This is a genomic window from Anaerobacillus sp. 1_MG-2023, assembly GCF_030547345.1.
Lineage (GTDB): Bacteria > Bacillota > Bacilli > Bacillales > Guptibacillaceae > Guptibacillus > Guptibacillus hwajinpoensis_B.
In genome coordinates this window covers 1-115,343 of record NZ_JAUORD010000002.1, presented here as the reverse complement: position 1 = coordinate 115,343, position 115,343 = coordinate 1, and the positions used below count along the sequence as shown (strand labels likewise).

General features: G+C 38.6%; 113 protein-coding genes, 7 tRNA genes, 2 pseudogenes and 2 riboswitches (1 of these 124 running past the window's edge). Of the genes and pseudogenes, 28 read left to right on the top strand and 94 right to left on the bottom strand.

What is annotated here, in order from left to right; translation table 11 throughout:
• From Q4550_RS04345 to Q4550_RS04310, 8 genes are all read right to left on the bottom strand, one after another.
• Window positions 1-310, bottom strand: the start of a protein-coding gene (locus Q4550_RS04345) for a glycoside hydrolase family 15 protein (RefSeq protein ID WP_303530616.1). It extends 1,673 nt beyond the left edge of the window; 310 of the gene's 1,983 nt are visible here — the first part of the coding sequence; its start codon is at window positions 308-310; the stop codon falls past the left edge of the window.
• Window positions 311-427: 117 nt separating this feature from the next.
• A complete protein-coding gene (gene phoU, locus Q4550_RS04340) occupies window positions 428-1,087 on the bottom strand; it encodes a phosphate signaling complex protein PhoU (RefSeq protein ID WP_194222174.1) in 660 nt (219 codons plus the stop codon).
• A 21-nt stretch (window positions 1,088-1,108) separates the two neighbouring features.
• A complete protein-coding gene (pstB, locus tag Q4550_RS04335) occupies window positions 1,109-1,918 on the bottom strand; it encodes a phosphate ABC transporter ATP-binding protein PstB (RefSeq protein WP_194222175.1) in 810 nt (269 codons plus the stop codon).
• Window positions 1,919-1,972: 54 nt separating this feature from the next.
• A complete protein-coding gene (gene pstA, locus Q4550_RS04330; RefSeq protein ID WP_303530613.1) occupies window positions 1,973-2,851 on the bottom strand; it encodes a phosphate ABC transporter permease PstA in 879 nt (292 codons plus the stop codon).
• Entirely contained in the window at window positions 2,851-3,783 is a 933-nt protein-coding gene (gene pstC, locus Q4550_RS04325) for a phosphate ABC transporter permease subunit PstC (protein ID WP_303530611.1), read from the bottom strand. The genes pstA and pstC overlap by 1 nt, the downstream gene beginning before the upstream one ends.
• A gap of 79 nt (window positions 3,784-3,862) precedes the next feature.
• The gene (locus Q4550_RS04320; RefSeq protein ID WP_303530610.1) at window positions 3,863-4,825 is read right to left on the bottom strand and encodes a PstS family phosphate ABC transporter substrate-binding protein; all 963 of its coding nucleotides are present in this window, start codon (window positions 4,823-4,825) and stop codon (window positions 3,863-3,865) included.
• Window positions 4,826-5,109: 284 nt separating this feature from the next.
• Window positions 5,110-7,131 carry a peptidoglycan D,D-transpeptidase FtsI family protein gene (locus tag Q4550_RS04315; protein ID WP_303530609.1) on the bottom strand — a complete coding sequence of 674 codons (2,022 nt, stop codon included), beginning with the start codon at window positions 7,129-7,131 and terminating at the stop codon, window positions 5,110-5,112.
• Between the two features lie 112 nt (window positions 7,132-7,243).
• Window positions 7,244-8,488: an MFS transporter gene (locus Q4550_RS04310; RefSeq protein WP_303530608.1), complete on the bottom strand. Its 1,245-nt coding sequence runs from the start codon at window positions 8,486-8,488 to the stop codon at window positions 7,244-7,246.
• A gap of 101 nt (window positions 8,489-8,589) precedes the next feature.
• On the opposite strand from Q4550_RS04310, the gene Q4550_RS04305 reads away from it, so the two are divergent.
• On the top strand, window positions 8,590-8,880 hold the full coding sequence (locus Q4550_RS04305; protein WP_303530607.1) for a hypothetical protein: 291 nt from the start codon (window positions 8,590-8,592) through the stop codon (window positions 8,878-8,880).
• 48 nt (window positions 8,881-8,928) lie between these two features.
• Here Q4550_RS04305 and Q4550_RS04300 read toward each other — a convergent pair whose 3' ends face one another.
• From Q4550_RS04300 to Q4550_RS04255, 10 genes are all read right to left on the bottom strand, one after another.
• Entirely contained in the window at window positions 8,929-9,540 is a 612-nt protein-coding gene (locus tag Q4550_RS04300) for a superoxide dismutase (RefSeq protein WP_194222182.1), read from the bottom strand.
• Window positions 9,541-9,810: 270 nt separating this feature from the next.
• Window positions 9,811-9,886 (bottom strand) — tRNA-Phe (locus Q4550_RS04295).
• Window positions 9,887-10,036: 150 nt separating this feature from the next.
• Window positions 10,037-10,113, bottom strand: a tRNA-Met gene (locus Q4550_RS04290).
• Between the two features lie 56 nt (window positions 10,114-10,169).
• Window positions 10,170-10,262: transfer RNA gene (locus Q4550_RS04285), tRNA-Ser, on the bottom strand.
• Between the two features lie 10 nt (window positions 10,263-10,272).
• Window positions 10,273-10,349, bottom strand: a tRNA-Ile gene (locus tag Q4550_RS04280).
• Window positions 10,350-10,361: 12 nt separating this feature from the next.
• Window positions 10,362-10,437: transfer RNA gene (locus Q4550_RS04275), tRNA-His, on the bottom strand.
• 21 nt (window positions 10,438-10,458) lie between these two features.
• Window positions 10,459-10,535: transfer RNA gene (locus Q4550_RS04270), tRNA-Met, on the bottom strand.
• Between the two features lie 3 nt (window positions 10,536-10,538).
• Window positions 10,539-10,613 (bottom strand) — tRNA-Asn (locus Q4550_RS04265).
• A gap of 134 nt (window positions 10,614-10,747) precedes the next feature.
• Complete coding sequence (locus tag Q4550_RS04260; protein WP_303530606.1) at window positions 10,748-11,230, bottom strand: DUF456 domain-containing protein; 483 nt, start codon at window positions 11,228-11,230, stop codon at window positions 10,748-10,750.
• A 101-nt stretch (window positions 11,231-11,331) separates the two neighbouring features.
• Window positions 11,332-12,960, bottom strand: coding sequence for a Na/Pi cotransporter family protein (locus Q4550_RS04255; RefSeq protein ID WP_303530605.1), 1,629 nt, complete (start codon window positions 12,958-12,960; stop codon window positions 11,332-11,334).
• 237 nt (window positions 12,961-13,197) lie between these two features.
• Here Q4550_RS04255 and Q4550_RS04250 point away from each other — a divergent pair, with 237 nt between their 5' ends.
• From Q4550_RS04250 to metH, 5 genes are all read left to right on the top strand, one after another.
• Window positions 13,198-14,007 (top strand): DUF1189 domain-containing protein, encoded by an 810-nt coding sequence (locus Q4550_RS04250; RefSeq protein ID WP_303530603.1) that lies wholly within the window; start codon window positions 13,198-13,200, stop codon window positions 14,005-14,007.
• 85 nt (window positions 14,008-14,092) lie between these two features.
• Window positions 14,093-14,203: riboswitch (SAM riboswitch) on the top strand.
• A gap of 74 nt (window positions 14,204-14,277) precedes the next feature.
• Window positions 14,278-15,408, top strand: a complete 1,131-nt coding sequence (locus Q4550_RS04245; RefSeq protein WP_303530601.1) for a methionine biosynthesis PLP-dependent protein — start codon at window positions 14,278-14,280, stop codon at window positions 15,406-15,408.
• Window positions 15,395-16,588 (top strand): cystathionine beta-lyase, encoded by a 1,194-nt coding sequence (gene metC, locus Q4550_RS04240; protein ID WP_303530599.1) that lies wholly within the window; start codon window positions 15,395-15,397, stop codon window positions 16,586-16,588. The genes Q4550_RS04245 and metC overlap by 14 nt, the downstream gene beginning before the upstream one ends.
• Window positions 16,585-18,441 carry a bifunctional homocysteine S-methyltransferase/methylenetetrahydrofolate reductase gene (locus Q4550_RS04235; RefSeq protein WP_303530597.1) on the top strand — a complete coding sequence of 619 codons (1,857 nt, stop codon included), beginning with the start codon at window positions 16,585-16,587 and terminating at the stop codon, window positions 18,439-18,441. The genes metC and Q4550_RS04235 overlap by 4 nt, the downstream gene beginning before the upstream one ends.
• 40 nt (window positions 18,442-18,481) lie before the next feature.
• Window positions 18,482-21,868 carry a methionine synthase gene (gene metH, locus Q4550_RS04230; RefSeq protein WP_371018280.1) on the top strand — a complete coding sequence of 1,129 codons (3,387 nt, stop codon included), beginning with the start codon at window positions 18,482-18,484 and terminating at the stop codon, window positions 21,866-21,868.
• A gap of 122 nt (window positions 21,869-21,990) precedes the next feature.
• Here the strand turns inward: metH and Q4550_RS04225 are convergent, their stop codons facing one another.
• From Q4550_RS04225 to Q4550_RS04180, 10 genes are all read right to left on the bottom strand, one after another.
• Window positions 21,991-22,554, bottom strand: coding sequence for an NAD(P)-dependent oxidoreductase (locus Q4550_RS04225; RefSeq protein WP_303530595.1), 564 nt, complete (start codon window positions 22,552-22,554; stop codon window positions 21,991-21,993).
• On the bottom strand, window positions 22,551-23,297 hold the full coding sequence (locus Q4550_RS04220; RefSeq protein ID WP_303530594.1) for a sirohydrochlorin chelatase: 747 nt from the start codon (window positions 23,295-23,297) through the stop codon (window positions 22,551-22,553). The genes Q4550_RS04225 and Q4550_RS04220 overlap by 4 nt, the downstream gene beginning before the upstream one ends.
• A 13-nt stretch (window positions 23,298-23,310) precedes the next feature.
• Window positions 23,311-24,096, bottom strand: a complete 786-nt coding sequence (gene cobA, locus Q4550_RS04215; protein WP_303530593.1) for a uroporphyrinogen-III C-methyltransferase — start codon at window positions 24,094-24,096, stop codon at window positions 23,311-23,313.
• Window positions 24,097-24,152: 56 nt separating this feature from the next.
• Window positions 24,153-24,761 (bottom strand): adenylyl-sulfate kinase, encoded by a 609-nt coding sequence (gene cysC, locus Q4550_RS04210; protein ID WP_306558356.1) that lies wholly within the window; start codon window positions 24,759-24,761, stop codon window positions 24,153-24,155.
• A 14-nt stretch (window positions 24,762-24,775) separates the two neighbouring features.
• Window positions 24,776-25,924 (bottom strand): sulfate adenylyltransferase, encoded by a 1,149-nt coding sequence (gene sat / locus Q4550_RS04205; RefSeq protein WP_303530592.1) that lies wholly within the window; start codon window positions 25,922-25,924, stop codon window positions 24,776-24,778.
• 24 nt (window positions 25,925-25,948) lie between these two features.
• A complete protein-coding gene (locus Q4550_RS04200; RefSeq protein ID WP_303530590.1) occupies window positions 25,949-27,013 on the bottom strand; it encodes a sulfate permease in 1,065 nt (354 codons plus the stop codon).
• Between the two features lie 5 nt (window positions 27,014-27,018).
• Window positions 27,019-27,741 carry a phosphoadenylyl-sulfate reductase gene (locus Q4550_RS04195; RefSeq protein WP_303530588.1) on the bottom strand — a complete coding sequence of 241 codons (723 nt, stop codon included), beginning with the start codon at window positions 27,739-27,741 and terminating at the stop codon, window positions 27,019-27,021.
• A 111-nt stretch (window positions 27,742-27,852) separates the two neighbouring features.
• Window positions 27,853-27,996 (bottom strand): YezD family protein, encoded by a 144-nt coding sequence (locus tag Q4550_RS04190; RefSeq protein ID WP_194222197.1) that lies wholly within the window; start codon window positions 27,994-27,996, stop codon window positions 27,853-27,855.
• A gap of 96 nt (window positions 27,997-28,092) precedes the next feature.
• Window positions 28,093-28,198, bottom strand: a riboswitch (SAM riboswitch).
• A gap of 115 nt (window positions 28,199-28,313) precedes the next feature.
• On the bottom strand, window positions 28,314-28,970 hold the full coding sequence (locus Q4550_RS04185) for an NfeD family protein (protein WP_303530586.1): 657 nt from the start codon (window positions 28,968-28,970) through the stop codon (window positions 28,314-28,316).
• Between the two features lie 69 nt (window positions 28,971-29,039).
• Window positions 29,040-29,915, bottom strand: coding sequence for a DUF1002 domain-containing protein (locus tag Q4550_RS04180; protein ID WP_303530584.1), 876 nt, complete (start codon window positions 29,913-29,915; stop codon window positions 29,040-29,042).
• Window positions 29,916-30,097: 182 nt separating this feature from the next.
• Here Q4550_RS04180 and Q4550_RS04175 point away from each other — a divergent pair, with 182 nt between their 5' ends.
• Together Q4550_RS04175 and ispG are read left to right on the top strand one after the other, a co-directional pair.
• Window positions 30,098-30,433, top strand: coding sequence for a hypothetical protein (locus Q4550_RS04175; RefSeq protein WP_303530582.1), 336 nt, complete (start codon window positions 30,098-30,100; stop codon window positions 30,431-30,433).
• Between the two features lie 139 nt (window positions 30,434-30,572).
• The gene (gene ispG, locus Q4550_RS04170; RefSeq protein WP_194219537.1) at window positions 30,573-31,691 is read left to right on the top strand and encodes a flavodoxin-dependent (E)-4-hydroxy-3-methylbut-2-enyl-diphosphate synthase; all 1,119 of its coding nucleotides are present in this window, start codon (window positions 30,573-30,575) and stop codon (window positions 31,689-31,691) included.
• Window positions 31,692-31,762: 71 nt separating this feature from the next.
• Here ispG and Q4550_RS04165 read toward each other — a convergent pair whose 3' ends face one another.
• Window positions 31,763-32,170, bottom strand: a complete 408-nt coding sequence (locus Q4550_RS04165) for a hypothetical protein (RefSeq protein ID WP_303530580.1) — start codon at window positions 32,168-32,170, stop codon at window positions 31,763-31,765.
• Window positions 32,171-32,329: 159 nt separating this feature from the next.
• On the opposite strand from Q4550_RS04165, the gene Q4550_RS04160 reads away from it, so the two are divergent.
• A complete protein-coding gene (locus Q4550_RS04160) occupies window positions 32,330-32,908 on the top strand; it encodes a hypothetical protein (protein ID WP_303530578.1) in 579 nt (192 codons plus the stop codon).
• 16 nt (window positions 32,909-32,924) lie between these two features.
• On the opposite strand, the gene Q4550_RS04155 is transcribed toward Q4550_RS04160, so the two are convergent.
• From Q4550_RS04155 to Q4550_RS04135, 5 genes are all read right to left on the bottom strand, one after another.
• Window positions 32,925-33,344: a Fur family transcriptional regulator gene (locus Q4550_RS04155; protein WP_303530577.1), complete on the bottom strand. Its 420-nt coding sequence runs from the start codon at window positions 33,342-33,344 to the stop codon at window positions 32,925-32,927.
• A gap of 17 nt (window positions 33,345-33,361) precedes the next feature.
• Window positions 33,362-34,201, bottom strand: coding sequence for a metal ABC transporter permease (locus Q4550_RS04150; RefSeq protein ID WP_303530576.1), 840 nt, complete (start codon window positions 34,199-34,201; stop codon window positions 33,362-33,364).
• 3 nt (window positions 34,202-34,204) lie between these two features.
• On the bottom strand, window positions 34,205-34,981 hold the full coding sequence (locus tag Q4550_RS04145) for a metal ABC transporter ATP-binding protein (RefSeq protein ID WP_194219533.1): 777 nt from the start codon (window positions 34,979-34,981) through the stop codon (window positions 34,205-34,207).
• A 237-nt stretch (window positions 34,982-35,218) separates the two neighbouring features.
• Window positions 35,219-36,019, bottom strand: coding sequence for a lytic transglycosylase domain-containing protein (locus tag Q4550_RS04140; protein WP_303530574.1), 801 nt, complete (start codon window positions 36,017-36,019; stop codon window positions 35,219-35,221).
• 79 nt (window positions 36,020-36,098) lie between these two features.
• The gene (locus tag Q4550_RS04135; RefSeq protein WP_303530573.1) at window positions 36,099-36,965 is read right to left on the bottom strand and encodes a YitT family protein; all 867 of its coding nucleotides are present in this window, start codon (window positions 36,963-36,965) and stop codon (window positions 36,099-36,101) included.
• Between the two features lie 204 nt (window positions 36,966-37,169).
• Between Q4550_RS04135 and Q4550_RS04130 the strand changes: the two genes are divergently transcribed.
• A complete protein-coding gene (locus Q4550_RS04130) occupies window positions 37,170-37,430 on the top strand; it encodes a DUF2624 family protein (RefSeq protein ID WP_194219531.1) in 261 nt (86 codons plus the stop codon).
• 26 nt (window positions 37,431-37,456) lie between these two features.
• On the opposite strand, the gene Q4550_RS04125 is transcribed toward Q4550_RS04130, so the two are convergent.
• On the bottom strand, window positions 37,457-38,350 hold the full coding sequence (locus Q4550_RS04125; RefSeq protein WP_303530572.1) for a deoxyribonuclease IV: 894 nt from the start codon (window positions 38,348-38,350) through the stop codon (window positions 37,457-37,459).
• 152 nt (window positions 38,351-38,502) lie between these two features.
• A complete protein-coding gene (locus tag Q4550_RS04120) occupies window positions 38,503-39,780 on the bottom strand; it encodes a DEAD/DEAH box helicase (protein ID WP_194219529.1) in 1,278 nt (425 codons plus the stop codon).
• Window positions 39,781-40,147: 367 nt separating this feature from the next.
• Here Q4550_RS04120 and vrrA point away from each other — a divergent pair, with 367 nt between their 5' ends.
• Together vrrA and Q4550_RS04110 are read left to right on the top strand one after the other, a co-directional pair.
• Window positions 40,148-40,756, top strand: a complete 609-nt coding sequence (gene vrrA / locus Q4550_RS04115) for a VrrA/YqfQ family protein (protein WP_303530571.1) — start codon at window positions 40,148-40,150, stop codon at window positions 40,754-40,756.
• 93 nt (window positions 40,757-40,849) lie between these two features.
• Window positions 40,850-41,794, top strand: a complete 945-nt coding sequence (locus Q4550_RS04110; protein WP_303530570.1) for a 4-hydroxy-3-methylbut-2-enyl diphosphate reductase — start codon at window positions 40,850-40,852, stop codon at window positions 41,792-41,794.
• Window positions 41,795-41,829: 35 nt separating this feature from the next.
• Here the strand turns inward: Q4550_RS04110 and Q4550_RS04105 are convergent, their stop codons facing one another.
• The 25 genes from Q4550_RS04105 to rpsU all read right to left on the bottom strand — a co-directional run bounded on the left by Q4550_RS04105 (window position 41,830) and on the right by rpsU (window position 65,334).
• Window positions 41,830-42,951, bottom strand: a complete 1,122-nt coding sequence (locus Q4550_RS04105) for a Nif3-like dinuclear metal center hexameric protein (protein ID WP_303530568.1) — start codon at window positions 42,949-42,951, stop codon at window positions 41,830-41,832.
• Entirely contained in the window at window positions 42,948-43,658 is a 711-nt protein-coding gene (locus tag Q4550_RS04100; RefSeq protein ID WP_303531119.1) for a tRNA (adenine(22)-N(1))-methyltransferase, read from the bottom strand. Before Q4550_RS04100 ends, Q4550_RS04105 begins: the two co-directional genes overlap by 4 nt.
• 141 nt (window positions 43,659-43,799) lie before the next feature.
• Entirely contained in the window at window positions 43,800-44,162 is a 363-nt protein-coding gene (cccA, locus tag Q4550_RS04095; RefSeq protein ID WP_194219525.1) for a cytochrome c550, read from the bottom strand.
• 215 nt (window positions 44,163-44,377) lie between these two features.
• Window positions 44,378-46,033 carry an AMP-binding protein gene (locus Q4550_RS04090; protein ID WP_303530566.1) on the bottom strand — a complete coding sequence of 552 codons (1,656 nt, stop codon included), beginning with the start codon at window positions 46,031-46,033 and terminating at the stop codon, window positions 44,378-44,380.
• A 225-nt stretch (window positions 46,034-46,258) separates the two neighbouring features.
• Window positions 46,259-47,398 carry an acyl-CoA dehydrogenase family protein gene (locus tag Q4550_RS04085; protein WP_303530565.1) on the bottom strand — a complete coding sequence of 380 codons (1,140 nt, stop codon included), beginning with the start codon at window positions 47,396-47,398 and terminating at the stop codon, window positions 46,259-46,261.
• A gap of 367 nt (window positions 47,399-47,765) precedes the next feature.
• Window positions 47,766-48,881: an RNA polymerase sigma factor RpoD gene (rpoD, locus tag Q4550_RS04080; RefSeq protein ID WP_194219522.1), complete on the bottom strand. Its 1,116-nt coding sequence runs from the start codon at window positions 48,879-48,881 to the stop codon at window positions 47,766-47,768.
• 47 nt (window positions 48,882-48,928) lie between these two features.
• Window positions 48,929-50,749, bottom strand: a complete 1,821-nt coding sequence (dnaG, locus tag Q4550_RS04075; RefSeq protein ID WP_303530564.1) for a DNA primase — start codon at window positions 50,747-50,749, stop codon at window positions 48,929-48,931.
• A 19-nt stretch (window positions 50,750-50,768) separates the two neighbouring features.
• Window positions 50,769-51,260, bottom strand: a complete 492-nt coding sequence (locus tag Q4550_RS04070; protein ID WP_194219520.1) for a YaiI/YqxD family protein — start codon at window positions 51,258-51,260, stop codon at window positions 50,769-50,771.
• A 383-nt stretch (window positions 51,261-51,643) separates the two neighbouring features.
• Entirely contained in the window at window positions 51,644-52,468 is an 825-nt protein-coding gene (locus tag Q4550_RS04065; protein WP_194219519.1) for a pyruvate, water dikinase regulatory protein, read from the bottom strand.
• Window positions 52,469-52,482: 14 nt separating this feature from the next.
• Window positions 52,483-53,124 (bottom strand): transcriptional regulator CcpN, encoded by a 642-nt coding sequence (gene ccpN / locus Q4550_RS04060; RefSeq protein ID WP_276511807.1) that lies wholly within the window; start codon window positions 53,122-53,124, stop codon window positions 52,483-52,485.
• A 205-nt stretch (window positions 53,125-53,329) separates the two neighbouring features.
• Complete coding sequence (gene recO / locus Q4550_RS04055) at window positions 53,330-54,079, bottom strand: DNA repair protein RecO (RefSeq protein ID WP_303530562.1); 750 nt, start codon at window positions 54,077-54,079, stop codon at window positions 53,330-53,332.
• Between the two features lie 39 nt (window positions 54,080-54,118).
• Window positions 54,119-54,256, bottom strand: coding sequence for a YqzL family protein (locus Q4550_RS04050; protein ID WP_194219518.1), 138 nt, complete (start codon window positions 54,254-54,256; stop codon window positions 54,119-54,121).
• Between the two features lie 100 nt (window positions 54,257-54,356).
• Complete coding sequence (era, locus tag Q4550_RS04045) at window positions 54,357-55,265, bottom strand: GTPase Era (RefSeq protein WP_194219517.1); 909 nt, start codon at window positions 55,263-55,265, stop codon at window positions 54,357-54,359.
• Window positions 55,258-55,656, bottom strand: coding sequence for a cytidine deaminase (locus Q4550_RS04040; protein ID WP_303530560.1), 399 nt, complete (start codon window positions 55,654-55,656; stop codon window positions 55,258-55,260). The genes era and Q4550_RS04040 overlap by 8 nt, the downstream gene beginning before the upstream one ends.
• A 12-nt stretch (window positions 55,657-55,668) precedes the next feature.
• Complete coding sequence (locus tag Q4550_RS04035; protein ID WP_303530559.1) at window positions 55,669-56,058, bottom strand: diacylglycerol kinase family protein; 390 nt, start codon at window positions 56,056-56,058, stop codon at window positions 55,669-55,671.
• The gene (gene ybeY, locus Q4550_RS04030) at window positions 56,042-56,515 is read right to left on the bottom strand and encodes an rRNA maturation RNase YbeY (RefSeq protein ID WP_303530558.1); all 474 of its coding nucleotides are present in this window, start codon (window positions 56,513-56,515) and stop codon (window positions 56,042-56,044) included. Before ybeY ends, Q4550_RS04035 begins: the two co-directional genes overlap by 17 nt.
• Entirely contained in the window at window positions 56,512-58,641 is a 2,130-nt protein-coding gene (locus tag Q4550_RS04025; RefSeq protein ID WP_303530557.1) for an HD family phosphohydrolase, read from the bottom strand. Before Q4550_RS04025 ends, ybeY begins: the two co-directional genes overlap by 4 nt.
• A 200-nt stretch (window positions 58,642-58,841) precedes the next feature.
• The gene (locus tag Q4550_RS04020; RefSeq protein WP_194219513.1) at window positions 58,842-59,804 is read right to left on the bottom strand and encodes a PhoH family protein; all 963 of its coding nucleotides are present in this window, start codon (window positions 59,802-59,804) and stop codon (window positions 58,842-58,844) included.
• A 6-nt stretch (window positions 59,805-59,810) separates the two neighbouring features.
• Window positions 59,811-60,998: a sporulation protein YqfD gene (gene yqfD / locus Q4550_RS04015; RefSeq protein WP_303530556.1), complete on the bottom strand. Its 1,188-nt coding sequence runs from the start codon at window positions 60,996-60,998 to the stop codon at window positions 59,811-59,813.
• Between the two features lie 46 nt (window positions 60,999-61,044).
• Window positions 61,045-61,335, bottom strand: a complete 291-nt coding sequence (yqfC, locus tag Q4550_RS04010; RefSeq protein ID WP_194219511.1) for a sporulation protein YqfC — start codon at window positions 61,333-61,335, stop codon at window positions 61,045-61,047.
• Window positions 61,336-61,488: 153 nt separating this feature from the next.
• The gene (locus tag Q4550_RS04005; RefSeq protein ID WP_303530555.1) at window positions 61,489-61,953 is read right to left on the bottom strand and encodes a hypothetical protein; all 465 of its coding nucleotides are present in this window, start codon (window positions 61,951-61,953) and stop codon (window positions 61,489-61,491) included.
• Window positions 61,954-61,988: 35 nt separating this feature from the next.
• Window positions 61,989-62,978 (bottom strand): flotillin-like protein FloA, encoded by a 990-nt coding sequence (gene floA, locus Q4550_RS04000; protein ID WP_194219509.1) that lies wholly within the window; start codon window positions 62,976-62,978, stop codon window positions 61,989-61,991.
• Window positions 62,979-62,999: 21 nt separating this feature from the next.
• On the bottom strand, window positions 63,000-64,286 hold the full coding sequence (locus Q4550_RS03995) for an NfeD family protein (RefSeq protein ID WP_483298554.1): 1,287 nt from the start codon (window positions 64,284-64,286) through the stop codon (window positions 63,000-63,002).
• 410 nt (window positions 64,287-64,696) lie between these two features.
• Window positions 64,697-65,140: a GatB/YqeY domain-containing protein gene (locus tag Q4550_RS03990; RefSeq protein ID WP_194219507.1), complete on the bottom strand. Its 444-nt coding sequence runs from the start codon at window positions 65,138-65,140 to the stop codon at window positions 64,697-64,699.
• Window positions 65,141-65,157: 17 nt separating this feature from the next.
• The gene (gene rpsU / locus Q4550_RS03985) at window positions 65,158-65,334 is read right to left on the bottom strand and encodes a 30S ribosomal protein S21 (protein WP_048312787.1); all 177 of its coding nucleotides are present in this window, start codon (window positions 65,332-65,334) and stop codon (window positions 65,158-65,160) included.
• 309 nt (window positions 65,335-65,643) lie between these two features.
• On the opposite strand from rpsU, the gene Q4550_RS03980 reads away from it, so the two are divergent.
• A complete protein-coding gene (locus Q4550_RS03980) occupies window positions 65,644-66,579 on the top strand; it encodes a Na/Pi symporter (RefSeq protein WP_303530551.1) in 936 nt (311 codons plus the stop codon).
• A gap of 144 nt (window positions 66,580-66,723) precedes the next feature.
• Here the strand turns inward: Q4550_RS03980 and deoC are convergent, their stop codons facing one another.
• From deoC to gpr, 12 genes are all read right to left on the bottom strand, one after another.
• Window positions 66,724-67,395: a deoxyribose-phosphate aldolase gene (gene deoC / locus Q4550_RS03975; RefSeq protein ID WP_283153959.1), complete on the bottom strand. Its 672-nt coding sequence runs from the start codon at window positions 67,393-67,395 to the stop codon at window positions 66,724-66,726.
• Between the two features lie 59 nt (window positions 67,396-67,454).
• Window positions 67,455-68,810 (bottom strand): tRNA (N(6)-L-threonylcarbamoyladenosine(37)-C(2))-methylthiotransferase MtaB, encoded by a 1,356-nt coding sequence (mtaB, locus tag Q4550_RS03970; RefSeq protein WP_303530548.1) that lies wholly within the window; start codon window positions 68,808-68,810, stop codon window positions 67,455-67,457.
• A gap of 4 nt (window positions 68,811-68,814) precedes the next feature.
• On the bottom strand, window positions 68,815-69,567 hold the full coding sequence (locus Q4550_RS03965) for a 16S rRNA (uracil(1498)-N(3))-methyltransferase (protein WP_303530547.1): 753 nt from the start codon (window positions 69,565-69,567) through the stop codon (window positions 68,815-68,817).
• 12 nt (window positions 69,568-69,579) lie between these two features.
• A complete protein-coding gene (gene prmA, locus Q4550_RS03960) occupies window positions 69,580-70,524 on the bottom strand; it encodes a 50S ribosomal protein L11 methyltransferase (RefSeq protein ID WP_194219502.1) in 945 nt (314 codons plus the stop codon).
• Window positions 70,525-70,622: 98 nt separating this feature from the next.
• Complete coding sequence (gene dnaJ, locus Q4550_RS03955; protein WP_303530546.1) at window positions 70,623-71,732, bottom strand: molecular chaperone DnaJ; 1,110 nt, start codon at window positions 71,730-71,732, stop codon at window positions 70,623-70,625.
• Window positions 71,733-72,078: 346 nt separating this feature from the next.
• Window positions 72,079-73,911, bottom strand: coding sequence for a molecular chaperone DnaK (gene dnaK / locus Q4550_RS03950; protein ID WP_194219500.1), 1,833 nt, complete (start codon window positions 73,909-73,911; stop codon window positions 72,079-72,081).
• A 31-nt stretch (window positions 73,912-73,942) separates the two neighbouring features.
• On the bottom strand, window positions 73,943-74,515 hold the full coding sequence (grpE, locus tag Q4550_RS03945; protein ID WP_194219499.1) for a nucleotide exchange factor GrpE: 573 nt from the start codon (window positions 74,513-74,515) through the stop codon (window positions 73,943-73,945).
• Window positions 74,516-74,607: 92 nt separating this feature from the next.
• Complete coding sequence (gene hrcA, locus Q4550_RS03940) at window positions 74,608-75,648, bottom strand: heat-inducible transcriptional repressor HrcA (RefSeq protein WP_226614406.1); 1,041 nt, start codon at window positions 75,646-75,648, stop codon at window positions 74,608-74,610.
• 220 nt (window positions 75,649-75,868) lie between these two features.
• Entirely contained in the window at window positions 75,869-77,011 is a 1,143-nt protein-coding gene (hemW, locus tag Q4550_RS03935) for a radical SAM family heme chaperone HemW (protein WP_303530545.1), read from the bottom strand.
• A 103-nt stretch (window positions 77,012-77,114) separates the two neighbouring features.
• Window positions 77,115-78,947, bottom strand: a complete 1,833-nt coding sequence (lepA, locus tag Q4550_RS03930) for a translation elongation factor 4 (RefSeq protein WP_194219497.1) — start codon at window positions 78,945-78,947, stop codon at window positions 77,115-77,117.
• 264 nt (window positions 78,948-79,211) lie between these two features.
• A complete protein-coding gene (locus tag Q4550_RS03925) occupies window positions 79,212-79,559 on the bottom strand; it encodes a DUF3679 domain-containing protein (RefSeq protein WP_303530544.1) in 348 nt (115 codons plus the stop codon).
• 67 nt (window positions 79,560-79,626) lie between these two features.
• The gene (gpr, locus tag Q4550_RS03920) at window positions 79,627-80,745 is read right to left on the bottom strand and encodes a GPR endopeptidase (RefSeq protein ID WP_483298553.1); all 1,119 of its coding nucleotides are present in this window, start codon (window positions 80,743-80,745) and stop codon (window positions 79,627-79,629) included.
• Window positions 80,746-80,901: 156 nt separating this feature from the next.
• Here gpr and rpsT point away from each other — a divergent pair, with 156 nt between their 5' ends.
• The gene (gene rpsT, locus Q4550_RS03915) at window positions 80,902-81,168 is read left to right on the top strand and encodes a 30S ribosomal protein S20 (RefSeq protein ID WP_194219495.1); all 267 of its coding nucleotides are present in this window, start codon (window positions 80,902-80,904) and stop codon (window positions 81,166-81,168) included.
• 46 nt (window positions 81,169-81,214) lie between these two features.
• On the opposite strand, the gene holA is transcribed toward rpsT, so the two are convergent.
• The gene (gene holA, locus Q4550_RS03910; RefSeq protein WP_303530542.1) at window positions 81,215-82,237 is read right to left on the bottom strand and encodes a DNA polymerase III subunit delta; all 1,023 of its coding nucleotides are present in this window, start codon (window positions 82,235-82,237) and stop codon (window positions 81,215-81,217) included.
• Window positions 82,238-82,640: 403 nt separating this feature from the next.
• Here holA and Q4550_RS03905 point away from each other — a divergent pair, with 403 nt between their 5' ends.
• Entirely contained in the window at window positions 82,641-82,772 is a 132-nt protein-coding gene (locus tag Q4550_RS03905) for a YqzM family protein (RefSeq protein ID WP_194219493.1), read from the top strand.
• A gap of 25 nt (window positions 82,773-82,797) precedes the next feature.
• On the opposite strand, the gene Q4550_RS03900 is transcribed toward Q4550_RS03905, so the two are convergent.
• From Q4550_RS03900 to Q4550_RS03890, 3 genes are all read right to left on the bottom strand, one after another.
• Window positions 82,798-85,080, bottom strand: coding sequence for a DNA internalization-related competence protein ComEC/Rec2 (locus Q4550_RS03900; protein ID WP_303530541.1), 2,283 nt, complete (start codon window positions 85,078-85,080; stop codon window positions 82,798-82,800).
• A complete protein-coding gene (locus Q4550_RS03895) occupies window positions 85,080-85,643 on the bottom strand; it encodes a ComE operon protein 2 (protein ID WP_303530540.1) in 564 nt (187 codons plus the stop codon). The genes Q4550_RS03900 and Q4550_RS03895 overlap by 1 nt, the downstream gene beginning before the upstream one ends.
• 67 nt (window positions 85,644-85,710) lie before the next feature.
• Entirely contained in the window at window positions 85,711-86,352 is a 642-nt protein-coding gene (locus Q4550_RS03890) for a helix-hairpin-helix domain-containing protein (protein WP_303530539.1), read from the bottom strand.
• A gap of 101 nt (window positions 86,353-86,453) precedes the next feature.
• Here Q4550_RS03890 and comER point away from each other — a divergent pair, with 101 nt between their 5' ends.
• Window positions 86,454-87,290, top strand: a complete 837-nt coding sequence (gene comER / locus Q4550_RS03885; protein ID WP_194219489.1) for a late competence protein ComER — start codon at window positions 86,454-86,456, stop codon at window positions 87,288-87,290.
• Between the two features lie 89 nt (window positions 87,291-87,379).
• Here comER and Q4550_RS03880 read toward each other — a convergent pair whose 3' ends face one another.
• Genes Q4550_RS03880 through Q4550_RS03845 form a run of 8 tightly spaced genes read right to left on the bottom strand, consistent with a single transcriptional unit; the run spans window position 87,380 to window position 92,394 of the window.
• Complete coding sequence (locus tag Q4550_RS03880) at window positions 87,380-88,108, bottom strand: class I SAM-dependent DNA methyltransferase (protein WP_303531117.1); 729 nt, start codon at window positions 88,106-88,108, stop codon at window positions 87,380-87,382.
• A gap of 1 nt (window position 88,109) precedes the next feature.
• Window positions 88,110-88,463, bottom strand: coding sequence for a ribosome silencing factor (rsfS, locus tag Q4550_RS03875; protein ID WP_194219487.1), 354 nt, complete (start codon window positions 88,461-88,463; stop codon window positions 88,110-88,112).
• Between the two features lie 20 nt (window positions 88,464-88,483).
• Window positions 88,484-89,050 carry a bis(5'-nucleosyl)-tetraphosphatase (symmetrical) YqeK gene (gene yqeK / locus Q4550_RS03870; protein ID WP_303530538.1) on the bottom strand — a complete coding sequence of 189 codons (567 nt, stop codon included), beginning with the start codon at window positions 89,048-89,050 and terminating at the stop codon, window positions 88,484-88,486.
• Complete coding sequence (locus Q4550_RS03865) at window positions 89,037-89,627, bottom strand: nicotinate-nucleotide adenylyltransferase (protein WP_303530536.1); 591 nt, start codon at window positions 89,625-89,627, stop codon at window positions 89,037-89,039. The genes yqeK and Q4550_RS03865 overlap by 14 nt, the downstream gene beginning before the upstream one ends.
• Window positions 89,627-89,917 carry a ribosome assembly RNA-binding protein YhbY gene (yhbY, locus tag Q4550_RS03860; protein ID WP_303530534.1) on the bottom strand — a complete coding sequence of 97 codons (291 nt, stop codon included), beginning with the start codon at window positions 89,915-89,917 and terminating at the stop codon, window positions 89,627-89,629. The genes Q4550_RS03865 and yhbY overlap by 1 nt, the downstream gene beginning before the upstream one ends.
• Complete coding sequence (gene aroE, locus Q4550_RS03855; RefSeq protein WP_303530533.1) at window positions 89,911-90,756, bottom strand: shikimate dehydrogenase; 846 nt, start codon at window positions 90,754-90,756, stop codon at window positions 89,911-89,913. The genes yhbY and aroE overlap by 7 nt, the downstream gene beginning before the upstream one ends.
• A gap of 10 nt (window positions 90,757-90,766) precedes the next feature.
• On the bottom strand, window positions 90,767-91,876 hold the full coding sequence (gene yqeH / locus Q4550_RS03850) for a ribosome biogenesis GTPase YqeH (protein WP_303530530.1): 1,110 nt from the start codon (window positions 91,874-91,876) through the stop codon (window positions 90,767-90,769).
• A gap of 2 nt (window positions 91,877-91,878) precedes the next feature.
• Complete coding sequence (locus Q4550_RS03845) at window positions 91,879-92,394, bottom strand: YqeG family HAD IIIA-type phosphatase (protein ID WP_303530529.1); 516 nt, start codon at window positions 92,392-92,394, stop codon at window positions 91,879-91,881.
• A gap of 354 nt (window positions 92,395-92,748) precedes the next feature.
• Here Q4550_RS03845 and sda point away from each other — a divergent pair, with 354 nt between their 5' ends.
• Window positions 92,749-92,892 (top strand): sporulation histidine kinase inhibitor Sda, encoded by a 144-nt coding sequence (gene sda, locus Q4550_RS03840; RefSeq protein WP_303530527.1) that lies wholly within the window; start codon window positions 92,749-92,751, stop codon window positions 92,890-92,892.
• Window positions 92,893-92,934: 42 nt separating this feature from the next.
• Here sda and Q4550_RS03835 read toward each other — a convergent pair whose 3' ends face one another.
• Entirely contained in the window at window positions 92,935-93,399 is a 465-nt protein-coding gene (locus Q4550_RS03835; RefSeq protein ID WP_303530525.1) for a hypothetical protein, read from the bottom strand.
• Window positions 93,400-93,577: 178 nt separating this feature from the next.
• Between Q4550_RS03835 and Q4550_RS03830 the strand changes: the two genes are divergently transcribed.
• The 6 genes from Q4550_RS03830 to mnhG are packed head-to-tail and all read left to right on the top strand — an operon-like array spanning window position 93,578 to window position 98,838.
• The gene (locus tag Q4550_RS03830; RefSeq protein ID WP_303530524.1) at window positions 93,578-95,920 is read left to right on the top strand and encodes a Na+/H+ antiporter subunit A; all 2,343 of its coding nucleotides are present in this window, start codon (window positions 93,578-93,580) and stop codon (window positions 95,918-95,920) included.
• On the top strand, window positions 95,920-96,258 hold the full coding sequence (locus Q4550_RS03825; RefSeq protein WP_194219477.1) for a Na(+)/H(+) antiporter subunit C: 339 nt from the start codon (window positions 95,920-95,922) through the stop codon (window positions 96,256-96,258). The genes Q4550_RS03830 and Q4550_RS03825 overlap by 1 nt, the downstream gene beginning before the upstream one ends.
• Window positions 96,251-97,732: a Na+/H+ antiporter subunit D gene (locus Q4550_RS03820; protein WP_303530521.1), complete on the top strand. Its 1,482-nt coding sequence runs from the start codon at window positions 96,251-96,253 to the stop codon at window positions 97,730-97,732. The genes Q4550_RS03825 and Q4550_RS03820 overlap by 8 nt, the downstream gene beginning before the upstream one ends.
• 5 nt (window positions 97,733-97,737) lie before the next feature.
• Window positions 97,738-98,214: a Na+/H+ antiporter subunit E gene (locus Q4550_RS03815; RefSeq protein WP_194219475.1), complete on the top strand. Its 477-nt coding sequence runs from the start codon at window positions 97,738-97,740 to the stop codon at window positions 98,212-98,214.
• Window positions 98,211-98,501: a Na(+)/H(+) antiporter subunit F1 gene (locus Q4550_RS03810; protein WP_194219474.1), complete on the top strand. Its 291-nt coding sequence runs from the start codon at window positions 98,211-98,213 to the stop codon at window positions 98,499-98,501. The genes Q4550_RS03815 and Q4550_RS03810 overlap by 4 nt, the downstream gene beginning before the upstream one ends.
• A complete protein-coding gene (mnhG, locus tag Q4550_RS03805) occupies window positions 98,473-98,838 on the top strand; it encodes a monovalent cation/H(+) antiporter subunit G (RefSeq protein ID WP_194219473.1) in 366 nt (121 codons plus the stop codon). Before Q4550_RS03810 ends, mnhG begins: the two co-directional genes overlap by 29 nt.
• 67 nt (window positions 98,839-98,905) lie before the next feature.
• On the opposite strand, the gene Q4550_RS03800 is transcribed toward mnhG, so the two are convergent.
• Window positions 98,906-99,073, bottom strand: coding sequence for a hypothetical protein (locus tag Q4550_RS03800; protein WP_303530519.1), 168 nt, complete (start codon window positions 99,071-99,073; stop codon window positions 98,906-98,908).
• 187 nt (window positions 99,074-99,260) lie between these two features.
• Between Q4550_RS03800 and yfkAB the strand changes: the two genes are divergently transcribed.
• Window positions 99,261-100,379, top strand: coding sequence for a radical SAM/CxCxxxxC motif protein YfkAB (gene yfkAB, locus Q4550_RS03795; RefSeq protein ID WP_303530518.1), 1,119 nt, complete (start codon window positions 99,261-99,263; stop codon window positions 100,377-100,379).
• 113 nt (window positions 100,380-100,492) lie between these two features.
• Window positions 100,493-101,236: a GDSL-type esterase/lipase family protein gene (locus Q4550_RS03790; RefSeq protein WP_303530517.1), complete on the top strand. Its 744-nt coding sequence runs from the start codon at window positions 100,493-100,495 to the stop codon at window positions 101,234-101,236.
• Window positions 101,237-101,728: 492 nt separating this feature from the next.
• Here the strand turns inward: Q4550_RS03790 and Q4550_RS03785 are convergent.
• A pseudogene (locus tag Q4550_RS03785) lies at window positions 101,729-102,109 on the bottom strand (sigma-70 family RNA polymerase sigma factor); the annotation flags it as partial.
• Window positions 102,110-102,249: 140 nt separating this feature from the next.
• Window positions 102,250-105,036 carry a TrlF family AAA-like ATPase gene (locus Q4550_RS03780; protein WP_303530515.1) on the bottom strand — a complete coding sequence of 929 codons (2,787 nt, stop codon included), beginning with the start codon at window positions 105,034-105,036 and terminating at the stop codon, window positions 102,250-102,252.
• A 244-nt stretch (window positions 105,037-105,280) separates the two neighbouring features.
• Here Q4550_RS03780 and Q4550_RS03775 point away from each other — a divergent pair.
• Window positions 105,281-105,911 (top strand): annotated as a pseudogene (locus tag Q4550_RS03775) (transposase).
• A gap of 188 nt (window positions 105,912-106,099) precedes the next feature.
• Window positions 106,100-106,834: a DUF6338 family protein gene (locus Q4550_RS03770; protein ID WP_303530513.1), complete on the top strand. Its 735-nt coding sequence runs from the start codon at window positions 106,100-106,102 to the stop codon at window positions 106,832-106,834.
• On the opposite strand, the gene Q4550_RS03765 is transcribed toward Q4550_RS03770, so the two are convergent.
• Entirely contained in the window at window positions 106,835-106,966 is a 132-nt protein-coding gene (locus Q4550_RS03765; RefSeq protein ID WP_303530511.1) for a hypothetical protein, read from the bottom strand. It lies immediately after the preceding gene.
• A gap of 252 nt (window positions 106,967-107,218) precedes the next feature.
• Between Q4550_RS03765 and Q4550_RS03760 the strand changes: the two genes are divergently transcribed.
• Window positions 107,219-107,374: a hypothetical protein gene (locus Q4550_RS03760; RefSeq protein ID WP_303530509.1), complete on the top strand. Its 156-nt coding sequence runs from the start codon at window positions 107,219-107,221 to the stop codon at window positions 107,372-107,374.
• A gap of 372 nt (window positions 107,375-107,746) precedes the next feature.
• Here Q4550_RS03760 and Q4550_RS03755 read toward each other — a convergent pair whose 3' ends face one another.
• From Q4550_RS03755 to Q4550_RS03740, 4 genes are read right to left on the bottom strand one after another with little or no spacing between them, the layout of a single operon-like run.
• The gene (locus Q4550_RS03755; protein ID WP_303530508.1) at window positions 107,747-110,740 is read right to left on the bottom strand and encodes a type I restriction endonuclease subunit R; all 2,994 of its coding nucleotides are present in this window, start codon (window positions 110,738-110,740) and stop codon (window positions 107,747-107,749) included.
• On the bottom strand, window positions 110,737-112,089 hold the full coding sequence (locus Q4550_RS03750) for a restriction endonuclease subunit S (RefSeq protein WP_303530506.1): 1,353 nt from the start codon (window positions 112,087-112,089) through the stop codon (window positions 110,737-110,739). The genes Q4550_RS03755 and Q4550_RS03750 overlap by 4 nt, the downstream gene beginning before the upstream one ends.
• Window positions 112,086-114,098 carry a type I restriction-modification system subunit M gene (locus tag Q4550_RS03745; RefSeq protein ID WP_303530504.1) on the bottom strand — a complete coding sequence of 671 codons (2,013 nt, stop codon included), beginning with the start codon at window positions 114,096-114,098 and terminating at the stop codon, window positions 112,086-112,088. The genes Q4550_RS03750 and Q4550_RS03745 overlap by 4 nt, the downstream gene beginning before the upstream one ends.
• The gene (locus tag Q4550_RS03740) at window positions 114,073-114,576 is read right to left on the bottom strand and encodes a recombinase family protein (protein WP_303530502.1); all 504 of its coding nucleotides are present in this window, start codon (window positions 114,574-114,576) and stop codon (window positions 114,073-114,075) included. The genes Q4550_RS03745 and Q4550_RS03740 overlap by 26 nt, the downstream gene beginning before the upstream one ends.
• Window positions 114,577-115,343 lie beyond the last annotated feature (767 nt).

Genomic DNA, 115,343 nt, shown 5'->3' with positions numbered 1-115,343 from the left:
TGGTAATCTTACGAATCATCAGCATCTCACGCTGATGGACTCCCTCTTCAAACACAAGCTTAAGTCCGAGATGAGGATGGACAGCTGTACTATATGTTACCAGCGTGTCTTGATCATAATTAGGCTGAATCTCCCATTCAGATGAATGTAACCATGAAAATTTCCCATCTACCCAAACCCCTATACGATTTGCATGACCTTGAACGTGATTTTGCTGCCCAACATACGGATAATAAATATCTCGTATTTGAAGAAACTGATCCATATTTATAAGCAGTTGTCCATTTCCTATCACTAAGTGTCTTGGCATTTTTGCTACCTCCTATCCATCTCCTACACTAGTTTATTGCACGAGTGGACAGGTCATTACATAAGCTTTCTAATTATATAAAAAAACCACACTCTCATTTAGAGTATGGTTCGATCACTATGCATTAAGGTCGTATCGTTTCCCCTTCACAACATAAATCACGCTTTCGGAAATGTTCGTACAGTGATCACCAATACGTTCAACATAGCGGCATATAAATGAAAGCTGTTGAATTTGACTAACACTTTCAGGATGTTCGGTCATTAACTCAAGTAGCTCCTTTACAAGACGACCATACATGTTGTCAATTTCATCATCTGCATCAGCAACAGCCATAGCCTTATTCACATCTTCGTCATAGAAAGACGCAAGAACTTCTCTCAACATGTTATTTGCTTTCTCAGCTAGTGCTGGAATTTCTTCGATTGGCTTTACGAATGGCTTGTCGCCAATCCGGATAATCGACTTTGCAATGTTGACCGCAAGATCTCCAACACGCTCAACATCTGTTGTAATTTTAAGTGCTGAGATGAGTCTTCTCAAATCTGTTGCAAGCGGCTGCTCTTTGGCAATTAACCAGATCGCTCTTTCATTAATTTCTTCCTCAAGTCTGTTTATTTTATGATCATTTTCAATGATCTCAAGAGCTTTGTTAACATCCTGAGCTTTTAATGCTGTAATCGCATCATCAACTGCTATTTGTGCTAGTGATCCGAGTTCAAGTAGTTGTGACTTTATCTCATCTAACTGTTCCTGGAAATTCTCTCTTACTACCATGGTTGCTCACCCCCGAATTTATTAACCGAAACGGCCTGTAATATAATCTTCTGTACGCTTGTCAGTTGGATTAGAAAACAGCTGATTCGTATCAGAAAACTCAACAACTTCACCGTTTAAGAAAAAGGCGGTTTTATCAGAGATACGAGCTGCTTGTTGCATATTGTGTGTCACAATAATAATACTGAAATCCTTCTTCAATTCCTGAACAAGCTCTTCTACTTTAAGGGTAGAAATTGGGTCAAGAGCAGAAGTTGGTTCATCCATTAGAATCACGTCAGGCTCAATAGCAAGACAACGCGCAATGCAAAGACGCTGCTGCTGCCCACCGGATAAACCGTAGGCATTCTCGTTAAGACGATCTTTTACTTCTTCCCAAAGCGCCGCCCCTTTTAAGCTTTTTTCTACGATTTCATCTAAAACCTTTTTATTTTTAATTCCATGAATTTTAGGCCCATAAACAACATTTTCATAGATTGACTTTGGAAATGGATTCGGTTTCTGAAAAACCATACCTACCTTTGTGCGCAAGTCTTCTACTTTATATTTGTTTTCAAAAATGTTTTTCCCTCGATAATTAATATCACCAGACATTTTAACAATCGGCACCATTTCTACCATTCTGTTAAGTGCTTTAATAAAGGTTGATTTCCCACATCCAGATGGCCCGATGATGGCTGTTACCTGATTTTCTGGAATTTCAAATTTGATATCTTTAAGTGCTTGATCTTTACCGTACCAAAGATTAAAATTTTGAATGCTATAAACTGATTTCTCCTCTTTATTCTGTTTTTCTGAACGAGGAGCTTTCACAACTTTTTTTTCATCCATGATTGTTTTCAATTTCAAAATCCCCTTTTCACATTGATGAGAGTTTTATTCAATCTACAGTCTCTTTGAGAATTTATTTCGTATTAATACAGCAATTGAATTCATAATGAGCAACATTGCGAGAAGTACAATAATACCAGCTGCTGCTACATCGTGGAATTCGGTTTGTGGACGACTTGTCCAGTTGAAAATTTGAATAGGCATTACTGTAAATCCAGACAGTAAATTCTCGGGTAAATAGGCTACAAACGTTAGTGCACCAATCATTAGAAGTGGAGCTGTTTCCCCAATTGCTCGAGAAAGGGCAAGAATTCCTCCTGTAAGGATTCCAGGAATAGCAGCAGGAAGTACTACTTTCTTGATGGTTTGCCATTTTGTAGCACCCATTGCATAAGAAGCTTCACGTAATTCTTTTGGAACAGAGCGAACGGCTTCTTGAGCTGCTACTACAATAATTGGTAGAATAAGCAAGCTCATCGTCAGTCCACCTGCAAGAACACTACGCCCCATTTCTAACATACGAACAAATACAGTTAGTCCGAGCAAACCAAAAACGATTGAAGGTACGCCTGCCAAATTGGATATATTGATTTGAATAAAAGTTGTAAACTTATTTTTCTTTGCGTACTCTTCGAGATATATCGCAGTTCCTACACCAAGAATGAGTGAAACTGGAGCAATCACAGTCATTAACCAAAGTGAACCAAAGAAGGCTGCTTTGATCCCTGCTTTCTCAGGGAAACGAGATGCGAAATTTTGAAAGAACTGAAGGTCGAGATAACCAATTCCTTGAGTGAATATCCGATATAACAAGATAACAAGTACAACAAGGGCAAACATCGTTGCACCAAAAAAGATTCCTTTAAGAATTTTATTTTGTGTTAATCTGGTTTGCATTCTACTTTTAACTTTTGCCTGATCTACTAATTGCATTAGTATTCCTCCCTGAATCTACGAGAAATATATTGCGCGATAAGGTTCATGATAAGCGTGAATAGGAAGAGCGTCATACCGACAGCATAAATGCTGTAATAGATTGTCGTTCCAAATCCGGCATCACCAAGACTTACCTGGACAATATAAGATGTCATCGTTTGGATCGATTCCGTAACATCTAATGTAAGCTTAGGTGTCGCACCACCCGCTACTGTGACAATCATCGTTTCACCAATTGCTCGAGAAATCGCAAGCACAAAGGATGCGATAATTCCTGATAAAGCTGCTGGCAACACAACTTTCACAGCTACTTCAAAACGAGTTGCCCCAACACCAAGCGCACCTTCTCTAATTGCATTCGGAACAGAACTCATCGCATCCTCAGAAAGCGATGCAATCATAGGGATAATCATGATTCCAATAACTATACCAGGACTTAACGCATTAAAGATCGGTAAGCTCGGAATAATGTTCTGTAGTACAGGTGTGACAAAGGTTAAAGCAAAAAAACCATACACAATTGTTGGAATACCTGCTAATACTTCTAGAATCGGTTTGATAAATCTTCTTACACGATCACTTGCATATTCACTCAAATAAATGGCTGCTGCAAGACCAAACGGGATAGCAACCAGCATGGCAATTCCAGTAATCATAAGTGTTCCTGAAATAAGTGGCCAAATACCGTAATCAGGATCACTTTCAAAGAATGGATACCAATCTTTGTTTGTAAAAAACTCAACAATAGACACATGGTTAAAAAAGGTGATTGTTTCGACAATCAGTGTAAACACAATTCCGAGCGTTGTTAATACAGAAATAATTGCACATAAAAGCAATAAGCCCGGTACAAGTTTCTCCATAAACTTTGCTCGTGTTTGATTTTTCTCTTTTTTGTCTTTAATCATTTGACGAACTGAGCTTTGCATTTATTACTCCCCCTCACAAAGAGCAAAACAGGATTAAGTGAGGAGTATGAACTCCTCACCAATCTGCTTTAATTTATTCTTATTTACCAGCGATTTCGTTTAGCTTATCCATATCTTCTGTATACTTTTCTTCTGGAAGAGCTACGTAACCTACTGCTTCAGCCATATCTCCAGCGTTCTCAAGTGCATATTTAGTGAAATCATAAACAGCTGGATTGTCAGTTACTGCAGAATGCTTCACATAAGTGAATAGTGGACGGGAAAGTGGTTCATAAGATCCGTCTTGAATTGTCTCTGCATTCGGCTCTATTGCTTCGCCCTCACCGTTAACAATTGGAATAACATTTAATCTATCTTTATTTTCAAGATAGTAAGCATATCCGAAGAATGCCATACCGTTTTTAGAACCAGTTACACCATTCACAAGTACATTATCGTCTTCAGAAAGTGTTGCTTCTTTTACCATTTGCTCATCTTCTAGAACAACTTCATTAAAGTAATCATACGTACCAGAGTCCGTACCCGGGCTAAATAATTCGATTTTTTCTTCAGGCCATTCAGAGTTAACGTCACTCCACATTGTTGCTTTGCCAGTCCAGATCATATTAAGCTCGTCGATTGTAAGTTGATCTATCCAGTCATTTTCAGAGTTAACAACGATAGAAAGACCGTCTTTTGCGATTTCAAATTCAGTGAATTCAATACCAGCTTCTTCAAGCGCCGAAACTTCTTCTTCTTTAATCGGACGAGAAGCGTTACTCATGTCTGTTTCTCCAGCTGCAAACTTTTCGAATCCACCACCAGATCCCGAAACACCTACACTTACTTTTACGTCAGGTTGTGCAGAAGCATATTCTTCAGCGACAGCTTCCATGATTGGAAATACTGTAGAAGATCCGTCCATTAGTACGTCTCCAGAAACTTCACCATCGCTGTTTGTGCTACCAGAGTTTTCTGTATTACCAGAGTTGTTTCCGCAAGCTGATGCGAAAACCATTACTAGCGACATAACTACCATGAGCATAATACCTTTGAACTTCATGTAATTTCCCCCTAAATGGATGTTTGTACTTGTGACCAACCAGGTTGTTTGTGTACTGGTCTCTCAATCACAATTCTTAGAATACAGGCTAGATATTAATGTCATATAAACCGTATGTAAAGAGATTGTAAATGCGTGTCGGAAAACGTTTAAATAAGTCTTTTTGGGGCATACCTTACTTTTGCTATGCATTCAGCCTATCACTTCACCTCAATCTGACAAATATTATTCATTCATTTGTCCTTAAACAAAAAAACCGCTTTTCAGCGGTTTTTCATGAAATGCTATTCTGTTTCTTTTTGGTTAGCCTCAATAGGTTTCTTCGCTTCATCTTTTAAATCAAAATAAGCATCTAGAACGCGTCCACCTATTTTTTTATTAACATATCCTGAAGAAGAGTCATTCACTTCTGGAACTACTACAGAAAAGGCTACTTCGGGATTATCATAGGGCGCATAGCCAACAAGGGTTAAATTATATCCATCTCCGATTTGCGCTGTTCCAGTCTTTCCAGCAGCTTGATAATCATCACTTTGGAAGTAAGGATAATGTGTACCTGCAGTTCCATTTGCCGTATTCATAACCATCCACATCCCTTTTTGGACATGTGTCACTTCTTCTTCACTCATTTTAATTTTGTTTAACACCTCTGGAGTATTTTGAAAAAGAATGGTATTTGAAAGACCATCTTTTTCAGAAGGTTCATGAACCTCTTTTAAAATGTGTGGCTCAATACGATAGCCACCATTTGCGATGGTAGAAGTATACTGAGCCATTTGCATTGGTGTATACGTATCATACTGTCCAATTGCAAAATCGAGGATTTTTCCGAATTCATTCACACCTCCGTTTAATCCTGCACTTTCACCAGGGAGATCAACCCCGGTTTTAACACCTAGACCAAACTGAGAGAATGACTCTTTTAGCTCATCGTAAGCTGACGGGTCATAACTACTGCTTTCGTAAGGAGCATAGTCATAGCCAGCCATCTTCATCGCGATTTTCCACATATATACGTTTGAAGATCTTTGTAGAGCAACTAAGTCTGAAATAGGTCCCATAGCATTAGCCGTATAAGAAGATTTTTTACCTTCGTCCTTAAAGTATAAAACTTCATCCACAAGTGTCGTATTCGGGTTAATAGCATCATACTGATAACCGGTTAACACTGTTGCTCCTTTAACAGTCGATCCCATTGCGTAGGAGTCACCGATCACTCCAAACGTCCGGTCTTTAAACTCTCCGTTGCTATATTCCTTACCAGCAAGAGAAAGGACTTCACCTGTTTTGGGATCCATCATGACTACATAGCCTCGTGTTGCCCCATATTGTCTTGCATCACGAAGCTCTTCATCCAAAATTTTCTCGACTTCCTTTTGAAGATCGATGTCTAGTGAGAGGACCAAATCGTTTCCTCTTTGACCTTCAATTACTTTTGGTTCACCAATTGGCTCTCCCGATTTGTCGGTCACGTAGGTTTGCTTTTCTTTTTGACCTTTTAAGTACTCTTCGTACTCTTTCTCGAGATAGCTAATACCTACTTTGTCATTTCTTTCATAATCTCTCAAACCATAATAATCTAACTCATCTTTAGGGATAGGTCCGACCCTTCCGAAAATCGTTTGCAGAGTATTTCCATAAGGATATTCTCGAGTGGCGTCTGCTTGAATTTCTATTCCAGGTAGCGAACCAAGGTTTTCACTTACTTTAGCAATTTCATCTTCAGTTAAACCTACCTTAATTGTTTGAGAGGATAAGGCATAACCAGTATCCATCGCCCTTTTGATAGCAGCTACCTCAAGTTCTTTTGGATCGTTCTTAATCTCTGCTAAATCCTCATCATTAATCCGTTCAATTTGGAGTTGGTAAGCTTCACTCGACTCAAGTGCTTCCCACTCTTTTTCCGTTAGCTTCGCCTTCGCTTTTTCCGGATTCGTCACAATCCAATAATCTTTAAGATCTCGGTCAATGACATCATCTGTATCTTTTTCAATATACCCTGCTAATTTCTGAGCTAATTCAAGTCTCTCAGCTTGCTTAGTATTCTGCGTTCGGATATATGTAAGTGCAAATTCCGGGTTATTATCAACCAGAACTCGCCCATAACGATCATACATTTTTCCACGAGGTGCTGTTGATTCTGCTGTAACATTCTCAGTTTGCTCAGAAACACGTTCGTATTCTTCACCGTTTACAATCTGTATAACGCCCAGTCGAAGTATTAATGTAGAAAACAGAAGGAATACAGATAAAAATAATATACTGAGCCTTAAAGGCACATGATTTTTCTTTTTTTTCGTTTTCACGATTGACTCCCTTCCTTTAAACAAATATAGACACCTGTTCCAGACAGGTGTCTCTGCTCTCTCTTCTACTTACTATACTTAGTGATATAAAAAAAGTAAAGAGTCTAATGAGCTATTGTACGGTGTCAGGAGAAGGGTTTGAGGGATGGGGAGCTTGAAGTTTTCTTACAAACAGGTAAATAAACGAATGGCCAGCACCAACAATTAATAACAAAATCGGAATGCTCGTTACATCATCGAATAACGCTACTGTTAATAAGAATAAAAGAACGGAAACAATTCGTCCTAAGTTTAAGTACACCTCTCGAACGACAATGTACTCAATCCGCATTTCTGCTGCATTCCAAGCCTTACCGATCACATCGTAAGTGAGCGAAATGTAGGGGACAAGTAAAAGTGGATAAGCAAGAGAAATACAAACACCATACATTAACAACCGGGCAAACGTTAGGTCGGATACAAGCAAGAAAACCGAAGCGTAAAGAATAAGCCCGCCATATAAAATAGCCTTCTTACGATATCGCGGTTTAATCAATCTCGTCGCCAAATAATAAGCTAAAAATGACACACCTGAATTAACAAGTCCAAATGTACCAATTGCAAGCTCACTTTCCGTCGTAATAAAAACAAGGACAACGATAATGAAAATAAAAGTACCTTCTCTTATACCTTGAAAAAAATGCGCGTGCAAAATGTTAAGCCAATCTGCATTCGCTTTTCTTTCTTGAAGAACACGTTTAAATGAAAAGGTCCCTTTGGCAGACCGACGTTCGAGAAAGAAACTTAAGATTACAGCTGCGAAAAATAAAGCAAGTGAGACGGCAAATATTACTTTGTATCCCGTGAATGCTTCTAGACTTGAAATAATAACACCAGCAAATATTGGCCCAATCATCCCAGCGAAAGATGTAAGTAAACCAAGGAATCCATTAAAAAAATCCCTTGTGTCCGGTTCTGTAATTTCGAATGTTAGCACATTAAATGCAAGCCAATAAAAGCCAAACCCTATTCCAAGTAAAGCGCCCAGTAAGATAAGCAAATGACTAGCGTTCTGACCAAGAAAAAGCACTGTTATATAGAAAAGAGCGAGAAAAATCACTCCAATCCGCAGTACAATAACTCTATCCATTTTCTTAGCCCATCTACCAGCGAGAATAAAGGTAAGCGGCTGACTTATAACCGCAGCAAGGTTGTATATACCTATATCCGCAAACTCACCAGACTGCTTCCACAAGTAAACATTTACGAACGTATTTGAGAGCGCAATACTCAGCGCGTATAAACCACCGATTGTAAGTAATAACAACAAATCTTTTGTTACCTCTATCTCACCAATCATATGTTTTATAACTTTCATAACAAACTCCCCTTTTTTCATCCACCCTTATTTTGACTTAAATTCTGTTCGTTATGCGGATGAAACAAAAAGGATAAACTGTTTTTGAAAGGGGACTAGGTATGTATTACTTTCTATATCGGACAGACTACATTACTAAAGACAGTCGAATCCAACTACTTCAAAGAGTTCAACATCATATAAAAGTTGATGAATACTCGTTCTTTATTAATAGGATGAGGCACTATCTTCAAATCCAATATCGAAATGACCTCATCTCATTGACAATCACAGATCATCAAGTTCTGATTTGTACACCTCATGATTTTGAAACCGGCTGTGATTTTACAGATTTTTTAATAAATTTCACACTACACCATTTAGGAACAATTTATACCTTAATCGAACCATAATAGAAAAACCCCCAACATAAATGTTGGGGGTTTTGAAAGCTTGGTAAATTATTTAGCTGCTTCGTAACGCTTTGCAACTTCATCCCAGTTAACTACATTCCAGAATGCAGCGATATAATCAGGACGTTTGTTTTGATACTTAAGATAATAAGCATGCTCCCAAACATCTAGCCCAAGAATTGGTGTAACACCTTCCATTACTGGAGTATCTTGGTTTGGAGTGCTTGTTACTTCAAGTTCTCCACCTTTTACTACTAGCCAAGCCCAGCCTGATCCAAAACGACCAGCTGCAGCATTAGCAAATTCTTCTTTAAAGCTTTCAAAGCTACCAAATTTCTTTTTAAGTGCTTCGCTTAGATCACCTGATGGTTCGCCGCCACCGTTAGGGCTTAGCAATTGCCAGAAAAGTGAGTGGTTAGCGTGTCCGCCACCATTGTTTCGAACAGCAGTTCGAATGCCTTCAGGAAGTGCGTCAAGGTTGCCAAGAAGATCTTCAAGGCTCTTAGATGCATGCTCCTCATGACCTTCTAGTGCACCATTTAACTTTGTTACATATGCGTTATGGTGCTTGTCGTGGTGGATCTTCATTGTTTCTTCATCGATGTGTGGTTCTAGTGCATTGTAGTCGTAAGGTAGTTCTGGTAGTTCAAATTTAGCCATTGTGAATCTCCTCCTTAAATATAGTATGTAACTTGCTGTTAGGGTAGCGTTAGCCACCACTTGAACATGATGTCGTCACATGTTTACACTAGCAGAATTGTCATGCGTTTTCAAATAATAAACCTTTGAATTTCCGCAACACAGATAAAGTTTCCCCTCAGTATATAGAATTAAACATCTTAACGAATAAAATCGAGAATTAACACCGTAATAACATGCATAAAACATAAAAAAACTCGTCATTAATTGACGAGTGGGATCTTTATTGAGTGGTGGCTCCGGACGGAATCGAACCGCCGACACGAGGATTTTCAGTCCTCTGCTCTACCGACTGAGCTACAGAGCCAAATCATGTTATCAGTATTAATTTTAATTAGTATGTAGTTTGCATTTACATCAAAAGTAATTTGGCCTTGCTATGAGCTTAGGTTGCCCCTGGAGCACTCCAATTAAATTCTAACAAAGAAGTATGTTCGACGTAGTAAGAATTTTATTTTGGTTGCGGGGGCAGGATTTGAACCTGCGACCTTTGGGTTATGAGCCCAACGAGCTACCGAACTGCTCCACCCCGCGATAATGTAAAAGAAATTAATTTGCATCCATTTTTTAGAAAGCTAACTTTTAAAAAATGGAGGAGGAAGAGGGATTCGAACCCCCGCGGGCGACTAAGCCCCTGTCGGTTTTCAAGACCGATCCCTTCAGCCAGACTTGGGTATTCCTCCGATATGCATTTGGTGGACCCTGCAGGACTCGAACCTGCGACCGGACGGTTATGAGCCGTCAGCTCTAACCAGCTGAGCTAAGGGTCCTTATGTAATAAGTGGGGCGGCTGATGGGAATTGAACCCACGAATGCCGGAATCACAATCCGGTGCGTTAACCACTTCGCCACAACCGCCATGTTTTATCGTTAAAATTATGGTAGCGGCGGAGGGGATCGAACCCCCGACCTCACGGGTATGAACCGTACGCTCTAGCCAGCTGAGCTACACCGCCATATGGCTCCACAGGTAGGATTCGAACCTACGACCGATCGGTTAACAGCCGATAGCTCTACCACTGAGCTACTGTGGAATATTTCTTAACGACAAGAACTAATATATCATATAGATTAAGAAAGCGTCAATAAGTTTTTCAAATTTAATTGAATTAATCTTAATTTCAATTATGAAAATACTATATCACGCTTTCATTTTGTCATCAAGAACTTATAGGACATACACTAGGAACACAACAACCATGACCATTTGGAGTAAACCTTTCATAACAGCTCCACCAAGAAAACCAAGCAATGAACCTACACCTACTTGAACAGATTCTTTAAAAGCTTTTCGATGAATAACTAATTCAGCTAAGATAGCACCGATAAATGGTCCAAGGATGATTCCTGCAAATGGAATAACAAACGGGCCAACAAGTAAACCAATTGTACTCCCCCATATCGCCGCCTTTGACCCTCCATACTTCTTCACGCCAAATAAGTTACTAGCATAGTCCGCAACAAATAATAACATCGTCAGCAGAACTTCAACAATCCAAAAGGAAATAGTCATTGAACCAAACTCAAAAAACACCCCATACAGGATAAACCCAACATAAATAAATAGTACGGCTGGAATAATCGGATAAATCAATCCCACAAATGCAATGATGAATGACGCAATGATCAGGCACCATAATAGAATATCCACGCTTTTAACCTCCCTTCAACTTGACTCTATTTTAGCGGAGATGTCACTTTCCTTCTATATAATGATAAAAAGAAGCAGAGGCATCCCTCTGCTTCCCAAATTTATTCTTCTCCAATGACGGCTTCTGCAATATTCACCGCATGGTCACCAATACGCTCAAGGTTACTGATGATATCAACAAAAACAATTCCAGCACTTCCAGTACATTCACCCTCATTTAGACGAAGGATATGCTGTTTACGAAGCGTTCTTTCCATTTTGTCGATCTTATCTTCCAATTGCACAACATCCTGGGCCTTTGCTACGTCCCATTTATCGAGTGAATCAAAGGCTTCTTGTAGTGCAGAAAGGGTTAAATTAAACATTTCATCAAGATCTTTCATTGCAACGTCAGTCATTTTAACTTTATTACTAATCTGATAATCAACCAATTCAACAATATTTTCCATATGATCCCCAATACGCTCAATATCCCGAACAGAGTCCATTAACATACCATGTCGTGTTGACTCATCACCGGACAAAGAAGTGGCTGATAGCTGAATAAGGTAGTCTGTAATTTTAGTATCTAGGTTGTTAATAGCTTCCTCATACTGAGCGGTTTTTTCTGCGCTTTTCTGACTTTTAGAAGTCAGATAGTTAGAAGCCTCTTGAACACCTTTATAAGCAAAACCGCTCATACGAATAACTTCTTCTTTCGCTTGTCCAAGTGCCACTGAAGTAGATTGTTCAATGAACACAGGATCTAAATGTTTAGGTTTATATTCAATTGTTGAATCATCACCAGGAATAATTTTCGTAACTATAACGGCTAGTAAAGCAATGAAAGGAAACTGAATTATTGTATTAGACACATTGAAAATTCCATGCGCAAATGCGATTGTCATTTCTGAATTAAGATTTAATACACCTTGAAGATAGGAAATAAAAGGGGTGTATAGGGACAAAATAATTAAAAAGATCGTTGTTCCAATTAAGTTAAAAATCACATGGGTAAGGGCTGCTCTTCTAGCTGCTACTGATGCACCAATTGATGCTAGAACAGCAGTTACAGTTGTACCAATGTTATCTCCAAATAATACTGGCATAGCTGCTTGAAGATTCATTGCATCTTGGGAAAACAAACTTTGAAGTACCCCAATGGTAGCGCTAGAACTCTGAACGATTACAGTAAATACAGTACCAATTACTACCCCTAATATTGGATTGTCACTCATACTAAGTGTGAGATCATGGAAAGCCTGAAGACTTCTTAAAGGTTTCATACCATTACTCATAAGTTCTAAGCCATAGAACAATCCACCAAAACCAAATATTATCTGCCCAAGATAAGTAATCTTTTTGTTTTTAACAAAGAAGATTAATGCTGCACCGAGGAAAATTATTGGTAAGGCGTAATCTTTAATAGGTATACCAATAATGAATGCAGTTACTGTAGTTCCTATATTAGCACCCATTATAACTCCGATAGCTTGCCTTAGGGTCATAAATCCTGCATTTACCAATCCCACTGTAAGAACTGTAGTACCTGAGCTAGTTTGTAATAAGATAGTAACTACAATCCCCGCAAGCACACCCATAAACGGGTTAGTGGTAAAACGATCGAGAATATCTCTTAATCGATCACCTGCTGATCGTTGAAGGCCATCTCCCATATACTTTAGTCCAAACAGGAAAATACCAAGACCTCCCACAAACTGAAAGATCATCTCCTGAACGTTGAGTTCCATCATTTCAACCCCTTGCACTTATGTTTTATTTTTTTCGACAATACTCAACAAAGTCCCTTGTCTATTATCTACATCGCTCCCTCCTTTGTAAAGAGTTAATCTAGAATTGTAAATATATTATGCCGAAAACAAACATGTTTCAATAAAGTTTCATTAAGAATACTGTTCCCACCTCTCTATATAAGATAAACTGATTGGGTGGAGAAATACTCCACATTTAGAAAGGAGATTATTAATTTGAACGTTTTTAAACAACTTTACTACAGCTTATTTTCCCCAAATATGATGGCCCGGTTCCGTTTTCAAAAGCTAGGTAAGCCAATATTGTACGTATTTTTCCTTATGTTCCTTTCTTCTGTGCCAGTTGGAATTATGACGGCTTTATCCTTTACAAACGCTTATGAGGATCTCAAAACACATATATCAGATTTACCAGAATTCACTTTAGAGGATGGATCTTTAACAAGTGAGCAGTCTGAACCGCTTATTCGACAAAATGATGGAAATACTTTTATTTTTGATGCGACAGACCAGACAAAGCCTGATGATGTTGATCAATATGATTCCGTTATCGCTTTCCTAAAAGATCGTATAATCGTTGTAGATAGCGGCGCTAGACAAGAGTTTAATTACAGTAACTTTAGTTCGATGACGTTCACGAAGCAAGATGTTAATGAGTTAAGTAATAACCTAGACAACTTGCTCCCTATCTTTATTCCGTTACTGATATTCGTTATCTATTTGTTTCAAACCGGCCTTAAGTTTATAGGAGTTACCGTACTAGCTACAATTGGACTACTATTGAGAAGTATTACCGGAAGAAAAGCTTCTTATAAACAACTTTGGGTCTTATCTGTTTATTCAGTAACAATTCCAACGCTCTTCTTTGCGATTATGGCCCTCATTAAAACAGCAGTCCCTTTAGGATTCCTACTCTATTGGATGGTGGCCATCATGCTACTTTATCTTACGATTAAAGAAATCCCGTTACCAAAAAAACGGGTAACGAACGAGCGAGCAAATGATCCAACAGAAGAAAAATTTTGATAATTTACTCAAATCCCTTGCTTTTCACTTTAAAGTGATGTAGATTATGAAAAAAGCGACACAATAAAATTCCATATATTTTCAATTCTTATCAAGAGAAGCAGAGGGACTGGCCCTATGAAGCTTCAGCAACCACCGGATAATTTCCGGTAAGGTGCTAACTCCAGCAAGTTGATTTCAACTTGGAAGATAAGAAGAAGAGCAACCAAAGTCTTCTTCTTATAGAGGGCTTTTTTTTATTGCCCTTATTCAATGAAAAGGAGATTGATTATGTCGAATAAACAGTTAGAAACACTACTTGTCCAATTAGGTAATCATTCAGATACTAAAACCGGTGCGGTAAATCCTCCAGTGTACTTCTCCACGTCGTATAGCCATGAAGGCATCGGTCAATCCACCGGATTCGATTATTCAAGAACCAAAAACCCGACACGATCCATTTTAGAATCCGCTATATCAGAACTCGAACATGGGGATCAGGGATTTGCTTTTAGTTCCGGAATGGCTGCGATTCAAGCAATCCTTGCCATATTCAAAAGCGGCGACCATATTCTCGTCTCAGATGATTTGTATGGTGGGACTTATCGATTATTTGCCCATGCTGAAAAACATTATGGTATCTCCTTCACATATTTTGATACACAAAGCAATGTACAACTTTCATCACTCCTAACTCACCGTACAAAAGCCATTTTTGTTGAGAATCCATCTAATCCATTAATGAAATTAACAGATCTTGAAAAAATTGCACGTATAGCAGAAAACAGGGACCTATTATTTATTGTAGACAATACTTTGTTCACCCCTCTTCTACAAAACCCACTACTGCTTGGGGCGGATATCGTCGTGCATAGTGCCACTAAGTATTTAGGCGGTCATAATGATATTCTCGCAGGGCTTGTGGTTGCAAAAGGTGAGAATATTTGCGCTGAAATCCAACAATACCAAAACGGTGCAGGCGCTGTGCTTTCTCCTTTTGATTCCTGGTTATTAATGAGAGGCATGAAAACCTTGCCACTCAGAATGAAGCAGCATGAAGAGAATGCCAGAAAGGTAACTGAATTTTTAACGAATCATGAAGCAATAACAGACGTTTTTTATCCAGATAAAGGTGGGATTCTTTCTTTCAGATTGCGGTCCGAAGAATGGGTAGATCTCTTTCTTAGAAAATTAACACTTGTCACATTTGCTGAAAGTCTTGGAGGGGTAGAAAGCTTTATCACATATCCTTCAACGCAAACTCATGCTGAAATACCAGAAGACATCAGACTTGAAAAAGGGGTGTGCAATCGACTGCTACGTTTCTCTGTTGGGATTGAAAACATTGATGACTTAATACAGGACCTGAATCAAGCATTGTCCATTTTTAAAGAGGAGGTTGTACAAATTGACAAATACTGATTATACATTTCAAACAAAACTTCTTCATAACGATCACAAATTTGATAAAGCTACGGGAGCTGTTAGCGTCCCTATCCAACAGGCTTCTACATTTCATCAGGTGGATTTTGACCAACCAGGAAAATACGATTACAGTCGTTCAGGCAACCCCACTCGCGAAGCGCTTGAAGAAACAATTGCCAATCTTGAAGGTGGGGTTAAGGGATTTGCGTTTGCTTCTGGGATGGCCGCTATCGCCACCTCTTTTATGCTTCTTTCACAAAACGATCACGTTCTTATATCTGAAGACGTCTACGGTGGGACGTATCGCATGATTCACGACGTTCTCGGTAGATTTGGAATTAAACATACTTTTGTAGACATGACAGATTTAAATGAAGTGGCGAGAGGTATTCAATCCAATACTAAAGTAATCTATATCGAAACGCCTTCTAATCCTTTGCTGAAGGTAACTGACATTCAAGCCGTTGTTAAATTAGCTAAAGCGAATAATTGTTTAACATTTGTCGATAACACCTTTATGACACCTGCTCTACAACGTCCGTTAGACTTCGGAGCCGATATCGTATTGCATAGTGCTACGAAATTCATTTCAGGACATAGCGATGTCGTCGCTGGTCTTGCTGCCGTAAAAAGTGAGGAATTAGCGGAACAGCTTGCATTCCTGCAAAACTCGTTTGGATCGATCTTAAGCGCTCACGATTCCTGGTTAGTTCTCCGTGGCTTAAAAACATTGCATTGTCGACTAGATCAATCGTCTAGATCTGCGTTTCGTCTTGCGCATGCTCTTACTAAAGAAAAGATGGTAGAAGAAGTCTTTTATCCAGGGCTTTCTTATCACCCTGGTCACTCCACTCATATTTATCAAGCCGCTGGTCCTGGTGCAGTTTTGTCCTTTCGGTTACCTGATGAAAATGCCGTGCGTCTATTCACAAAGCATGTTCAAATTCCTGTTTTCGCGGTAAGTCTTGGTGCCGTAGAATCAATTCTCTCCTATCCAGCTAGAATGTCACATGCTTCTATGCCTCCTATAGAACGCAGAAAACGAGGCATCACAGATGGATTATTGCGATTGTCTGTGGGACTTGAAAATCCTGATGATTTATTAAAAGATTTCAAAAATGGATTTGCAGCTATTAGAAAGCAATACTCCGCTTCTGAAGCGAGTGGTCAACTATGAGTTTCCTTAATAAATTAAAAAACAATATTCTAATCGGTGATGGCGCGATGGGAACACTTCTCTATTCATATGGGGTAGATCAATGTTTTGAAGAGTTAAATCTATCGCAACCAGAGCAAGTCTTAAACATACACCGCGCATATATAGAAGCAGGTTCAGACGTGATACAAACGAACACCTATGGAGCAAACTACAGTAAATTAGCGAGATATGGTCTTGAAGATCATGTAAAAGAAATGAACACTGAAGCTGTTAAATTAGCTCGACAAGCAGCAAACAAAGCGACTTATGTATTTGGAACTATCGGTGGCATACGAGGAATCAATACTCAAAAGACTTCTCTTGATGAAATTAAACGTAGCTTTAGAGAACAGTTATACTGTCTTCTACTGGAGGGTGTTGACGGGATCTTACTCGAAACTTATTACGATCTTGAAGAGATTTCATCAGTCCTTGCGATTGCTCGAAAACAAACGAACCTCCCCATAATAGCTCAAGTTTCTATGCATGAACCCGGGGTTTTACAAAACGGGACCTCCCTTCCATCTGCTCTTAAACATTTAGAAGAGTCTGGAGCAGATGTGACAGGTGTTAATTGTAGACTAGGGCCATATCACATGATTCAAGCTTTTGAAGAGGTCCCCCTTTCAACTAGTTATCTCTCTGCTTATCCAAATGCAAGTTTACCCGACTATGAGGAGGGACGATTGGTTTATCCCACTGCCCCTGATTATTTTAAACAAAGTGCTGAATCTCTCCACAAACAAGGTGTTCGATTAATTGGAGGATGTTGTGGTACAACACCCGAACATATCGCTGCTGCTTCAAAAGCTTTAAAGGGAACAAAACCTATTACTCATAAAAAAATAGAAGTAATAGCTAAAGAAATGACACAAACCGAAAACAACATAGAACGTTTGCCCCACTTGCATGAAATTGCTCAAAAGCAACGTTCTGTTATCGTAGAGCTTGATCCGCCTAAGAAACTAAATACAAAGAAGTATCTCCAGGGTACGAAGGCTTTACAAGAAGTCGGAGTAGATGCTATTACACTAGCCGATAATTCCCTTGCCTCACCTCGTATTTGCAATACAGCTATGGCATCAACTATTCAGTCACAATTTAATGTTCGCCCTCTCGTGCACATAGCTTGTAGAGACCGAAATATTATCGGATTACAATCGCATATAATGGGGCTTCATACACTGGGAATTAATCAAGTACTCGCTGTTACTGGAGACCCTACAAAAATAGGAGATTTTCCAGGTGCAACTTCTGTATATGACGTCTCATCTTTCGATCTTATACGGTTAATCAAACAATTCAACAGCGGGTTGTCTTACTCCGGTAAATCACTTGGGATGAAGACTTCCTTTTCGATCGCAGCAGCTTTTAACCCTAATGTTCGCCATCTTGACCGAGCTGTCGCAAGACTTGAGAAAAAACAACAGTATGGAGCGGATTATTTTATTAGTCAGCCTATCTATAGCGAAGAACAATTAATAGAAGTACATGAAGCTACAAAACATTTAACTTGCCCAATTTACATCGGAATCATGCCGTTAACAAGCTATCGAAATGCCGAATTCCTGCATAATGAAGTACCAGGAATAAAATTATCTGATTCAATACGTAAGCGAATGTCCACAGCCACCGATGCCAGTGAGTCACAAAATGAAGGACTCGCCATCGCAAAGTCCTTAATTGATACAGCATTCGATTTATTCAATGGCATTTATTTAATAACACCGTTCTTGCGCTACGAATTAACAGTAGAATTAACTCGTTACATTAAAGAAAAAACTCGTATTGAAGAAGAAAGGAAGATTCATAGTGGTCTACCCCTCATTTGAAGATCTACTTAAGAAGAGAATTCTTGTTCTTGATGGAGCCATGGGAACAATGATTCAACAGGCTAATCTTAAGCCCGCTGATTTTGGTGGTGAAGATTACGAAGGCTGTAACGAATACTTATCTTTAACAAGACCAGATCTTATCTCCTCAATTCATGATGATTACTTAGCTTGTGGTGCTGATATTATTGAAACGAACACTTTCGGAGCGACCGATCTCGTTCTCGACGAATATAATCTTGGCCATCTTGCTGAAAAGCTTAACTACACATCTGCCATTCTAGCAAAAGAAGCAGTTTCAAAAGTGACGACATTTGATAAGCCCCGTTTTGTAGCTGGTTCAATGGGGCCAACAACAAAAACATTATCTGTTACAGGTGGCACTACATTTGAAGCTCTATGCCGATCCTATCAATTACAAGCAAAAGGATTACTAGAAGGTGGCGTAGATCTCCTCCTTGTTGAAACAAGTCAGGATATGCTAAATGTTAAAGCTGCTTTTATTGGAATTTCAAAATCTTTTAAAGAAAGCAAACGTTCTGTTCCCCTTATCATTTCTGGTACTATCGAACCGATGGGAACAACTCTCGCAGGTCAAAGCATTGAAGCTTTTTATTTATCACTCGAACACATGAACCCAGCTGTTGTTGGTCTAAATTGTGCAACAGGACCAGAATTTATGAGAGATCACCTTCGCTCTCTATCAGACCTTGCCACAACTTCTGTGAGTTGCTATCCAAATGCGGGTCTTCCAGATGAAGAGGGGCAATATCATGAAACGCCAGAAAGTTTGGCATCAAAAATTAGAGGATTTGCGGAAAAAGGCTGGCTAAATGTAGTTGGCGGTTGTTGTGGAACGACACCTGCTCATATCAAAGCGATATCAGATTCTGTGAAAAATGTTCAGCCTAGAAAAGCACCTCACTCCCACCCGCACGCAATTTCAGGGATTGAGCCATTTATCTATGATGAAAATACAAGACCTGTTCTTGTCGGAGAGCGGACAAATGTGATTGGTTCGCGGAAATTCAAACGTCTTATAGCTGAGGAGAAATTTGAAGAGGCTTCTGAAATAGCTCGCTCACAAGTAAAAAAAGGAGCGCAGGTTATCGATATTTGCCTAGCAAATCCTGATAGTGACGAACTTGCAGATATTGAGAATTTCATGAAATATGTTGTAAATAAAGTAAAAACTCCTCTTATCATTGACTCAACAGATGACGCGGTGATTGAAAAAGCCCTTTCTTATTCACAAGGAAAAGCGATCATCAACTCAATTAACCTCGAGGATGGAGAAGAACGATTTGAAGCTGTCACTCCTCTTATTCATAAATATGGCGCCGCCGTTGTAGTTGGCACTATTGATGAGATAGGGATGGCGATAACAGCTGAACGTAAGCTTGAAGTTGCTAAACGCTCACATGAGCTACTCATTTCTAAATACGGTCTCAAATCTTCGGATATCATTTTTGATCCGCTTGTTTTTCCGATCGGAACAGGCGATGAACAATACATCGGCTCAGCTTCTGAAACAATTGAAGGGATAAAGCTTATTAAAGAAGCCCTCCCGGACTGTCAGACTATACTCGGAATTAGCAATGTATCATTCGGGCTTCCTCCTGTAGGGAGAGAAGTACTAAACGCTGCCTATTTATACCACTGTACAAAAGCAGGATTAGATTACGCAATTGTAAACACTGAGAAATTAGAACGATACGCTTCCATTTCTGATAAAGAAGTTCGGCTTGCAGATGAACTTCTTTTCGAAACAAACGACATGACTCTTGCTGATTTTACAGCTTATTATCGTGGTAAAAAGAAAGAAAGCAAAGTACAAACGTCGAACCTCACGCTTCAAGAACGACTTAGTTTATATGTAGTAGAAGGAACAAAAGAAGGTTTGCTGCAAGATTTAGAAAAAGCCCTTAATGAATACAGTTCTCCACTTCAAATTATCAATGGACCTCTAATGAATGGGATGGCAGAGGTGGGTAAATTATTTAATGATAACCAATTAATTGTTGCTGAGGTACTCCAAAGTGCAGAGGTGATGAAAGCTTCCGTCGCTTTCCTCGAACCTCACATGGAAAAAGAAGATGCCTCCCATACTAAAGGGAAAGTATTATTAGCAACCGTTAAAGGCGATGTTCATGATATTGGTAAGAACCTAGTTGAAATAATATTAAGTAATAATGGTTTTGAGGTGGTTGACCTTGGAATCAAGGTTACCCCTACCGATCTTATTCATCAGATTCAGGAGCAACAGCCAGATTTTGTTGGACTTTCAGGACTATTAGTGAAATCTGCCCAACAAATGGTTCTGACCGCTCAAGATATGAAGCAAGCTAAAATATCTATACCAATTATGGTAGGCGGTGCGGCTCTATCACGTAAATTTACCGATAATAAAATTTCAGCTGAGTACGATGGACCTGTTTTTTATGCAAAGGACGCAATGGAAGGACTATCGCTTTCCAATCGGCTAAGTAATGAAGAAGAAAAAAGAACTCTTATGGAAGAGCATTCTAAAAAAAGAGCTACTCAACCTGTCATAGAAAGGAAAACTAGCTCTAATAACAGAACGGCAGTTGCTGTTAAACCTGTTTCTAATGTAACGACTGATGTGCAGGTTTATCAGCCGTACGACCTTGAGCCACATATTTTAAGGAATCACTCTGTTGCACATATTGAGCCATATATAAATATGCAGATGTTAATTGGACATCACCTGGGTCTTAAAGGGAAGGTATCAAGACTATTAGAGGAAAAAAACGAGAAGGCTGTTCATTTAAAAGAAGTGGTTGATCAGCTGTTAACTCGAGCGAAAAAAGAAAATTGGATACAGCCCTCAGCGAAGTATCAGTTCTTCCCAGCACAGTCCAATGGGAATGAAGTGATCATTTACTCTCCACATGATCATCAAACAGTTATTGAACGGTTTTCATTTCCTCGTCAGCAAAAAGAACCTTTCTTATGTCTTGCTGACTACCTTCGTTCGGTATCAAGTGGTGAAATGGATTATGTTGGATTCTTTGCTGTTACAGCGGGAAGAGGAATTCGTGAACGTTCTCTAGAGTTAAAAAATAAAGGTGATTATCTGGAAAGTCATGCACTACAAGCATTAGCTCTAGAGACTGCTGAAGGTCTTGCTGAACACATTCATCAGTTGATGAGAGATAAATGGGGATTCCCAGATCCCACAGATTTCACTATGCAGAATCGATTTTCAGCAAAATATCAGGGACAACGCTTTTCTTTTGGATACCCTGCTTGCCCCGAACTCGAAGATCAAAACAAGTTATTTGCACTCATTCATCCCCAAGACATTGGGATTGAATTAACAGATGGATGTATGATGGAGCCCGAAGCCTCTGTCACTGCAATGGTTTTCGCTCACCCAGAAGGAAGATACTTTAACGTTTTATAAGAAACAAAAGGAGGAGCTAGGGCTCCTCCTTTTGTTTCTTATGGTAATTTTAAGATCGCTTCAAACGTATCATTGATGATCTTGAAATAGAAAAATAGTTTAAGCGAATCAATAGCATGTGATTAAAGAAATGTCTTATTCATAGCTTTTTCTAAAATGTCCTTCTTTTCACTTTCACACATGTGATTGTTCTTTATTTCCAGCCTTTTCTTATATAAACTCTCTACATACTGTCCATATGACTGGTCATATTGCAACGAAAGGTCATCTCGAATTTTCTTCGCGAGCAACGGACTTGCTCCACCTGTGACAACAGATATCACTAGTCTTCCTCGCCTCAACGTTGCAGGTAGAGACACGTTACCTCTGTCAGCCTGATGTGATGCATTAACTAGCTGATTATCTTCGGCATGTTTGACAACAAATTCATTCACATCATACAAATTGGTCGCCACAATAATTAAAAACGCATTATGTAGATCACACTCCCTAACTGCGCGTTCCATCAGGGTAATATTGTCAGAATCCACATATTTCTTAATGTCAATGTGAATATCAGGGCTTACTACTTTTAGATTCGCGCCGCAACCAAGTAGACCTTTGAGCTTCCTAAGTGCGATACGCCCCCCTCCAACAATGACAACTTTTTTTCCTACCAGGTTAAGGGTAACCGGATATTCCCTCATACCTTTACCTCCATCTCATATGCTTCTATTACTCTTTCTTTCAATACATCTTTCAAAAATTCATGGTAGCCAAGGTAATGACAAAGATAGAAATCTGGACCATCTCCATCTAACTTACTTATTTTATGTTCCATTTCTCTCATTAGAACACCTGTAAATAAAAGATAAGGAATGACAAAGATCTGACTATTAGTGCCGTTTTTAGCGTGTTTAATTCCTTCATCAAAGGTTGGAGTTGCAGCTGCAAGATAGCACACAGAGACCTTTTTAAATCTCATCTTTTCAAGGATTCGCCTTGCGATTCGATCTAAATCTCTTATTGTATCAGGATCACTACTTCCTCTCCCTACAAGTAGAGCACTTGCATCTTGTTGAATGGAAACTCCTGTCTCCCTTACTCTTTCTTCTATAATAGAGATCAACTTATCGTGAACTCCGAAAGGACATCCCATGTGAAAAGTTATGGATGGAAATTCTTTAGAAACGCGCTCTACTTCATTCGGAATGTCCTTCTTTACATGAGTTGCTGCAAGTAATAAGACGGGTACTACCACGATTTCTTTCGCACCTTGTTGTACACATGTTGATATACCTTGATAAATATCGGGCTTCGATAGCTCAAGAAAACATGTCTCTTGGATTGGATACCCAAGTTCTTTTTTACACTTCTCAACAAATTCAACCGCTTGATTTCTTCCTTCTTTCACGCGACTACCGTGACATATATATAGAATGGCTTTCACTATCCACCACCTCCTATAAGGCGCTAACGACCGACTTAGTGCTTTGTTCATCTCGTGACATTTTCTCAAACCAATTCAGTTTCGACCTTAAGTTGACCACTTCACCCACTATAATCATGCTTGGATTTTGCACTCCTGCTTTCTTTACATCTTCTGTTATTGTCTCAAGGGTACCCGTTACCGTTTGTTGGGTTTGTGTCGTTCCCCAGTGAACAAGCGCAACAGGAGTTTCTTTATTCCTTCCATATTTTCGAAGCATCGAACAAATATAAGTTAGATTTTTCACTCCCATATAAATGGCGAGTGTATCTATACCTTTAGCGAGACTCTCCCAACGTAATTCTTCTTCTTCGCCTTCTTTACGATGACCAGTTACAAATGCAAATGTTGAACTTAGTTCACGATGTGTTACTGGAATGCCTGCATACATAGGGGCAGCAATACCAGAAGTAATTCCTGGAACGATTTCAAAGGGAATTCCATGGTTTGAAAGGACCTCGGCTTCTTCACCACCTCGACCATAAACAAAAGGGTCTCCTCCTTTTAACCTTGTGACCACTTTCCCTTTAAGTGCATGCTTTACGAGAAAACGATTAATGGTTTCCTGCTTTAGTGTGTGGTAATCAGGTAGCTTACCGCAGTAAATTAACTCGACCCCTTCTTTTGCGTAATCGAGAAGGTCTTGATTGATTAAGCGATCATAGAGGATCACATCTGCCTGCTCAATACACTTTACGCCTTTCACTGTAATTAAGTCGATGTCTCCTGGCCCTGCACCAACTAGATAAACTTTCCCCATCTGATTTCCTCCTCCACGAGTTGATTTTATTCTTTAAAATCACTTAAGCTCAAAAGTTATTGATTTATAATCAACCCTTGCTTTACTAAATAGGACATCACTTTATTAGCACATTCTTCTCTGGAGTGGTTGTCCGTATCAATGGTGATTTCGGGATTGATCGGTACTTCGTAAGGAGATGATACGCCTGTGAAGTGAGGAATCTCGCCACTACGAGCTTTTTTGTATAATCCTTTAGGATCTCGACTCTCACACTCATTTATTGGACATTTCACATATACCTCAATAAATTCACCTTGTTGCAGAAGTTCACGTACTACTTGTCTATCACTATGGAACGGGGAAATAAATGCAGTGATTGCGAATTGACCGCTATCAACTAGTAGTTTAGACACCTCCCCAATACGTCTAATATTTTCCTTGCGATCTTCTTCTCGAAAACCAAGATCCTTATTTAAACCCTGACGGATATTATCACCGTCTAGAACATAGCTTTGGACGTTTAATTCATGAAGCTTCCTTGAAACATCATTTGCCAGTGTTGATTTCCCGGAACCAGACAAACCTGTAAAGAAGAGTACTGCACTTTTATGCTGATTTCTCTGCTGCCTCATTTCTTTTGTTACCACTGTATCGTGCCAGGTTAAATTATTGTTCACTGTCATCTCAAATCTCCCCCTTATGCGTTCACTGTCTTCTCACTCATTCCTTTAATTAGTACCTCCACAACCTCAGGACGACTAAATGTTGCCGGAGGCTGCTCCCCATTTCGTAAAAGGGCACGTACTTTAGTACCTGATAAAATGACGTGATGCTCATTCCCATGCGGGCACGTTTTGGCCGAAGCCATGCTATCGCACTTCTCACAGTAGAAACTGTGTTCAAAGAAGAGTGGTGTAATTCCTAATTCCTCGCTTGTAAATTGACTAAAGATTCTCTGGGCATCATAAGTGCCATAGTAATCACCTACTCCGGCATGATCTCTCCCCACAATAAAATGTGTGCATCCAAAGTTTTTTCGAACAAGCGCATGAAAGATTGCCTCTCTTGGCCCTGCATACCGCATAGCAGCAGGGAAGACACCAAGATGCACACGATCTTCAGGGTAATAGTTCTTAAGTAGAACTTCATAGCTTTCCATTCGAATTTCTGCTGGTATATCATCTGATTTGGTTTCACCTACAAGAGGATTCAAGAACAAGCCATCCACTGTTTCAAGTGCGGTCTTTTGAATATACTCATGCGCTCGATGAACTGGATTTCTTGTTTGAAATCCTACAACTTTCTTCCAGCCCTGACGTTCAAAATAATCTCTTGTTTCAGATGGATCATAATGATAGCGGTCAAACTTGCCTTTTTCGGTTCTTTTAATAAGTGTAATTGGTCCACCAATGTAAACATCTGGTCTATCGTAAAATTTTTTCACTCCTGGATGTTCACTGTCCTCTGTTAAATACACGTGGCGCGCCTCCACTCCCTTATCAGGAGTATATTTGGATTCCACTTCTATTGTGCCGTACACAGTCCCATTATTAGTTAACTTCACTTTATCACCAATTACGATCTCAGCAGCTCGTTCGTGCGTAACTGGCAACGTAATAGGAATGCTCCATGGCAACCCGCTTTCTAATTTGAGGTGATGAACGACTGACGTATACTCATTTTCATTAAGAAAACCAGTTAACGGACTATACGCTCCAGTTCCGATTAATTCCAGATCACTTAACGCAGTAGTGTCTAGCTCAATTTCTTGAATAATCCCATCAATTTCAGTATTAGGTTTGTAACGGTTAATCAATGTTCCTCCATGCGCGTTAATTGTTGCCATCTTAATCCCTCCAAATTGAATTTATTATAAGCTTCCTTCGTCTTGTAATGTCCCCTTTTGAGAGCGAATCGATCGAATTAAACTTCCTGACCCAAGCGTCGCTAGAATAACGCTGCCAATTGCAATTAATGTATATAAATCACTTTCTAAAAAAAGTTTGATCATACTATAAGAAATAACTAAAGAAAAAACCGGTGAAACTGCCCAAACTTTAATCATTCGCGTAATGACATCTTTCTGCCAAAGCTGAAATCCATCTTTAGCCGTTCCAATACCAATGATCGATGAGGTGGTAATCTGGGTAAGCGGCACCGGAATCCCAAATAAGGAAGCTCCAATCACAAGTCCAGCGCTCGTACCTGATATAGCACAACCTTCACCAAGTGAAAACTTTGTGATGCGATAACCATTCGTTTCAATAACACGTTTACCAAATACTAAAGCACCTAAAGCAACAAAAGCTCCCCCAAGAAATGCCCCGTGAGAAAGGGATAAAACACCCGCTCCAACTAGCGGTCCAATCGCATTTGCGACGTTATTCATTCCTGCTGAAAAAGCTTCTAGAAAACCGGCTACAATTAAAAAAATGGTGAGTGGCTTTTGCCAATTTGAAGTAAGTTTGATTCTTTGTTTTAAAAGACCTAAAAATTTCCCCACACTGAGAGCTGTAGCAAAAGCAATAACTGGTATAACGATCCACAACAACATAATGAACATCACATTCTGAAAGTACAAAGCACGGTAAGCAATACCAACTCCTACCACTGCGCCCACAGTAACTTCACTTGTTGATAATGGAATCCCCATCATATTTGCTAGAAAGAGCGCTGTTGTAGCTGAAATGAAAATAATCAAGATAACCTTTAGACTGAGTACGGAAGTAGGTATAATGCCACTCCCCATTGTTTTAATAACATTACCTCCACCTAATGTGGCACCACCAACAATCCCAATCGCACAAACACTCAGTGCTACACTTCTTCTTTTAATCGCTCCAGCCCCGTAAGCCACTCCCATCGATGCCGCAGCTCCACTAGCGCCAATATTCATAGCAAAAAAGAGAGCCACCGTAATAACTAAGGTTGTCATGACCGTCACCGATTTGGTGCTGAATCAAGATGCAAGCCGCATTCCGTTTTTTCCTGATTTGCCCATCTCCCAGCTCTAGAATCACTACCTTCCAATACGCTTTCAGTGCATACCGCACATCCTATACTTGGGTAGCCTTTATTATGCAGGGGATTGTATGGTAAATCCTTTTCGTACACGTACCTCCAAACATCTTTCCATGTCCAATGAATAAGTGGACAAACCTTAATCGCCTGAAACTTATCATCTCTATTGAAATAATTTGTCTTTTGTCTGAGTGGCGACTGCTCTCTCCTTAACCCTGAGATCCAGGCACTTACATGATCTAATTCTTCATGCAATGGTATGATCTTTCTCAAATTGCAGCACTGTCCCGGGTCTCGCTCCCATAGAGCATCTCCTTTACTTAATGCCTGTTCCTCGACCGACTCCTTTGGTTGCTTTAACTTAATATTTAGAGATGGATATTTGGCTTTTACTTTATTAATTAGCTCATAAGTCTCATCAAAATGGAGACCTGTATCCAGAAAAACAATTTTCGCGTTCTGGTTTATTCGGGAAATCAAATCAATTAGAACGACACCCTCAACACCGAAACTACAAGCATATACAATATCATCTTGGTAAATTTGATACGCCCGCTTCAGAACTTCAAGAGCCCCTTTCGTTTCTGATTCAACGTTGAATTCAGGTTCCTTACCCGACCAATTATCATAGAACCAATTCATTTCTAACCCTCCCAATTCCGATCAAGGAAATATATTTTATAGTTTAAAAAAAGAGGCGATTCTAACCTTTAGGGTTAGAATCGCCTCTAGTTTCTCTAGTCAGCGCCAATATTAAAGTCGTTCTTTTTCTTTTCTTTCAAGTTGAACAACTTTCCCATCTTGAACAACAAGCGTAATTGATCCAAATTTCAACGAACTTAGCATTCGTTCTATGCGTACAGCAACGTCTGAAAAATTCTGGTCTTTCGTTCCCATCATGCAACCTCCCTTTGTCGTAATAATCATGAGGAGAAGCTTATAAATGAAAAAAGCCTTCCCAAATTGGAAAGACAGATCAGGTTACCTTAATTCACCTTATCTTCCAAAATGGACTCCATTTTGCTGGAAGTAGCACCTTGCCAATCAGGCAGGTTGCTGGACGTCAACGGGCCAGTCCCTCGGTCTCTCTTGATAAGTTATTTTCTAAATCTTAACTATTATCTAACAACATGTCAACCCTAGTTTAGAGATCGGGATAAAGGGATTAGAAAAGAATATGAAAAAATCCCCGAATCTATGACTCGGGGACCATTTTAAATTGGATGACGTTTACTTTCTTCTTTTTTCTCTTCTATTAAGATACGCGTACCATCTACAGACGTAATAACTACTGCCGTATCCTTATCGATCCAACTTCCAACAGAAATGGCGCTATACTTTTTCTCATTGACTTGTATTGTTCCACTTGGTCGAAATGGAGTAATTGTCATAGCCGATTCTCCAACTAAACTCTTATACTCAGAGTTCATGGAATTATACCCCATTTCACTGCTTAACCGATCCTTTAACGTCATTTTCGTCCACATAGAGCGTGCGGGGAAAACACGCAAAAACAGGAATGAAGCAGCTGTACCAATTAAAAAACCACTTGAAACGAGAAGTCCATAAAGGAAAGTTGGAGAAGGAATGGCTACGGCTGTAACCATCATTATTAATCCAATCAAACCAAATGTACCATCGTTGAGTAATTTCCCATCAAGAATAACTAAGCCTAAACCAACAGCAAACACAAGTCCCATCCAGAGAATTGATGATAAAGAAGTAAGATGGAAACTAAAATAAAATGTGAGCAATAGTATTCCGATCAATCCAAAAATACCTTTTACACGAACAAGTAACTCAGCAAACAAGAATAGCACGCTAAGTAAGACGATAAGAAAGCCAACTGCTGGCAAAGATAGAATTTCCATCCTCGCTCCCTCCTTTTCCTTCTTCTCTTATACGTTCAAAAGGGAAGAAAGTTTCAGTCACTTGTCACTTTACGATTGAAATACCCCTTTTATTCCATCAATAATCGCAATAAAGAAATCAATAATTTTTTGAATAAATGACTGTGTCTCGTCTTTATTTAAAAAATCGTCTAGATTTTCTCTCGCGTTCTGCAACTGACTTTTCATTTGATCCCAATCAATATCAAGATTTTTCATTCGATTAAACAGTTCAACAAGACCATCCAACTCATCTTGAGTCAATTCAATACCTGAATCGTTAGCAATTTGCTTGATAACTGTTCTTAAGTCATCTTCCGTCTCGGGTGGGTTTGTAGCAATTTCATCCTTAATCTTAGTCATTAGCTCCGTTGCTTTATCTGCGCCAATACTATCGCTCAATTTTGCAGTAGTGACGAGCTCTTCATTTGCTACTTGTTTTTGCTCCTCAGGTATCACTTCATCTGTGCTTAATTCATAAGCTTTGATTAAACCAGTTAATGCGGCCGTACCTGAAACCTCCATTGGTGCTGTCACATAAACATCAGCATCTTTTACTCCAGCTGTTATTAAAGCATTTGCGTACATTTCATCTGTTACCCAATTAATATTTTTTGTGTCAACGCTTAAACCAGCATCTTTTTCACCAATGGTTATGGAAGAAGAAGATAAGGCGCGTGTACCGATTAGCGCTTTACTTATATAATTCCCAAGATATTTATGCTCTTCTTCATTTGATACCGTTACCGTCATTGCATTTTCCGGAGCTTCCATTTCATCAACTAGCTTCTGTTTTTGCTCTTCAGATAGATCTTCACCAAGTGTAACGATAACATCTCCGACGCTCGCATCCGCTTGTGCCACCATAGGAATAATAGACATCATTAACACCATCGACAATAAAAACGGCAATCCTTTTTTAAGCATGTTTTTGGTCTCCTTTTAACGTGAGGCTCTAATGAAGAGTAACTCAGTTAATCTCCCCATCTCTTAGTATTCTACTCGACACTCGATCGAAAGAAAAGATAATTCACTAGGAAATCTGTCATATCATGGAAGGACAAGCATATCGTAGTACAAAGGAAATCATTCTGAAGGAGTTGCGAGAGATGCGAAAACTATTGTTAAGTTCCTTATTTCTGCTTGTCCTTCATACAACTTATTATGATTTAACAACAGGAACCCTTACAAATAACAGAGCTATTTCAGAAGTATCAGAAGCAGTCGAAGTAGTGTCACCTGAAAAAAACTCTCCCTATGTGGTTTATAAAATAAATGCTGGCGATACTGTTCTTTCTTTAGTAGAAAAAGCGAACGGCTCAATACCGGTTCCGATTGAAACGGTCGTTCACGATTTTGAAACATTAAATAAAATTCATCCAACTCTTATACAAATTGGGAAAGAATATAGGATACCTACTTATGACCAAACATCTGCTCAATGATTATTTCTTGTCAATAGCTCTCTAAAGTTGCTACAATGGGATAGTATTACAGATGAGTCTTATTCCCTACAAGGGAGTATATAAAAGCGATCTAAATCATGAGGTAAGCAATCCTACATGTAAAAGGAGCGATTTTCGCATGAATGAAATTACCCACCGTAGTCAAACTAGACCTGTTAAAGTAGGTCCTTTAACAATAGGCGGTAACGATGAAGTTATTATTCAAAGTATGACAACAACCAAAACTCACGATGTGGAAGCAACAGTTGCTGAAATCAATCGTCTTGAAGAAGCTGGTTGTCAGATTGTACGAGTAGCTTGTCCAGATGACAGGGCAGCAGATGCAATCCCTGAAATCAAAAAGAGGATTAATATCCCTCTTGTCGTTGATATTCACTTTAACTATAAGCTAGCACTAAAAGCTATTGAAGGTGGAGCAGACAAGATACGTATTAACCCTGGTAATATTGGACGTCGCGAAAAAGTGGAAGCTGTCGTAAAAGCAGCCAAAGCAAAAGGCATTCCGATTCGCATTGGCGTTAATGCTGGTTCACTTGAGCGAAAAATCCTTGAAAAATACGGCTATCCTACAGCTGAGGGAATGCTAGAAAGTGCCCTTCACCATATTAAAATTCTTGAAGACCTTGATTTCTACGATATCATCGTCTCCATGAAAGCTTCCGATGTTAACCTTGCAACTGAAGCATATGAACTGGCAGCACGTTCTTTTAATTACCCACTGCATCTCGGAATTACAGAGTCAGGGACTCTATTTGCAGGTACAGTTAAAAGCGCAGCCGGTCTTGGTGTTATTCTTTCAAAAGGAATCGGAAATACGGCGCGTATTTCTCTTAGTGCGGATCCGGTTGAAGAAGTAAAAGTAGCTAGAGAGCTTCTTAAATCATTTGGACTTGCAGCGAATGCAGCCACATTAATTTCTTGTCCAACTTGTGGGCGTATCGAAATTGACCTTATTTCAATCGCAAATGAAGTCGAAGAGTACATTTCAACAATCAAAGCACCTATTAAAGTAGCCGTGCTTGGATGTGCAGTGAATGGTCCAGGTGAAGCGCGTGAAGCTGATATCGGTATTGCAGGTGCACGTGGTGAAGGTCTCCTCTTCCGACATGGTGAAATTATCCGTAAAGTTCCTGAGGAAACCATGGTAGAAGAGTTGAAAAAAGAAGTCGACAAAATAGCAGAAGAACATTACAAGAAAATGGCAGAAGAAAAAGAGAAAGCTGAAGCTAACTCTTAATTCTTTTTCTTGATCAAAGAAGAAAAGCCAGGCACTTTTAAAGTGCCTGGCTTTTCTATTAAGGTTTTCAACTAAAAGAACGGTGCGAAGAATAAGCTGATGATCATTGAAGCGGCACCAACACCAATCGCCCATGATCCGAGCGTTGTTAGTCCCTTTCTCCTAGCAACAAATCCTACGACGATTCCCGCTGCTCCAAGAATGACGGGAAGTATGAACAAGGAAATAACCGATAAAGCAAGAGCAGCTACACCCACTCCCACTCCTGTTCGATCCTGTTCCTGTCTTTTAGCTTCAAAGTGTTCATGATACTCCTCAGCAGTTGGACGTTCATTTTCAGGCGACTGTAAATAAGGACGGTCTAATACACCAGGGGCTACTTCAGCTGCAGCTTCCTCAAGATATTCCTCTTCCGATTCGCTGCGAACTTCGCGCTCCTCGATAAAGTCCAGATCGTCATCATGTCTGTCTTCTGTCATATACATCCCTCACTTTACCTTGTTGTGGAGCATGATTAGTATTTGTCAGTGAGTGTAAGAATATGTTCGTTCAATCAGTAAGATAATCCCAATTCCTTCTTATTGCCTTTCTTTTCTATGATATGATGAAAAGAGAGCAAATCAAAAAGGAGTTATATTATGACGATCAAAAGACTCGGACTTGATATTGATGGAACTGTAACAAGTCCTAAAACCTTTCTTCCTTATTTAAATTCTTCATTTAATAAACAATTATCATTACATGATATCACTCAGTACAATCTCGCTAACCTTCTCGGCATTCCTCAAAAAAAGTTTTTTGAGTGGTTAAAAACAAATGAAGAAAAAATTTACGCAAATGCCCTTATCGCGGATCAAGCTCATCCTATCCTAGAAGAATGGAAATTGGATTATGAACTTTTCTACATTAGTGCAAGAGGGGATCATTTACTCAACACAACAAAAGACTGGTTTACATCAAATGGCGTCCCTTATCATCATATCGAACTTATTGGAAAACATGATAAAATTGATTCCATTAAAGAACATAGCGTTGACGTTTTTTTTGAGGATAAATACGATAATGCATGTGCGATTGCAGAGGAATGTGAGATCCCAGTGATCCTTTTTGACACTCCATACAACCAAGGAACAGTGCCTTCTAATGTATCTCGATTGGAAACATGGCCAGAAGCTCAACAGTGGCTTAAGCACCATAATAAAAGCGGAAGAGCATAATTATGCTCTTCCGCTTTTAGGCATACGCCTGACATGCAACACAACGACCGTACACTTCAAATTTATGTCCTGTTACTTCAAACTCAGAGTCTCCTACTGGAATGTTCTCCATTGGACAGGATTCTATTTGGCGTGTTTTACCGCAATCCAGACAAATGAGATGATGATGATGCGTATTGGTTGAACAGCTAAGACGATAGCGCTTTTCACCGTTCCATTCTGTCTCCTCTAATATCGTTAAATCCGCAAACAGAGTTAAATTTCTGTAAATCGTATCAACACTCATCCCGGGATAGCTTTCTTGCATATGGTTCAGCACATCTCTTGCTGAAAGATACCTCTTTTCTTTGGCGAAAAGAGTGACGAGATCCTCCCGTTTTTCAGTGTATTTATAACCTTCATCCTTTAAAATACGCAATGCTGTAGAGACATTCATATATCCACCTCATTATGTTAAGATTTCCACTGTTTTAATCTTTTGAATAGAAGCACGAACAACAAGATCAACGCTGATAGAATAACAATTGTTCCACCCGGAGCAATATCTAGATAATATGCCAGAACAAGTCCACCAAGCACCGCAATTTCTCCCAAAATAATGGAGTATACGATTGTTTGCTTAAATCCTCTAGCAATTCGAATACTTGCAGCAACAGGAAGCGTCATAAGCGCCGAAACGAGTAGTACTCCTACAATCTGCATCGAAACGGCAATCACAAACGCGACAAGTAAAATAAAAATGAAATGAATCCACTTTCCTCTAACACCTGATACGATTGCTTGCTCTTCATCGAATGAGAGAAAAAATAGTTCTTTGTATAATAAAATCACAACAAGTACGACAATAATCGTTATCACTGCCACAGCCATTAAGTCACTTCGACTAATGGCAATGACGCTTCCGAATAAATAATTAAATAGATCAGAATTGAATCCATCTGCTAATGATAAGAATACGACCCCAAGTCCAATCCCCCCAGATAAAGTAATGGGGATCGCTAGCTCTTCAAAATGCTTGTACACTTTTCGCAGTTGCTCAATAAATAACGAACCCGCTGCAGAAAATCCCATTCCCATATAAACAGGATTAACGCCCTGCCAGAATGTAAAATACTTACCTAGAAGTAAACTAGCAGCTATTCCTGCCAAAGTAATATGTGATAAAGCATCCGCTATTAATGCCTGTCTTCTAACAACAATAAACACTCCAAGTAGCGGCGCAATAATTCCAATTAATATGCCCGCCAAAAAAGCGTTTTGCAAAAACTCAAATTTCCATAAAGCTTCTATCATTTTCTAAATGCCTCCGTGATCATGGTCGTGACTTAGAACGTGAACATGATGGCCATAAAATCCAGATAGTTCACGATCATTAAATTGTTCAAATTCATTTGTTTCACCATGAAAGTGAAGGGTTTTATTCAAACATGCCACATGCGTTACTTTATCCGTAATCGTTCCGATATCATGTGTGACAAGAAGCAAGGTAATGCCATTCTCCTGATTAAGCTTACCAAGAAGTTCATAGAAATCACTCGTTGAATTAGCATCTACCCCCACCGTAGGTTCATCAAGAATAAGAATTTCTGGTTTACTGACAAGCGCTCTTGCAATAAACACTCTCTGCTGCTGTCCACCAGAAAGTTCTCCAATATTACTTGATGCATAATCACTCATTCCTACTTGTTTGAGAGCCTCCATAACTGCTTTTCGATGTGTTGCTTTCATAAATTTGAATAACCCAAGTTTACTCGCTAATCCCATTGAAACGACTTCAAATACAGAAGCAGGAAATCCTGAATTAAAACTATTTGCTTTCTGAGAGACATAACCGATTTTACTCCACTCATGAAACTTATTCATCTTCTTGCCGAATATATTCACTTGGCCCTTTTGAGGCTTCAATAGTCCAAATATGATTTTAATTAAAGTTGATTTACCTGAACCATTCGGACCTACAAGTCCTACAAATGCTCCACTAGGAATAGAAAAAGTAATGTCTTCAAGAACATATCCATCCCCATAATGAAAAGAGATATTCTGAAGATCAATGATATTTTGAGAAGTTGCCATAAATAAAACCTTCCATCTATAAGAATCATTACGATTTACATTATGTAGTATACCTTATATGATAAACATTTGTAAATTTCCTTGATGAGATTCTATCAGCCAGCCGTAATTTGATTGGTCATAAATCGGATAAAAAGTTCCTCCATAACACTAAATGGCCACAGCTTTCAGACTTGAAAGCTGTGGCCATCTTTACGCTTCTTCGGAGAAAGAAACGAAGGTGCTTTTTAGCTGTGTTTACATTTCATGAAGGGTAGCCATCTCCTGAATCTCTTCTGAATAGCTGCTTTTCGGTGTTCCTTTTTCTGCTACATAAGCCTTCAATCCGCCGATACCTCGGTTATAAGCTGTCAGAGCTTCATCCCAATTCTCATATTTTTCATAAAGATAATCAAGATAGGTGACGGAAAGTGTTATTGAAAAATAAGGGTCAAATAGCTTGTCTTCTGAATAATCAATCTCCGCCATATCTGCAATCCACGGAGCCGTATTTGTCATGAATTGAGCCATCCCATAAGCATGCCCATACTTTGTTTCTGGCCCAATGAGTTCAGGGTCAAACGTATTTCCTGTCTCAACTTTCAGAAGCTCATAAACGATTGTAGGATCAATATCTTCTTTCATAGCCTGATACGTTAAAAACAATCCCCACTTCTTACTAAACTTCCCCTCGCTATCTTGGTAGAACTGTTCAGAGTAAGCTTTTGCCTGCTTCCACTCTTCTACACTTACTGTGTCTGGGTCAAGTGAGTAACCCGTTTCTTTTTCTAATTTACTAATAGCTGTCTGTGTTTTCATCTGATCATTCTGGGATGATTTCTGATCCAATTCACCGACAGTTGTTTCAGCATCGGCCACCTGCTCATTAAATAGATGAGATTGTACAAGGACTAATGCTAGAACAAGTGTTAGAACAATTACAGTGATCATAGACAGAGGTTTTTTGATGTTGTTTTGAATAAAATTAATAGTGTTGCACTCCTTTTCAACTGGTATTAATAAAGCTGAAGAGCACCAGTTAAGGTAATACCCTATCATCTTTTTCTCAAACCTTTCTACTATTTTGCTCATAAATCATTACAATTCCATAAGAAAAAAGACCCCCGGTATAGGAAGTCTAATGAATTGGAGATTTGAATTTCGCCCCTCTTGTTTCTTGAGTATTCATAATTGTAATAAATGCATGAGGGTCAATGTCGTAGATCACACTTTTTAGTTTCGTTACCTCTAACCTTGTTATAACTACATATATTACTTCTTTCTCCTCGTCAGTATAACCACCTTTACCAACGAGTTTTGTCGTTCCTCTACCAAGTCGATCTAAAATAGCATTCGAAATTTCCTCGTATAAATCCGAGACAATCAATACAGCTTTCGTTTCATCAAGACCTTGAATCACCGTATCAATTGTCTTAAAAGCGATATAATACGCCATTACAGAATACATCGCATTCTCCCAACTGAAAACAAATCCAGCCCACGTAAAAATAAATATGTTTGTAAACATAACAAACTCGCCAATTGAAAAAGGAATTTTTTTCGTTAACAAAATCCCTAATATTTCAGTACCATCCATTGAACCGCCATGTCTAATCACCAATCCAACGCCTAGTCCCAATGTCAATCCGCCGAAAACCGTACCAAGAATAGGTTCCGTTGTAAATGGATCTGTATGATGAAGAAAGGTTTCGAATGTAGCAAGCCCGATAATCCCAAATAATGTTGAAAAGGCAAACGTCTTACCAATTTGCTTATAACCATAATACATAAATGGAAGATTTAACACGACAACCAGAATAGCAAAATTAAATGCTGTGAGGTGATCTAAAATAAGGGATACCCCTATAATTCCACCGTCAATCAACTGATTTGGAACTAAAAATAATTCAATGGCTGCGGCAGCGAGAAAAGCGCCAATCATAATCATAAAAAGTCTATAAATTAAATGCGTTTTACTTTCTTTCCTATGCTGTTTTTTTTCCATGGGACCCTCCAAAGTATGTCTCTTATTTCTTTGAAGCTTATGTTAAAGAGCATAATTGTCTATTGGCTCATTCACGATATGTCATGAGTCAAAACTCAAGAAAACGATAATAAAATAACCTGATCCTAAAAGTTTAGAATGTTCTTTTGCGAACACCATCGTGAACTGTGTGCATAGTATGAGATAGGCAAAGGGGGCATCGTGATGAATCCAATACAGCTTCAACTTGTAAATTTTAAATTGAATCGAATTACAACAGAGGAATTGCTTCAACTATCTAACCAATATGGTATTACACTTTCAGCAACTGATGCAAAGAAAATTGTGCAAATTTTAAAACAAGAAAATATTGATATCGCTAACCAAACGCAACGAAAACGTATATTAATGAAAATTAGTCGTGAAGTTAGTCCTTCGGTTGCGTCACGCGTAAACAAGTTAATTCTCTCTTTTCTTACCCAATAACAAAAAACCGCTTAAGCGGTTTTTTGTTAGACAGACATTAGTTTACTTTTTAAATCTTCATCAAAATTTTGATTTCGAAGCATTTCAATCTCTAATTTATAAGGCGCCTTCTTATTTTTCTTGTCTTCTCCTACATAAGGCGTTTCTAAGATCTTAGGAACATCTTTCAATTGAGGATGATGAATCACTTTATTAAGTGCATCAAAGCCAATGTGACCAAACCCAATATTTTCATGACGGTCTTTAGACGCACCACGCTCATTTTTACTATCATTCACGTGAAGCACCTTTAACCGATCCACTCCGATCATTCGGTCGAATTCATTTAGAACTCCGTCAAAGTCATGAACAATATCATAACCTGCATCGTGCGTATGGCAAGTATCAAAACAAACGGATAACTTTTCATTATGTGTAACACCCTCAATGATTTGAGCTAGTTCTTCGAAGCTCCTTCCGCACTCAGAACCCTTACCAGCCATTGTTTCAAGAGCGATTTGAACTTCTTGATCGGCTGTTAGCACCTCATTTAATCCTTCGATAATTTTCTGAATTCCTTTATCTGCCCCAGCACCTACATGAGCACCAGGATGGAGCACGATTTGGCGAGCACCAAGAGCATGTGTACGCTCTATTTCAGATCTGAGAAAATCGACTCCGAGCTGAAAGGTTTCAGGTTTTGTAGTGTTTCCAATATTAATAATGTATGGCGCATGGACAACGATGTCACTGATACCATTCTCTTTCATATGGGCCGAACCTTTATCAATATTAAGCTTTTCAATCGCTTTCCGCCTCGTATTTTGAGGTGCACCCGTGTAAATCATAAAAGTTGTAGCGCCATATGAAACAGCTTCTTCGCTTGCTCCGAGAAGCATTTTATCACCGCTCATTGAAACGTGTGAGCCTATTTTCAACATTATCTTCAATCCTTCCCTTTTCACTTCATCATTTTATTATATCTTTTTGCTAACCTGCCATCTAATGATGTCGATTGAAAAAGTATATTTAACACATGCTCTCTCATAATGATTAAGCAGACAAAAACCCTCTGTTATAAGAGGGTTTTGAATTATTTCCGACCGCGCTTTTGCTGAATCCGATCTCTTTCCTGCTGCATTTTCTTTTTATAGCCTGGCTTTACTTTCTTAGGCTTAGGTACAAAAACCTCAGGTTTTGATGAGGTAGGCTTTTTTCTTGGAGTTACGGGCTTAGCTTCTACCCACTCACCATTTTTAATTTCTTTGTATTCGATGCTAATACCTTTTGAAGATAGCTTTTGTATAGCTTGTTGATCAGATGGTTCTGCCAGTGTATACGCTATTCCATCGTGACCCGCTCTTGCTGTACGTCCTACTCGGTGAATATAGAAATCCAGATCTTTTGGTAGTTCGAAGTTAATCACGTGTGAAACGCCCTTAATGTCGATCCCTCTTGAAGCAAGGTCAGTTGCGACTACATACTGACATTCAGCTTCCTGGATTTTCTTCATAATTTGTTTACGCTGACGTGCTTGAACACCTCCATGAAGTCTTTCAACGTTATGGCCATTTTCGATAAGGAAGTCAGCCACTTCATCTGCCGTTTGTTTAGTGTTAGTAAAGACAAGAGCAAGATAAGGATTAATTGCCTTAGTCACATTCAAAAGTAGCTCTTTCTTCTCCTTATATCGCGCAGGAATAAAAATGTTCTCTACTTTATCAGCCGTCACCTGTTCTGCATTCACTTCTACAAATTTAGGATTGTCCATGTACTTTTTCAAAAATGGCTGCAAGCTCTTTGGAATAGTTGCAGAGAACACAAGCATTTGTAGTTGTTTAGCCATTCGAGATGCGATATAGTCTACATCTTCAATGAATCCCATGTCCAACATTTGGTCCGCTTCATCAACAACAAGCATCGTTGCAGGAAAAACGCTTAGCGCCTGCTCTTCAACAAGATCCTTAATACGCCCCGGCGTTCCAATGACAATATGTGGTGTGTTTTTCATACGACTAATCATACGTTTACGATCAGTTCCACCTACAGCCTTTTTAATAGAAATTGCCTCTTCTTCAGGAAGCGTAGAGATCAATTTTAACGATTCGTTGTAAATTTGATCGGCCAATTCTCTCGTAGGCGCTGTAATAACAGCCTGACATTCATTTAATCCACTATCAATTCGATGAATAAGTGGGAGTAAGAAAGCAAGCGTTTTGCCTGATCCTGTTTGCGATTGTCCGATCGCACTGTCACCATTGCGTATCGCTGGGACCAGTCTCTCCTGTATTTCGGTTGGTCTGTTGAATTTCTGAGCTTCTAGAGCATCAACTAAAAAAGGCTTAAGCCCTAATCTATCAAAGTGTTTCATTATTATTGTTCCTCCATCCATTAATCCAACTTGTATTATAGAACATTTTTGCTCAAAGCGCCATACGTTAAGGAAAGAGCGATCATCTTATTTATTTTAGAAAGCCATAAATTCGGTGAAAGTGATCGTTTTTCAATTTCGCAACACGTTTACAATAGTCGCCGAACAAGAACAACAGAAACTTTAAGGTTGAATCGTAGAACACCATTATAAAAAGTAAAGCGATTCCCTAACTAATTTCACTTCATAAAACTTCTCATTACTTGTATTGCCCATTAATCTCTATTCTCACACCTTCTATTTTTGCGGCATACCTTATTAATACCAAGAGCTTATTATGGTCAAGTTATCATAAGGAGGGTAAGACATGAATCAATTTCCTCCCTCCCCTCAAAGTGGTCCGGGTCCAGGTATGGGCTTTCCATTTTCCGGAGGAGGGTTTCAAGGTCCTGGGCCAGGATTTGCACAGCCTCAGCAAACAGGAGGTGGCGGCGGTCTGCTATCCAGGTTTTTAGGAGGAGGCGCCCCTCAAGGAAGTCAGGGACTCCCGACTCCTCCAGGAGCATTTCCAGCCATGCAACGAGGTGCCATCCCAGGTTTACCCCAACAAGCCGGCATGCTCTCTAGAATCCTTCCGGGTGCCGGACAGGGTGGCATGGATATGATGGGAATGATCCAAAATGTTCAAAAAGTGATGCAGGCTGCTGATACAATTAAACCAATGGTGCAACAATACGGTCCAATGGTTAAGCAGCTCCCAGAAATGATTGCTTTGTTTAAGGAATATCAGAAGTCTTCAGGGTCAAGTGAAGAGGATGAAACAGAGGATGAAGTCGAAGAAAAACCGAAAAAGCAGAAAAAAACTCCAAAGAAAAAACCAACTAAGAAGCCCACAGGGGTAAAAGCCAAGAAAAAAACAAAAACGACAAGCTCAAATGAAATCAGTATCAAGTCTAAACCGAAACTCTATGTATGAACATCGTGATTCATTGAGTTATCTCGGAATCTCCTTTATAATTAAGTAAGATCAGTTATACAACAATCCGTATTTGGGTTGAGGAGGTACTCGATGAAAGTAACTAAAATTTCGCCAAGAGGTTATTGCTATGGTGTTGTCGATGCTATGGTAATTGCACGAAATGCCGCATTAGATAAAACATTACCGCGCCCGATCTTTATACTCGGGATGATCGTTCATAATAAACACGTGACAGATGCATTTGAAGATGATGGTATCATTACACTTGATGGACCAAATCGGATGGAGATTCTCGAAAAAGTAGAATCAGGAACTGTCATTTTCACTGCACATGGTGTTTCACCTCAAGTTCGAGAGTTAGCGGAGAAAAAAGGCCTTACTGTACTTGACGCTACCTGTCCAGATGTAACAGTGACACATGATTTAATTCGCGAAAAACAAAAAGAGGGCTATCACGTCATTTATATTGGCAAAAAAGGCCACCCTGAGCCTGAAGGTGCGATGGGGATTGCTCCTGATATTGTGCATCTTGTTGAAAAGCCTGAAGAAGTTGACGAACTTGAAATCGATTCTGATAACATCATTATTACAAATCAGACGACCATGAGTCAGTGGGATGTTCAAGAAATTATAGAAAAAGCAATGGAACGTTATCCACACGCGGTTATTCATAATGAAATTTGTAATGCCACTCAAGTTCGTCAGGAAGCCGTAGCCCAACAAGCTGGTGATACTGACTTAGTTCTTGTGGTTGGAGATCCTAAGAGTAACAACTCTAATAGACTTGCCCAAGTATCCATTGAAGTTGCTGGCACACCAGCCTATCGGATTGCGGATATTTCTGAATTAAAGCTTGAATGGCTTGAAGGTGTTGAAACAGTTGGAGTAACTGCAGGTGCTTCTACACCAACTCCGATTACAAAAGAAGTGATACGTTTTCTTGATCAATATGATCCTGACAACGAAGAAACGTGGACTCGTGAGCTAAACGTTCCTTCTTCTAAAATTCTCCCTAAAGTGAAAGTGAAAAAATAACAAAAATCCCGCCTACTTTTAGGCGGGATTTTTGTTTATCTAAACTGAAAGGGGTCCGTTATTTCTTGTGAAGACATAATAACCGTATCAAAATTTTTCTCTTCTACAAAAGCCTGCAATTTTTCCCGTACACCCTCAATCATAATCTTTTCAATATTATGGCCTGCATCAATAATTTGGAGCCCCTCCATCATAGCATCGTGAGCTACATGGTAATAAATATCACCTGATACAAATACATCTGCTCCACTAAATCGAGCTGCACTAATAAATTTATTACCGTCTCCACCTAACACAGCAACTTTTTTTATTTTAGAAGTAAGATCTCCTACAATTCTAACACCACTTGCGCCAAGCTTTTCTTTCACATAATCAGCAAAATCTTCTAATGTCATTTCTGCATCAAGATGACCTATTCTTCCCAGCCCAAGATTTTCTGGTTCATTTTCTAAAGGATAAATATCGTAAGCTACTTCTTCATAAGGATGCGCCTTTTTAACAGCATTTAAAACCTTCGCTTGTTGATCTCCATGAAAAATGCTTTCAATTTTCACCTCTTGAACAGCTTCTAACTCTCCTGATTCACCAATAAATGGCTGCGCTTGAACTGTGGGCTTGAATCGGCCAGTTCCTTGAGAAGTAAATGTACAATCACTATATTCGCCTATAAACCCTGCTCCTGATTTCGAAAGAGCTGTTCTAATTTGTTCCTGATGTGTAATTGGAACGAATATAGCTATTTTCTTTAGTTCTCGTTGAAATGTTTCAACAAGAACGCTCGTTTCTTGTAGTCCTAATGCATCCGCGAGCATATCATTTACACCGCCAGGGGCAACATCTAAATTTGTATGTGCCGCGTAAACAGTGATGTCATTTTTAATTAGCTTCTCCACCATTTTCCCCTGTTCTGTATCCAAATTGATTTTCTTAAGAGGACGGAAAAGGAGGGGGTGATGGGCAATAATTAAATCTACCCCTTCTCGAACTGCTTCGTCTACCACGTTGGGAAGAACATCAAGCGCGGTCATTACCTTTTTAACCTTTTTGTTTAAGCTTCCGATTTGCAAACCAATTGGATCTCCATTTTCGGCATACTTCTTTTTTGACCAGGACTCAAATTCTTGAATAAGCGCCTGAGCTGAAGCTATCTTGCTCATGAGATTACCTCCTTAATAATGTCACGTTCATTCGTTACCTGCGCTTCTTTGTCAGAAACACCTTCTGTATTTGTAAGAGACTGTAAGATTCGTTCTCTTTTCTTTAATTCAACCTGCCATTTTTTCATAAACGCTTCATTTCTATCCTTTAGGAGAAAGGGGCCTGCAAGTAAATTCTTTTGAAGTTCTTTGCCGTCCATTCCAGCGTAGGGTTGCTTTCCATTGCCAGCATCAAATACAAGGACTTCGTAAATTTTATCATCTTCTTCAAGAATCCGTTCCTCGACAAGTTCCCAGTTCAAATCCGCAAGCCGTTCACGTAAAAGATGTGCCGCAACATTAGGTTGTAAGATTAGCCGCTTCACATCTTCTAGCTTCTCTACTCCGCCTAGCAAGATATCCCGTATGAGTTGTCCTCCCATTCCTGCGATTGTAATCACATCCACTTCTCCAGGCGAGATGACTTCAAGGCCGTTTCCCTTACGTACTGTTATCTCATTGGTGAATCCGCTTCGCTTAACTTGCTTGATAGCCGATTGGTATGGACCCTCGTTCACTTCTCCGGCAATTGCCATAGTAATACGTTGATGATTCATCAAATAACATGGCAAATAGGCATGATCAGATCCAATATCAGCCACTTTGCTTCCCTCTGGAACAAAATTCGCAACCATTTTCAAACGTTCAGATAATAATTTATCGTTCATTTTTTCACCACTACTTATCCAGTTTTCTTTTCTATAGTTTACCCTCTCTGCATGCAAGCTAACAAGAATTTGCATTCTAGAAAGGTTAATTGACATACAAATAGAAAAGCCTCCTGTTCTCACAGAAAGCTTTTTTCCTTCTTATTTTTTCTCAGATAACCACTGAGCTACTGCTTCAGCTTGTTCTCCCTGAATAACTCCAGCTGGCATTCCCGACCCTTTACCATTATTAATAATGTCGAGAATTTCATCTTTGGAGTACTTTCCGCCAACAGCATTTAGAGCTGGTCCAACCTGGCCGCCTAGATCACCGCCATGACAGGAAGCACAGTTCTGAGCGTAAATATCTTCTGGTGCTGCTGCTTCAGCTTGTTCTTGCTTCTCGCCTTCACCTTCAGCACTTTCTTCGCCGCCCTGTTGCAATGCCCAGAAAGAAACACCAATAATGAGAATTAATCCGATAACTGCCGTCCATGCAAATGGAATAAGCGGATTCTTTTTCATTTCTTTTCCTCCTTGTACCGATTCGCTGATATCGTTTTCCCCAATTATGTAAGAGTAAACAAATCATAACTTATTTTACTTGAAAACGCTATGAAAGAAAAGGGGAAGCGAGGCAAATCACATATTTATCATTGATTTCACTCTATACTTATCATAGCAAATTTTTTTAATAAAACAAACGGCATCAGCACAATCACTGATGCCAACAATTATTTTTATTTGGATATTTCTGAATTAAGGTTCGCCCATTCAACTGCTGATTCACGTAACTTGTATTTTTGTATTTTCCCCGAAGCTGTCATTGGATACTCATCTACAAAGAAGACGTGTGCAGGTACTTTATATCTTGCAATTTTACCTTTGCAGTATAACAGAATATCGGCAGCATTAACTGCTCCTTTTTCTTTTAATTGAATGCATGCTACTACCTTTTCACCGTATTTCTCATCTGGTACTCCAATAACCTGAACGTCCTGAACAGACGAATGGGTATACAGAAATTCTTCAATCTCTCTGGGATAAACATTCTCTCCCCCACGTATAATCATATCTTTCAAACGTCCTGTAATCTCTACATACCCCTCTGAGTCCATTTTAGCGATATCTCCAGTATGAAGCCATCCTTCTTCATCAATCACTTGACTCGTAGCCTCAGGCATGTTGTAGTACCCTCTCATCACGTGATACCCTCTCGTGCATAGCTCACCCGCTTCGTCAGATGGAACCTCGAGGCCTGATACGGGATCAACTATCTTCACTTCGACACCTGGTAAGGCTCTTCCCACTGTATTTACTCTATACTCGAGCGGATCATTGGTTCTTGTTTGGGTAATTACTGGTGAAGCTTCAGTCTGTCCATAAGCTATTGTTATTTCTACCATATTCATTCTTTTCATGACGTTTTTCATCACTTCTATCGGACATGGGCTTCCAGCCATTATGCCGGTCCTTAACGAGCTTAGATTATAGGATTCAAATTCAGCAAGACTGAGTTCGGAGATGAACATCGTTGGTACACCATGAAGTGCTGTACATCTTTCTTTCTCCACAGTTCTTAGTACCAGTTCTGGTTCAAATTCAATGATCGGAAAGATTGTCGCTCCTACAGAAAAAGCCGCTAAAGTTCCGAGCACACAACCAAAACAGTGGAAAAATGGAACAGGAATACAAAGTCGGTCATTATGAGTGAGCTCCATACATTGGCCAATCTGGTAGCCATTATTGAGAATATTATTATGAGTGAGCATCACTCCTTTCGGAAAGCCGGTCGTTCCTGACGTATACTGCATATTAATGACATCGTCTGGATCAAGTTCTCCATTTCTCATTTCTAATGCTTTATCTGTCACCGATACGCTTCCCTTGAGAAAATCTCGCCAATTCATGAACAAAGAACGTTCTTCTGATCCAATATAAATAACATCTTTCAAATATGGAAGGCCAGCTATCACACATTTCCCACCAGTCAGTTGATCATTGCTTTTTTGAAGTTGCAAGAAAACCTCAGGATAAGAAGTGCCTTTGAAGCCATCAATTAAAAAGAGACGAGTGGATTCTGACTGCTTTAGGACATATTCTAACTCTGATGATTGGTAATTCGTATTAATCGTGACAAGGACCGCCCCCACTTTTGCAGTGGCAAATTGCAAAAGTAACCATTCCGGCACATTCGTAGCCCAAACTGCTACGTTCTCTCCTTTAGTAACACCCAACCCTAGCAACGCTTTAGCAACTCTGTTTACTTCATTATTGAACTCTTCAAATGTGAATCGAATTTTTTCTTTTGAGTAGACGACAGCTTCTTTTTTCCCAAACTGATCCACTTGTCTTTCGAGCATCGATCCGATCGTCTCATGAAGCAAATTCGTCATAGTAACACTCCTATCATCATTAAGAACCCAGAAGAGATAAAGAGATCATCTTCTTCTCTTCTGGACCATGGTATTTACTTAGTTAATAATCAGTGTTGGTTTTGGCTCCTTTACGACTTGAACCAAAATTAACTAGTTAATGGGGTTCACTAATAAATTCATGTTATGAAAAAGACAATAATAGAGAAACTTCAAGAGTAACAACTAATCGAGCGCTCGTTCAGTTTAACAACCAATTTCTCGAGCAATAACCATTCTTTGGATTTCTGAAGTACCTTCTCCAATTTCAAGTAGTTTTGCATCTCTAAAATAACGCTCAACGTGATAATCGCGCATATATCCATTTCCTCCATGAATCTGAACAGCTTGATCACAAACTTCCATACAAATTTCTGAAGCATAGAGCTTACAAATAGAAGCTTCTTTTGTAAATTTCTTCCCTTGATCTTTCAACCAGGCTGCTTTATATACCATCGTTCTCGCTAATTCAATTTTCATCGCCATATCCGCTAGCTTAAATTGAATCGCCTGGAAGCGTGAAATAGCACGACCAAACTGCTTACGCTCATTAGCATACTGTAACGCCTTCTCATAAGCTGCCTGAGCAATCCCTACTCCCATAGCACCTATTCCAATTCGACCACCATCAAGAGTAATAAGAAATTGTCTAAAGCCATCTCCGCGTTTCCCCAGCAGATTTTCTTCTGGGACTCTCACGTCTTCCATTACAAGTTCCGTTGTGTTTGAAGAATGAAGTCCAAGCTTCTCATAGTTATCAACTACTCTAAATCCTGGTGCAGAAGTAGGCGCAATGATTGCACTAATTTCTTTATTACCATCCTTACGATCAGTAATAGCCGTTAATGCAAGATGATCAGCATATGAAGCATTCGTTATATAACATTTGCTTCCATTAATTACCCATTCTCCATTTTTCAGTACTGCTTCAGTCTCGGTCCCACCTGCGTCAGAACCAGCATTAGGTTCTGTTAAACCAAAGGCTCCTAATGACTCACCGGAACAGATTGGGGCAAGATATTTCTGCTTCTGTTCTTCAGTACCAAATAAGTTCAGCGGTGCCCCTCCTAGTGATACGTGCGCCGAGTATGTAATTCCAGTTGAACCACATGCACGACTCAATTCCTCTACTACGATTGCAAAGCTGACGGTATCTGCACCGCCTCCTCCATATTCTTCTGGAAATGGAAGCCCCATAATCCCCAAGTCACCAAGCTGTTGAAATATCTCTTTTGGAAACCTTTTCTCTTTATCGCGTTGTTCGGCACCTGGCGCCACTTTTTCGTCCGCAAATTCTCGAATCATTTTCTGAATCATTTTTTGTTCTTTCGTTAAGTCAAAGTTCATGAACAAATAACCTCCTGTAAATAAAAATCCAATAATGTGAATGCGCTTACATTTCATTATCTCCTTTGATTGCTACTTTTTCAACATTTTAGAATATAAAAATAATTTTATATATTATTTTTTTGCCAAACTATTTTCAGAAGCCTACTACAACGGGGGTTAACGCTTTTTATACAAAAAGGGGCATTTGCAAAACGAAAGAAAAATCAGTAAAATAAATGACAGGAATTGTATTCTTTATTGATCCGTTCCACTAACGATAAAAAAAGAGTTTTTAACTAAACCGTTTCCACATATGGTAAGAATGTGATTCATTAAGCTATAAAAAAACTCCCTGACTGCATGAGCAGACAGAGAGTGATCCATTCTATTCAAGAAAATCCTTAAGTCGTTTGCTTCTACTTGGATGACGTAGCTTGCGAAGTGCTTTCGCTTCGATCTGGCGAATTCGCTCACGTGTAACTCCAAAGACGCGACCTACTTCTTCTAGGGTTCTTGTACGTCCATCATCAAGTCCGAAACGCAGTCTAAGAACATTTTCCTCTCGATCAGTCAGCGTATCTAGTACGTCTTCAAGCTGTTCCTTGAGTAGTTCATAAGCTGCAGCATCGGATGGTGCCAACGCATCTTGATCTTCAATAAAGTCCCCGAGGTGGGAATCGTCTTCTTCCCCAATAGGCGTTTCTAAAGATACTGGTTCTTGAGCTATCTTAAGAATTTCACGGACCTTTTCAGGAGACAGGTCCATTTCCTTACCAATTTCTTCAGGAGCTGGTTCACGGCCAAGATCCTGAAGAAGCTGGCGCTGCACACGAATCAATTTATTGATTGTTTCAACCATATGAACTGGAATACGAATCGTTCTAGCCTGGTCTGCAATGGCGCGAGTGATAGCTTGACGGATCCACCACGTGGCATAAGTACTAAATTTGTAACCTTTACGGTAATCAAATTTCTCAACGGCTTTAATGAGACCCATATTTCCTTCTTGAATTAAATCTAAGAAGAGCATACCTCGTCCTACGTATCTTTTCGCGATACTAACAACTAGTCGAAGGTTTGCTTCAGCGAGACGACGCTTTGCCTCTTCGTCACCTTCTTCAATACGTTGTGCTAGACTAATCTCTTCCTTCGCAGAAAGAAGATCTACTCGGCCAATCTCTTTAAGGTACATACGAACGGGATCATTTATTTTGACGCCCGGAGGAACACTTAAGTCATTAAGATCGAATTCTTCTTCCTTATTTACTTCTTGAGGCGAAGGGTTTTCAGTACTATCTTCGATGACTTCTACACCTTGTTCCTCTAGATATTCAAAGAATTCATCCATTTGATCGGAATCCTGTTCAAACGGGGACAACCGTTCTACGATCGTAGAGTAAGTAATTAAGCTTGTTTTCTTTCCAAGCTCTACTAACTGCTCTTTCACTTGATCGATGGTTAATTCACCTTCCGCCGGCTGGCGAGTTGGTTTTTCAGCCATTCGATCCCCTCCTTCCATACATCTCAACAATAAAAATAGTAAATTTCTTAAAATGATTTTTTTAAATTCTTCTTCATTTCAAGAATTTCCATAGCGATCTTAGCTGCCTGGACAAAGTCTTGCTTCATTTCCGCTTCTTTTTTCTCTTTTTCTCTCTCTTCTATCTTTATCCATTCTGGATAATTTAACACCTGCCGAATATAATCGTGAAGTTCTTTATCCGACACGTCTTCATTTAAATCCATCATGGCCAGTTCAGAAGCAATTTTGACAAGGTTAGGATCAGTAAGCTGCTCCATGAATTGACTAATGTCCGCTTCATGGCCGTTAGCATAAAAGCTATACAGATATGCAGCGATCGCACTATGCTCGTCAATATTAAACGAACCGCCAACCTCTTCCTGTACTTTTTCTGCAACATCCAGATCTCGCATCATATATGCAAGTAAGATTCGCTCTGAATTCTGGAAAGCAGGCAGGAGCTTTTTCTTCACATAGAAATTTTTCCTAGCATTATTATCCCTTTTAGGAGGAGCATTATCCTTACTTTTCTTGCCCTCTTTATAAAATTGGGTAACTTGCTGCTTTAGCGCATCGAGTGAAAGTGAGAATTCTTCCGATAGCTGTCTAAGATAATGGTCTCTTTCGACAGCGTTTGAAAGTCCGCTAATTTCTTTAAGTACTTCTTCGATGTAGCGGATTCGTTCTCCTTCATCCGATAGGTTTTTTCCTGATCGAAAAACTTCCATTTTAAAAGACATTACTGTTGACGCTGCCCCTATTACATCCTTTTCAAACCGTTCTGCACCGTATGTTCGGATATAGTCATCGGGATCAAGTCCGTTTGGCATTTTTGCGATTCTTACATAGCAACCAGCTTGGACTAATTCATCCGCTGCTCTTGTAGCAGCATTAATCCCCGCCTTATCTGAGTCATAACAAATCACCACTGATTCTGTCTGTCTTCGTAGAAGTTTAGCCTGATCTTTGGTTAATGCTGTCCCAAGACTCGCTACAACATTTTGTACCCCATTCCCGTACGCTGTAATCACATCCACGTAACCTTCTAAAAGGATAGCCTGATCTTTTAAGCGGATAGAAGAACGGGTAAGATGAAAACCATACAAAAACTTTCCTTTCTGAAACAATTTTGTTTCAGGGCTATTCAAGTATTTCGGTTCACCTTCTCCTAATATCCTACCTCCAAATGCGACCGGTCTTCCTTTTGGATCCCATATTGGGAACATAATACGATTACGAAAACGATCAAAATATTTCCCATCAAATTCCCTTTTTGCAAGAAGTCCGGCATTAGCAATTTTTTCTATAGGATAGTTTCTTTTCTCCAAATATCCCGTTGCATAATCCCACGAATCAGGGGCAAAGCCAAGTTGAAACTTCTCAATCATTTCATTTGTAAAGCCTCGCTTGCTCAGATAATCACGAGCTTTTTCGCCTTCTGACGTCTTCACCATGCAATGATTATAAAGCTTAGCTAGAAAATCATGAGCCTTATAGATGACCTCATTCTCAGATGTTTTCTTTGGATTACTATTTTGATTGTCTTGAACTTCAGGTAGTTCTATCCCTGATTTCTGCCCAAGTGCTTCAACAGCTTCTATGAAGTTGTATCCTTCTATTTCCATTAAAAATGAAAATGCATTACCACCAGCGCCACAACCAAAGCAATGATATATTTGCTTATCGGGAGCTACTGAAAATGAAGGAGTACTCTCCCCATGAAAAGGGCAAAGACCGAAGAAATTCCTTCCTTGTTTCTTCAGTTGGACATAATCACTAATCACATCAACGATATCTGTGGATTTGCGAATCGCTTCAATTTTCTCTTCCGGGATTCTGCCACTCATTAATTATCACCAACAGGTTCTATAATTTCGACAAATAGAAATAAACTCCTTCATAATTCGACAAAATTTTAATTAATTCTTTCCGAAACTCATCTCGATCTTCACTCGTAAACTTACGCGGACCTTTTGTATGCTTACCCGCTCTTCTACTTTTCGATGCTAAATAACGCGTATGTAGAAGCGTAGAAATGTTCTCTTCAGTGTATCTTTTTCCTCTTGGAGAAAGGACAAAAACACCCTTTGGAAGGAGTATACTTGCTAGTCCATAGTCTTGAGTTACAGCTAAATCACCTTTCTTAGCATGACGATGGATGTAGAGATCAGCTTCTTCCTTTTCAGAGTCTACCATAACCCACCTCGCTTCACGGAACGTCGTGCTCATATGAGCATACGATGCCACAAAAACGATTTCGGTTTCTGATAAAGCTTGCTGAAAAGACATCATTTCTTCCTTAATTAGAACAGGACATGCATCTGCATCGACAAAAAGCGTCAGTTTCTTTTTCGTCATAATTCTGTATTCTACATCTCCCTGAGTTATCCTTCTTTTGAAATTTATGTTTTAACTTTCAGAATTTTAGTTCAAGCCTCTATAGATTAAGAATCATTCTATTAAAAGCCTTCTTATATGATTATAGACAAATTTTATTGACAATATTTGATTATATACTAAAAATATTAAATTGAACAGGTAAAAACGATAAAAAAACGCCATCATCGTGACCAAATTCAATCCGATGATGGTGTGATTCTTTGATTTTTCAAGCTATATTCATAATAGGTCATCACAAGGTGACTTTTCAGCATAGCTGAAAGGCGAGATATCAACAATATTAGCTAACATAGCTTTCGCGGAAAATATAGAAGAAATCAATCATTCTATTCAAGCTTTTTTTAAGAAGTATGCTTCCCTTTATGTAAGCTAAGAATTAAATTAGCTGTTTCTTCTACAGCTCGATTAGAAACATCGATCACTTGACAATTCATCTTATTAATAATCGTATCAAAATATTCAAGCTCGTCTTTAATTCTCGTCATATTTGCATAGCTCGCTTCGGCATTTAATCCAAGAGCAATTAGTCTTTCTTTGCGTATATTGTTTAATTTCTCGGGGCTTATTTTAAGGGCATAGCATTTACCTTCACCAACAGTAAATAGTTCTTCAGGTGGGTCGACCTCAGGAACAATCGGCACATTAGCCACCTTCAACCTTTTATGAGCCAAGTATTGAGATAGAGGTGTTTTCGATGTTCTTGAAACTCCTACAAGAACAATGTCTGCCAGTGCGATTCCACGTGGGTCTCTCCCATCATCATATTTAACAGCAAACTCAATTGCTTCTACTCGACGAAAATAATCTTCATCAAGCTTATGTACGAGTCCAGGCTCATTGCGCGGAGCTTTACCAATAACTTCTTGCATATGATCAATCATTGGACCAATAATATCAACAGCCTGAATATTTTCTTTTGACGCGACATCAAGAAGGAATTTTCTCAATTCAGGCACCACTAGGGTAAACGCTACGATCGCTTTCGTTTCTTTTGCAAGTGTCATCACTTCATGTATTGTAGCCGTGTCCTCTACGTAGGGAACTCTTCTAACATCGAAATCGGTAGGGTCAAACTGACTTGCTGCCGCCTTTACGACAAGCTCTGCCGTTTCACCAACCGAGTCTGAAATAACATACACAATTGCACGATTTGTTGTATTTGTCATATAAACCTCCTAAGCTAAATAATTTCATCCTTAGCCAGATCTACAAGAGCTCTGGTAATATTTGTTTTCGTAATTCTCCCGATAACCTCAATGCCGTTCTCTACATCTTTTACAATCGGCAAGGCATCTATTTGCTTTTCGATTAGCTGATTTGCCACTTCAATTAAAAGATCTTCTCGTGAGCAAACAGTAATGTTAGGCATTCTTGTCATAATAATTGTTACTGGAATACTACCAAGATCTTGCTTACCGAGCGCAGCTCTTAATAGGTCTTTTCTTGATAAAACACCGACTAAATGAGCCATTTCATTTACAACAAACAACGTACCTACATCCTCAAGAAACATCGAGCAAATCGCATCATATACGCTTGCGTTCTCTTGGACAACTACTGGTATAGACTTATAATCGTCAACTTTAATTTTTCTTATTTTCTCAGTAAGAAGTTGTGAGCCTGTTTTCCCTGTATAAAAATACCCAACTCTTGGCCGTGCGTCAAGATAACCTGCCATTGTAAGGATAGCAAGATCAGGTCTAAGCGTTGCGCGAGTTAAACTAAGCTTTTCAGCAATATGCTCGCCTGTAATAGGTCCTTCGTTTTTTACGATCTGAAGGATTGTTTCCTGTCGATTATTCAGTTGGATAAGAATCACCACCTTTACTAAAAATGTTATACTGTATTTTCATTATTATATACGATTATACCATTTGAACGAAAGCATCAAGCCTGTATTTGAAAAAATCAAGCCATAAAAACTTTTTAAGTGATATTGTGAAGTAAATCAAAGCTATATGATGGAACATCGTTGATTTAGCTCTATTGAAAATAAAAAGCCTACGGATTCTCTCTCCGCAGACTTTTTACTCAAGTTTAAATTTGTCTAATTGATCCAAAAATCGTTTTGACTTTAGGTAAAGACCCGAATAAGCGTCAAAATACAAATTAAGAATGTGCCTAATCTCTTTTTTTGTTTCATCTTTAAGTGAAATATTTCCTAATCTTCCGAGATCAATGTGGGCAAACAGGTGAAGAAGCTCTGCCGTTCGTTTTGTCATTGGAAGATGATAAGGATCGACTGAAAGACAACGGTGACATAGCAATCCACCTTCATTAATTGAAAAGTGGAATTTCCCTTCAGGAAGTCCGCAGTTCGCACAACGATCCAGTTGAGGGGTTATTCCAGCAACACGTAGCATTTTCAATTCGAATATAAACACCACTACTTCAGGGTCTTTTTCTTCATCTAACGCGTGCAGCACCTGATAGAGCATCTCAAATAAATAGGGGTTAGGCTTTCGTTCCTCTGTTAATTTGTCAACAAGCTCTGCCGCATAAGCAGCATATGAGGTAAGAAAAAGATCATTGCGAATGGAACGAAATGAATCAATGATTTCTCCCTGATTCAGTCCCCCAAGACCGGATGTATGCTGGTAAAGATACTGACCATATACAAAAAGTTGAGAAACAGCAGAAAGACGGCTTTTAGGTTTTTTTGCGCCTCTTGCCATAACGCCAACCTTACCCGTCTCTCTTGTAAAAAGTGTTAGTATTTTATTTGTTTCACCATAGTCTACGGTTCGAATCACAATTCCTTCAACCTTTTTTAACAAGAACATTCACCAACCGTTTCCTGTTAACATTCCATAAGGTCAAGTGAGGCGAGTTACTTCTTCCAAATCGATAAGAGATTCTCCCTCTTCATCGCTCGGTGTTTCCATTTCCTTCAAAAGAAGATAAGTATCAATGTTTCCTGTTTCACAAAATATTTTCCAGGTAAACTCTAACACTTTAGATCCCACCTTTCATTTTGTAAAAAGTTTTTCTCTTACCTCTAGCTTGACCTGACATATGTCGGTTTATGTGATGGAATATTTAACAAAATTTCACTTAATAGTCATCTTCCCGGTAACCATAATCACGTAATGAGGATGGTTTGTTTCGCCAATCCTTTACTACCTTCACCCAAATCTCCATAAATACACGTGAACCAAGAAGGGCTTCAATATCTTGCCTTGCTCGCTTTCCTACTTCTTTTAGCATTTTCCCCTGTTTTCCGATGATAATGCCTTTTTGAGAAGAGCGTTCTACGACCACGGTGACATGAATATCAATGACATCAGAACCTTCACGTTTGACCATTTGTTCTGTGACAACTGTAACTGAGTGAGGAATTTCTTCTCTTGTCAAATGAAGAACTTTCTCCCTTACAAGCTCTGCCACAATAAATCGTTCAGGGTGATCGGTCACATGATCACTTGGGTAATATTGGGGCCCTTCTTCAAGATAGCCAACTACCTGCTCTAAAAGTGTATTCACATTATTTCCTTGCAAAGCAGAAATCGGAACGATTTCGGCAAATGAATATTTATCTTTATAAAAATTAATCATAGGGAACAATTGATCAGGGTGAACTTGATCAATTTTATTAATGACTAGGAAGACTGGACTTTCTACATTCTGCAAGCGATCAATAATATACTGATCCCCAGCTCCGTAACCTTCTTCAGCATTAATAACGAACAATATTAAATCGACTTCATTTAATGAACTTTGAGCCATTTTAATCATAAAGTCGCCTAGTTTATGTTTTGGCTTATGAATCCCTGGCGTATCGATAAAGACAACTTGTGCATCATCTCTTGTATAAACGCCTTGAACTTTGTTGCGCGTTGTTTGGGCTTTATCACTCATAATCGCAATTTTTTGGCCAATCACTTCGTTTAACAAAGTTGATTTTCCTACATTTGGTCTACCAACAATTGATACAAATCCTGACTTAAATACTTCTTTACTCATTCAAATCCTCCGGTGAAAATGCGCCAGGAAGCAAATCGCTGACGGTTAATTCATGTATTTTTCCATCTAAGTTTGTTAAGATAACTTGCATATCTGGAGAACAAAGTTCAGATATCACCTGTCTACACGCACCACAAGGTGGGACTGGCCTTTTAGTATCTGCAACTACTGCAATCGCTTTATATGCTTTATGACCTTCTGAGTAGGCTTTAAATAGGGCTGTACGCTCCGCACAGTTACACATGCTGTATGCAGCGTTCTCAATGTTACATCCACCAAATACTGTGTCATCTTCAGAAAGAAGAGCTGCACCTACTTTGAATTTTGAATAGGGAACGTAAGCCATTTCTCTTGCCTTTTTAGCTTCATCAATCAACATTTGCTTATCCATTACTATTCCTCCTTATGACTGAAACAAGTGAACAATCGGTTCGAAAAAGAGAAGGATACCGATTATAACTGAAATGACCGCAAAAAGAAAGACGCCAGCGGCTGAAACATCTTTTGCTGCTTTCGCTATAGGATGTTCTTTTTCGGTAATTAAGTCAATCGATCTCTCAATCCCTGTATTTAACGCTTCTAAGCTTAACATGATACCGATTACAGTTAATAATATGCTCATCTTTATCACAGATAGTTCAAGAATTAGCCCCGCTATCAGAACGAAACTACCTGCAATAAGATGAAATAGAAAATTTTGTTCATTTTTCACTAAATAACGAAAGCCTTGTGAAGCATATAGAAAGCTACGTAAAAACCGTAACAACCTCGACCGATTATCTCGAGAGGCCATATTGTTCTAACAGCACTTTTTGTTTTCCGAACATTTCTTTCTCATCTTCCTCGGTCATATGATCATAACCCAGTAAATGAAGAAAACCATGAACACTTAAAAAGCCAAGCTCCCGCTCAAAACTATGTCCATATTCAGTAGCCTGATCCTCTATTTTTGGAACGGAAATAACAATTTCTCCGAGTAAATGCGGTAGTTCTTCACCAATAATAAGCGGTTCTTCTCCCTCTTCCTCATCATCAAGTGCGAAGGAAATGACATCTGTCGGTTGATCTTTCCCACGATATTCGCGATTGATCTCGGTAATACGTTCATTATCCACAAACATAACCGACACTTCACTTCCCGGTCTAACCTCTTCTTCCTTTGCAGCATGGTTTAATAAATTCTCGAGCATCTCAAGCTGCTCTTTTTTAATTGAGTTCGTCTCATCAACAAAGTCTATCGTTAAATTCATGAAGTCACCTTCTTTTTTAATTCTGTTGGATATTCAATTCGACTATGAAAAATACCATTTAACGTTTCTAATATTGTTTTTGCAACAATGTCGAGCTCTCTGAGAGATAAATCACATTCGTCAAACTGTCCATCTTCAAGTCTTTCAGTAATAATTTTTCTTACGAGCGATTCAATGGTATCAGGGTTTGGTTTGTTCATCGACCTCACTGCCGCTTCGATACAGTCTGCAATCCCAACTACAGCGGCTTCCTTCGTTTGAGCTCTTGGTCCAGGATAGCGGAATTCAGCTTCAGACACCTGCTGATCAGATTGTTCACTTGCTTTGTAATAAAAGAACTTCAGCAGTGTCGTTCCGTGATGTTGTTCAGCTATATCCACAATTTCTTTTGGCAATCGATGCTTCCTAAGCATCTCCGCCCCGTCAGTGGCATGAGAAACGATAATTGTTTTACTTAAATATGGAGAAATTTTATCATGGGGATTTTCCATATTCATTTGATTTTCGATGAAGAAGTGGGGGCGTTTTGTTTTACCAATGTCGTGGTAATATGCTCCCACCCTTGCTAGTAAACCGTTGGCTCCAATCGATTCACATGCTGCCTCCGATAAGTTAGCAACCATTACACTATGGTGATACGTTCCCGGTGTTTCAACAAGAATTTTTCTCAGAAGTGGATGATTTGGATTAGATAATTCGATTAATCTTGTAGTCGAGATGATCCTAAAACCTGCTTCAAAGAAAGGCATAAGTCCCAGTGTTAACATAGATGAAAGAAAACCTGATACGAAAGCAAACAAGAAATGGTAGCTTAATTCGATTCCACTGTATTGTCCGTTCTTTAACATTAATAATATAGCCACTGAAACGATGTTTATTAAGGATACTAGTAATCCTGCTTTCAATATGTTGGATCGATGATTTCTTTTACCGAGGAAAAAGACTCCTGATAATGAACTCATTAATACATAGAAAGCAAGTGACGCATTCATTGGTCCCGTTATTTCTCCGTTGAAAAACACGCCAGCACACACTCCAAAGAGGAAGCTTGATGCAATGGCTAATTGTTCATTAAAGAGCATTTTGATAAGCATAGACCCTACCGCTACAGGAACAATATAAGCAATACCCGGCAATTCAATTCCCTGCATCAAGCTCGATAGTTTCAGAACAAGCAGTGTGCTGAGATAAATGAGAACGAGAATCAATAAATTTGTATTAGCTGAGCGGACTCTTGAATTTACATCCTGAAAGAAGTAATACAAATAACCAGTAAGAAGGACAACTAGCAATGCAAGGCCGATATAAGGAACTGCATCAAACCCCTCATCAAGAAGACCAGCTAGTCTTAATTGCTCCATCACTTCTCTGTTAATCATCGCTCCTTCTTCAACGATAATTTGGCCTTCACGAATCATAACCGGCTGAACTGCTTCTATTGCTTCTTGACGACTTTGTTCGGTTTGTTCTGGATCTAGAAAATAATTAGGCACAATACTCTGCTGTGCTACTGTTATCATTGCTTTTTTCTGCTCAGTAGGTAGAGAAGTAAGGGATAACCGATCTTCCACATCCGTTTTAGATTGCTCTAAATTATCAATAGACACTCTATCAGTCATGACTTCCATTACTTCAGATAGTGTCAGCTCTTTAATTAAGCTAATTTGAGACAATTCCGCTTCAAGAAGCGGGACGAGAGTTTCGTTTGAAAGTTCTGCTGACATCGACACAGATAGTAAAGATTCAAGCTCTGTTATTTTCTCTTCTGTCGTTTCAGCGTCATCACTATCATTTTTTTTAACCTTTTCAATACCTGAAAACAAATCATTTAATTGATCGACCTGTGACTGAGAAACTTCATCTCTGTAAACATATTTCGCGTCGATTTGAGCTGCTTTCGATCGTTCATCTTCTGTAGCTGTTTTATTTTCGATCGTAATAGGCGAAGCTATATCATGATCTGCTCTTGAATAAAGAGAAACGTCCAATGATTCAGGAATGACATTTGAAAGCATCGTTAAATACATGATGAGAGCAACCAGGCCATAAAGAGACCATTTCACTATTTTTATTCGTTCAATATTACGGAGATTATCCTGAAACAGACGTTTAATCTTCACAACCATAGCTTTCTTCACCTCATAAGTTCTGGCCTCTACTACTCTTCTTCATATTTTATCAGAATTCCCTAATAAATGGAGCGGAATCTCCCAATAAGTTAAACTGATTGGAAGCAGTTCAACTTGATAAAACATAAAAGATAAAGGTATCGTGTTGAATTCTTAAAGGCTAAAAAAAGACCCGTTTTTCACGGGCCTTTGAAAGCTTATTTCGTTTCATGCTCGTATGCGTCAATGATTCGTTGAACTAATGGGTGCCGGACCACATCCGTTTGCTGTAAGTAAATAAATGAAACGTCTTTTACTCTCTTAAGGATTTTTTCGGCAGCAGCAAGGCCTGATTCTTTACCTTTCGGAAGGTCAATTTGCGTTATATCTCCAGTGATGACCATTTTAGAACCAAATCCTAATCGTGTTAAGAACATTTTCATTTGCTGAGAGGTTGTATTTTGTGCTTCATCTAAGATAACGTAGCTATCATCAAGCGTCCGACCTCTCATATAGGCAAGTGGAGCAATTTCGATCGTACCACGTTCAATTAATCGCGTCGTTTGTTCTACACCAAGTACATCATGAAGCGCATCGTACAATGGGCGTAAGTATGGGTCCACCTTTTCCTTCAGATCCCCTGGTAAAAACCCAAGACTCTCTCCAGCTTCAACCGCTGGGCGAGTTAGCACAATTTTCTTCACCTGATTATACTTGAGAGCTGTGACCGCCATTACAACGGCAAGATACGTCTTACCAGTTCCAGCTGGACCAATCCCAAATACCAGATCGGTTTTCTTCATAGCCGACACATAATGACGCTGTCCCAGCGTCTTAACTTTAATCGGTTTCCCTTTAGCGTTCGTTGTGATTTCTTCTTGGTAAAGTTCAAGAAGCTGATCTAGCATTCCCTGTTGAACAAGTTGACAAGCATAAACGACATCTCTCCCTGAGATACTTGCTCCGCGTTTTATAAGGGTATGAAGCGTGTGAACAACTTCCTTTACCATGGCGATGGTTTCTTCATTACCTTTTACGGATATGCCTTCTCCACGAGTAACAAGTGAAACTTCAAGTGATTCCTCAATTATCTTTAAATGCTCATCGCCAGGACCAAATAAGCTTTGAGCTTCATTAGAATTTTCTAACTGCAATGTAAGATCAACATAAGATTCTGCCAATAGCCATCAATCTCCTTGAATAATCGGTATGTCTTTCCCGATCTCTTCTATTACTTCATAGTGTATCTTTACGTTTACTTTACCATTCTCTACCTCATGGTGCAAAATCTTTTCCTCTTTAATTTCAGCTTCTTCGGAGGTTTTATTTAGGATGTCCTCCCGACTAACACTACGCGCCGCATTCAGTGCTTCTTTTTCTGTGTATTTTCTTGTCACTTCCTTTGTTGCCAGCACCTTTGTCGTTTGAAAAGCTATCGGGATTTCCCACTTCAAAAAATGAAAGTCAGTCTCTCTTTTGAGCTCTTCGTAGTGTTCAAAACCTGGTTTAGAGAAGCCCCATATTGGGATGCGTAAGCCAAACAATCCAATCGCGTATTTCGTTTCTGATTCTCCTGTATTTGTTTGAAAAGTAGATTCAAGTGGAATGGAAACATCAGTTACATACCACGTCTTTCCATAAACTTCGCCTCTTGCAGGAACAAGTTCACCCTTATCTTCTTTTCCAATAAAGCCTGAAATAAGCAATTGACCCGGTTTGACATATGTGTTTTCCTCTACCTGCGCCTGACCTTCCTCAACATACATTTTTGTAATGATCGCTTTCTTATTCGCAACGATATGCCTCGGACTTAGCGCAGGTTCTTTTTCAGGAAGCTGTTTTTGCACAACTTCGAAATGATAGGTAGTCCCGCTTTGCTTAACACCAACCCACGTAATTTCTTCTAAACTCTCTGTAATCTCGCGCTGAATCTCTTGATTAGAAGGCAATTGAAAGATAAATTTACCCTTCTTTACTCCTAGCTCGACTGCTGCCTGCTTTAGTTTATGCTCCACTTCAGGTGTAGCACCGTTTACTGTAATAGACCAAACCATGTTCGATAAAATGAATATCAATACTAAACATCCAATTACTCCACTGAGAAAGCCTCTAGAATATATGATCCTTTTAATTACAAATGGAAAACCTTTTCTTTCATGAATTCGAATTCTACACCTTGTCCTCTTTAAGTGCGGCCTAATTCTCTTTACATCAGAAGTATAGAGCGAAAGAATAATAGTATCTTTATCCAGACGAACGATATCCCAAATTGGTATGTTGTACTCAATACAACGATTAATAAAAAGTTCTGAATAAGAACCCACTACTTTAATTCGAACAAATCCTGAAAAAAGTTCTCGTAAGTATTCCTTCATAGCAGCCTCCTGTATAGTCAGCCTGAGGATATCATAAGGCTTCTCATCAGTTATTAGGTCGATCAAGGTAAGAAACATGTTCAATTTTACCCTCAAGAAGTATCTCTTCTGGAAGAATTGTCTTAAGCATAAAATCTTTTCCTTTAATCAACAATTGGCCATTCTTAAGAAGGAGGCGAACTTCTTCATTAGAGAATTTTAAAACACCTTGATGATTCTCTATGTAGATATGCAGCTGTCCTACCATGGTTATTCGTGGTAAATCCATGACTGCATCTGCAGGAAGCTCTAATCTTCGGGTTAACCAGCTTTTTAGACCATGCTTCCACTTTGCCATGGATGCTCCCCCCTCTCCCTTCATCTTTATGAAAAGAATCGCAAAACTATCCCACTTACATTTGATTAAAATCCTGTTCTCATCTCATGCAAACTTAAAATGAATGATCGCGTTCCAACAAAAAAAGACGCCACCCGGCGTCTTTTGAACATTTTATTTCTTCATCTGTTTCATGCTTATCATCGAGGGATGCGGTTTTCTTGAGCGCGGCGGCCCAAGGATTTCCGACCAAATTATACCATCCCTTACATTCTTCTTATTTATCGAAAGATGCTTATCATTCTTATAAGAAGTTTGCTTCACATTCTTTTGAACTTTAATATCGTTCTCTAAATATCGATTCTCCCGCTTCGCCATCCGTCCTAGAGCTTCTTGATAAGCACTGACAGTCTCAGATTGAGGAGTTTCCTCTTCCCCTATCCCATTAGACTCTGAACGGCCTGAGGCGGTATTTCCCTGCTCTCTCCGACTTTGTGACTGCTGGCGATTGTTAGCAGCGGGTTTCGATTTCTGTTTTTCTTCCTCACTGCCCATTCGCTTAAGGAAACTAATAATTCCCCCGATAGCGACCAACACAAAAACAAAATTATTTAGTAGCAGTTCAATCAGATTATCCAACAAGATCACCTCCACCACAGGACTTAGCAAACAGTTTAGCGATCATCCTCATCTTCTTCCTGATTCGGTTTCCCGATCATGTCACGCATATCTGTATCTGCTTCAATGTTCTTTAAATTCATATAGTCCATTACTCCAATATTACCAGCTCTTAGGGCTTCAGCCATTGCCATCGGTACCTCAGCCTCTGCTTCAACAACTTTAGCACGCATTTCCTCTACGCGAGCGCGCATTTCTTGCTCTTGGGCAACAGCCATCGCACGACGCTCTTCAGCTTTCGCTTGTGCAATATTTTTATCTGCTTCAGCTTGATCCGTTTGTAGAACCGCACCGATGTTTTTACCGATATCAATGTCTGCAATATCGATCGAGAGAATCTCAAATGCTGTACCTGCATCTAATCCTTTGGAAAGAACCGTATGAGAAATCATGTCTGGGTTCTCAAGTACCTTCTTATGATTTCCAGAAGAACCAATTGTACTAACAATACCTTCGCCTACTCGAGCAATAACAGTATCTTCACCAGCTCCACCTACAAGGCGGTCAATGTTAGCACGCACTGTAATTCTTGCTTTTGCTTTTACTTCAATTCCATCCATCGCAACACCTGCGATAAAAGGAGTTTCAATCACTTTCGGGTTAACACTCATTTGCACAGCTTCTAATACATCTCTACCCGCAAGATCAATCGCCGCGCCTCGTTCAAAGCTCAGTTCTATATTCGCGCGGTGCGCTGCAATTAACGCGTTAACAACACGGTCAACGTTACCACCAGCAAGATAGTGGCTTTCTAATTGATTTGTACTTAACTCAAGTCCCGCTTTTACAGCTTTAATTAACGGATTAATAACGCGCGATGGGATAACTCGACGTAATCTCATCCCCACAAGGTTAAAAATACTAACTCGCACACCAGCTGCTAATGCTGAAATCCACAACATAACAGGTACAAACGTGAAAAGAATCGCTAAACCAATAATAACTAACCCTACTATAACTAATAAACCCAACGTTCCAGTATCCATAATTTTCCTCCCTGATTTAAACTATTTATTTTCTCTTACAATGACTCTAGATCCATTTGTTTTTACAACCTTTACTGCTGTCCCAACTGTTAAGAAACTCCCCTCCGTTACAACGTCCAGACGTTCGTCTCCAAACTCCGCTATGCCCGATGGTCTAAGCGGAGTCACCGCTACACCTTCCATTCCAAGCAATTCTTCTCGAGTAGCATTTGAGACATACCCAAATTCTGACTTCGTTGAATCAGAAAGAACGATTTTTTTGAAGAAGCCACGATAGCCGAATAGCCGAATGAACAGATAAGAACCACCAATTGTAACCGTAACGGCAATAAGGACCGCAATTAAAACGTATTGCATCGATTGTCCTGAAGCAAGAACAACACTTGCTACAACGCCTACCGCCCCAAGAACGCCGAATATTCCAAAGCCAGGAATGAATATCTCGACGATGATCAGCACAACTCCGACAATCAATAGAAGAAGAGATTCCCATCCAGCAAAACCAGCAATCATATGACCAAAGAAGAACAGTAGAAGAGCGCCCGCTCCCATAAATCCTGGTACTCCAAATCCAGGTGAATACAGTTCCAATACAAGTCCCAAACTCCCTATAGATAATAAGATGGGAATAATAATAGGATTTGTAACAAAGCGTGCAATTCTCTCTGCAATACTAACTTCGGCATCCTTAAGATTTAGAACGCTTAGTAGTTCTGTGCGATCTTCTGCAGTCCCTTCGGCATATCCAACTTTCACTGCTTCCTGATCGTTAAGCGTTAAAAGCTCACCTTTAGGTGCATTATAATCCGGAAGATCTACATCAGGATCAGCCATTGCTAGCGCATACTTTGGATCTCGATCATTAAGTTCTGCGGCCGACTTCATAGCCGCATGCCAGAAAGACTCTGCTTTCTTTCCTGCCGTATTGCCAGATTGATCAATAATAGCAGCCGATCCCATAAGCGCTCCTGGTTCCATAATAATCTGATCCGCATTTAAAGCAATATAAGCGCCAGCTGAAAGTGCTCGATTCGTAACATATGCTGTAATCGGAACGTCTGATGCTTTCATAATCTTGGCAATATTATCAGCCGCATTCACTGCCCCTCCAGGCGTGTTAATTTCTAACACAATGTGATCTGCTCCCTGGTCCTCCGCATCCTGGATCGACCGTTTTAGAAATGCTTCCAACCCTCGCTCCACTTCCTGCTCAACAGGTATAAATGTAACGAGATCTCCTTCGCCTTCACCCAAAACTAACTCTCCAAAGAACGGAAGAAAAACCATCATCATGAAGCAAATACACATTAAAAACCTGACTATGTTTTTTCCGATAGTGATCCCTCCCTCCAACTTCCTAAGTATACGAATGAGATCATCATGAAGTTTCAATTTTATGTAGAAGAATATCTTTAGTATGACAAAAGGATTTAGAAAATACTAGTTTGAAATGGCATATGGATCGAAATTCTTTGAAATATGTCATTACTATTATTACTGCTCATTTGTTTCGTTTGTATGAGCGAGCGTTGATAAAAAAACACGCCCTGTTCATACAGGGCGTGTTTGCGCTTGATCATATTTATCCAACACTTAAGACATAACTAAGTTCATCTTCTCTTTAACAGGGAAGTGAACACCCAGTCAAGCCTTAAGGTCTGATTGTTTCAACTAGCCATCTTTAGAATAATATAATCTTCTAAAGTGACAGCATCACTTTATGATAAGTTTTTTTGTACAAGACGATTAACAAGTCCGCCGTCCGCTTTGCCTTTTACTCGAGGCATTAGCGCACCCATTACCATACCCATATCTTTCTTTGAAGACGCGCCAGTTTCAGAAATAACTTTCTGAACAATCTGGTCAACTTCTTCTTCAGAGAGTTGTTTCGGCAGGTAGACAGATAAAATCGACAGCTCTTCATCGAGATTCTGCACAAGATCACTTCGGCCAGCTTTTTCAAATTCAAGGAGGGAGTCTTTACGTTGCTTGACTTCGCGAGTGAGAACGGTAAGTTCTTCCTCTTCAGTTAAATCATGACCCAGTTTAATGGATTCATTCTGAATTGAAGATTTCACCATCCGAATAACAGATAGTTTGTTCTTCTCTTTGTTCTTCATCGCTACTTTCATATCTGCTGTTAAACGGTCATTTAGACTCACTGACCTAACACCCTCTCTTAGAACTTACGCTTTTTCCTTGCTGCCTCAGATTTCTTTTTACGCTTTACACTTGGCTTTTCATAGTGCTTGCGCTTCTTTACTTCAGCCATAGTGCCTTCTTTAGAAACCGTTCTCTTGAAGCGACGCAGAGCATCATCGATCGACTCGTTCTTACGCACGCGAGTTTCCGCCATCTCTATCCCTCCCTCCAAAACATAGACAATCATAACACATGACTTTCTAACAAAGACATGTCACCTGCAATTATAATACATCCCGTCCTGTTTATCAACATTTCTTTCGTATATTTTATTTCTTTTAGTCTTACTAAAGATTTTTTCGTCTTTCACTCATGATTGCTTTAAAACCGCAACTAAGAGAAAATTAACTATTTGAATGAGCGGTGGTTATAATGAAAACTTTTTTCCATAGCAATGAGAAAAAACGAGCATGTAACACGGATCCTGTCCATAAACTTTCATTGGAAAGGGGAAGTGCCTAAATTGAGTCAATATATTGCATCTTTCATCGTCTTCATTAGTATTTTTCTTTTTGGAATGGCTGTGCTCCGCGTTGGACTAAATACCATCTCCAGTTCCAGGCTACAAACATGGCTTTATCGGGCTGCTTCAACGCCTTTACGCGGACTTATTACCGGCGCTGTTATAACAGCCCTGTTACAAAGCAGCTCTGCTGTTATGGTCATTACAATAAGCTTAATTGCGGCTAAGCTGCTTACCTTTAGACAGTCAATTGGAATTATTCTTGGCACGAATATTGGGACTACCATTACAGCTGAATTAATGACTCTTAATCCTGATCAACTTGTCATACCGCTATTACTGAGCGGCTTTATCTTGCTTCAAGTTAGAAAACAGCTGCTTTTCAGCATTGGAACAGTTCTGTTCGGCTTAGGTTGTATTTTCGTTGCTATGCATGGGCTAGAAGCACTTGCTATACCTTTATCGACTTTATCATTTATTAAAGATGTTATCCATAATACGAATTCAAACCTTATGTATGGTATTGGAATTGGGACATTATTAACTGCAGTCATCCAATCAAGTACAGCAACAACGGGAATTACAATGAGCTTTATTAATCAGGACTTACTTACTCTTTCCTCAGCGATCGCCATCCTTTATGGAGCGAATATCGGCACTTGTATCACATTAGTCATAGCAAGTATCGGAAGCAGTGAAGAAGCTAAACTTGCTGCTTATGCTCACGTTTGGATAAACATTATAGGTGTAGTCATCTTCTATCCGTTAATAGGGATTTTTGGGACGATAGCTTCTACCCTTACTACCTTTCCTGACGTTCAACTTGCTCACGTTTCTATTCTCTTTAACGTCTTGTCTTCTTTACTATTTTTACCTGTAACTGGTTTGTTAGCACTATCAATTGAAAGAATACACTCAAAAAACATTTTAATATAAAGCTCGCGACTTCAGCATAAATTCTCGGGTTTCGTTCAATAGACTGTCACCTTATTATTTACTGAGAAAACCATAATCCCTATCCTTCATAATATCTAAAAAAACCCCATGACTTCTGTTAATAGAAGTCATGGGGTCGTTATATTAATAATCCGTATCCGCTGTTTCACCTTGAACAATTTTAACTCCAGCACTAGCTCCAATACGTGTAGCTCCTGCATCAATCATAGCTTGAGAACCTTCTAGGTCGCGAACTCCTCCAGAAGCTTTCACACCAATGTTCGGCCCAACTGTATTTCTCATTAATTTAATATCTTCAACTGTAGCTCCACCAGTTGAAAAACCAGTTGATGTCTTAACATAGTCAGCCCCAGCTTTTACCGAAAGCTCACACGCGCGTGTTTTTTCTTCATCAGTTAGAAGACAAGTCTCAATAATTACCTTAACAAGCGCCTTACCTTTCGCCGCTTCAACAACAGCTTTGATATCTTGCTCTACAAGGTCGTTATTTCCGTCTTTAAGTGCACCAATGTTAATAACCATATCTACTTCAGTAGCACCCTTTTGAATCGCATCATTTGTTTCGAAGGCTTTTGTTTCTGTTGTAACGGCTCCTAGAGGGAAACCAATTACTGTACAAACTTTAGCTTCAGCACCTTGCAACATTTCCGCAGCGAGGGAAACCCAAGTAGGATTAACGCAAACTGAAGCAAAATTAAATTCTCTTGCTTCTTCACAAAGCTTTTCGATCTGCGCTCTGCTAGTATCTGGTTTTAGTGCTGTGTGATCAATCATTTTGGCTAGTTCTTTATTCATGATAGTCATCCTTCCGATTCTGTTTTAGTTAGGCTAATTTAAGGGTTCAGCCCATTAGCTTAAAATGAAGCAACTGCAGCAGTTGGCTCGTCCTCGTTCATAACGCGAACAAACTGACCTTCATTATAAGGATATCCTGGTTTAGTGATTTTCACTTTAACAATTTTTCCAATCATTTCTTCAGATGCTTCGAAAATTACTTTCATATAGTTCGCTGAATAACCAACGAATAAGTTTGATTCCGGGTCATCCTTGTACTTCTCTTCTGGAATTACCTCAAGTACTTCACCTTCATAATGGGACGCGTACTCTTTCGCAAGTTGATTGGAAAGCTCAATTAAATGATGAACGCGCTTGTTCTTAACTTCATCATCAACCTGGTCTTCCATCCGAGCTGCAGGCGTCCCTGTTCTCTTTGAAAATGGGAAAACGTGAAGTTCCGAGAATTTATGCTTTGCAATAAAGTCATATGTCTCTTTAAATTCCTCATCTGTTTCACCAGGAAAGCCGACAATAACGTCAGACGTAATGGCTAATCCCGGAAGTGCTTTTTTCAAACGCTCTAAGCGCTCACCAAACATTTCCATCGTATACTTTCTTCTCATCCGCTGTAATACTGTATTGGATCCAGATTGAAGCGGTATATGAAGATGTGGAACAACTTTTTCAGATTGATTCAATACTTCGATCACTTCATCAGTTACCTGACTGGCTTCAATAGAAGAAATCCGAATTCGCTTAAGACCTTTCACTTTAGCATCAAGGTCACGAAGAAGCTGAGCAAAGTTGTAATCTTTCAAATCCTCTCCATACCCTGCTGTATGGATACCCGTTAGAACGATTTCTTTATAACCGGCATTAACAAGCTGTTGAGCTTGTGAAATGACCGCTTCCGGTTCACGAGATCTGAGAAGCCCTCTTGCCCAAGGAATAATACAGAAAGTACAGAAATTGTTACAACCTTCTTGAATTTTAAGAGAAGCTCGCGTGCGGTCTGTAAAAGCTGGAACTTCAAGCTCTTCATATACACGCGCTTTCATAATATTGCCTACGCCATTTACAGGCTCTCGTTCGCGCTTATACTGTTCAATATAATCAAGCATTTTAACGCGATCCTGTGTTCCTACAACAACATCCACTCCAGGAATAGCCATAATTTCTGCAGGTGACGTTTGAGCATAACAACCTGTTACACAAATGACGGCATCAGGATTTTTACGAATCGCACGACGAATAACCTGCCTGCTTTTTTTATCCCCAGTATTCGTTACTGTGCACGTATTAATAACATAAACATCAGATGCATGATCGAACTCAACGCGTTCATAATCATGATCTTTAAACAACTGCCATATCGCTTCAGTTTCGTAATGGTTTACTTTACAGCCTAATGTATGGAAAGCAACTGAAGGCATATAATCACCTCGTTAGTTCAAAATGATAAGAAACTGCTGCCAGCACGTACATGGCAGCCGTTTCTGTTCGCAAAATCCTTGGACCAAGTCCACATGAAGCAAAACCAGCTTGAATTAAACTCGCTACTTCATTATCTGAAAGTCCGCCCTCTGGTCCAAATACGACCATTATTCGGTCATTCACATTTGCCTCGTGAAGCGTCTGAACAAGCATAGCAGTTTCTCCTGCTCTCGCTTCCTCTTCATAAGCAATTAATTTATAATCATAAGACTCACTTGCTTTAATAAGTGATGAAATGGAACAAGGCATTTCAATCGATGGAATGGTTGTTCGATGGGATTGTTCAGCCGCTTCTTTCGCAATTTTTTTTAGTCTCTGCAACTTTTTAGCGCTTTTTTGCTCATCCCATTTTACAATAGAACGCTCAGCTTTAAAAGGGATAAACTGATCTGCACCTAGTTCTGTGCCCTTTTGTATAACAGTTTCTAATTTATCTCCTTTAGGCAGTCCTTGAACAATTGTAACATGAACAGGGAGTTTTTTTTGTTCCTCCAACCATTCTAATGGAACAGCTTTGATTAAGTCCGAATTAATTTCTTCTAATTCGCATAGGGCTGATTTACCGTCTTCAGTGCAACATATGATGTTGTCGCCCACTGTCATTCTCATCACTTTCGAAATGTGCTTCACATCTTCCCCTTCAATAGCAACGTAATCGTCTTGAACTTGAGAGGCAGAAATAAAATATCGTTGCATCGTTCTACCTCCTTACTCGTGGGGTTTTCTGGCAATAAACGCAACCCAATCTTCCATTTGGAGCGTTTCTTCGATGATAAGACCCTGTTCAATAATCGACTGTTTTACTTCCTGCTTTTTCGCAGAGATAATACCCGAGGTGATAAATGCACCACCTGGTTTAAGGACGCGAGCCACATCGTCTGTAAAGCGAATAATAATTTCTGAAAGTAAATTAGCGACAATGACATCGTAAGTTTCATCAATACCCTCAAGAAGATTATTTTGACTGACATTAATTTTGTGATGAACTTTATTTAATTTAGTATTTAACGCAGCACTTTTAACAGCTATTTCATCAAGGTCAAGAGCATCAACTGATTCAGCGCCAAGACTAGCAGCCGCGATACTTAAAACACCTGACCCCGTACCAACGTCAATCACACGCTGACCCGGCTCAATAATCTTTTCAAGCGCTTGAACACACAATACCGTTGTCGGATGTGTTCCTGTACCGAAAGCCATACCAGGATCAAGCTCAATAATAATTTCATCTGTTGTGACAGGCTTGTAATCTTCCCATGTGGGTGTAATCGTAATTCGTTCAGATATTTTGACAGGTTTATAATATTTTTTCCACGCTGTAGCCCATTCTTCCTCATTCACTTCACTGATTTGAACAGTGTTATGCCCTAAATCAATATCGTAGACAAGTAGCCCATTAATCGCTTCTTTAATTTGTTCAACCGTTTCACCAAGAAAACTATTGACAGGCAAGTAAGCTTTCAAGATAACGCCTTCTTCAGGATAATCATCTGGATTGAGCTGATAAACCTCTCCGAAAGTAGTATCCCATACTTTCACAAGATCCATTGGGTCTTCAATGACTACCCCACTGGCACCTGCTTCATGTAGAATGTTTGATACTGCTTCAATTGCTTCGTTTGTCGTATGAATGCTTATCTCAGACCATTTCATTCATTGCCCACTCCTCTTTTGGATCCTTTTTTTCGGAAAGGAAACAGGCAGGCCACTTGAAATAGTAGCCTGCAATCTGTTACCAGCTTTCACCTTACTTATTCTCCTTTGAACGCCTTTTTCACTTTAGAGAAAAAATTCTCATGCTGTTCGTCAGGTACCTGTCCTGAAATTTCACTAAACTCCCGTAGAAGCTCTTTTTGTCGATCAGTTAAGTGCTTAGGAGTAATCACTTGAATTTTAACATGTTGATCTCCCTGGCCATAACCACGTACGTTCTGAATACCTTTCCCTTTCAAACGGAAATTAGTTCCACTTTGTGTACCAGCTGGCACTTTAAGCTTCACTTTACCATGAAGGGTCGGCACTTCAATTTCATCTCCAAGACCTGCTTGTGAGAAGGTGATCGGCATCTGACATAACACATCATCGCCACTACGTTCGTAAAAGTCATGTGATCTCACATAAACAACTACAAATAAGTCTCCTGGAGGTCCACCGTTAACGCCAGCTTCCCCTTTTCCAGTTATGCGGATTTGTTGACCTTCATCGATTCCTGCAGGGAGTTTAACGTGAATTTTCTTTTTCACTTCAACTTTCCCTTTACCGCGACACGTCTTACACTTATCTTTAATAAGTTTGCCTGTACCTTCACAGTGATGACATACGCGACGATTAACTACTCGGCCAAACGGAGTATTTTGCTCCACATTCAACTGACCAGCGCCACCACAGTGTGAACAAGTTTCAGGTGAAGTTCCTGGTTTTGCCCCAGAACCATCACATGTTGAACATTCTTCTTCTTTCGGAATAAAGATATCCGTCTCTTTACCAAATGCCGCTTCTTCAAAAGTTAGTTCCATTGAATACTGAAGGTCAGCACCCTGTCTCGGAGCATTTGGATTACGGCGACCTCCGCCACCAAAGAACATATCAAAAATGTCGCCAAAGCCACCGAAGTCAGCTCCTCCGCCACCAAATCCTTGATTTGGATCTGTGTGCCCAAACTGATCGTACTGAGCTTTTTTCTGAGAGTCACTTAATACTTCATAAGCTTCCGTCACTTCTTTAAACTTCTCATCTGCACCCGGCTCCTGGTTGATGTCTGGGTGATATTGCTTAGCAAGCTTTCGATAAGCTTTTTTCAGCTCGGCATCAGAAGCATCCTTACTAACGCCCAGCACTTCATAATAATCTCGTTTACTCATCGTATCCACTCCCGATTCTCTTCACATAACGTTTATCATATCATTGAGTTTATACGCTCTGCAATACTCTATCGTAAGCACCAGTGAACGCTAATAGTAAATTGGGTAAAGTTGGATAATAACCTCAAAAGTTAATTGGTGAATATTACCTCAACTATCACTCTCACCCGATTTTTAGAATTTTTCAAGTATAGAGAAAACGTGACCTGTGATTAGTTATTGTTCAACTGCAACCAACATTCTTAGCATACGTATTATATAGAATTGAATGGATTGCATTTCATTTTAAACGAAAAAAGTCAAAGTCAAGATACGCCTGACTTTGACTTTTTTTCGTATCATCTTCTTACTTTTTGTCGTCGTCTACCTCTTCATACTCAGCATCAACGACGTTATCATCAGCTTGTTCAGCTCCGCCTTCTTCGCCAGCTTGAGCCTGTTGAGCTTGTGCAGCCTGCTCATAGACTTTCATTGATAAGGCTTGAACGATTTCTTGAAGCTCATCTTTCGCAGTGCGAATTGCTTCAATGTCATCATTTTCAAGAGCTGCTTTCACTTTATCTTTTGCTTCATTAGCTTTTGTCACTTCTTCTTCCTCTACTTGACCTTCAAGGTCTTTTAGAGTTTTATCAGTAGTGAATACGAGCTGATCAGCTTCGTTACGTGTTTCAACTTCTTCACGACGCTGCTTATCTTCTTCAGCGTTAGCTTCAGCGTCTTTCACCATGTTTTCAATTTCGTCATCTGAAAGACCACTTGAAGATTTGATTGTAATAGACTGTTCTTTATTCGTACCAAGATCCTTCGCACGAACGTTCACGATACCGTTTTTGTCGATATCAAATGAAACTTCGATTTGCGGAGTTCCTCGTGGAGCTGGAGGAATGTCAGTTAACTGGAAGCGACCAAGAGTCTTGTTATACTGGGCCATTTCACGCTCACCTTGCAGTACATGAATGTCAACTGATGGCTGGTTATCAGCAGCAGTTGAGAATGTCTGTGACTTACTAGTTGGAATGGTTGTATTACGTTCAATAAGCTTCGTAAATACGCCACCCATTGTTTCAATACCAAGAGAAAGTGGAGTTACGTCAAGAAGAACAACGTCCTTCACATCACCAGCAATTACACCAGCTTGAATTGCAGCACCAAGAGCAACAACTTCATCAGGGTTAACGCCTTTATGTGGATCCTGTCCAGTTTCTTTTTTAATAGCATCTTGTACTGCAGGAATACGAGTAGAACCACCAACAAGAATAACTTTATCAAGTTCAGATGGTGACATTCCAGCATCTTTAAGAGCCTGGCGAGTAGGTGCCATTGTACGTTCTACAAGATTTGCAGAAAGCTCTTCGAACTTAGCACGAGTCAGGTTAAGCTCAAGGTGTTTAGGTCCTGAAGCATCTGCTGTGATAAATGGAAGAGAAATTTGCGTTTGTGCTACGCCTGAAAGATCTTTCTTCGCTTTTTCAGCAGCGTCTTTCAAACGTTGTAGTGCCATTTTATCCTGACCTAGGTCAACACCAGTATCTTTCTTAAATTCAGCTACTAGATGATCGATAATAACTTGGTCAAAGTCGTCACCACCAAGACGGTTATCACCAGCAGTAGACTTAACTTCAAATACGCCTCCGCCAAGTTCAAGGATCGATACGTCAAAAGTACCGCCACCAAGGTCAAATACTAGGATTGTTTGATCTTCATCTTCTTTATCAAGACCGTAAGCAAGCGCTGCAGCAGTTGGTTCGTTTACAATACGCTCTACTTCAAGTCCAGCGATTTTACCAGCGTCTTTTGTTGCTTGACGCTCAGCATCGTTAAAGTAAGCAGGCACTGTAATAACCGCTTTTTCAACGCCTTCACCAAGATAATCTTCAGCGTAAGATTTTAGCTTCTGAAGAATGATCGCAGAAATTTCTTGAGGAGAAAATGATTTACCCTCAACGTCTTCTTTATGATCAGTACCCATATGACGCTTAATGGATTGAATTGTGTTTGGGTTTGTGATTGCTTGACGCTTCGCAACTTCACCTACTAGACGTTCTTCATCTTTAAATGCAACGACAGATGGAGTTGTACGGCTACCTTCCGGGTTCGGGATAACGGTAGCTTCTCCGCCTTCCATTACTGCAATACAAGAGTTTGTTGTACCTAAGTCAATACCGATAATTTTACTCATTACATTCTACCTCCTATTTCTTAATATGTAGTTAAGAGCTTACCTTTACCATTGCTGGTCGAAGGACGCGATCGTTTAGTTGATAGCCTTTTTGTAAGACCTCTACAACCACATCTGAATCATGTTCATCTGATTCAACCTGCATGACAGCCTGATGGAGATGCGGGTTGAATGCTTCTCCTACAGAACCAATTTCTTCGACACCTTCATTAGCAAGTGCCTCTTTCAACTGACGATACACCATTTCCATTCCGGTAAGCAATGACGTTACTTGCTCACTATCGCTTTGAACAGCTAGTGCACGTTCGAAATTATCCATAGCTGGGAGTAACCCTTCAGCTAATTTTTGAGAACGGTATTTTGCATCTGCATTTCGTTCTTCACGCGTTCTGCGGCGGAAGTTATCGTATTCTGCCTGAGTGCGCATATATTTATTCTCAAGCTCTTCAACCTGCTGTTGCAAGTTCTCAAGCTCTTCATTTTCATTGGTTTCAGATACTTCAATCACTTCAGGTTCATCATTCTCTTCAGCATTTTGCTCAAGATTCTCTTCCTCTTCAGTTAGAAGTTCTTCTTCCTCTTGATGACTGTTTTGCTTTTCCACGAATTTCACCTCCCTAACGAAATATAACAAATCTTTCTCCCATAGAAAAGGATGGAAGAAATGTTTCTCCCACCTTCTTCACTATTACCAATTTACCAGTGTTTGAAACTTTGATATCGATCGGTCAAGGTTCGAGTAAGATCATTTGCTAGAAAACCAAGAATACTCATTGAACGATGATATTCCATTCTAGTTGGCCCAAGCAAAGCGATAGAGCCCATTCGCTTGCCTTCTATGAAATAGTCGGCGGTTACGATGCTACAATGCTGCATCGCCTCAAGATCATTTTCCTGACCAATTTTAACTTCAATTCCATTTTTCTCAGGTCGAAGTATGTTATACATAACGTCTTCTTGTTCAAATGTATTAAGTAACAACCTGACTTTATCAATATCTTTGAATTCAGGCTGGGTCAGAATATTAGTCTTGCCTCCGTAATACACTTTTTCAGCATTGGTATAGAGAAAAAGATTTTCAAGCATTGTATTAACCTGATTATAATTCTCAATATGTTTCTTTAAGACAGTTGCCATTTCTTTCATCATAGTCGACTTCAAGGAGATTAGTGGAACGTCCTTCAAGCGTTCATTCATGATGTTCACAACTTTTTCAATATCAGACATACTGACCGAAGGCGGGATTTGCATCGTTCGGTTCTCGACATGTCCACTGTCAGCCACCAAAATCACAACGGCCGTATCCTTTGACAAGGGAATGATCTGAATTTGTCGAAGTTTCGTTTCAAATACTTCAGGTCCAAGAATAATGGACGTATATTGAGTTAGCTCTGATAGTATTCCAGCAGATTGTTGAATCACTTTCTCTACTTCCACCATTCTCTCCGCAAAAAGAGAATGAATGTTATTCACATCTTTTTTCGAAAGCACAGGTGGAGACAGAAGATGATCAACATAAAAACGATATCCCTTTTCAGAAGGTACTCTTCCAGAAGAACTATGTGTCTTCTCGATATAGCCCATCTCTTCAAGGTCCGCAAGTTCATTACGAATGGTTGCAGAACTGAAAGTCACATCTTCACGCTTAGAAATCGTGCGTGATCCAACAGGCTCAGCCGTTTGAATGTAGTCATTAATCAATAACTGCAAAATGAATAGTTGACGTTCTGTTAACATCTCCTCATCACCTCTGTTAGCACTCTAATGTGCTGAGTGCTAAATCTATTAATAAGGTAACAGAAACTTATTTTAGTTGTCAATCATTACGTTAATCATTATTGTGACTAAACATTTCCAACAATAGAAAGGCTTTTAATTATCGCTTTATCGGGGTACTCTGAAGACCACCATCACTACCTTAGTTAACAACCTAAGGGCCTAATTGACAACGATGTCACTAGATAGCAAGAAATTCTTGAAATACTTCATTGCCTAAAAAGAAGCCTTGCTCTGTCAATGCAATATGTGATCCAGTATCTTTCAAGAGGTCGCTTCGGACTAATTTTTCAATTTGCTCACTAAAAACTTCCTCAATCGACTGATTAAATTTATACTTAAACGTCTCTTTTGAAACGCCCTCTCTCATTCGAAGGCCCATAAACATTTCTTCTTCCATTCGTTCGTTTTTCGTTAGAACATTGTCATCCATATACGGAAAATTGTTCTCATCTATTTTAGTCATATATTGCTTAAGCGGACCAGCATTTGCTCGTCGTACCCCATCAATATAGCTGTGAGCACCCGCACCTATTCCATAATACTCATTATTCTTCCAGTACGTTATGTTGTGTCGGCTCTCGTATCCAGGCTTTGCGAAGTTACTAATCTCATATTGCATAAGACCAGCTTCCTCAAGGCGTTTCATTAGAAGCTCATACATATCAGCTTCAGCTTCTTCTGTTGGAAGAGGCAATTCTCCTTTACGCCATTTGTTATAGAACACTGTTTTCTTCTCTACCTGCAAGGAATAAGAAGAAATATGAGTAATCCCTAATTCAATTGCTTTTGTAATTGACTCTGAGAATTGTTCAATAGTTTGTTCTGGTAATCCGAACATCAGATCTAGTGAGAGGTTAACAAAACCCTCACTCTGTGCCATCTGAACAATTTCTCCGATTTCTTCAACGGAATGACCTCTGCCAAGCTTGTTTAGAAGCGTATCTTGGAATGCCTGAGCTCCGATACTTAATCGATTCACACCGTACTTCTTCATAATTCGAAGTTTCTCAGATGTGACACTCCCAGGATTTGCCTCCATTGAAAACTCGAGGTGCTCGGATACATACGGACCAAAGCGTTCTTGAACGTCTTTTAAAAATCGCTCAAGCTGCGCTTCATTTAATGCTGTAGGTGTTCCTCCACCTACAAATATTGTGTCTATTCGATTGGTCGGGAATCGTTCCAATGTATTTTTCATTTCAGTATCCATATGAGCTAAATAGTCATCCACAGGCTGACCTTGCATAAAAACTTTATTAAAATCACAATAGTGGCATATATAGTCACAGAACGGAATGTGTAAATAAACAGCGTTAACCATTTCAATCACTGCTTTCTGGCATAATGTAAAGACCGCAGAAACGCTCTGCGGTCTTCTAACCTACATAGTATAAAAATCAACTCAGCACTTCAACTAAAGTACCTTAATTATTCTTCGTGTTATCCTGACGGAGGACAGCCATAAATGCTTCTTGAGGCACTTCTACTTTACCTACCGTTTTCATTCGTTTCTTACCTTCTTTTTGTTTTTCAAGTAGCTTACGCTTACGAGAAATATCTCCACCGTAACATTTTGCTAGTACGTTTTTACGCATAGCTTTGATTGTAGAACGGGCAACAATTTTCTGTCCAATAGAAGCCTGAATCGGGACTTCAAATTGCTGTCTTGGGATAAGGTCTTTCAACGTCTCAGTAATGTCTTTACCACGATCATAGGCAAAGTCTCTGTGAACGATAATGGATAGTGCATCAATTGTCTCCCCATTAAGAAGAATGTCCATTTTAACAAGGTTTGAAGCTCTATACCCAATTAATTCGTAGTCGAAGGACGCATAGCCTTTCGTACTTGACTTCAATTGATCAAAGAAATCATAAACAATTTCGGAAAGGGGAATATGATAAACAATATTCACACGACTTTCATCCATATATTGCATATCGATAAAGTCACCGCGTTTACCTTGACATAACTCCATAATAGCACCGACATAATCATTAGGTGACATAATTGTCGCCTTTACATATGGTTCTTGCACTTCCGCAATAGATTGCGCATCAGGCATCATTGCAGGGTTATCGATAATCACTTCTTCTCCGTCTGTAAGTTTAACTTGATAAATAACACTCGGAGCCGTCGTAATCAAATCAATGTTAAATTCTCGTTCAATCCGCTCCTGCACGATTTCCATATGAAGAAGTCCAAGAAAACCACAGCGGAAACCAAAGCCGAGGGCTTGAGATGTTTCTGCTTCGTATTGAAGCGAAGAATCGTTTAACTCAAGACGTTCAAGAGCCTCGCGGAGATCATTGTATTGCGCTGAGTCTACTGGATAAAGACCACAGTATACCATTGGATTCATTCTCCGATAACCAGGTAGAGGAGTTGCAGCAGGATTTTTCACAGCTGTAATTGTATCCCCTACACGAGAATCTCCCACATTCTTAATCGCTGCAGTAAGGAAACCAACATCGCCGACAGAAAGTTCTTTCTTAGATACCGGCTTAGGATTAAACACGCCAAGCTCATTTACTTCAAATTCTTTACCTGTCGCCATCATACGGATCTTATCGCCGACCTTAACAGATCCCTCTGTTATACGAATATAAGCAACTACTCCCCTATATGGATCATAAAGAGAATCAAAGATAAGCGCTTGAAGCGGCCCTTCAGGATCTCCTTGTGGAGCGGGTACTTTCTCCACAATTTGTTCTAGAATGTCTTCTATACCAATTCCAGACTTAGCTGAAGCAAGTACTGCGTCAGAAGCATCCAAACCAATTACATCTTCTACTTCTTGCCTCACTCGTTCAGGCTCAGCACTCGGTAAATCGATCTTATTAATAACTGGAAGGATTTCTAAATCATTGTCAAGAGCAAGGTAAACGTTCGCTAGCGTTTGAGCTTCAATTCCCTGTGCTGCATCAACAATTAATAATGCTCCTTCACAAGCTGCCAGGCTCCTAGATACTTCATAAGAGAAGTCGACATGTCCTGGTGTATCGATTAAATGAAAAATGTACTCTTCTCCATCTTTCGCTGTATAAGTAAGCTGAACAGAATTCAGTTTAATCGTAATTCCTCTTTCACGTTCGAGATCCATCGCATCGAGCGTTTGAGCTTTCATTTCACGGTCAGTTAACGCACCTGTCCGTTCTAAAATGCGGTCTGCAAGAGTCGATTTTCCATGGTCGATATGAGCAATAATGGAAAAATTTCGAATCCTGGACTGTCTTTTCAATTTTTCTTCAAGGTTCATCTACAATCACTCCTAAGGCGAAACTACGCTAGTATAGATTATAGCAATACCGCTGTCCAGATTCAATCCGGAATCCATCCATTTACATAGACTATGAATTTCTCTTAGAAATTCCTCTCTTTTTTTACAAGAAAGAATAACACTCTGTGACGTTTCAAGACTCAAATAATATATTAAATAGCTTAGCTTTATTAGCTTATACTTTCGGTTCTCGATTTTTAACATAGCCAATAATTTAAAAAAAGGCCGCAAATGCGACCATTATTATTTAAAAAAAGAAAGAAGTGTCGTAATTAATGTGAATACAAACGCTAAAAGGGTTTTAATTAATGCTGATAACCAGTTACTAAGCTTTGAACCGAGGTCTCCTAGCACATTAAATTCATTTGCACCTTCTAACGTTTCTTGTTTATTTTGGAGATCGCTTTGTGTAATGGATGTTCCTAAAATTTCAGCTTCAACACCATTAGATGCAGTCTTGATTTGAAAAGCTCCAGTACTCTCATAATCCTGCATATGATTCATATTTCTAGAAGCTTGTTCCATTCCAAGAAGCACTCCAAACAAAAGCAATGAAACAAGAAGAAAACATTTAAGAAAAAAAGATGCCATCACTTCGGCCCCTTCCTGAAATAGCTCGTCCTTCAGTAATACCTATGCAAAAAAAACCAAAATATACTCAATGGGTATACATTCCACTGTTTTGTTGGTTTACTTCACCATGAAGGCAGCTATTAAGCCCTCCAGATATGACATTCGCCATATCTTCTATAAAAACATCTACTTCTTTAGGTGTAACCATTAAGTTATGTCCCATAGGAGCAAGAACCTCTCGGATTAAATTACGTTTTTCTTCATCTTCTAGCGTACCAATCATACCAAGAAATGTTTGTCTTTTCTCTGCATCAGGGAGATCATCCTCTGTATATGTTTTTCTTTCTCCGAAAGTCATTCCCGCAGGAGCTAATGATTTCGATGGCTTTCCTTTCTCCTTCAACTCTCTTCCAAAATGTTTCAATATAAAATCAATCGTATCACTCGTTATAGAAACAGCGTCAACAACTGTTGGTATGCCAATCGCTATTACTGGTATGCCGAGTGTATCAAAACTTAGCTCTTTACGCTTATTTCCTACACCTGAACCTGGATGAATTCCTGTATCAGAAATTTGTATCGTTGTATTTACACGCTCGATTGATCTTGAAGCAAGCGCATCTATTGCAATCACGAAATCCGGCTTAGCTTTTTCAATAACCCCATGGATAATATCGCTCGTTTCAATCCCGGTTACCCCCATGACACCTGGAGTAATTGCGCTTACAGGGCGAAACCCTTCTGAAACACTTTCTGGTTGAAGCTCAAATAAGTGGTTAGTAATAAGCAAATTTGAAACAACCAATGGGCCAAGTGAATCTGGAGTAACATTCCAATTGCCGAGCCCAACAATAAGACAACTCGCTTCTTTTGCAATATTCTGTCGTTTAAGGAAAGCCGCAAATTCATGAGCAAAGACATCCTGAACGGTTTGTTGAAGAGCAGAGTCTTTTCGACGAATTCCCTGTACTTCGAAGGTAAGATAATGGCCTGCTTTTTTACCTATCTCTTTCTCACCCTCTTCTGTCACTTCAACGGTTGTAATATTTACTCCCTTTTCATTTCTTTCTTTCACAATAACGCCTTTAAGCCCATCAGGCTTATCTTCTTTCATGCTTTTTGCTTTTTTCTCTTTCACCATTTCTTGCGCTTCAACCGCAAGATCTGTTCTCACCTGATATTTTTCTAGATCAACGAATCCCATCAGATCACCTCTCATTCTATCTGTTACATGTTAGCGTAACCCTGAAATAAGGTTTTCATTCTCTATTGCAATTCATTGTGCTATTTGATAGAATGTTTCTTGTTCTATGCACGGATATGACATGGAATTGTTAAGCCTTGCAAGGAGGTGAAAGGTATGCCAAATATTAAATCTGCGGTTAAACGCGTTAGAACTCAATCTGATCGTCGCGCTAATAACCTCGCTTTCAAATCTGAAATGCGTTCTGCAATCAAGACTTTTGAAGCGAAAGTTGAAGCAAAAGACGTTGAAGCTGCGAAAACAGCTCTTAACCAAGCTTCTAAGCGCATCGACAAAGCTGCTGATAAAGGAATCATTCATAGAAACACAGTAGCACGTAAAAAATCTCGTCTAACTAAAATGTACAACGAGATTTCAGCGTAATTCCTTAAAAACGTTAAAAGCTGTTGGGGCAACCCAACAGCTTTTTTTATGTGTTTTTAATTTTAGTAACTAACAATTCAAGAATAAGTTTTTTATCCATTCTACCTGTTTTCATTTCGTAATCCGATTCTGCGATTTGGTCTAGAATAAAACGCAACTTTTCTTCATGAAAACTTCGACTTTGCTGCTGTGCAATCTTAACCGCATAAGGATGCAGTTTAAGTGTTGAAGCCATTTGCTTTTGACCATAACCTCGCTTAGAAAGTTCAGTAACCTGGTATATAATCCGAAACTGCCTGCCGATTAAAGAAAGAATTTTGATTGGTTCTTCATTTATTTTTAATAAATCATATAAAATACGAAAGGCTTTATCTAGGTCTTTTCTAACAATCCGGTCTATTAGCGCAAAAATATCATTTTCTAATGTTCTTGCAACAAGGAGATCTACAACCTCTGCATTGACAACTCCACCCTCACCAACGTAAAGAGCCATCTTATCAATTTCCTGCTGCAATAACATCAAATGACTACCTGTTAATTGAACAAGCCTCTCTTCGCCTTCCTGGTCAAATGTAACACCATTCTCTTTCGCTCGTTGCTGAAGCCAATCCCCAAGATGACTTTCTTGTAAAGCCTCAGCTTTCACAAAGGCTCCTGCTTTCTTAATTGATTTCACCAATTTTTTTCTCTCATCCAACTTTTCATAAGGTGCTTCAATAATGAGTATCGTAAAAGGAGAAGGGTTTTCAGCATATCGTTGAAGGGAATCAAGATCATGCTCAACTTTGCTTTTGTCCCTAGCAGCTGTTAAAAACAATGGATTCTTTACTATTATCACCCGCTTCTCTCCGAGAAACGGCAGCGTTTCAGCATCTTCTACGGCAGCTTGTACAGGGATTTCGTTTAAATCATAATAAGCAAGTCCAAATTCTCTTTCCTCTTCAGGTAACGCCTGTTCAATGATCATTTTTTGCAGCTCATCAATTAGGAAAGCTTCTGTTCCTGTTAAGAGATATAGTGGATCTAACTTGTTCTGTTTGATTTTCTTTTTTAAGTCTGAAATGGACATTTATGTACACCTCGATTTTATTCGTCCATTCCTATCCTAATAGCAGACAACAAAGTTGGCAAGTAGAAAAGGGAAGCCGGCTGCTACAACCAGCCTCCCATTTATAGTAAACGCTGCTCCGTAAGGCCTAGGACTCTTACCAAGCAACGATGTTCGGTGTGTAGTAGATAGGATATCCTATGCACAGTTAAAGTATGGGTGACAACTCTTTACAGGAAAGGGAGTGATTTTTTCGCATAAATTACGTTCATTAAAAACTTAAACAGTTCATGGATAATAAAGACATGAGGAATAATACATGATACAATATTGTTTGAAATGTACATTTAAAGGAAAATCCCTACATAAAGACTACATAGGTAGTTAACAGTGAATACTATTGGGGAAGCAGGAGGGAAGGCAAATGAACGAGTTCGAAAAAGATGTTCAAGCTAAGGAGAACGACGCTGTTCAATCAGCTGTTGGCTTTGCAGTACCATTTTTATTCTTTTCCATCATTTTCTTCACAGCTGTAATTATTAAAGCGCTAGGCTAAATAGACTGCCCCAGGCAGTCTATTTTCAATTTAACATCACAGACCACCTTCCAATTTTGTTGTTTCTAAAGATGTATCTCACCGTACCATTCTCATCTGTTCTGAGGACTGGAATGTGAAGTTCTTCATACCTTTTCAAAACTTCTTCGTTTGGATGACCATATCGATTATTTACACCTACTGAAATAATTGAAAGCTTAGGTGATAAATGCTCAATAAACTCTTTAGAGCTGGATGTAGAGCTTCCATGATGCCCTACTTTTAGTACATCGATTTCTCTGAGGAAACCACTTGAAAGCAATCGACGTTCTCCCTCTTCTTCCAGATCTCCTGTAAATAGCCAACTATATCCCCCTAATCGTGCATGAAGTGTAATGCTACCGTCGTTCTCTTCTGCATTTTCTAAAGCCTGAAAAATTGTAAATTGAACGTCATTCAGAGACCATGATTGCCCCGCCTCCGCTAAAGAAATAGTGGTTCCTCCTTCTTTCGCAATATGAATCAACTCTTTTTCTAATGCCGTTTGTTCTGTGCTGTGATCGAGTAATAACCTTCTTACAGAGACCCCTTCAAGCAACTCTTTGGCTCCCCCCGCATGATCATAATCCCCATGTGTCAAAATTAACAAATCAACGGCACGAATTCCTTTAGACTTGATATATGGAAGGACTACATCACCCCCTATATCAAATGACGAAGCTCTTTTTTGCCACTCTTCCTCATTGCCATACATCGGCCTTCCTCCTGTATCAATTAAGATGACCTGCCTTTGAAAAGGCAATGTAATCAATATACTATCTCCTTGACCCACGTCAATAAATGACACTTCTCCATATGGATTCAAATAAGGCATAACGTATAATACAATGCAAAATACACTCCATAAAGTTCCGCCTAAGAGAACATTTCCACGCTCCCACAAAAGCAAAATACCAATACTTACGCTTAATGAGACAATTAGCGTTACGGCTGATATTTTCCCGAATACAACAATCGTATCCTTCCCCGCAATAAATACAAAGAAAGTATGGATGTGATCTATAAAAAAAGCGAGAATTTCAGAAATAAATTTAAAAAGAAAATGTAAGTGGAGGAAATGCAATAGAAAGGTAAGCATCAAACCTGGTAATACAATGACTGAAATAATTGGAACATAGATGAGGTTTAATCCAAGACTTAGAATGGAAATTTGATGAAAGTAATAAATAACAACGGGGAATGAAATAATTTGAGGGAGAACAGAAAGAGAAAGAAGCTGAGCGAATGGATGATTTGAACGATTAATGATCGATTTGGAAGAAACAATTAAAGCAAACGCAATGAGAAAAGAAAGCTGAAATCCAATATGGAAGGCGTAATATGGGTTTACAGATAAAATAGCCACACAAGCAAATGAAACGCCATCAAGCGGATTGACATTTAACTTTAACCGCAAGCTAATTACAACTAGCATAGCCATTAATGAAGCTCTCATAACAGAAGGAGCACATCCTGTTAGAGTCATGTAAATCGGATAAAATGCAATAAGTGAAGTATACGCTTTTTCTCTGGTTAATCCTAAACGGATACATAACCAAAAGAACAGCCCTCCCACAACGCCAACGTGTAACCCCGAAACCGCCAGAACATGACTTAATCCTAAAACTTGATAAGCTTCCTCAACTTCATCTGTTAATAGGCTTCGTTCGCCTATTAACAAAGAAGCAGCCAAACCATGGAGATGAGCTGGGTATTCTGAAACAATGGTCGATAAAACATTTTGACGAGATTGCTGAACTAAAGAAAAAAATGATTTTGATAATTTGTGACATTCAGGCTTTGCTTTTAGTTCATAAATCCAATGAATGTTTTGGTAATAAAGATAACGCTCATAATCAAATAAAGAGGGAACTCTGAGGGGCGATGGAGGCTCTAGCGATCCAGAAAGGTAACATGTATAACCAACTTCTAATTGCTCTACTTCATTTTTTTCTTGTATAGAGGAGATATAATAATTGACCTTCAATTTCTCTGTTTCAGTCTTTAGTTCAAATGACATAAAATCGCCATCAATTTCTGGTATTGACGAAATTGTTCCTAAAATAACACTTGGCCCTTCCTTAAAAGATGTTACATTAAAAATATTCACTATAATTGTATAACTAAAGAAAAGAATGCAGGTTAGGCAAGCTAACAGCATTAATAGCTTCCGCTTGCCCTTCCATAACCATAGTAATACTACAAATAATACAAAAAAGGCGCCTGAAAAATTGACACTGATTACGCCAATGAATGCAGCAGCTGCTATGACCCACAAATTCCCTTTCATTACATACCGTATAATTTTGAAGCTTTCTCATATAAGGGTTTTACTTCTGTTGGATCGAGTCCAGCATCAGATATTTTTCTTAACAAATCAGCCGTTAAATCAAGTTTCTCTTGACTATTTGTATCCAAAATCATTTCTTCCAGCTCAACTTGTCTAACACTTACTCCTGCATCCTCAAATAATTCAACCGAATAAGGATGATTTTTATAATTCTCAGCGTAGATGACCGTTTTAATTCCAGCTTGTATAATTGCTTTACAGCAGTTGAGACAGGGAAAATGAGTAACATAAATCTCAGCACCAGTTGTTTGCACACCAAATTTAGCACATTGAATAATTGCATTCATTTCAGCATGAATGGTACGAACACAATGATTATCAATGACGTAACATCCTTCATCAATACAATGCACCCCACCTGAGACAGATCCATTATATCCACCGGCAATCATACGCTTATCCCTCACAATTGTTGCCCCTACAGTTAAACGAGTGCATGTGCTCCTAAGTGCAAGTAAATGGCTTTGCGCCATAAAATATTGATCCCACGAAATGCGTTCCAAGGTTCTCCCCCCAATGTCTTTTATCTTCTATTAGTTTGATCTAAATAAACTGTCTCGTCAATCTATCTCATTGAACCGTAATCAAATCCTTTAATTTCTCAAACGTTTTCTCCCCGATCCCACTGATGTTCATCAAATCTTCTATTGCAGTAAAACCACCATTGTCTTCTCGAAATTGAACAATTGCTTCAGCCTTTGCAGGACCTATCCCCGGCAGTTCTTGAAGCTCATTTAAATCAGCTGAATTAATTGAAACGAGCTGTGATTCAACACTTGGCTTCTCACTAACTGAACTAACTGAACTAGATGTCACTTCCCCAACTATTGGTACATAAATGACCATTTCATCCACTACTTTGCTTGCTAAGTTCAGCTGAACCTGATCGGCATCTTCAAGAAATCCTCCAGCTTTTTTAATGACATCCTTGACGCGCCCATTGCTATTTATTTCATACACGCCTGGCGCTACTACAGCTCCTTTCACGTCTACCAGTACGACACTAACTACATCAACTGGCTTCTCTACAACCGTTTTTTTTGTTTCTTGGAGTTCACCGCCTTCACTTTCTAAAAGCGCATGATCAAATGTGAGATTGTCTTGATTTTTTGCAAATACATTAAAATAAAGGAGGAAACTAATGCCAATCGAAACGCCCAGAATAGAAAGAATTACTTTTTCACGAACAGTTAAATTTAGAAAATACTTCATTCTTTTCTCATACCTTTCTAATGTTTCATGGTCTTAAACATATATTGAGACTTTCATACATATGTTGTAGGAGAAATGAGTATGGAAGGAGGGGGAGTAAATTGAAGATCGGTGTAATTGGTACCGGCAATATGGGGACAATTCTTATTTCTTCCTTTATTGATTCGTGCGCCGTAATACCTTCCCATCTCACAATAGTAAATCGATCAATCGAAAAGGCGGCAACATTAAAAAGGCAGTACCCTTCGTTAAACCTTGTGAGAAGCGCAGAAGAAGTAGTGAAAAAATCTGATATGATCTTTGTTTGTGTAAAGCCGCATGAGTATTTCCCACTCTTGAAGAAAATTCGACCTGGACTTAAACCCCAGCATCTTGTTGTTTCCATCACAAGTCCAATTAAGGTGAGTGAACTTCAATCGTTTGTTCCATGTGATGTTGCAAGAGCCATCCCAAGCATTACAAACAGGGCACTAAGCGGCGCTTCACTCGTAACATTCAGCAGTCAGTGTTCTGAAGCAAATAAAGTGAAATTGCTTTACCTCATGTCACAAATTTCAACGCCGATCGAAACAGAAGAGGAAATCACTAGAGTTTCATCTGATATTGTCAGTTGTGGTCCTGCTTTTCTTAGTTACTTGATCCAACAGTTTATCGAAGGAGCAGTAGCTGAAACAGACATATCAAATGAACAGGCTGCCATTTTGGCTACTGAAATGCTGATCGGGATGGGAAAGCTTCTTGAAAAAGATTATTTTTCACTTGAAACATTGCAGAGAAAAGTAACTGTAAAAGGAGGCGTAACTGGAGAAGGGTTGAAAGTTCTCGAAGCGGAAACTGGAGAAATGTTTCGTCATTTAATACAGAGCACTCATAAAAAATTTGATGAAGATCGCGAAGGAATTAAAATTCAATTCAAGGAAGAATCGAGACAAAAATAATAACTACTTAAAAAGTTCATTCGTCAAAACTTAGCCGTTTCCTTTAACCAAAAAAAAAAAGAGTGATTTCAATTGAAATCACTCTTTTTTCATTTCACAGCTCTAAAAAACAGGCGCTCAGATGTAGGAATTGGAGCTAGCTCAGTAAAGTCAGCTGTTACTGTAATATTTGAAAAGCCTACCTCTGTTAACCAAGATATATAATCATCCATTTGGAACGTTCTTTGAAAATGAAGCTCATCAAATCGTTCATAGAGACCTTCTTCATTTTCTACAAAGAAGCTTAATTCATGCTCAACAGATCCCTCTTCTTCTCCAGCATAACTATTCCATATATAGGAAATGTCATCTTCACTACTCGCAAAGGTATGGCCAACAAAATGGTTTTCCATTTTGTGAAGAGAGTGAACATCAAATAACAAAACCCCACCTGGTTTTAAATGCTTATAAATGCTCCGAAAAGAATTTTGAACACCATTTTTATCTGTGACATAGTTCAATGAATCACAAAAAATCGTTACTATGTCGTAAGTTTCACCAGTATCAAGTTCTCTCATATCTTGTTGGAGCAGGTTTAAAGGAAGATTGTATTTTAGTGCTTTATCTTGCGCTACAGAAAGCATATGTTCTGAAAGATCCACTGCAGTAACATCATATCCCGCTGACGCAAGTCTAATTGAACATTCTCCAGTACCAGATCCTAAATCCAAAATACGACCATGAGACATTTCCCCTTTAACAAGAGCAGACCATTTCTCATAAGGAGCTTCTTCCATCAAACGATCGTAAACATAAGAAAAGCGTTCATACGATTGCATATTATGCCAGAATTTCTTCAAGGCTTAAATGCGGTGCATCGCCCCATAATTTCTCAAGATTATAATAGTTGCGCTCATCTTTATGAAAAATATGGACAATAACGTTCCCTAAATCAACAAGAACCCATCTCGCTTGGTCATATCCCTCAAGCCTCTTCACATCCATACCTTGCTCTAATGCCTGGTCTTTAACCTCTTTGGCAATAGCTTGAACTTGCTTCTCTGAATTCCCGTGACAAATCAAGAAGTAATCTGCAATTAAAGAAACTCCATTCATATTAAGGGCTACAATATCTTCAGCTCTTTTATCATCGGCTGCTTTTGCAGCAAGGTTAATCATTTGGTTTTCATTCATATTGTTTCCTCCAATTCTTCTCAGGCGTTCAATGATTTTACAATGCTGTTATATGTTAAGAACGTCGCCGGATAAACGGGTTGATTCTTCTTCATTAGAAACTGCACAGTATTCCTGAGAGACAACGCAATAGCTTGATCGAGATCTTGTTGAACCATTTCTCTGACCTCATCTACACCAGGAAATGAGCGTCCTGGTTCAATGTAATCAGCTATAAACACACACTTCTCCATTAATGTCATTTCAGGACGACCTGAAGTATGATATTTGATGGCATTTAGAATTTCTTTATCCTCAATCCCTATCTCACAACGTACTAAATAAGCTCCAACTGGAGCGTGCCAGAGTTCAGGCGAATACTCCAGCAAATCTTTAGGAAATCCTTGATCAATAATAACCTGGCGCATTTCATCCTTTGGACGAAACTTAGCATAATCATGAAAAATAGCCGCAATTTCTGTCTTTTGACGATCTGCGCCATATTTTTCTGCAAGCTCAATTGCAGTATCCGTTACTCCAACAGTATGAACGTAGCGATGCTCAGTTAAATGAGGCTCAACTAACTTTAACGCTTCAGTTCGATTCATATAATCCCTTCTCTTCAATAAAGGTCCGGACGGCTTCTGGAAGCAAGTACCGTCCACTCTTTCTATGGCGTAAATCGTCTCTTAATTCACTTGAAGAAACATCGATTTGAGGAACGTCTATAACAGAAACATTGTAACGTTCTTTATCTGGATCATGCCCAGGTCGATTTACTCCTACAAATGAAATCATCGAAGACAACTCATCAATTCGATGCCAATTGGGGAGATCCTCAATCATATCTCCACCAATGATAAAATAAAAATCGATATTAGGATAATTTTCTTTCAATATTTCAATTGTATCGATTGTATAGGATCGATCATTACGTTCAAATTCGATTAAAGAAAGCTTAAAGTAAGGGTTCCCCTCTATTGCCAACTGTACCATCTTCACACGATGATGATTATCAGTAATATGACTACCATTTTTATGTGGAGGTCGATGACTTGGCATAAACCAAATTTCATCCATTTGGCAAGTTTCGAGCACCCCTTGCGCAATGGTAAGATGACCGAGATGAGGGGGGTCAAATGTTCCACCAAGTAGGCCGACTCTTAATTTTTTCTCAACAGTCATTATGGAAGAATAATTTCTTTATTCTCTTCTGATTCTTTATACAAAACAACCATATTCCCAATAATTTGTACGAGCTCCGCCCCTGTTTCAGTTGATAGTTGTCCCCCAACTGTATTGCGATCTTCGTCACAATTTTGAAGAATGCTTACTTTTATAAGCTCTCTAACCTCTAATGCTTCTTCAATTTGTTTTGTCATATTCTCATTCACGCCACCTTTTCCTACTTGGAAAATAGGGTTAAGACGATTAGCTTTTGCGCGTAAGAAACGCTTTTGTTTTCCTGTTAACATGAATATCCTCCTAGCTCTTTTAAAACCGTATTTCGCATTCGTTTCCGATCAGGCGAGACACCTGTCCACTTTTCAAATGCAAGCGCCCCTTGTTCAACGAACATCGAGATGCCATTATCAGTGACTGCTCCTTTTGATTTTGCAAGCTTCATCCATTTTGTTTCTAGCGGATTATAAATCAAATCACTAACAACCGTACCTGATCTTATATGTTCAAGTGATATTGGCATTCGATCAAGGTGAGGGCTCATACCAATAGACGTTGTATTAATAACGATATCGAACTGTCCCAATGAAGTCTCTGCTTCAGATAGCGATATAGCATTTGCCACGCTGTAATGTTGACATAATTTTGATAGTTCTTCTGCTTTCTCAAGTGTTCGATTGGCAATCGTTAAAGATGCAACCTCGGATTGGGAAACAGAAACAGCAACTGCTCGAGCAGCGCCACCAGCACCAATAACAAGAATTTTCTTTCCACTCAAGTTTTTTTCTTCAATCAAAGTGAGCAGCGAAAATAAATAACCTGATCCATCAGTGTTGGTACCGATATATTTACCATCACGCTTATAAACCGTATTAACTGCACCAATATCGATAGCTTCTTGCTCCACCTCATCTAGTAATGGAATAATGGCGACTTTGTGTGGAATGGTCACATTGAAACCTTGAATATCAAGCATTTTCATCGCATCCACACCATCTTCCAGCTGTTCTGGCGATAGATCAAATGCATGGTAATGATGAGATAAACCAAGCTCTTTAAATTCACCGTTATGCATGATCGGTGACATCGAATGTCCTATAGGATGACCAATCAGTCCATATAACTTCCCCATTATCTGCCTCCTAGATGAGTGATTTTCTAATAGACACGCCTACTCCTTCAGGTGCATATGCTTTCACAGTTGTTCCTTTACCGGATACAGTTACCCATCCTAGACCTGAAAAAACGATATCCATCTTTTCCTCTTTAATGCGGAGTTCATGACCAACTAGAGCAGGCAGCTCTTTCTTTGACTGATCTCCTGGAGGATAAAGAAGTTCTCCTAGATGCTCATCATAAAGATCATCAGCCTTCTCAATTTTTGTACGATGGATATAGAGATCATTTGACACATGACAAATAAAAGACTGCCTTCCGCCCTCCACAAAATCAAGGCGTGCAAGTCCACCGAAAAACAGTGTTTGTCCTTCATTTAACTGAAATACTTTAGGCTTAATTTCTTTCTTGGGACTAATTACTTTTAATTCCTCAGCGTTGACAAAGTGTGCCATCTGATGATGATTAATAATACCTGGAGTGTCATATAATGTCTTTCCATCATCAAGCGGAATATCAATCAAGTCAAGTGTTGTACCTGGAAACTGACTTGTTGTAATCATTTGCTCTTCATCTCCGCCAAACTCTTGTATAAGTTGATTTACAAAAGTTGATTTACCAACATTTGTACAGCCAATTATATAAACATCTTTTCCATCTCTCAAGCGATCAATTTCACCTGCTACATCCATAACGCTATCGCCTTTTTCTGCACTCATTAACATGACATCAGCAGGCTTTAGTCCATTCTCTTTGGCACTTGTTTGCATCCACTTTACTAACTTTGATTTGTTTACTGACTTGGGCAACAAATCTACTTTGTTTCCTACTAATAAAACAGGATTTCCTCCCGCGAATCTCTGAATACCAGGAAGCCAACTTCCATTAAAATCGAAGATATCGACAATCTTGACGATAAGAGCATCCGTATGGCTAATTTCATTTAGTATTTTCAAAAAGTCATCATCTGTTAAAGAAACGTCTTGAATTTCATTATAGTGCTTTAAACGAAAACAACGCTGACATATAATGACGTCTCGATTAAGTGCAGACGGTGGTGCATAGCCAAGTGCGTTTTTGTCTTCTGTTTGAATGTGTACACCGCATCCGGCGCAAATAATTTGTTCGTTGTCCAAACTTATTCCTCCCAATTTATCTTCCCTTTTCGTTTCATCCAGGTAAGGAAAATGCTTTCTATTTTTCGATTGAATTTCGTAAAGAACCCATCTGTGCTTGCAACTGGCACGACAAGAATTGTATGAAGCCCCATGCGATTTCCTCCGACGACATCCGTGAAAATTTGATCTCCAATAACTACAGTATCATCTGCGTTAAGGTTCATATCCTTCAACGCTTTCCGAAAAGCTTTAGTCATTGGTTTTCGAGCTTCATATATAAATGGCACCTCAACTGGTGAAGCAAACTTTTCTACTCTTGTCTTATTATTATTCGAAACAATGGTAACGAGAATGCCCTCATCACTCATTTGCTTAAACCATTTTAGCAACTTAGGTGTGGCGTCAGCTCTATCCCATTCCACAAGGGTGTTATCGAGATCAGTAATAATGCCCTTAATGCCTCGCTCTTTCAATAATTCTGGACTTATTTGAAAGATGTCTTGTACATGTTCATTTGGTAAAAATTTATTTAGCAAATTGCAACACTCCTACTATTAGTGACATCCCTATTGTATCAATATTTTCACCTCATACAACTATTAACTTACGAATGAACAAAATGAAAACAAAATAATAAAATCAAAATTTTTCGACACATTATGTCATTCACAAAATATGTGGATAACATTATTAACATATACAAACCATTAAATCATTGTGAATGACTAAGATATAAACATGATACCCACAAATTATCCACTCTTTATTGTGGATAACGGAACGGTTGTTCTCCGTATGTTTACGTGGTAAGCTTACTGCAAATAAAAGATCCACATACACAATATGCGGACTAGACGGAGAATAGAACCTTATTCAGGAGGTGCTTAATCATGGAAAAGTTATCAGATGACTTATTGATTGAATCCTTTTATAAGGCAAAAGAATTAAAGCTAAGTAGTGACTTTATTGGTCTTATTCAACGTGAGATCAAAAGGCGCAGACTTGATAAGCAAGTTCCTCTTATCGGGATTTAAACATTGCCAACCTTGATCGTATCCAGGGTTGGCCTTTTTGTTTTATTCGATTTCAAAGTAGTTCCCCCATGAAGAAGTCCACTCTTCGCTTGTTACTTCATCAGTCGTCTTCATTTTCTTCGCTTTTCGAAAGTGATCAGGTTCTGATAAGAAGACAACCGCCAATCCTTCTGCTTGAAACCATTCCTTGTACTCTGTAAGTAATGGCTCAATATCTTGTCTTGTATATGCAAAAGGTTTCAACGCCACAACCGTTTGGTCATTACGGGATAAAATAATGACATCATTTATAGCAGACTCGTTTTTTATTTTTTTTCGAATAGCTTCCAATGAACTTAACGGTTTATTATCTTGCATTATTGCTGCTCCGATGGGAGCCATTTCTATCGAGCGAAAATATTCTCTTGGACCAAATGGAGATTGATCTTCGCTTTTATATATCGTTTGACACGCCGTTAACAATATAAGGATAGGGATAGGAATAAGAATAGAAATGGATTTTATCACGTGAATCCTCCTTTCGCAAATAGAATCGGCGATGTTTGGAAAACTTATACGGGAAAGTTGCTTTTTTAAACAGGAAAAGTTGATAAACGTGTCGGTTTTTGATTACAATTGAGGTATCGCAATATGAGTTCATTTGAACTTTTATCATATTGAGCATTAGTGGGGAGGTTTTTGTAGAATGCTTCATGCAGCTGTCTTGCTACCTTTTCTGGCAGCGTTTTTCATCCCGTTACTTTATCGGGGCGTCAAACAAGTCCATTTAGGATGGTTTGTTCTTTTAGTTCCGATAGTGTTGTTTGGGTATTTTCTTACGTTTATAAAAGAAGTTACGCAGGGTGTACATACACTTAAAACGTTTGAGTGGATTCCGTCACTCGGAGTGAACGTTACATTCTATATTGATGGTCTTGGCCTGTTTTTCGCGCTTTTGATCACTGGAATTGGATCACTCGTTGTTCTCTATTCCATTTATTATTTAAGTAAAGCCGAAAAGCTTGGCCATTTTTATGTCTATCTCCTATTGTTTATGGGAGCCATGCTCGGGGTTGTGTTGTCGGATAATTTATTTGTTCTCTACACATTCTGGGAATTAACGAGCATTTCATCATTCCTGCTAATTGGATACTGGTACCAACGAGAGAAATCAACATCTGGTGCCCTTAAATCAATGATGATTACTGTTTTTGGCGGTCTAGCCATGCTCGGTGGTTTTCTACTCATGGCAGATATCACAGGAACGGCAAGTATTAGGGAGATTATTGAAAACGGAGAGATGATTGTTACGTCTTCCCTTTTCCCATTCATCTTAGTACTCGTACTACTGGGGGCTTTTACGAAATCAGCTCAGTTTCCATTTCATACATGGTTACCTGACGCAATGGAAGCACCAACACCAGTCAGCGCCTTCCTACACTCAGCTACTATGGTTAAAGCTGGTATCTACCTTGTTGCGAGGTTAAGCCTCATCTTCGCAGGTACCGATCTCTTTTTCTTGATTGTTAGTGGATTTGGATTGCTCACGCTATGCTGGGGATCCTATATGGCGGTTAGACAAACAGACCTTAAAGCTATCCTCGCCTATTCGACGATAAGTCAACTAGGTATGATCATGGCTATGTTAGGTTTTGGTACTGAGGTGGCTATTCTTGCAGCTGTATTCCACATTTTGAACCACGCTACGTTCAAAGGGAGTCTCTTTATGGTCGCAGGTATTATTGATCATGAGACAGGCACTCGAGATATTAGAAGACTCGGAGGCCTATTTACGTTCATGCCAATCACTGCAACCTTAGCATTCTTTGGCACATTCTCAATGGCAGGATTCCCGTTACCTTTTCTAAACGGTTTCCTGAGTAAAGAAATGTTCTTTGAATCGTCCCTGCATTTTGAAAATGCATCTACAATTGTTGAAGCAGTTTCACCTTATTTCCCTTATTTAGCAGTTGGCGGAAGTATCTTCACTTTTGTTTATTCCATTATGCTTTTCTTCCGAACATTTACCGGTAAGCAAAGGGATAAATTACCTAAAGAACCACACGAAGCACCGATTGGTATGCTTATCTCGCCAATCATTCTTGTACTTCTTGTGATCGTCATTGCTTTTGTTCCGAACGTTTTTGGGCATTCTCTTCTTTCACCAATGGTGGATTCCATAGCCGGTTCAGCTGGTGAAACGCATATTAAATTCTGGCACGGATTAGGGCCTGCTCTTTACATGAGTTTAGCTGTACTTTTGCTAGGAACGGCTTTCTATCTGACCCGTACAAAATGGGAACGTATATACACTATTTTACCTGGTAAACTTTCTGCAGCTAAAGCCTATGATGGTATTATAAACGGCATCATAAATGGATCTAAGAAATTAACGAATGGTTATATGACTGGATCTCTCAGGCATTACATGATATATATCCTAATCTTCTTCATAGCTCTTGTCTCCATCACCATAAGTGTTACTGGAGGCTTCGAAATGTCATTTGATGACCTGGCCCCGATTGCTATTCCTGAGTTACTTATAGCGATTGTGATGGCCGGCGCTGCTTTTGGAACGATTTTTATGAAGAATCGTATTGCCGCTATTCTAGTACTTGGAATCGTAGGGTATGGATTATCCCTATTATTCGTCTTCTTCCGAGCACCAGACTTAGCGCTCACTCAGCTTATTGTAGAAACCGTTACGGTCGCACTATTTCTTCTATGTTTTTATCACTTGCCTAATTTTGATAAACAGAAGGAATCTAAAAGAACAAACGCCGTTAACTGGGTCATCTCTATATCTGTAGGGGTTCTTGTAACTATGATAGGAATCGCTTCACACAGTACGAAATTGTTTGAACCAATTTCAGAGTACTTTCTTAAAAACTCTTATAAATTGGGTGGAGGAGACAACGTTGTTAACGTTATTCTTGTTGACTTCCGTGGACTGGATACGATGCTTGAAATCCTTGTACTTGGACTTGCTGCGCTCGGCATCTTCACAATGATTAAATTGCGTCCGAGTAAGAAGGAGGGAAATGATTAATGGAAATTATCATGTCTGTACTTGCAGGTCTGCTTTTTACAGCAGGTGTCTACATGATGCTGCAAAAACAAATTCTTAAAATCATTATCGGTACGGCACTGTTGTCTCATGGAGCACACCTCTTTATTATTACGATGGGAAAGTTAAATCGTGGAAAACCTCCTATCCTTGCAGAAGGCGTAACAAGTTATGTTGATCCGTTGCCACAGGCACTTATATTAACTTCCATCGTTATTAGTTTCGGTGTGACATCGTTTCTTCTTGTGCTAGCGTATCGGACATATCAAACGAACGGTACTGATAATATGGAGAAGTTAAGGGGTAACGAAAATGAGTAATCTAGCTATACTACCAATTTTATTACCGTTATTAACTGGAATCATTCTTGTATTCCTCAATAAACGGTTGCCACTTGTACGATTGATTACACGCATTATGGTGCTTGTCAATCTCTCAGTTGTATCTGTCATCGCATTTAATGTGATTCAAAACGGCACGATCGTATTAAAAGCCGGGGATTGGACAGTGCCTTATGGCATTGTTCTTGTCGCCGATCCGCTTGCTATGTTGTTAGTCGTCACTGCGAATATCATTGCGGTTGCATGTGCTTTTTATGCTTTTAATTCGCTTGATGAACAACGCGAACGTTTTTACTTTTATCCGCTTTTTCAACTTCTCATTGCGGGTGTTAGTGGTGCGTTTCTAACAGGAGACCTGTTTAACTTATTCGTCTTCTTCGAAGTTCTGCTTATTGCTTCATACGGATTAATCGTTCTTGGTGGGACCAAAGAACAATTCAGAGAGTCCTTTAAATACATCATTATCAATCTATTTTCATCTATGCTGTTTGTTACAACGATCGCCTTTCTATATGCAGTAGTTGGGACAGTCAATATGGCTCAGTTAGCTGAACGGATCGGTGAAGTTCAACAGGATGGTGTGTTAACGACCATTGGCATTTTGTTATTGATCGTTTTTGCAACGAAAGGAGCGCTTTTCCCATTATATTTCTGGCTCCCTAAGTCTTATACAGTTCCACCAACTGTTATTTCAGCATTATTTGGAGCGTTACTTACAAAAGTTGGGGTATATTCTATACTAAGAGTTTTCTCTCTGATCTTCGTCTATAACCTTACAGTTACGCATCAAATTTTGCTTGTACTGGCAGGATTCACGCTTGTTTTCGGTGTGATTGGGGCCCTTTCGACGAATAATGTGCAATTGATTATTGCCTATAATATCATTCCAGCAGTTGGTTATATGATTCTTGGTATTGGCACGTTCTCAGCAACTGCTCTAGCAGGCACAATTTATTATTTGCTTCATGATATGATTATCAAAGCTGCACTCTTCTTCCTTGTTGGTGCTATGGTGGCTTACGCAGGCACATCAGATTTAAGAAAGATGGGTGGCATCATTAAAAATCAACCTGTCCTTGGATGGCTCTTTTTCATTGCAGCATTAGCGCTTGCTGGATTACCGCCATTTAGTGGATTTATCGGTAAACTCCTTATTTTAAGAGGTGCTTTTGAGGAAGGACATTATGTACTAGCGATTATAGGATTAGTGACCAGTCTTTTAATTCTTCTTTCAGTTATCCGCATCTTTATTAATGGATTCTGGGGAGAGGCAAAGCAGGAATATGTTTCAACAGTTAACTCTACTAAAGGTAAAATAATGCCTGCTGCTTTCTTACTCATTTTCACGATATTTCTTGGATTAGGTGCAGAATTTATATATCCTACGGTTCAAACAATTGCGGATCAAATGATTGATCCATCAAATTATATTGATTCGGTTATGAAGGAGTAGATGGCATGCCAATACAAATTATCATAAACCTGATTATTGCCGTTCTCTGGATGTTTCTTTTTGAAAGTTACTCTTTTAGTACGTTCTTTGTAGGCTATTTATTTGGAATCGGATTACTTCTATTAATGGAGCGTTTCATTCCAGACCGCTTTTACTTTTATCGTCTTTGGGCGATTCTTAAGTTATTGTTTTTGTTTATTAAAGAGCTGATTATGGCTAATGTTCAGGTTGTTAAGCTCGTATATAGTCCCAAACTTAAAATGGAACCAGGTATTATCGCTGTACCCATTGATGTTCGAACAAACTGGGAAATTACGATGCTCGCAAATCTCATTACATTAACACCAGGGACACTAACGGTTTCAGTCGCTCCAGATAACATGCACATTTATATCCATGCTATGGACGCACCTGATGCAGATGAGGTTATTAAAGAAATTAAAGGCACATTTGAGAAAGCAATTATGGAGGTGACGAGATGACTTCTCTTTTATCTACTGTATCAACCATTTGTATCGTCATCATCGCAATCTCTACCCTATTTTTACTATATCGAGCAATAAAAGGACCTTCTAATCCCGACCGTGCTGTTGCACTGGATACAATCGGCATTAACCTTATGGCAATAGCGGGTATTCTAGCAATCAAACTGGAAACAGCGTATTTCAATGATATTATTCTTCTTATTGGAATTCTCGCTTTTATAGGCACAGTAGCTATTGCTAAATTTCTGGAAAAGGGTGTTATCATTGAAAGAAGTCGTGATTAGCATTTTTATGATCATTGGCACGTTTTTCCTTTTTTCTGGAGCGCTTGGAATTTTTCGACTTCCTGACGTTTACACTCGTCTACATGCTGCTTCAAAAAGCGCTACTCTAGGAGTAGCTGGAATCCTTATTGCCGCTTTCCTTTATTTTATCTTTGAAGAACAAATGGTAAGTGGTAAGCTCATTCTCGGTATTATTTTCATTTTGATGACAGCTCCAGTTTCTGGACATATGATTTCTAGAGCTGCTTATCAAAAAGGTGTTCCGCTCTGGGATAAAACTACGAGAGATGATCTTGATAAAGCACAAAACCAAAAAGCAAGTACGAAAAAGGGTTAACCCCTTTCGTACTTGCTTTTTTATGTGTTAATAGTGTTCATGAAATTATTGTTATAGATTTATTAAATTACTTATAGCTTCCATAATGATTAGCGTAGTAATAGTATCCTCCGCCAATAACAAGTAGTAAAACTAGTAGAACAACAATTAAGGCAAAATATCCTCCGCCATAGCCTGGATATGGGTATTGGTAAGGCGGATAAGGATAACCACAACCGGGATAACCGTAACTCATGCTCCCCCTCCTTCTCTCCTTCAAACCATCTGTTGGTAGATATTACAGTCTATGAAAGGTTGATCAAAGATGTATGGACATTGGCGGAGTTTTCTAAATTCATTACTACATCTGTTCATCCTTCATCTTATGTTCTACAATTATAGAAGGGTGTAAACCTTGAACTAACACTAAGGGGTCGATTTAAATGATAACACCAATGAAAACAATAACGCCTAGCTATGACCCATGGGAAGCTTATATGGATGTTGAAGAATATGGAAATATGATTCTTTCCAACATAGAACTGACAACGACTACTTTATGTAATATGAGATGTGAACATTGTGCAGTTGGTTATACATTGCAACCCAAGGATCCTGATCCACTCCCACTAGAGCTTATTACTCGTAGTCTTGATCAAGTAGAAAAACTTAGGGCGTTAAGTATTACGGGTGGTGAACCAATGCTTTCCATGAAATCGGTTAAGCAATATGTAGCTCCACTTCTTAAATACGCTCATGAACGCGGAGCGAGAACACAAATCAATTCAAATTTAACGCTTGATCGTAAGCGATATGATCTGATCATACCCTATCTTGATGTTTTACATATTTCACATAATTATGGAAGCATAGACGATTTTACTGACATTGGATTCGCTGTTATGGAGAGGAAGCCATCTCTCAAACAGCGGGAAGCTTATTTCCATCGTATGGTTGAGAATGCAAAAGATTTAACATCTAAAGGTGTCATCGTATCAGCGGAGACAATGATTAATCGTAGAACTCTTCCAAATATCGTGAGCATTCATCAACAAATAGCAGACATGGGGTGCCAGCGTCATGAAGTGCATCCGATGTATCCTTCGGACTTCGCTTCAGGTCTTGATATTGCCTCTTTGGATGAAATTCGAGAAGGAATTCACCGCTTATTAGATAATCGAGATCCAGATGTTTGGCTCTTATTCGGTACCCTTCCATTTTACCCATGCAGTTCCAATCAAGAAGACCTTAGACTTCTCGAAAGATTATATTCAGAACCTAATGTCACTGTTAGAAATGACCCAGATGGACGTTCTAGATTAAATATGAATATTTTCGATGGCGATATTATCGTAACTGATTTTGGAGATACGCCACCACTTGGAAATATTAAAGATACTAATCTAAATGATGCTTACGAAAAATGGCAAAAAAGTAAAATGGCTCAAAGCATAAGTTGTCATTGCCCTGCAGTAAAGTGTCTAGGACCTAACCTTCTTGTAAAGGATGCTTACTATCAGGATGTTGATTTCTTACAAAAAAAGACAAATATCACGCTATAACCTCCAATTTTGGGGGTTTTTTTACTCATTTTTAAAGTAAAAACCATTTTCAGCTTTCGCATTAACATAGATAGGGTATAATACCTATCGTAATCTATAGGAGTGTGATAGTTGTGAAGAAAAAATCATGGATTCTGATTCTAGTTGCGGGATCTCTTGTTATTTTGCTGGCATTGGCTGAGAACCAAACAGATTTTCTAAGAACCAATGCAAATGAAATGCCCGAGAACGATTCAGAATCAAAGAAGAAAAACATTACGTATTATACTAAATATTATCAGACTAAAAAGAGCATTTATGACTCTTATAAACATGAGGAAAGTGAAACCATTTTCCTTGGTGATAGTTTGACTGATTATTATGAGTGGGGGGAAGCTCTTAGTGACCATGAAGTATTAAATCGCGGTATTGCTGGCGATACGACTACAGGAGTTTTAAACAGGATTGAAGAAGTCGTAAAAGCTAAGCCAGACCGGATTTATTTGTTAATTGGTATAAACGATATGATTGCTGGCCAATCAGTAAACAAAATTGAAACCAATTATAAGCAAATTCTAGATACGCTCAAAACACAATCACCTAACACCAAAGTTTATGTGCAAAGTTTATTTCCGGTGAACACAGCATTAACTGGTCATCCACTAAATAATTCAATCATTAAGGATTTAAATAAACGTCTAGAAGATCTTTCAAATCTGTATGATTATCAATTTATTGATATTTATCCAGAGCTAGTAGAGTTTGGTCAGTTAAATAAAGATTTCACATTTGATGGGCTTCATCTTAATGGAGAAGGATATAAAATATGGACACGAAAAGTTCTCTCAACATATAACACTAATGCAGAGGAGAAATAATAAACTCTTCAATGCGTTATTGCTTTTTTGCTGTTGTGTGTTAAACTAAAAGAGACCAACCTTAAAATGCTTCGGAGGAAAACCTCCGGAGTCCTTTTTTTGCTCTTTTTAGCTTTTAATTCATTAATGAGTCCTTGCTCCTGGCAGACTGACATGGTTAGTCAACAAAGAGTAGTTCAGTTTTAAACATTCAAACTCTCTTTCTTAAATGACAAAATCCAATTGTTTCTTCTACATTTACAACATAAGTTGTTACCACTCATTCAGAAATCTGATTTTCTTTTGATAAATAGACTATTTCGACCGACTGATGATGAGTTAAATACCCTTTTAATTTTTGATACTTCATATACCCCCTCATTCAGATTGTTTGTTCCGATCGTATTACGAACAAACTGCCAATAATTCTCACGAGAAGAGAGAAGTTATTTTTCCTATTAGCGTTATGACCAATTGATGAAACAAACATAAAAAACCTGCCAGTTGGCAGGTTTAGGCTCCACTCTCTCTTTCTTTTCGATTACGATAGAATTCATGAAACAGTTTCATTAGTGCTCGCTTTTCAATTCTAGATACGTAACTTCGTGAGATCCCAAGCTGTCGGGCTATTTCTCGCTGTGTTAATTCCTTCTCAAGATTCAGACCAAATCGCCCAACAATAACTTCCTTTTCTCTGTCATCTAAAATATGAATGTACTCATATATCTTCTTTTTCTCCATGTTTAACTGAATTAATTCAACAATATCTTCCGTTTCTGCTTTTAAGACATCGATTAGAGAAATTTCGTTCCCTTCCTTATCCTGACCTATCGGGTCATGAAGAGATACGTCTTTTTTCGTTTTCTTCAAAGCGCGGAGATGCATCAGAATTTCTGTATAACTGACACAAGAGAGCATCAAATATATAAAGTAAACTCGTCTTATATCTTATCAAAAATCCAACATATTATTTGTTAGAAAATCTAAGGTGAAAAGCAATATTTTAGATCATTAGTTAAAAATTCTCTTTAATATTAAGTATAATATTTTTCTTTCCTCCTACGAAAAGCTTCTTCAGACCCCTCCATTATATCCAATATTGCTTGTCTTACATTAGGGTTATCAATACCACCATTAGTCCTTGTTTTCCCTTTACCCAAATCAGTACTAAGTGCATAAATAAGTTCGGAGTCTCCATTGACTGGTAAGTTTGCATTATGAGTTGCCACAATGATTTGTCTATTTATTTTCATTTTTCTTATTATTGGCACTAGTTCATTATAAATAAAATCTGAATCTAATTCATCCTCAGGTTGATCAATAACAATTGGAGACTTACCTTCTGAAAAAAGCAATGTAAGTATCGCAGTATTTTTCTGGCCATCTGATAAACCGTTGTCTACTAATGAACCTGCTCTTGAACCATCATTTCTGAACAAAATAATATCAATCAAATCATCAACCCTAGTTAATTTTAATTCGTTATACATTTCAACATAATTTTCATAGAAATGTATTTTTAGATTCTCATGAAATTCTTGTAAATCAGTTGGCATTTCATCACGCTCATTCAACCATATGGAAAATAACTCCCAAGGATTCTTATAGTCTGAAATCATGTAATTTTCGTATAATACCACTCCAATGTCTTCCCAATTCCTCCCCATACGGCTTCTACCATCATGAGGAATTTCTCCCCAAATAGAATTAAAGTGATTTGCATCCCCCATAGGGTTGATATCTACTTGTATAAATGATTGATTTTGCGCACCACTTATTTTAGGAATTGCCTCATTAGAAAGTAGCTCAGATATTGCACCTTTTCTTAAGTCAGTTTGATTATTCCATAATTGGTATAACTCATTGATTTTGGTGGGTAAACATCTTAATTCTTCATTAATAGCTGAAATATTTATATCCTTTTCTTGAATTGATTCCTGTTTAATACTAATCTGCTCTTCAACAGAAATAAGCCTTTCCAAGTCTTCAGGTTTTATTTGCTGCTCTTTACATGCATTAATAAACTCATATTCAAAACCATTTAGCTTCCTATTAACTTCATCCCACGCCTGATGTCTAACAGTTAGCTCCATAACTTTATGATCAAAATTTAATAGCGCTTTATCAATTTCAGCACTCAGCTCAACTGCTGCTTTTTCTAGACCAACTTCTAAGTGTGAGAAATAGTCCTCTTCTACGAAGCTTTTCAAAGGACTTTCTAAGACAGGGGTATTGTCTTGAATTTTACTCTTTAAATCATCGAATAATTTAATTATTTCGTCAGTACTTGGCTTAATACTATGTAAGTACTTTTTGATTTTTTCAGCGTTTATTTTTTTGTCTTTTTCTTCTTGAACTACTACAAATGCTTTCCATTGCCTACTTAGTTCAACACACTCTTGAACTAATTCTTTTCTTTCACTTTCCAATCGTTTCAAAACTGTTTCTTTTTGTTGTAGAATTCTTATTTCTTCTCTTAGCACTGTTTCTCTTTCAACCAATCTTTTTAACTCTTCACCTGTTATTCGATCAATCAAAGGCATTAAACTTGGTGTTACTTGTGCCATATAGGTAATTTCACGCTGACTATAAATTTGAATTCCTAGTGAATTTAAAATTGTTGATAAATCAGTCACTTCGCCATCTCTACTTACAATATTTGGTTTATTTTCTGAAACATCATATTTAAATTCATCAATTAAACCGTTATCATACTCCCATGTAATTTTAACTTCTGATTCTTCAGTTAAAGTCCTTTTTAACCTTTTAATTTGTTCATTTTGTTCTGAATCCAAATCCTCTTTTGTACATAAACGAATATATTCTAATATTGAAGATTTGCCTGATCCTCGTCCACCAATAATACAATTAAAGTTTGGCGAGAAATGTATTATTTGATCTTCTAAAAATGCCGCGTTTGAAATTTTGATTTTTTTTATCTTTCCGTGTCTGGGAGTTGGTTTTTCAAATTCATGTGAAATTCGAGAATTATTATCGATAAATGATTGTAACAAAGCGCTTATAGTTTTAATAGACATTTGTATCCATGTATGTCTTTTTCCAATATATCCTTTGTCGCCTTCATATAAACTGTATGCATCTGAGGACATTACCGTTGCAATAGGACTTTCTCTTTTCCATTCTCTATTGCAATCGGGACTAGATAATAAGATTTTTTGAATACCATTAGAAAGAGTCCTTATTGGTTTAGGAATCTCTACCGCCAATAACCTAGGGTCTGTAAACATTTTCCTCTGAAAATGTTCAGTTAAAAACCTATCATGTAACATACCGCTTTCAGACTGCGGATGTGCTGCAATTACAATACCAGGGAAGTCATTATTTTCTTGGACATCTAATAGTATTTTTTCATAATTGGCAGTAGCTGGTAATATATTCCCGTTTTCAACTCTAGAATGCTTAAATAACCCAAAGGAGGAAACTAATTCGTCTATATAGTCTAAAGGGGTGGAAGGGTCAAATAAACATAATAAATGAACGCCTAATCCTTGGGAAACCTCTATCTCAAATCCAGGAAATATAGTTAAAGGATTTCTTCCGACTTCCTCAGAAATACGCTTGTTCCGATCTATTAATAACTCCAAATATTCTCTTCCAATAAAATTATGATCTGTCACTCCAATAATATCTAATTCTACTTCGTGACAGCGTCTCAAATATGAATCAACAGACTGGAGTAATTCCTCTTTAGTACTATCTCCTCTTACTCTAGCGTCACAATTACGTGACCAATTATAATGGTCTCCAGGAGTTTGCATTTGCAAATCACATTTGAACCATTGCATACCTAAATAACTCATAAAACCACCTCGATTTAATTTTATAAAAACATTACTTTAAAAACACAGTTCGCATTCCATATTTTAACATGATTCAACCTTTAATTAGTAACTAAAGTAGTTAAATTTGGATATTATTAATGAAATTATCGAAATTTTACAAAAGATGACGCGCGATATTTTGTGTAAAACATTTGAGACATAAAAAGAGGTAGGGTATCCTCAAAGTCAACGACCAAATCAACTCAAGAGGGATGCCCTACCTATGTCTACTAGTATAGGTCAGAAATCACTAGATAATCAATTAGATTCCATGGTACGAGAGTTTGTAAAAGAAAAATTGGAAACGATCATGAAAGAAGAAATGAATCGTTTCTTTGAAGAAGAACACCCAGAATTGAAAAACTACAAAAATGACACGTATGCCCGTCAGCTTGATACGAAATACGGCCGTTTAGATGACCCTCAGGTGCCACGTAATCGAGACAATGCCTTTCAAAGAGAAGTCTTTTCTCCTTACCAGCATCGTGAACAGTGGCTTGGTGAAACGATTATCACGATGTATCAGAAAGGCATTAGCACACTAGAGATTGGACATTTTCTTGAGCGCATTCCTGGGAACAGAATCTAGGCGTTCTCTTAACCTTTCTCCAACATTCCTCGTCCATTCGGCCGATGATTTACACGACGAGTATCATCGAACGGACGATTAAAGAGATTAAAAGCGCACCAAAACGATGAATAGTCTGCCAGGAGAAAAGGCTGCTGATAAAATTGTCTATCTTCAATCCAAGGACTACAATCAGCGCTGGAGCGAGCGAAAGCTACGTGGTTTTAGCACAGCCTTTCCTAACTTACAGAGCATGTTTCAGGAACATTATGGGACAAAGGAGTAGTAAGGTCGAATGCAACTTTTCTGGCATTGCCCTCGGGGCCATGGCATAACTCCCCACCCCAATGAAGGAGAAAGGATATCCCTATCTTTTGAATTACACAAACTTATTGACACTACGGTGGTTTATATGGAAATTATATATTATTTATCGCTATTTTAATCTAATATAAGTATAAGGGAGGGAATTATATGGAAAAATTATTATTTTTAATAATATTTACGCTTCCAGGTTTCATGACATACATTTTAGCCCAATTATTAGGTGCTACACCATCTTATAAAAGGAAAGGTAACGAAATGCTGATGGTTAGCTTATTATTATGGATTCCTATTGTTACTGTTACTTTAACCATTTATCAAATTTTCTCCTCTTTATCTCATTGGAGTATATTACATCCTGCTATGGACTTACCTATCATAAAAAGGAACTGGCTATATTTTAATGAAATGACAGATCTAACAGCATTTTCAAACGAACCAACTTTTTTATTTTACTATTTAACTATGAGTTTGATTCTTAGCTACCTAATTGCTAGGTATTGTTATAAATATGTATATAAAATTGTTCATAATAAAATAAATGATATAAGGATAAAGAATAATAAAGCTATAATATCTTCAGATTCATCGGTATGGGATAAAGCCTTTACTGGAAACGATATCCAAATAGTGAGAGTAGGAAGCACTGTAAACCAGGAGTTTTCGATTGGAGAATTAGCATCTGTTTCAGGAGGGCTTGAAAATGAAAAAGAAATTTTACTAAGACACGTTGATCACTGGACGAATATCACGAACTCATACAAAGTTAGGATTACCGAGGTTTATTTAGATACAAAATCGAGTTGCAAAATAGAGATTTTTGATAGAGATCAAGCCTATCAAGCGCAAGATCTCTATCTGAAAGACTTAAGAAATCCTGAGTAGTTAATTTTTCTTTTCTGGAGGAGGAGACGAAGTGTCTGGTCTAATAGTGAAGCTTGGTTTATCAACTGATGCCTGTTCATGTTTACCATCCGTATCTCTAGGTCTCTTTTCGACTCTTCTTTCATTGTGCAAATTTATTTCCTCCTTTAAATGATTAGACTATGGTAACATAATTCTTCATTAAGATTCCCTTTTCCTTCTTTTAACCTAGCCTTCACCAGTAATTTATGAACCAGATTGTGAAATAAGCCTATTGGATATTTGTGATAGAATAAACGATATATTGTAAAATTCAACTTATATTAATGAATAGGTATTAACCTATTAAAAATTACATATAGGACACCAAGATATTCTGGTGGTGATAAAATGGTGGTTTATCAAATGACAAACTGGTTTTATAACTACCTCAGGGGCAAAGGAGCACGTCCTGTTAGCGAAGATGATGAAACTTCTCACTTAAGTAAAGTTCCACGCAGGTCAATTGAAGCCTACTTTGAGATGTTTTTTATTGCTAACTTTATTAATAATCATGAATAAAGAGGTACAGATATGTTTTTTTTCACAATACCCAACTATTGGGATCTTTAATAGAATATCGAAATCAAAAAAGCTTGGAAAGGTATTTGCGCCTCCAAGCTCTTTTGCTGAGTAATATTCAACATGATTTGTGTTGAATGTTACTGTTGTTATTTAATCCATTTTGCTTAAGATTAAATAGGATACCAGCATATAGACGTTGACAAAATCGGTCAACAAATCGTCAACATGGATTTATATTTTTGAGATGTATTAGCAGTACTAGATAGTAAGCTATACAAAGTAATTTGTTTTGATTGATGAATAATCCCGACCATATAATAACCAATAAAACACTTAAAAATCGTCGCCAAAAACATTGGCTTAATTAATTTAATCTTGATCCCTCAACCCTTCATACACCTCATCAATCATATCTTCCATTAAAAATTCTTTGAATTCATTGTCTTCAAGAATCTTCATGAAAAATTGCTCGTTATTTTGCATGCGATTGATTACAAAGTCCATGAATGTCCGATTAAAGCTAAATTTAAAATTATCTTTGGTATTGCTTTTAGCTTTTTGCGCAAGATCTTCGTTTGCTTTCATATCTTCAACGATTTGATCTCTAGATAACTTATCAACTTCGGTAAATTCTGTTCCAAAGCGATCATTCATCCGATCAATGATCGAGGAAAGACGTTCTTTTTCTTCTTCTCTTCCTGCTGCACTTCCATACTGACTCGGAGTGAGGTATGCTCCACCAGTTTCATTAAGAATAATACTACCCTCAAAGCTTTTCTCATTTCGATAATACTCTAATGCAACATCATCAGAGAGATATACAGGATCTTCAGGTTTTCTTGGAAGCTTTTTTAATAATGAGCTTAAATAAATAAATCGCTTGTGAAGCTCTACATCAGAGAAGGGGCCAATTTGTAAAACAAACGCATACGTTCTTACAAACTTCATTGCTGATGATTTAAAATATTCTTGTTTCTCTTCATCCAATTCTTTGGTAAAGCGTTGAACTCCAGGATCAAGTGCAGCATTGAGTTTCCCTTGAAAACGTGCACTTTTCGTTGGCTGGTCACTGTACTCAAGATTAGCAACGGCATTTACTTCTTCTTCTGTATAGACTTGCATCGCATCAAGCTCATGCTGGACATCGTATAAAATATTCGGATCAGTCGTTTCCCCAAGACCTGTAACTTCATAATAAGTTTGAAAAGCAGCTTGGATTGTCTCAGCATCATTTACAAAGTCTAATATAAATGTGTCATCTTTGCCTTTACACGTTCGGTTTAAACGTGAAAGGGTTTGAACCGCCTTAATTCCATCGAGTGGCTTATCAACATACATAGTATGAAGCAAGGGTTCGTCAAAACCTGTTTGATACTTCTCTGCCACGATCAGAACTTGGTAATCATCAGAATGAAACTTTTCTGGTAATTCTTTCTCACTAAATTTGTTCATTTCTGCTTCTGTATAGGATAATCCATTATCTTCAACTGTTCCTGAAAACGCAACGAGTGTTCTTAAGTCAGAATACCCTTGTGCCTTTAGATATTTATCAAAAGCATGCTTATATCGAACTGCATGAAGGCGACTTCCTGTGACAACCATTGCTTTCGCTCGTCCGTTAATTTTATGACGTGTTACTTTACGAAAATGTTCTACCATAATTTCCGCTTTTTGTGCAATATTATGTGGATGAAGTGATACGTATCGAGCAATCTGACGACTCGCCTTATTCTTCACCACTTCTGGATCATCATCGATGTTTTTTTCAATTTTATAGAATGTTTGATACGTGACATAGTTTTTTAACACATCATGAATAAAACCTTCTTCAATCGCCTGTCGCATTGAATAAAGATGAAACGGTTCATATTTGCCGTCTTCTCTGGCTCTCCCAAACCGTTCTACCGTCTTGGGTTTCGGTGTAGCAGTAAAAGCAAAAAAGGAAATGTTGGATTGATCCCCACTCTTAGCAATCACTTCAATCATCCGTTCTTCCGCATCCGTCGCTTCACCTTCCTCGACCATGCTCTGTTCATATGCTTCTTCTAACGTTTTATCGGAGAGAAGAGCAGTCATGGCTGAAGATGCCTTTCCACCCTGTGAGCTGTGAGCTTCATCAATGATGATCCCATAAGACCCGCGACTGAATTCCCCCACTTTATCAAGGATAAACGGGAATTTTTGCAGGGTTGTGATTATTATCTTCGTTTTATTTTGGATCGCTTTCGCTAATTGGTTCGAATCTTCATCAACCTTCTCAACCATGCCTGCTTTATGTTCTAATTGATAAATCGCATCTTGAAGTTGCCTATCTAATACTCGTCGGTCAGTAATAACAATAACACTATCAAATACAGGTTGTTCTTCTTGGTCATGAAGTTTTGCCAAACGATGAGATAGCCAAGAAATACTATTCGTTTTGCCACTCCCCGCTGAGTGTTGAATTAAATAATTTTTCCCTGCTCGATGTTCCGTCACATCGGCTTCGACTTTTCGAACCGCATCAAGTTGATGGTAACGTGGGAATATCACAATTTCTTTCTCATCAATAATATCCCCGTTGCTGTCACGAATGTTCTCTTTTTGTATATAGACGAAGCGAAAAAGAATGTCAATCAAGCTATCAGGTTTTAGAATCTCTTCCCATAGATACGACGTACGGTAATCTCCTACTACGATTGGATTTCCTTTGCCTCCATTATTGCCTCGATTGAACGGAAGGAAAAATGTTTTCCCTTTGTTTAATTGTGTCGTCATATACACTTGATCAGTATCTACTCCAAAAAAGACGACCGCACGTTTCTTAAATTGAAATAGTAGCTCATTAGGGTCACGGTCTTTCTTAAATTGTTTCATTGAATCTTCAACAGTTTGACCAGTTAGTTGATTTTTCAGCTCCATAACGACTAATGGTAACCCATTGATTAAGAGCAACATATCAATTGACTTACGGCTTCCAGCACTATAAAAAACTTGACGACTGACGGTGAAAATGTTTTGTTCATATTTTTCAACAAGAGTTCGGTTCATATCTGTCGGCGGCTTGTTATAAGCAAGTTTAAGGGTCACACCATAATCTTTTATTCCATGTCGTAAGCAATCAATCATCCCTCGACGTTTGAGTTCTTTATCAATGCGATCTATCACTTTGAATTGAATGTCATTTTTGTATGCTTTTCTTAATCGTTCCATCGACTTCGGTTGTGTCTCTTCCAAGAAGGAAAAAAGTGTCGCTTGATCAATTGCCCACTTTTGGAATATGGCAAGGTCAGAACCTGTAAGTACCCTCTGATGAAACCCCGACTCGACCAACCGTTGTTCAATATTCTCTTCAAAACCTTTTTCGGTTGTGTCGATACTCACGACGACGACACCTCCTCCTGTTCGATTAGAGCCATCATACCTCTGACGTCTATTTTTCCTGTCACTGCTTCGTAGATGAGAGATTGACGATATTCTTTCAATTTGTTTATTATTTCTCTTTGCGTATATATAAGTGATTCATGATAATTAACAGTACTTTTTAGGTATTCCACTATGACTAATTGTTCTTCCTTAGGAGGTAAAAGTATCTTCAAATTTTTTATTCTACCTGGATCTAGATGAGGGTGTAGTGCTCCAGTTCTATAAGATATAAGAGAGAAGAAACCATAATTAGACTGAAAGTACCAATTAAGATATTCTCCATATCCAGTATGATTTTTCAACCTCACAATAATTAAAGCATGACAATTAGTATTATCGTACTCACTAGTGATAACTGCACATTGACCAATATCACCAGTTTGCACAATTACTAAATCACCTTTTTTTAATTTTGATTTTTTTTGTTTTTTACTCCACAATTCATCAACATAATAGGGTTTTTTATTAAATAATATATTCCCTTTTTTTATATGTAAAGATTGTAAGTATCGAACACCGCTATCTCTTAAAATATTCCTTGTTGGCCCTACATAACCATTTGATAATTTATCAGTAATTGTACCAAGTCTGTTTAATTCCCAATGCTCAGGAATCCCACCAATCCATTCCACTCCTGAGTCCTTCATCTTCACATTCGGGTCAAGCCCTTTAGTCACTGCTTCGGTAATGACCGCTTGACGCTTTTCTTCAAGTAATTTGATCAATCTTTCTTTGTCCTCAATTAAATCATCGATCTCGGTAGTTTTTTTATCAAGAAAGGCGGTGATTTTATCTTGTTCATCTCTTGGAGGCAAACCTATTTTAATTGAACCAACAGTTTCGGTGTTTAAATTTAGTTGAGTTCCGAATTTACCTAGACCTTTATACGGTTCTCCTGATTCAAAAATATAATATAAAAATTTAATATTTTCTTTATACTCTGGAAAGTATACAAAACCATCATGAATACAGCATTTTATTTTTGATATACAAGGTTTTCCCACACTACCAGCAATACTTAAAAAAATATTTTCTTCGTTCAATTTCACACTCAATTTACTTCCTATTTCAGACATTCTTTGAGTGGTGTTTTCTAAATACATTTTTGACTTGGTAACATCAGAAATTCTAACCCATGCATATTCACCCTTTTCATCAAAAAATTTGGGGTCATCAATAGGTCTGGGTGATGCACCTCTTTTTATACTAGTTAACCACTTTATCTTTTTTACTTTCCAATAAGAAGGAATTTCTTTCAACCAATTTTCTTGACTATCAATTAAACTTCGAAGGTTAGTTTTTATCACACCATCACCTTCTTCAACTTATCTATAATACTCGCTTCAAGTGCCTGAATTTCTGCTTTGATTTCATCTGAGGATCGAAGTTCTTGATATTTGTAGAAGTGCCTCGAAAACGGTATCTCATAACCTATCTTCGTTTTCTCCTCATCAATCCAAGCATCAGGTACGTGTGGTAAGACTTCTCGCTTAAAGTAATCATTTTTGTTTTCTTTCAATGGAACGTTTTCCGAGTCTCGTAAGTCTGAGTCAGGTTCAGGATCGCCTTTTTTATTCTTTAAACACACATCGGCAGTATCATCTTTTTCAGAAAGTGATGCAAGAATCGCTTTTAGTATCGGTGCTTTTGTAACAATGCCTAAGTTCTTTAATTTTGATTGTAGGATATCTGTGAATATCTCACGGTTTTTATACACTGTACAGTTATCCATCGATTGTAATGCTTCGATGATAGCTTTTTGTTGCTTTTGTCCTGCTTCTTCTTCTTTTAACCTTGCTTCATCTTTTTTCTTCGACTTCGCAAGGTTTTGGAACGCTTTTTGATCATAAATACGCTCAATCCGCTCGTTATCGACTTTAAAATTGAGTTTCAGTGGTCGCTCAACAATAATTTTTTGAAACCCAAAATCTTCGTTATCAAAGATTTTCACTTGCTCTGATTCTTTGTAATCACCATATATGCGAATGATTTCATTAATTTGTTTGGGTGAAATCTCATGCCGCTTTTCTCCCATACTTTTACGCATTTTCTTATAGTAATCTACTGCATTGACCAGCTGAACCTTTCCTTTACGCCAATGTGTTTTATGGTTCGTCAAAATCCAGATATATGTGGAAATGCCCGTATTATAGAAAAGACTTGTTGGCATAGCCACTATTCCTTCCACAAGGTCATTTTCGAACATATAACGACGAATCTCACTTTCTCCACTTCCAGCATCCCCTGTAAACAATGGCGATCCATTCATAATAATAGCTAATCTTGAACCTTTAGGGTTCTCATCACTAACTGGTTTCATTTTTGAAACTAAATGCTGTAAGAACAATAATTGACCGTCACCGATCCGAGGTAATCCTGCACCAAAACGGCCATTCATACCTAAATTTTCGTGTTCTTCTCGAACTACTTTTTCAGATGGTTTCCATTCGACGCCATAAGGTGGATTGGAAATAAGATAATCGAATTTCTCAGTCGGAAATGCATCTCGCGTTAATGTATTGCCAAACCGAATATTCTGTGCTTCTTCTCCTTTAATAAGGGTATCAGCCTTACACATCGCAAATGATTCTTCATTAATTTCTTGAGCGAAAAACTCTAGCTCAGCTGATCTATTCAACTCATTTAAATACTCCTGGGCAATTGAGCCCATGCCGCCTGTACCCGCACAACCATCATAAAGAGTTTGCGTAATACCTGGTTTAGTTAATATGTCATCATCATCGTTAAACATGAGTCCAACCATAAGACGTACTACTTCTCTTGGTGTGTAGTGGTCACCAGCTTCAGCATGTTCGGAGTAACGTCGGATCAACTCTTCAAAAATATAGCCCATTTCAAGATTTGAGACTACATTAGGGTTCAAATCAACTTCTGCAAAACGTTTCACTGTCAAGTAAAGAAGATCATTACGATCCATCTTTTCAATCTGTTTATCAAAATCAAAGTACTCAATAATCTCACGCGCGACTTTTGAAAAACCATTAATGTAATCTCGCAAGTTTTCCGCAATATTATCGGAATCATTTAAAAGTTTATTGAAGTCATAGTTGCTTGTATTATTAAAAAGCTGATTTGATTTTCTGTTCAATATTTCGTCTCGAGCGTCTTCAGGTAAATGCTTGAATTGTTCGTAGCTCTTTAATACATCTTCTTTCGTATCTTCTAAAACGTTGTCAAAACGACGTAAAACGGCCATAGGTAAAATAACTTTACCATAGTCTTCAGGCTTATACGGCCCCCGTAAGATTTCAGCAATTGTCCATAAAAAATTAACTTTTTCTTGAAAATTCACCATGACATTTTCTCCTTTTCGCTACTAATGCATTGTTTTTTTCTCTTTTTTTTAACTCACGGTAAAATGAACTACGACTAACTTTAGTGATCGCACAAATCTCTTTCACAGTACTATCACCTTTTTCATACAACTCAATCGCATGATTCATTCCAGGATGCTCAGCCGTGTATTTTTTCACTTTGCCTTTAAACTTCCCTTTAAATTTTGCTTGAGTAATACATTCCTGTTGTCTCATGCGGATCATTTTGCGTTCGTATTCGGATAATCCAGACAGAACTGTTAATAAAAGCTCAGAAAAAGGATTTTCATCCGTCATATCAAACCAAAAATCTTTGACCGAACGCAAAGCTACACCTTGCAGTAAATCAACAGTTGTTAGGCTTATTCGATCCAAACTATGTACAACAATAATGTCCCCTTCACTCACTTTATCTAGTAATACATTAAGAATTGGACGATTGGTCGTCCTCTCACTCATTTTTTCTTCTCAAAATATCTCACAGCCCTCTTCTTTTGAAGCCGATGCATAACCATACTTCAAAACCTCTCGATATAGGATTTATTTACTATGATTTTACATTTCATCCTGGAATAAGTAAATGGGATACTTTAATCTTTGCAAAAGACCTTGACCGATGTAATCGCCTCTTTATCTCACACATTTACCTTAGAAGTGGCTTGAGTTTGTTCCTTGTATTATTTAAGGGTATTCTCTAAGTAAATCTTCAGAGCTGCTTATTGTTCACTTTGCCATCTTGTTCTTATTTGAGACACAAACTCCTCTCGTCTTTAAAAGAAATAGATCTCGAGCAGTTTCAAGGGGAACGAAGAAATGAACGAAAAAGAAAGACGGAATTTTGAGGGCAGAATCCACGAACACACGGTGGCTCTTTCAAAAAGCAAGGGATCCGTAATGAACATTCTGTGTAATGGTAGCGAAAAATAGATAATTGATTCAAATCAGAGGATATAGAACTGCGGAATTAAAAGTAGCTAGGGATCGATCATGCAGAGCAAAAAGTTTTTCGGCTTGCAAGATGGAAGAATGATTAAAAGCGGGCTATCCTCAAGATTTTTACAACAAAAAATGGAACAGTGTCTTTTTGATAAGTTCCAATAAATATACCATTAGAAAAGCTATCATTGAATAATAAAGGGAACCCCAACGTGATATGATCCCCTCATAGTAGACAGAAAAAAGAAAGCGCACTAAGCTGTCTATTATGGAGGGGATTTTTCTATGGG

What these genes read in the sequence shown, in the direction of transcription:
- phoU (WP_194222174.1), bottom strand. Translation starts at nt 1,087, where the DNA reads ATGGTAGTAAGAGAGAATTTCCAGGAACAGTTAGATGAGATAAAGTCA.
- pstB (WP_194222175.1), bottom strand. Translation starts at nt 1,918, where the DNA reads ATGGATGAAAAAAAAGTTGTGAAAGCTCCTCGTTCAGAAAAACAGAAT.
- pstA (WP_303530613.1), bottom strand. Translation starts at nt 2,851, where the DNA reads ATGCAATTAGTAGATCAGGCAAAAGTTAAAAGTAGAATGCAAACCAGA.
- pstC (WP_303530611.1), bottom strand. Translation starts at nt 3,783, where the DNA reads ATGCAAAGCTCAGTTCGTCAAATGATTAAAGACAAAAAAGAGAAAAAT.
- Q4550_RS04320 (WP_303530610.1), bottom strand. Translation starts at nt 4,825, where the DNA reads ATGAAGTTCAAAGGTATTATGCTCATGGTAGTTATGTCGCTAGTAATG.
- Q4550_RS04310 (WP_303530608.1), bottom strand. Translation starts at nt 8,488, where the DNA reads ATGAAAGTTATAAAACATATGATTGGTGAGATAGAGGTAACAAAAGAT.
- Q4550_RS04305 (WP_303530607.1), top strand. Translation starts at nt 8,590, where the DNA reads ATGTATTACTTTCTATATCGGACAGACTACATTACTAAAGACAGTCGA.
- Q4550_RS04300 (WP_194222182.1), bottom strand. Translation starts at nt 9,540, where the DNA reads ATGGCTAAATTTGAACTACCAGAACTACCTTACGACTACAATGCACTA.
- Q4550_RS04255 (WP_303530605.1), bottom strand. Translation starts at nt 12,960, where the DNA reads ATGGAACTCAACGTTCAGGAGATGATCTTTCAGTTTGTGGGAGGTCTT.
- Q4550_RS04245 (WP_303530601.1), top strand. Translation starts at nt 14,278, where the DNA reads ATGTCGAATAAACAGTTAGAAACACTACTTGTCCAATTAGGTAATCAT.
- Q4550_RS04235 (WP_303530597.1), top strand. Translation starts at nt 16,585, where the DNA reads ATGAGTTTCCTTAATAAATTAAAAAACAATATTCTAATCGGTGATGGC.
- metH (WP_371018280.1), top strand. Translation starts at nt 18,482, where the DNA reads ATGGGAACAATGATTCAACAGGCTAATCTTAAGCCCGCTGATTTTGGT.
- Q4550_RS04225 (WP_303530595.1), bottom strand. Translation starts at nt 22,554, where the DNA reads ATGAGGGAATATCCGGTTACCCTTAACCTGGTAGGAAAAAAAGTTGTC.
- cobA (WP_303530593.1), bottom strand. Translation starts at nt 24,096, where the DNA reads ATGGGGAAAGTTTATCTAGTTGGTGCAGGGCCAGGAGACATCGACTTA.
- cysC (WP_306558356.1), bottom strand. Translation starts at nt 24,761, where the DNA reads ATGACAGTGAACAATAATTTAACCTGGCACGATACAGTGGTAACAAAA.
- sat (WP_303530592.1), bottom strand. Translation starts at nt 25,924, where the DNA reads ATGGCAACAATTAACGCGCATGGAGGAACATTGATTAACCGTTACAAA.
- Q4550_RS04200 (WP_303530590.1), bottom strand. Translation starts at nt 27,013, where the DNA reads ATGACAACCTTAGTTATTACGGTGGCTCTCTTTTTTGCTATGAATATT.
- Q4550_RS04195 (WP_303530588.1), bottom strand. Translation starts at nt 27,741, where the DNA reads ATGAATTGGTTCTATGATAATTGGTCGGGTAAGGAACCTGAATTCAAC.
- Q4550_RS04190 (WP_194222197.1), bottom strand. Translation starts at nt 27,996, where the DNA reads ATGGGAACGAAAGACCAGAATTTTTCAGACGTTGCTGTACGCATAGAA.
- Q4550_RS04185 (WP_303530586.1), bottom strand. Translation starts at nt 28,970, where the DNA reads ATGGAAATTCTATCTTTGCCAGCAGTTGGCTTTCTTATCGTCTTACTT.
- Q4550_RS04180 (WP_303530584.1), bottom strand. Translation starts at nt 29,915, where the DNA reads ATGCTTAAAAAAGGATTGCCGTTTTTATTGTCGATGGTGTTAATGATG.
- Q4550_RS04175 (WP_303530582.1), top strand. Translation starts at nt 30,098, where the DNA reads ATGCGAAAACTATTGTTAAGTTCCTTATTTCTGCTTGTCCTTCATACA.
- ispG (WP_194219537.1), top strand. Translation starts at nt 30,573, where the DNA reads ATGAATGAAATTACCCACCGTAGTCAAACTAGACCTGTTAAAGTAGGT.
- Q4550_RS04165 (WP_303530580.1), bottom strand. Translation starts at nt 32,170, where the DNA reads ATGACAGAAGACAGACATGATGACGATCTGGACTTTATCGAGGAGCGC.
- Q4550_RS04160 (WP_303530578.1), top strand. Translation starts at nt 32,330, where the DNA reads ATGACGATCAAAAGACTCGGACTTGATATTGATGGAACTGTAACAAGT.
- Q4550_RS04155 (WP_303530577.1), bottom strand. Translation starts at nt 33,344, where the DNA reads ATGAATGTCTCTACAGCATTGCGTATTTTAAAGGATGAAGGTTATAAA.
- Q4550_RS04150 (WP_303530576.1), bottom strand. Translation starts at nt 34,201, where the DNA reads ATGATAGAAGCTTTATGGAAATTTGAGTTTTTGCAAAACGCTTTTTTG.
- Q4550_RS04145 (WP_194219533.1), bottom strand. Translation starts at nt 34,981, where the DNA reads ATGGCAACTTCTCAAAATATCATTGATCTTCAGAATATCTCTTTTCAT.
- Q4550_RS04140 (WP_303530574.1), bottom strand. Translation starts at nt 36,019, where the DNA reads ATGATAGGGTATTACCTTAACTGGTGCTCTTCAGCTTTATTAATACCA.
- Q4550_RS04135 (WP_303530573.1), bottom strand. Translation starts at nt 36,965, where the DNA reads ATGGAAAAAAAACAGCATAGGAAAGAAAGTAAAACGCATTTAATTTAT.
- Q4550_RS04130 (WP_194219531.1), top strand. Translation starts at nt 37,170, where the DNA reads ATGAATCCAATACAGCTTCAACTTGTAAATTTTAAATTGAATCGAATT.
- Q4550_RS04125 (WP_303530572.1), bottom strand. Translation starts at nt 38,350, where the DNA reads ATGTTGAAAATAGGCTCACACGTTTCAATGAGCGGTGATAAAATGCTT.
- Q4550_RS04120 (WP_194219529.1), bottom strand. Translation starts at nt 39,780, where the DNA reads ATGAAACACTTTGATAGATTAGGGCTTAAGCCTTTTTTAGTTGATGCT.
- vrrA (WP_303530571.1), top strand. Translation starts at nt 40,148, where the DNA reads ATGAATCAATTTCCTCCCTCCCCTCAAAGTGGTCCGGGTCCAGGTATG.
- Q4550_RS04110 (WP_303530570.1), top strand. Translation starts at nt 40,850, where the DNA reads ATGAAAGTAACTAAAATTTCGCCAAGAGGTTATTGCTATGGTGTTGTC.
- Q4550_RS04105 (WP_303530568.1), bottom strand. Translation starts at nt 42,951, where the DNA reads ATGAGCAAGATAGCTTCAGCTCAGGCGCTTATTCAAGAATTTGAGTCC.
- Q4550_RS04100 (WP_303531119.1), bottom strand. Translation starts at nt 43,658, where the DNA reads ATGAACGATAAATTATTATCTGAACGTTTGAAAATGGTTGCGAATTTT.
- cccA (WP_194219525.1), bottom strand. Translation starts at nt 44,162, where the DNA reads ATGAAAAAGAATCCGCTTATTCCATTTGCATGGACGGCAGTTATCGGA.
- Q4550_RS04090 (WP_303530566.1), bottom strand. Translation starts at nt 46,033, where the DNA reads ATGACGAATTTGCTTCATGAGACGATCGGATCGATGCTCGAAAGACAA.
- Q4550_RS04085 (WP_303530565.1), bottom strand. Translation starts at nt 47,398, where the DNA reads ATGAACTTTGACTTAACGAAAGAACAAAAAATGATTCAGAAAATGATT.
- rpoD (WP_194219522.1), bottom strand. Translation starts at nt 48,881, where the DNA reads ATGGCTGAAAAACCAACTCGCCAGCCGGCGGAAGGTGAATTAACCATC.
- dnaG (WP_303530564.1), bottom strand. Translation starts at nt 50,749, where the DNA reads ATGAGTGGCAGAATCCCGGAAGAGAAAATTGAAGCGATTCGCAAATCC.
- Q4550_RS04070 (WP_194219520.1), bottom strand. Translation starts at nt 51,260, where the DNA reads ATGACGAAAAAGAAACTGACGCTTTTTGTCGATGCAGATGCATGTCCT.
- Q4550_RS04065 (WP_194219519.1), bottom strand. Translation starts at nt 52,468, where the DNA reads ATGACAAATACAACAAATCGTGCAATTGTGTATGTTATTTCAGACTCG.
- era (WP_194219517.1), bottom strand. Translation starts at nt 55,265, where the DNA reads ATGAGTAAAGAAGTATTTAAGTCAGGATTTGTATCAATTGTTGGTAGA.
- Q4550_RS04040 (WP_303530560.1), bottom strand. Translation starts at nt 55,656, where the DNA reads ATGGATAAGCAAATGTTGATTGATGAAGCTAAAAAGGCAAGAGAAATG.
- Q4550_RS04035 (WP_303530559.1), bottom strand. Translation starts at nt 56,058, where the DNA reads ATGGCCTCTCGAGATAATCGGTCGAGGTTGTTACGGTTTTTACGTAGC.
- ybeY (WP_303530558.1), bottom strand. Translation starts at nt 56,515, where the DNA reads ATGAATTTAACGATAGACTTTGTTGATGAGACGAACTCAATTAAAAAA.
- Q4550_RS04025 (WP_303530557.1), bottom strand. Translation starts at nt 58,641, where the DNA reads ATGGTTGTGAAGATTAAACGTCTGTTTCAGGATAATCTCCGTAATATT.
- yqfD (WP_303530556.1), bottom strand. Translation starts at nt 60,998, where the DNA reads ATGAAGGAATACTTACGAGAACTTTTTTCAGGATTTGTTCGAATTAAA.
- yqfC (WP_194219511.1), bottom strand. Translation starts at nt 61,335, where the DNA reads ATGGCAAAGTGGAAGCATGGTCTAAAAAGCTGGTTAACCCGAAGATTA.
- floA (WP_194219509.1), bottom strand. Translation starts at nt 62,978, where the DNA reads ATGGATACTGGAACGTTGGGTTTATTAGTTATAGTAGGGTTAGTTATT.
- Q4550_RS03995 (WP_483298554.1), bottom strand. Translation starts at nt 64,286, where the DNA reads ATGTGTATTTGCTTCATGATGATGGTTTTTCTTCCGTTCTTTGGAGAG.
- rpsU (WP_048312787.1), bottom strand. Translation starts at nt 65,334, where the DNA reads ATGGCGGAAACTCGCGTGCGTAAGAACGAGTCGATCGATGATGCTCTG.
- deoC (WP_283153959.1), bottom strand. Translation starts at nt 67,395, where the DNA reads ATGAATAAAGAACTAGCCAAAATGATTGATCACACAGCACTAAAACCA.
- mtaB (WP_303530548.1), bottom strand. Translation starts at nt 68,810, where the DNA reads ATGCCTTCAGTTGCTTTCCATACATTAGGCTGTAAAGTAAACCATTAC.
- Q4550_RS03965 (WP_303530547.1), bottom strand. Translation starts at nt 69,567, where the DNA reads ATGCAACGATATTTTATTTCTGCCTCTCAAGTTCAAGACGATTACGTT.
- prmA (WP_194219502.1), bottom strand. Translation starts at nt 70,524, where the DNA reads ATGAAATGGTCTGAGATAAGCATTCATACGACAAACGAAGCAATTGAA.
- dnaJ (WP_303530546.1), bottom strand. Translation starts at nt 71,732, where the DNA reads ATGAGTAAACGAGATTATTATGAAGTGCTGGGCGTTAGTAAGGATGCT.
- dnaK (WP_194219500.1), bottom strand. Translation starts at nt 73,911, where the DNA reads ATGAGTAAAATTATCGGTATTGACTTAGGTACAACAAACTCTTGTATT.
- hrcA (WP_226614406.1), bottom strand. Translation starts at nt 75,648, where the DNA reads ATGTTAACAGAACGTCAACTATTCATTTTGCAGTTATTGATTAATGAC.
- hemW (WP_303530545.1), bottom strand. Translation starts at nt 77,011, where the DNA reads ATGGTTAACGCTGTTTATTTACACATTCCGTTCTGTGACTATATATGC.
- lepA (WP_194219497.1), bottom strand. Translation starts at nt 78,947, where the DNA reads ATGAACCTTGAAGAAAAATTGAAAAGACAGTCCAGGATTCGAAATTTT.
- Q4550_RS03925 (WP_303530544.1), bottom strand. Translation starts at nt 79,559, where the DNA reads ATGGCATCTTTTTTTCTTAAATGTTTTCTTCTTGTTTCATTGCTTTTG.
- gpr (WP_483298553.1), bottom strand. Translation starts at nt 80,745, where the DNA reads ATGGGATTCGTTGATCTAGAAAAATATCAGGTGAGAACAGATCTTGCG.
- rpsT (WP_194219495.1), top strand. Translation starts at nt 80,902, where the DNA reads ATGCCAAATATTAAATCTGCGGTTAAACGCGTTAGAACTCAATCTGAT.
- holA (WP_303530542.1), bottom strand. Translation starts at nt 82,237, where the DNA reads ATGTCCATTTCAGACTTAAAAAAGAAAATCAAACAGAACAAGTTAGAT.
- Q4550_RS03905 (WP_194219493.1), top strand. Translation starts at nt 82,641, where the DNA reads ATGAACGAGTTCGAAAAAGATGTTCAAGCTAAGGAGAACGACGCTGTT.
- Q4550_RS03900 (WP_303530541.1), bottom strand. Translation starts at nt 85,080, where the DNA reads ATGAAAGGGAATTTGTGGGTCATAGCAGCTGCTGCATTCATTGGCGTA.
- Q4550_RS03890 (WP_303530539.1), bottom strand. Translation starts at nt 86,352, where the DNA reads ATGAAGTATTTTCTAAATTTAACTGTTCGTGAAAAAGTAATTCTTTCT.
- Q4550_RS03880 (WP_303531117.1), bottom strand. Translation starts at nt 88,108, where the DNA reads ATGCAATCGTATGAACGCTTTTCTTATGTTTACGATCGTTTGATGGAA.
- rsfS (WP_194219487.1), bottom strand. Translation starts at nt 88,463, where the DNA reads ATGAATGAAAACCAAATGATTAACCTTGCTGCAAAAGCAGCCGATGAT.
- yqeK (WP_303530538.1), bottom strand. Translation starts at nt 89,050, where the DNA reads ATGAATCGAACTGAAGCGTTAAAGTTAGTTGAGCCTCATTTAACTGAG.
- Q4550_RS03865 (WP_303530536.1), bottom strand. Translation starts at nt 89,627, where the DNA reads ATGACTGTTGAGAAAAAATTAAGAGTCGGCCTACTTGGTGGAACATTT.
- yhbY (WP_303530534.1), bottom strand. Translation starts at nt 89,917, where the DNA reads ATGTTAACAGGAAAACAAAAGCGTTTCTTACGCGCAAAAGCTAATCGT.
- aroE (WP_303530533.1), bottom strand. Translation starts at nt 90,756, where the DNA reads ATGGGGAAGTTATATGGACTGATTGGTCATCCTATAGGACATTCGATG.
- sda (WP_303530527.1), top strand. Translation starts at nt 92,749, where the DNA reads ATGGAAAAGTTATCAGATGACTTATTGATTGAATCCTTTTATAAGGCA.
- Q4550_RS03830 (WP_303530524.1), top strand. Translation starts at nt 93,578, where the DNA reads ATGCTTCATGCAGCTGTCTTGCTACCTTTTCTGGCAGCGTTTTTCATC.
- Q4550_RS03825 (WP_194219477.1), top strand. Translation starts at nt 95,920, where the DNA reads ATGGAAATTATCATGTCTGTACTTGCAGGTCTGCTTTTTACAGCAGGT.
- Q4550_RS03820 (WP_303530521.1), top strand. Translation starts at nt 96,251, where the DNA reads ATGAGTAATCTAGCTATACTACCAATTTTATTACCGTTATTAACTGGA.
- Q4550_RS03815 (WP_194219475.1), top strand. Translation starts at nt 97,738, where the DNA reads ATGCCAATACAAATTATCATAAACCTGATTATTGCCGTTCTCTGGATG.
- Q4550_RS03810 (WP_194219474.1), top strand. Translation starts at nt 98,211, where the DNA reads ATGACTTCTCTTTTATCTACTGTATCAACCATTTGTATCGTCATCATC.
- Q4550_RS03800 (WP_303530519.1), bottom strand. Translation starts at nt 99,073, where the DNA reads ATGAGTTACGGTTATCCCGGTTGTGGTTATCCTTATCCGCCTTACCAA.
- yfkAB (WP_303530518.1), top strand. Translation starts at nt 99,261, where the DNA reads ATGATAACACCAATGAAAACAATAACGCCTAGCTATGACCCATGGGAA.
- Q4550_RS03780 (WP_303530515.1), bottom strand. Translation starts at nt 105,036, where the DNA reads ATGAGTTATTTAGGTATGCAATGGTTCAAATGTGATTTGCAAATGCAA.
- Q4550_RS03770 (WP_303530513.1), top strand. Translation starts at nt 106,100, where the DNA reads ATGGAAAAATTATTATTTTTAATAATATTTACGCTTCCAGGTTTCATG.
- Q4550_RS03760 (WP_303530509.1), top strand. Translation starts at nt 107,219, where the DNA reads ATGACAAACTGGTTTTATAACTACCTCAGGGGCAAAGGAGCACGTCCT.
- Q4550_RS03745 (WP_303530504.1), bottom strand. Translation starts at nt 114,098, where the DNA reads ATGGTGAATTTTCAAGAAAAAGTTAATTTTTTATGGACAATTGCTGAA.
- Q4550_RS03740 (WP_303530502.1), bottom strand. Translation starts at nt 114,576, where the DNA reads ATGAGTGAGAGGACGACCAATCGTCCAATTCTTAATGTATTACTAGAT.